The organism is Nocardioides sp. SRI_004, assembly GCF_057586415.1.
On sequence record NZ_JBYCZV010000011.1, the window covers coordinates 55,892 to 171,234 of the forward strand.

95 protein-coding genes and 1 tRNA gene (2 of these 96 running past the window's edge) are annotated in these 115,343 nt (G+C 72.6%); 40 read left to right on the forward strand and 56 right to left on the reverse strand.

What is annotated here, in order from left to right; all coding sequences use genetic code 11:
• The 7 genes from AC2YHB_RS16150 to AC2YHB_RS16180 form a co-directional block, all read right to left on the reverse strand.
• On the reverse strand, nt 1-14 hold the 5' portion of the coding sequence (locus AC2YHB_RS16150) for a transglutaminase family protein (protein ID WP_487354285.1). It extends 877 nt beyond the left edge of the window; 14 of the gene's 891 nt are visible here — the first part of the coding sequence; its start codon is at nt 12-14; its stop codon lies off the left edge, out of view.
• A complete protein-coding gene (locus AC2YHB_RS16155) occupies nt 11-2,500 on the reverse strand; it encodes a circularly permuted type 2 ATP-grasp protein (protein WP_487354286.1) in 2,490 nt (829 codons plus the stop codon). The genes AC2YHB_RS16150 and AC2YHB_RS16155 overlap by 4 nt, the downstream gene beginning before the upstream one ends.
• Entirely contained in the window at nt 2,497-5,835 is a 3,339-nt protein-coding gene (locus AC2YHB_RS16160; protein WP_487354287.1) for a transglutaminase family protein, read from the reverse strand. The genes AC2YHB_RS16155 and AC2YHB_RS16160 overlap by 4 nt, the downstream gene beginning before the upstream one ends.
• Before the next feature lie 115 nt (nt 5,836-5,950).
• Complete coding sequence (locus tag AC2YHB_RS16165; RefSeq protein ID WP_487354288.1) at nt 5,951-7,294, reverse strand: HNH endonuclease signature motif containing protein; 1,344 nt, start codon at nt 7,292-7,294, stop codon at nt 5,951-5,953.
• 428 nt (nt 7,295-7,722) lie between these two features.
• Nucleotides 7,723-8,739 (reverse strand): nuclear transport factor 2 family protein, encoded by a 1,017-nt coding sequence (locus AC2YHB_RS16170; RefSeq protein WP_179648204.1) that lies wholly within the window; start codon nt 8,737-8,739, stop codon nt 7,723-7,725.
• Nucleotides 8,740-8,743: 4 nt separating this feature from the next.
• Complete coding sequence (locus tag AC2YHB_RS16175; protein ID WP_179648205.1) at nt 8,744-9,331, reverse strand: DUF2510 domain-containing protein; 588 nt, start codon at nt 9,329-9,331, stop codon at nt 8,744-8,746.
• A gap of 103 nt (nt 9,332-9,434) precedes the next feature.
• Nucleotides 9,435-10,355: a dimethylarginine dimethylaminohydrolase family protein gene (locus tag AC2YHB_RS16180; protein ID WP_179648206.1), complete on the reverse strand. Its 921-nt coding sequence runs from the start codon at nt 10,353-10,355 to the stop codon at nt 9,435-9,437.
• A 150-nt stretch (nt 10,356-10,505) separates the two neighbouring features.
• On the opposite strand from AC2YHB_RS16180, the gene AC2YHB_RS16185 reads away from it, so the two are divergent.
• The 4 genes from AC2YHB_RS16185 to AC2YHB_RS16200 all read left to right on the forward strand — a co-directional run bounded on the left by AC2YHB_RS16185 (nt 10,506) and on the right by AC2YHB_RS16200 (nt 13,289).
• Entirely contained in the window at nt 10,506-11,207 is a 702-nt protein-coding gene (locus AC2YHB_RS16185; protein ID WP_051932533.1) for a GntR family transcriptional regulator, read from the forward strand.
• A gap of 223 nt (nt 11,208-11,430) precedes the next feature.
• Nucleotides 11,431-11,826, forward strand: coding sequence for a phage holin family protein (locus AC2YHB_RS16190; protein WP_036548931.1), 396 nt, complete (start codon nt 11,431-11,433; stop codon nt 11,824-11,826).
• Nucleotides 11,823-12,335 (forward strand): low molecular weight protein-tyrosine-phosphatase, encoded by a 513-nt coding sequence (locus AC2YHB_RS16195; protein WP_308645504.1) that lies wholly within the window; start codon nt 11,823-11,825, stop codon nt 12,333-12,335. Before AC2YHB_RS16190 ends, AC2YHB_RS16195 begins: the two co-directional genes overlap by 4 nt.
• Nucleotides 12,336-12,446: 111 nt before the next feature.
• Entirely contained in the window at nt 12,447-13,289 is an 843-nt protein-coding gene (locus AC2YHB_RS16200) for a 3-hydroxybutyryl-CoA dehydrogenase (protein WP_277987711.1), read from the forward strand.
• A gap of 19 nt (nt 13,290-13,308) precedes the next feature.
• Here the strand turns inward: AC2YHB_RS16200 and AC2YHB_RS16205 are convergent, their stop codons facing one another.
• From AC2YHB_RS16205 to AC2YHB_RS16225, 5 genes are all read right to left on the reverse strand, one after another.
• On the reverse strand, nt 13,309-14,052 hold the full coding sequence (locus tag AC2YHB_RS16205) for a hypothetical protein (RefSeq protein WP_179648207.1): 744 nt from the start codon (nt 14,050-14,052) through the stop codon (nt 13,309-13,311).
• 152 nt (nt 14,053-14,204) lie between these two features.
• Complete coding sequence (locus tag AC2YHB_RS16210; protein ID WP_036548938.1) at nt 14,205-15,713, reverse strand: aldehyde dehydrogenase family protein; 1,509 nt, start codon at nt 15,711-15,713, stop codon at nt 14,205-14,207.
• Between the two features lie 94 nt (nt 15,714-15,807).
• Nucleotides 15,808-16,626, reverse strand: a complete 819-nt coding sequence (locus AC2YHB_RS16215) for a vWA domain-containing protein (RefSeq protein WP_207006957.1) — start codon at nt 16,624-16,626, stop codon at nt 15,808-15,810.
• Between the two features lie 146 nt (nt 16,627-16,772).
• A complete protein-coding gene (locus tag AC2YHB_RS16220; protein ID WP_179648208.1) occupies nt 16,773-17,669 on the reverse strand; it encodes an AAA family ATPase in 897 nt (298 codons plus the stop codon).
• The gene (locus tag AC2YHB_RS16225) at nt 17,666-18,781 is read right to left on the reverse strand and encodes an NDMA-dependent alcohol dehydrogenase (protein WP_036548940.1); all 1,116 of its coding nucleotides are present in this window, start codon (nt 18,779-18,781) and stop codon (nt 17,666-17,668) included. Before AC2YHB_RS16225 ends, AC2YHB_RS16220 begins: the two co-directional genes overlap by 4 nt.
• A gap of 165 nt (nt 18,782-18,946) precedes the next feature.
• Between AC2YHB_RS16225 and AC2YHB_RS16230 the strand changes: the two genes are divergently transcribed.
• Complete coding sequence (locus tag AC2YHB_RS16230; protein ID WP_487354289.1) at nt 18,947-20,878, forward strand: sigma-54-dependent Fis family transcriptional regulator; 1,932 nt, start codon at nt 18,947-18,949, stop codon at nt 20,876-20,878.
• A 99-nt stretch (nt 20,879-20,977) separates the two neighbouring features.
• Here the strand turns inward: AC2YHB_RS16230 and AC2YHB_RS16235 are convergent, their stop codons facing one another.
• Nucleotides 20,978-22,942 carry a primary-amine oxidase gene (locus AC2YHB_RS16235; protein ID WP_179648211.1) on the reverse strand — a complete coding sequence of 655 codons (1,965 nt, stop codon included), beginning with the start codon at nt 22,940-22,942 and terminating at the stop codon, nt 20,978-20,980.
• Between the two features lie 49 nt (nt 22,943-22,991).
• Nucleotides 22,992-24,437 (reverse strand): APC family permease, encoded by a 1,446-nt coding sequence (locus AC2YHB_RS16240; protein ID WP_179648212.1) that lies wholly within the window; start codon nt 24,435-24,437, stop codon nt 22,992-22,994.
• A 356-nt stretch (nt 24,438-24,793) separates the two neighbouring features.
• Between AC2YHB_RS16240 and AC2YHB_RS16245 the strand changes: the two genes are divergently transcribed.
• Complete coding sequence (locus AC2YHB_RS16245; protein WP_179648213.1) at nt 24,794-26,296, forward strand: APC family permease; 1,503 nt, start codon at nt 24,794-24,796, stop codon at nt 26,294-26,296.
• Nucleotides 26,289-26,939, forward strand: coding sequence for a helix-turn-helix domain-containing protein (locus AC2YHB_RS16250; protein WP_036548945.1), 651 nt, complete (start codon nt 26,289-26,291; stop codon nt 26,937-26,939). The genes AC2YHB_RS16245 and AC2YHB_RS16250 overlap by 8 nt, the downstream gene beginning before the upstream one ends.
• Here AC2YHB_RS16250 and mftF read toward each other — a convergent pair.
• From mftF to mftA, 7 genes are read right to left on the reverse strand one after another with little or no spacing between them, the layout of a single operon-like run.
• Nucleotides 26,890-28,368, reverse strand: a complete 1,479-nt coding sequence (gene mftF, locus AC2YHB_RS16255; protein WP_179648214.1) for a mycofactocin biosynthesis glycosyltransferase MftF — start codon at nt 28,366-28,368, stop codon at nt 26,890-26,892. The genes AC2YHB_RS16250 and mftF overlap by 50 nt on opposite strands.
• Nucleotides 28,365-29,105, reverse strand: coding sequence for a mycofactocin-coupled SDR family oxidoreductase (locus AC2YHB_RS16260; protein ID WP_179648215.1), 741 nt, complete (start codon nt 29,103-29,105; stop codon nt 28,365-28,367). The genes mftF and AC2YHB_RS16260 overlap by 4 nt, the downstream gene beginning before the upstream one ends.
• Complete coding sequence (gene mftE / locus AC2YHB_RS16265; RefSeq protein ID WP_179648216.1) at nt 29,102-29,779, reverse strand: mycofactocin biosynthesis peptidyl-dipeptidase MftE; 678 nt, start codon at nt 29,777-29,779, stop codon at nt 29,102-29,104. The genes AC2YHB_RS16260 and mftE overlap by 4 nt, the downstream gene beginning before the upstream one ends.
• Nucleotides 29,780-29,784: 5 nt before the next feature.
• Nucleotides 29,785-31,041, reverse strand: a complete 1,257-nt coding sequence (mftD, locus tag AC2YHB_RS16270) for a pre-mycofactocin synthase MftD (protein WP_179648217.1) — start codon at nt 31,039-31,041, stop codon at nt 29,785-29,787.
• Nucleotides 31,041-32,333, reverse strand: coding sequence for a mycofactocin radical SAM maturase (mftC, locus tag AC2YHB_RS16275; protein ID WP_179648218.1), 1,293 nt, complete (start codon nt 32,331-32,333; stop codon nt 31,041-31,043). Before mftC ends, mftD begins: the two co-directional genes overlap by 1 nt.
• On the reverse strand, nt 32,330-32,629 hold the full coding sequence (mftB, locus tag AC2YHB_RS16280; protein ID WP_179648219.1) for a mycofactocin biosynthesis chaperone MftB: 300 nt from the start codon (nt 32,627-32,629) through the stop codon (nt 32,330-32,332). The genes mftC and mftB overlap by 4 nt, the downstream gene beginning before the upstream one ends.
• A gap of 1 nt (nt 32,630) precedes the next feature.
• The gene (gene mftA / locus AC2YHB_RS16285) at nt 32,631-32,726 is read right to left on the reverse strand and encodes a mycofactocin precursor MftA (protein ID WP_179648220.1); all 96 of its coding nucleotides are present in this window, start codon (nt 32,724-32,726) and stop codon (nt 32,631-32,633) included.
• Nucleotides 32,727-32,845: 119 nt separating this feature from the next.
• Between mftA and mftR the strand changes: the two genes are divergently transcribed.
• Nucleotides 32,846-33,463 (forward strand): mycofactocin system transcriptional regulator MftR, encoded by a 618-nt coding sequence (gene mftR / locus AC2YHB_RS16290; RefSeq protein WP_179648221.1) that lies wholly within the window; start codon nt 32,846-32,848, stop codon nt 33,461-33,463.
• Nucleotides 33,464-33,470: 7 nt separating this feature from the next.
• Here the strand turns inward: mftR and AC2YHB_RS16295 are convergent, their stop codons facing one another.
• Nucleotides 33,471-33,974, reverse strand: a complete 504-nt coding sequence (locus AC2YHB_RS16295; RefSeq protein ID WP_179648222.1) for a MarR family winged helix-turn-helix transcriptional regulator — start codon at nt 33,972-33,974, stop codon at nt 33,471-33,473.
• 117 nt (nt 33,975-34,091) lie between these two features.
• On the opposite strand from AC2YHB_RS16295, the gene icmF reads away from it, so the two are divergent.
• From icmF to AC2YHB_RS16310, 3 genes are all read left to right on the forward strand, one after another.
• A complete protein-coding gene (icmF, locus tag AC2YHB_RS16300) occupies nt 34,092-37,262 on the forward strand; it encodes a fused isobutyryl-CoA mutase/GTPase IcmF (RefSeq protein ID WP_179648223.1) in 3,171 nt (1,056 codons plus the stop codon).
• An 89-nt stretch (nt 37,263-37,351) separates the two neighbouring features.
• Nucleotides 37,352-37,729: a YciI family protein gene (locus AC2YHB_RS16305; RefSeq protein WP_036548955.1), complete on the forward strand. Its 378-nt coding sequence runs from the start codon at nt 37,352-37,354 to the stop codon at nt 37,727-37,729.
• 190 nt (nt 37,730-37,919) lie between these two features.
• A complete protein-coding gene (locus AC2YHB_RS16310) occupies nt 37,920-39,194 on the forward strand; it encodes an RNA polymerase sigma factor (RefSeq protein ID WP_179648224.1) in 1,275 nt (424 codons plus the stop codon).
• Between the two features lie 2 nt (nt 39,195-39,196).
• On the opposite strand, the gene AC2YHB_RS16315 is transcribed toward AC2YHB_RS16310, so the two are convergent.
• Complete coding sequence (locus AC2YHB_RS16315; RefSeq protein WP_051932542.1) at nt 39,197-40,132, reverse strand: AraC family transcriptional regulator; 936 nt, start codon at nt 40,130-40,132, stop codon at nt 39,197-39,199.
• A gap of 193 nt (nt 40,133-40,325) precedes the next feature.
• On the opposite strand from AC2YHB_RS16315, the gene AC2YHB_RS16320 reads away from it, so the two are divergent.
• Together AC2YHB_RS16320 and AC2YHB_RS16325 are read left to right on the forward strand one after the other, a co-directional pair.
• A complete protein-coding gene (locus tag AC2YHB_RS16320; RefSeq protein ID WP_036548957.1) occupies nt 40,326-40,913 on the forward strand; it encodes a flavin reductase family protein in 588 nt (195 codons plus the stop codon).
• A 10-nt stretch (nt 40,914-40,923) separates the two neighbouring features.
• Nucleotides 40,924-42,510 carry a 4-hydroxyphenylacetate 3-hydroxylase family protein gene (locus AC2YHB_RS16325; RefSeq protein WP_036548958.1) on the forward strand — a complete coding sequence of 529 codons (1,587 nt, stop codon included), beginning with the start codon at nt 40,924-40,926 and terminating at the stop codon, nt 42,508-42,510.
• A gap of 120 nt (nt 42,511-42,630) precedes the next feature.
• Here the strand turns inward: AC2YHB_RS16325 and AC2YHB_RS16330 are convergent, their stop codons facing one another.
• Complete coding sequence (locus AC2YHB_RS16330) at nt 42,631-43,734, reverse strand: DNA polymerase IV (protein WP_308645505.1); 1,104 nt, start codon at nt 43,732-43,734, stop codon at nt 42,631-42,633.
• A gap of 11 nt (nt 43,735-43,745) precedes the next feature.
• Complete coding sequence (locus AC2YHB_RS16335; RefSeq protein ID WP_207007014.1) at nt 43,746-44,687, reverse strand: AraC family transcriptional regulator; 942 nt, start codon at nt 44,685-44,687, stop codon at nt 43,746-43,748.
• A gap of 143 nt (nt 44,688-44,830) precedes the next feature.
• Between AC2YHB_RS16335 and AC2YHB_RS16340 the strand changes: the two genes are divergently transcribed.
• Genes AC2YHB_RS16340 through AC2YHB_RS16350 form a run of 3 tightly spaced genes read left to right on the forward strand, consistent with a single transcriptional unit; the run spans nt 44,831 to nt 47,379 of the window.
• The gene (locus tag AC2YHB_RS16340) at nt 44,831-46,066 is read left to right on the forward strand and encodes a cytochrome P450 (protein ID WP_179648225.1); all 1,236 of its coding nucleotides are present in this window, start codon (nt 44,831-44,833) and stop codon (nt 46,064-46,066) included.
• Between the two features lies 1 nt (nt 46,067).
• The gene (locus AC2YHB_RS16345; protein ID WP_308645506.1) at nt 46,068-47,081 is read left to right on the forward strand and encodes a 2Fe-2S iron-sulfur cluster-binding protein; all 1,014 of its coding nucleotides are present in this window, start codon (nt 46,068-46,070) and stop codon (nt 47,079-47,081) included.
• A gap of 1 nt (nt 47,082) precedes the next feature.
• Nucleotides 47,083-47,379 carry an EthD family reductase gene (locus AC2YHB_RS16350; protein ID WP_179648226.1) on the forward strand — a complete coding sequence of 99 codons (297 nt, stop codon included), beginning with the start codon at nt 47,083-47,085 and terminating at the stop codon, nt 47,377-47,379.
• Here the strand turns inward: AC2YHB_RS16350 and AC2YHB_RS16355 are convergent.
• On the reverse strand, nt 47,319-48,590 hold the full coding sequence (locus AC2YHB_RS16355) for an MFS transporter (protein ID WP_036548966.1): 1,272 nt from the start codon (nt 48,588-48,590) through the stop codon (nt 47,319-47,321). The two genes, AC2YHB_RS16350 and AC2YHB_RS16355, sit on opposite strands and share 61 nt — an antisense overlap.
• A gap of 149 nt (nt 48,591-48,739) precedes the next feature.
• Between AC2YHB_RS16355 and AC2YHB_RS16360 the strand changes: the two genes are divergently transcribed.
• Entirely contained in the window at nt 48,740-49,237 is a 498-nt protein-coding gene (locus AC2YHB_RS16360) for a thioesterase family protein (RefSeq protein ID WP_036548968.1), read from the forward strand.
• Between the two features lie 105 nt (nt 49,238-49,342).
• Here AC2YHB_RS16360 and AC2YHB_RS16365 read toward each other — a convergent pair whose 3' ends face one another.
• Nucleotides 49,343-49,696, reverse strand: a complete 354-nt coding sequence (locus AC2YHB_RS16365; RefSeq protein ID WP_179648227.1) for a DUF2568 domain-containing protein — start codon at nt 49,694-49,696, stop codon at nt 49,343-49,345.
• A gap of 82 nt (nt 49,697-49,778) precedes the next feature.
• Here AC2YHB_RS16365 and AC2YHB_RS16370 point away from each other — a divergent pair, with 82 nt between their 5' ends.
• The gene (locus AC2YHB_RS16370) at nt 49,779-50,522 is read left to right on the forward strand and encodes a helical backbone metal receptor (protein ID WP_179648228.1); all 744 of its coding nucleotides are present in this window, start codon (nt 49,779-49,781) and stop codon (nt 50,520-50,522) included.
• A 9-nt stretch (nt 50,523-50,531) separates the two neighbouring features.
• On the opposite strand, the gene AC2YHB_RS16375 is transcribed toward AC2YHB_RS16370, so the two are convergent.
• Complete coding sequence (locus AC2YHB_RS16375) at nt 50,532-51,326, reverse strand: hypothetical protein (RefSeq protein WP_179648229.1); 795 nt, start codon at nt 51,324-51,326, stop codon at nt 50,532-50,534.
• Nucleotides 51,323-51,895, reverse strand: a complete 573-nt coding sequence (locus tag AC2YHB_RS16380; RefSeq protein ID WP_179648230.1) for an RNA polymerase sigma factor — start codon at nt 51,893-51,895, stop codon at nt 51,323-51,325. Before AC2YHB_RS16380 ends, AC2YHB_RS16375 begins: the two co-directional genes overlap by 4 nt.
• A 168-nt stretch (nt 51,896-52,063) precedes the next feature.
• Between AC2YHB_RS16380 and AC2YHB_RS16385 the strand changes: the two genes are divergently transcribed.
• The 5 genes from AC2YHB_RS16385 (at nt 52,064) to AC2YHB_RS16405 (ending at nt 55,472) form a co-directional block, all read left to right on the forward strand.
• Nucleotides 52,064-52,294, forward strand: coding sequence for a hypothetical protein (locus tag AC2YHB_RS16385; protein ID WP_036548979.1), 231 nt, complete (start codon nt 52,064-52,066; stop codon nt 52,292-52,294).
• A gap of 129 nt (nt 52,295-52,423) precedes the next feature.
• Nucleotides 52,424-53,650: an AGE family epimerase/isomerase gene (locus AC2YHB_RS16390; RefSeq protein ID WP_179648231.1), complete on the forward strand. Its 1,227-nt coding sequence runs from the start codon at nt 52,424-52,426 to the stop codon at nt 53,648-53,650.
• Nucleotides 53,647-54,570 (forward strand): carbohydrate kinase family protein, encoded by a 924-nt coding sequence (locus tag AC2YHB_RS16395; RefSeq protein WP_179648232.1) that lies wholly within the window; start codon nt 53,647-53,649, stop codon nt 54,568-54,570. The genes AC2YHB_RS16390 and AC2YHB_RS16395 overlap by 4 nt, the downstream gene beginning before the upstream one ends.
• 63 nt (nt 54,571-54,633) lie before the next feature.
• Entirely contained in the window at nt 54,634-54,930 is a 297-nt protein-coding gene (locus tag AC2YHB_RS16400) for a type II toxin-antitoxin system VapB family antitoxin (RefSeq protein ID WP_036548984.1), read from the forward strand.
• A complete protein-coding gene (locus AC2YHB_RS16405; RefSeq protein WP_179648233.1) occupies nt 54,930-55,472 on the forward strand; it encodes a LytR C-terminal domain-containing protein in 543 nt (180 codons plus the stop codon). The genes AC2YHB_RS16400 and AC2YHB_RS16405 overlap by 1 nt, the downstream gene beginning before the upstream one ends.
• Before the next feature lie 3 nt (nt 55,473-55,475).
• Here the strand turns inward: AC2YHB_RS16405 and AC2YHB_RS16410 are convergent, their stop codons facing one another.
• Complete coding sequence (locus AC2YHB_RS16410) at nt 55,476-56,987, reverse strand: potassium/proton antiporter (RefSeq protein WP_179648234.1); 1,512 nt, start codon at nt 56,985-56,987, stop codon at nt 55,476-55,478.
• A gap of 72 nt (nt 56,988-57,059) precedes the next feature.
• Between AC2YHB_RS16410 and AC2YHB_RS16415 the strand changes: the two genes are divergently transcribed.
• Together AC2YHB_RS16415 and AC2YHB_RS16420 are read left to right on the forward strand one after the other, a co-directional pair.
• Complete coding sequence (locus tag AC2YHB_RS16415; RefSeq protein WP_308645507.1) at nt 57,060-58,562, forward strand: FAD-binding protein; 1,503 nt, start codon at nt 57,060-57,062, stop codon at nt 58,560-58,562.
• A 136-nt stretch (nt 58,563-58,698) separates the two neighbouring features.
• Nucleotides 58,699-59,868, forward strand: a complete 1,170-nt coding sequence (locus tag AC2YHB_RS16420; protein ID WP_308645508.1) for a pyridoxal phosphate-dependent aminotransferase — start codon at nt 58,699-58,701, stop codon at nt 59,866-59,868.
• Between the two features lie 7 nt (nt 59,869-59,875).
• On the opposite strand, the gene AC2YHB_RS16425 is transcribed toward AC2YHB_RS16420, so the two are convergent.
• Complete coding sequence (locus tag AC2YHB_RS16425) at nt 59,876-60,889, reverse strand: hypothetical protein (RefSeq protein ID WP_179648235.1); 1,014 nt, start codon at nt 60,887-60,889, stop codon at nt 59,876-59,878.
• Between the two features lie 107 nt (nt 60,890-60,996).
• Between AC2YHB_RS16425 and AC2YHB_RS16430 the strand changes: the two genes are divergently transcribed.
• From AC2YHB_RS16430 to AC2YHB_RS16440, 3 genes are read left to right on the forward strand one after another with little or no spacing between them, the layout of a single operon-like run.
• Complete coding sequence (locus tag AC2YHB_RS16430) at nt 60,997-61,449, forward strand: putative T7SS-secreted protein (protein ID WP_179648236.1); 453 nt, start codon at nt 60,997-60,999, stop codon at nt 61,447-61,449.
• Nucleotides 61,450-61,454: 5 nt separating this feature from the next.
• The gene (locus tag AC2YHB_RS16435) at nt 61,455-62,387 is read left to right on the forward strand and encodes a hypothetical protein (RefSeq protein ID WP_179648237.1); all 933 of its coding nucleotides are present in this window, start codon (nt 61,455-61,457) and stop codon (nt 62,385-62,387) included.
• Nucleotides 62,384-63,757, forward strand: coding sequence for a hypothetical protein (locus AC2YHB_RS16440; protein WP_179648238.1), 1,374 nt, complete (start codon nt 62,384-62,386; stop codon nt 63,755-63,757). The genes AC2YHB_RS16435 and AC2YHB_RS16440 overlap by 4 nt, the downstream gene beginning before the upstream one ends.
• Here the strand turns inward: AC2YHB_RS16440 and AC2YHB_RS16445 are convergent.
• The gene (locus AC2YHB_RS16445) at nt 63,736-65,070 is read right to left on the reverse strand and encodes an acyltransferase family protein (RefSeq protein ID WP_179648239.1); all 1,335 of its coding nucleotides are present in this window, start codon (nt 65,068-65,070) and stop codon (nt 63,736-63,738) included. The two genes, AC2YHB_RS16440 and AC2YHB_RS16445, sit on opposite strands and share 22 nt — an antisense overlap.
• Nucleotides 65,071-65,228: 158 nt before the next feature.
• On the opposite strand from AC2YHB_RS16445, the gene AC2YHB_RS16450 reads away from it, so the two are divergent.
• The 4 genes from AC2YHB_RS16450 to AC2YHB_RS16465 are packed head-to-tail and all read left to right on the forward strand — an operon-like array spanning nt 65,229 to nt 70,158.
• Nucleotides 65,229-66,239, forward strand: a complete 1,011-nt coding sequence (locus tag AC2YHB_RS16450) for an AurF N-oxygenase family protein (protein ID WP_179648240.1) — start codon at nt 65,229-65,231, stop codon at nt 66,237-66,239.
• Nucleotides 66,240-66,269: 30 nt separating this feature from the next.
• Nucleotides 66,270-67,961 (forward strand): FAD-dependent oxidoreductase, encoded by a 1,692-nt coding sequence (locus tag AC2YHB_RS16455; RefSeq protein ID WP_179648241.1) that lies wholly within the window; start codon nt 66,270-66,272, stop codon nt 67,959-67,961.
• 20 nt (nt 67,962-67,981) lie between these two features.
• Nucleotides 67,982-68,695 (forward strand): TetR/AcrR family transcriptional regulator, encoded by a 714-nt coding sequence (locus AC2YHB_RS16460; RefSeq protein ID WP_036549005.1) that lies wholly within the window; start codon nt 67,982-67,984, stop codon nt 68,693-68,695.
• Nucleotides 68,692-70,158 carry a flavin-containing monooxygenase gene (locus AC2YHB_RS16465; protein ID WP_036549007.1) on the forward strand — a complete coding sequence of 489 codons (1,467 nt, stop codon included), beginning with the start codon at nt 68,692-68,694 and terminating at the stop codon, nt 70,156-70,158. Before AC2YHB_RS16460 ends, AC2YHB_RS16465 begins: the two co-directional genes overlap by 4 nt.
• 128 nt (nt 70,159-70,286) lie before the next feature.
• Here AC2YHB_RS16465 and AC2YHB_RS16470 read toward each other — a convergent pair whose 3' ends face one another.
• Together AC2YHB_RS16470 and AC2YHB_RS16475 are read right to left on the reverse strand one after the other, a co-directional pair.
• Nucleotides 70,287-71,705 (reverse strand): vWA domain-containing protein, encoded by a 1,419-nt coding sequence (locus AC2YHB_RS16470; RefSeq protein ID WP_179648243.1) that lies wholly within the window; start codon nt 71,703-71,705, stop codon nt 70,287-70,289.
• Between the two features lie 169 nt (nt 71,706-71,874).
• Nucleotides 71,875-72,753: an AAA family ATPase gene (locus tag AC2YHB_RS16475; RefSeq protein ID WP_036549013.1), complete on the reverse strand. Its 879-nt coding sequence runs from the start codon at nt 72,751-72,753 to the stop codon at nt 71,875-71,877.
• A gap of 214 nt (nt 72,754-72,967) precedes the next feature.
• Here AC2YHB_RS16475 and AC2YHB_RS16480 point away from each other — a divergent pair, with 214 nt between their 5' ends.
• A complete protein-coding gene (locus AC2YHB_RS16480) occupies nt 72,968-73,339 on the forward strand; it encodes a hypothetical protein (protein WP_179648244.1) in 372 nt (123 codons plus the stop codon).
• Nucleotides 73,340-73,402: 63 nt separating this feature from the next.
• The gene (locus AC2YHB_RS16485; protein WP_179648245.1) at nt 73,403-74,749 is read left to right on the forward strand and encodes a cation:proton antiporter; all 1,347 of its coding nucleotides are present in this window, start codon (nt 73,403-73,405) and stop codon (nt 74,747-74,749) included.
• On the opposite strand, the gene AC2YHB_RS16490 is transcribed toward AC2YHB_RS16485, so the two are convergent.
• The 4 genes from AC2YHB_RS16490 to AC2YHB_RS16505 all read right to left on the reverse strand — a co-directional run bounded on the left by AC2YHB_RS16490 (nt 74,689) and on the right by AC2YHB_RS16505 (nt 77,349).
• Complete coding sequence (locus tag AC2YHB_RS16490) at nt 74,689-75,591, reverse strand: alpha/beta hydrolase (RefSeq protein ID WP_179648246.1); 903 nt, start codon at nt 75,589-75,591, stop codon at nt 74,689-74,691. The genes AC2YHB_RS16485 and AC2YHB_RS16490 overlap by 61 nt on opposite strands.
• Before the next feature lie 120 nt (nt 75,592-75,711).
• A tRNA-Ser gene (locus tag AC2YHB_RS16495) sits at nt 75,712-75,801 on the reverse strand.
• 71 nt (nt 75,802-75,872) lie between these two features.
• Nucleotides 75,873-76,508, reverse strand: a complete 636-nt coding sequence (locus AC2YHB_RS16500; protein WP_179648247.1) for a hypothetical protein — start codon at nt 76,506-76,508, stop codon at nt 75,873-75,875.
• A gap of 193 nt (nt 76,509-76,701) precedes the next feature.
• Entirely contained in the window at nt 76,702-77,349 is a 648-nt protein-coding gene (locus tag AC2YHB_RS16505) for a hypothetical protein (protein WP_036549019.1), read from the reverse strand.
• A 185-nt stretch (nt 77,350-77,534) separates the two neighbouring features.
• On the opposite strand from AC2YHB_RS16505, the gene AC2YHB_RS16510 reads away from it, so the two are divergent.
• The 3 genes from AC2YHB_RS16510 (at nt 77,535) to AC2YHB_RS16520 (ending at nt 80,825) form a co-directional block, all read left to right on the forward strand.
• Nucleotides 77,535-78,740 (forward strand): GAF domain-containing protein, encoded by a 1,206-nt coding sequence (locus tag AC2YHB_RS16510; RefSeq protein ID WP_179648248.1) that lies wholly within the window; start codon nt 77,535-77,537, stop codon nt 78,738-78,740.
• A 91-nt stretch (nt 78,741-78,831) separates the two neighbouring features.
• The gene (exaC, locus tag AC2YHB_RS16515) at nt 78,832-80,355 is read left to right on the forward strand and encodes an acetaldehyde dehydrogenase ExaC (protein WP_179648249.1); all 1,524 of its coding nucleotides are present in this window, start codon (nt 78,832-78,834) and stop codon (nt 80,353-80,355) included.
• Nucleotides 80,356-80,444: 89 nt separating this feature from the next.
• Complete coding sequence (locus tag AC2YHB_RS16520; protein WP_179648250.1) at nt 80,445-80,825, forward strand: DUF779 domain-containing protein; 381 nt, start codon at nt 80,445-80,447, stop codon at nt 80,823-80,825.
• Between the two features lie 203 nt (nt 80,826-81,028).
• Here the strand turns inward: AC2YHB_RS16520 and pyk are convergent, their stop codons facing one another.
• The 9 genes from pyk to AC2YHB_RS16565 form a co-directional block, all read right to left on the reverse strand.
• Nucleotides 81,029-82,471, reverse strand: a complete 1,443-nt coding sequence (gene pyk, locus AC2YHB_RS16525) for a pyruvate kinase (protein ID WP_179652061.1) — start codon at nt 82,469-82,471, stop codon at nt 81,029-81,031.
• A 167-nt stretch (nt 82,472-82,638) separates the two neighbouring features.
• On the reverse strand, nt 82,639-84,150 hold the full coding sequence (araA, locus tag AC2YHB_RS16530; RefSeq protein ID WP_487354290.1) for an L-arabinose isomerase: 1,512 nt from the start codon (nt 84,148-84,150) through the stop codon (nt 82,639-82,641).
• Nucleotides 84,151-84,212: 62 nt separating this feature from the next.
• Nucleotides 84,213-84,890 (reverse strand): L-ribulose-5-phosphate 4-epimerase, encoded by a 678-nt coding sequence (locus AC2YHB_RS16535; RefSeq protein WP_036549033.1) that lies wholly within the window; start codon nt 84,888-84,890, stop codon nt 84,213-84,215.
• Entirely contained in the window at nt 84,890-86,566 is a 1,677-nt protein-coding gene (gene araB, locus AC2YHB_RS16540) for a ribulokinase (protein WP_487354291.1), read from the reverse strand. The genes AC2YHB_RS16535 and araB overlap by 1 nt, the downstream gene beginning before the upstream one ends.
• Nucleotides 86,563-87,564 (reverse strand): LacI family DNA-binding transcriptional regulator, encoded by a 1,002-nt coding sequence (locus tag AC2YHB_RS16545; protein ID WP_487354292.1) that lies wholly within the window; start codon nt 87,562-87,564, stop codon nt 86,563-86,565. The genes araB and AC2YHB_RS16545 overlap by 4 nt, the downstream gene beginning before the upstream one ends.
• Before the next feature lie 26 nt (nt 87,565-87,590).
• Nucleotides 87,591-88,604, reverse strand: coding sequence for a galactofuranose ABC transporter, permease protein YjfF (gene yjfF / locus AC2YHB_RS16550; protein WP_179648254.1), 1,014 nt, complete (start codon nt 88,602-88,604; stop codon nt 87,591-87,593).
• On the reverse strand, nt 88,601-89,698 hold the full coding sequence (locus AC2YHB_RS16555; protein ID WP_487354293.1) for an ABC transporter permease: 1,098 nt from the start codon (nt 89,696-89,698) through the stop codon (nt 88,601-88,603). The genes yjfF and AC2YHB_RS16555 overlap by 4 nt, the downstream gene beginning before the upstream one ends.
• Nucleotides 89,691-91,277, reverse strand: coding sequence for a sugar ABC transporter ATP-binding protein (locus AC2YHB_RS16560; protein ID WP_242530376.1), 1,587 nt, complete (start codon nt 91,275-91,277; stop codon nt 89,691-89,693). The genes AC2YHB_RS16555 and AC2YHB_RS16560 overlap by 8 nt, the downstream gene beginning before the upstream one ends.
• Nucleotides 91,278-91,443: 166 nt before the next feature.
• Entirely contained in the window at nt 91,444-92,430 is a 987-nt protein-coding gene (locus tag AC2YHB_RS16565) for an ABC transporter substrate-binding protein (RefSeq protein ID WP_207007084.1), read from the reverse strand.
• Between the two features lie 192 nt (nt 92,431-92,622).
• On the opposite strand from AC2YHB_RS16565, the gene AC2YHB_RS16570 reads away from it, so the two are divergent.
• Nucleotides 92,623-93,507 (forward strand): helix-turn-helix domain-containing protein, encoded by an 885-nt coding sequence (locus tag AC2YHB_RS16570; protein WP_487354294.1) that lies wholly within the window; start codon nt 92,623-92,625, stop codon nt 93,505-93,507.
• A 96-nt stretch (nt 93,508-93,603) separates the two neighbouring features.
• Here the strand turns inward: AC2YHB_RS16570 and AC2YHB_RS16575 are convergent, their stop codons facing one another.
• The 4 genes from AC2YHB_RS16575 to AC2YHB_RS16590 form a co-directional block, all read right to left on the reverse strand.
• Nucleotides 93,604-94,632 (reverse strand): aldose epimerase family protein, encoded by a 1,029-nt coding sequence (locus AC2YHB_RS16575; RefSeq protein ID WP_487354295.1) that lies wholly within the window; start codon nt 94,630-94,632, stop codon nt 93,604-93,606.
• A 25-nt stretch (nt 94,633-94,657) separates the two neighbouring features.
• Nucleotides 94,658-95,686, reverse strand: coding sequence for a LacI family DNA-binding transcriptional regulator (locus tag AC2YHB_RS16580; protein ID WP_036549040.1), 1,029 nt, complete (start codon nt 95,684-95,686; stop codon nt 94,658-94,660).
• 203 nt (nt 95,687-95,889) lie between these two features.
• Nucleotides 95,890-99,567 carry an immunoglobulin-like domain-containing protein gene (locus AC2YHB_RS16585; RefSeq protein ID WP_487354296.1) on the reverse strand — a complete coding sequence of 1,226 codons (3,678 nt, stop codon included), beginning with the start codon at nt 99,565-99,567 and terminating at the stop codon, nt 95,890-95,892.
• Nucleotides 99,568-99,596: 29 nt separating this feature from the next.
• Nucleotides 99,597-104,246 (reverse strand): alpha-L-arabinofuranosidase C-terminal domain-containing protein, encoded by a 4,650-nt coding sequence (locus AC2YHB_RS16590; protein ID WP_179648259.1) that lies wholly within the window; start codon nt 104,244-104,246, stop codon nt 99,597-99,599.
• A gap of 145 nt (nt 104,247-104,391) precedes the next feature.
• Here AC2YHB_RS16590 and AC2YHB_RS16595 point away from each other — a divergent pair, with 145 nt between their 5' ends.
• Nucleotides 104,392-109,032, forward strand: a complete 4,641-nt coding sequence (locus AC2YHB_RS16595; RefSeq protein WP_179648260.1) for a family 43 glycosylhydrolase — start codon at nt 104,392-104,394, stop codon at nt 109,030-109,032.
• Nucleotides 109,033-109,116: 84 nt separating this feature from the next.
• On the opposite strand, the gene AC2YHB_RS16600 is transcribed toward AC2YHB_RS16595, so the two are convergent.
• The 5 genes from AC2YHB_RS16600 to AC2YHB_RS16620 are packed head-to-tail and all read right to left on the reverse strand — an operon-like array spanning nt 109,117 to nt 114,665.
• On the reverse strand, nt 109,117-110,364 hold the full coding sequence (locus tag AC2YHB_RS16600) for a COG4705 family protein (RefSeq protein WP_179648261.1): 1,248 nt from the start codon (nt 110,362-110,364) through the stop codon (nt 109,117-109,119).
• A gap of 48 nt (nt 110,365-110,412) precedes the next feature.
• Nucleotides 110,413-111,732: a sensor histidine kinase gene (locus tag AC2YHB_RS16605; RefSeq protein WP_487354297.1), complete on the reverse strand. Its 1,320-nt coding sequence runs from the start codon at nt 111,730-111,732 to the stop codon at nt 110,413-110,415.
• Complete coding sequence (locus AC2YHB_RS16610) at nt 111,729-112,418, reverse strand: response regulator transcription factor (protein WP_036549046.1); 690 nt, start codon at nt 112,416-112,418, stop codon at nt 111,729-111,731. The genes AC2YHB_RS16605 and AC2YHB_RS16610 overlap by 4 nt, the downstream gene beginning before the upstream one ends.
• A 25-nt stretch (nt 112,419-112,443) precedes the next feature.
• Complete coding sequence (locus tag AC2YHB_RS16615) at nt 112,444-113,439, reverse strand: aldo/keto reductase (protein WP_179648263.1); 996 nt, start codon at nt 113,437-113,439, stop codon at nt 112,444-112,446.
• A 35-nt stretch (nt 113,440-113,474) separates the two neighbouring features.
• Nucleotides 113,475-114,665, reverse strand: coding sequence for an ROK family protein (locus tag AC2YHB_RS16620; protein ID WP_179648264.1), 1,191 nt, complete (start codon nt 114,663-114,665; stop codon nt 113,475-113,477).
• Nucleotides 114,666-114,752: 87 nt separating this feature from the next.
• Between AC2YHB_RS16620 and zwf the strand changes: the two genes are divergently transcribed.
• Nucleotides 114,753-115,343, forward strand: partial view of a glucose-6-phosphate dehydrogenase gene (gene zwf / locus AC2YHB_RS16625; RefSeq protein ID WP_207007099.1) — the 5' portion only. The gene runs 867 nt beyond the window's last position; 591 of the gene's 1,458 nt are visible here — the first part of the coding sequence; the start codon lies at nt 114,753-114,755; the stop codon falls past the right edge of the window.

Below are 115,343 nucleotides of genomic sequence, written 5' to 3' on the forward strand. Positions count from 1 at the left end.
CGGTAGCGCGTCATGTCGTCGCCTCCGTGAGCGTCGGGAGCACGCCGAAGCTGCGCGGGCGCGGGCCGGTGGCGAAGTGCAGGTCCCGCACGGCCTCGGCGATCCGCTCGAGCTGGCCGGTGACGTCGTCGAGGAAGGCGACCAGGTGCGGCCGCTGCACGCCGCCGATCGCGACGAGCGCCGAGACGTCGGTGCCCTCCACCTCGGCGATGAGGTCGTCGAGGAGCCGCTCGGGACGGGTCGAGCCGGTGGAGGCGACCTGGCCGGCCACGTGCTCCTTGAGCCGGTGGAGGGCGAAGACGAGGGAGCGCGGGTTCTCGGGGTCCATCAGGAGCAGGTCGAGGACCCCGGCGGGGCGGACGTAGTCGCGGTAGCGGCGCCGGTGCGTCACGGAGCTCTCCGCGGCGGTGAGGACCGTCGCCAGCACCTCGCGGTCGACGTCGAGGCCGCGCCGCTCGGTGGTCAGCCGGAGCAGGTGGCACATCTGGAGGCCGCGCTCGAGGTAGCGCCCGGCGGCGGCCATGTGCCAGCCGGCGTCGCGGATCATGCTCGCCGTCACCCCTTGCAGGGCGAGGACCGCGGTCAGCATCCGCCCGGCGGACTCGGCGACCTGGTGGCTGTGGTGCGAGCCCTCCAGCACCGCCCGCGCGCGGTCGACCGAGCCCATCGCCCGCCAGGCGTCGGCGGACATCTGGTCGCGCACCCCGGTCAATGCGTCACGCAGGCCGGCCAGCGAGTGCGCGGCCGACCCCGGTCGTTCCTCGTCGAGCAGCACGGAGCGCAGGTCGGCCTCGTCGTCGTCCTCGACGCGCCCGGTGAGCCGGTGGACCGCCGACATCAGGATCTCCGAGCTCATGCCACCGGTGGTGCGGGGACGGGTGCGGTAGTCGGCGACCAGCACGTGCGCGGCGAGGACCAGGCGCAGCATGTCCTCCGACCGCTCGGCGTAGCGGCCGAACCAGAACATGTCGTCGAGGACGCGCGGCACCGTCGCCGGCAGCGAGCGCACCGCGGTCATCGGGAGGACGTCGGTGAGGCCCTGGTCCGGCTGCGTCGTCTCGTCCTTGAGAACCCACACGTCCTTGCTGGCGACGGTCCGGTCGCCGTCGCGCGCGGTCGCGAGGCCACCGAGCAGCGGACGGTACGCCGACCCGTAGCGCAGCGTGAACGCGCGCAGCAGGACGTCGGCCGGCTGCGCGGTGCGCCCGCGCCAGGTCGGCGACTGCGAGAGCTGGAGCCGCTGCTGGCCCACGAAGGCGTGCGGCCGGGCCCGCACGGTCACCCGGATCCGCTCCGGCGAGGCACCGGCGAGGGTCAGGTCGGAGCCGTCGATGCTGCGCACCACGAGCTCGTCGAGGTGGTCGAGCACGTGGTCGAGGCCGTCGGGGTCGCCGCACCACCAGGTCGGCACCGACTCCAGCCGCAGCGGCTCGCCGAGCAGGTGCTCGCAGGCGGCGGGCAGGAAGGGCAGCAGGCCGGGGTTCTCGAGCACCCCCGAGCCGAGCCCGTTGACCACCCGGACCCGCCCCCGTCGTACGGCCTCGGCGAGGCCGGCGACGCCGAGCTGGGAGTCGCCGCGCAGCTCCAGGGGGTCGCTCCACGCGGCGTCGACCCGGCGCAGGATCACGTCGACCCGCTCGAGGCGCTGCGGCGTCTTCATCAGCACCCAGCCGTCGCGGACGGTGAGGTCGCTGCCCTGGACGAGCGGGAAGCCGAGGTTGGAGGCGATCGCCGCCTGGTCGTAGTAGGTCTCGGAGTGCAGCCCCGGACTGAGTACGACGACGCGCGGGTCCGGCAGGTCACCGGTGGCCGACTGCAGCAGCGCCGAGCGGAGGGCCCACAGGTAGGGCGCCATCCGGTGCAGGTCGGCCTCGCGGTAGAGCTCCGGCATGACCCGGCTCAGCACGCGCCGGTTCTCGAGGGCGTAGCCGAGGCCCGAGGGCGCCTGGGTGCGGTCGCCGAGCACCCGCCACGCGCCGTCGCCGTCACGGCCGAGGTCGGTCGCCGAGAGCACCAGCGGGCGCGGGTCGCGCATCGAGGGCCGCGCCATGATCCGGGTGAAGCCGCGGTGGCCGAGCACGACCGCCGGCGGCACGATCCCCTCCGCCAGCAGGGTCTGGTCGCCGTACAGGTCGGCCAGCACGGCGTTGAGCAGCTCCGCCCGCTGGGCGAGGCCGACCTCGAGCTGCTTCCACGACGAGGCGTCGACGATGAGCGGGACCGGGTCGAGCCGCCAGCGGGTGGGGCGCTCGCCCGGGCGGGAGTAGGTGACGCCGTCGTCCTCGAGGAAGCGGGCGATCTCCTCGGCGACCCGGCGCATGTCGTCGCCGTCGATCTGCGTGGCGACCTCGGCCAGGCGCTTCCAGGGCGCGCGCAGCGAACCGTCCGGCCCGACGACCTCGTCGTACCGGCTCGTGACCTCGTTGTCACCGCCGTCGTCACCGGGCCCCGCCAGGGTCGGCTGGGTCAGTCCCGCGGCGTAGTCCCGCAGAACCGTCACGGGCGACCCCGGGCGGTCCGCGAGGCGACCCGGCGCAGGTCGAGGGTGTGCGGGTACTCGGCCGAGGCGACCTCGCGCTGCAGGCGCCGGAGCGCCGCGACGTCGACCTTGCCGGCGGTGTGGCGGCGCGGCTCGAAGCGGGCCGCGCGGCGGGCCTCCGCCTCCTGCGCGTTGACCGGCGGGTGGTCGTAGTTGCGCCCGCCCGGGTGGACCACGTGGTAGGTCGCGCCGCCCAGGCTGACGCCGGCGTCGACGTCGACCACGTCGAAGGTCAGCGGGGAGTCGACCGGGATCGACGGGTGCAGCGCCGACCACGGCGCCCAGGCCTTGTAGCGCACGCCGCCGTAGTGACCCGTGGGTGCGGGTCCGGGGTCGACGGCAGTGAGCGGCACGGGAACACCCTGACACGTCACCAGGTGGCGCTCGGGGTCGATTCCACGCACCGTCACCTGGATCCGCTCGACCGACGAGTCGACGTACCGTGCCGTCCCGCTCCCGGTCGCCTCCTCGCCGAGCACGTGCCACGGCTCGACGCCCTGGCGCAGCTCCATCGAGATCCCGCCGGCGACGTCGGCGAAGCCGATCCGCGGGAAGCGGAACTCGGTGAAGGGCGCCAGCCACGCGGGGTCGAAGTCGATCCCGGCCGCGGCGAGGTCGGCGACCACCTCGTGGATGTCGGCGATCGCGCCCTGCGGCAGCAGGAAGTCCTCGTGCAGACGGGTGCCCCAGCGCACCAGGGGCGCGGTCGACGGGTCGATCGGGCTCTCCCAGAACATCGCGACCAGGCTGCGCACGAGCAGCGCCTGGACCAGCGCCATCTCCGGGTGCGGCGGCATCTCGAAGCCGCGCAGCTCCAGCAGGCCCAGCCGGCCGCGCGTGGAGTCGGGGCTGAAGAGCTTGTCGATGCAGAACTCCGCGCGGTGGGTGTTGCCGGTGAGGTCGGTCAACAGGTGGCGCAGGGCCCGGTCGACCAGCCACGGCCGAGGCCCGGCGTCGCCGTCCGCGGCCTCCGCGACCAGCCGGGCCACCTCCGCACAGGCGATCTCCATCTCGTAGACCGCCTCCGGCCGACCCTCGTCGAAGCGCGGCGCCTGGCTGGTGGGCCCGATGAAGCGCCCGGAGAAGAGGTACGACAGCGAGGGATGCCGCTGCCAGTAGGTGATCAGGCTGACCAGGAGGTCCGGGCGCCGCAGGAGCGGGCTGTCGACCGGCTGGTGCCCGCCGAGGGTGAGGTGGTTGCCGCCGCCGGTGCCCGTGTGGAGCCCGTCGAGGTCGAACTTCTCCGTCGACAGCTTCGCCAGCCGGGCCTCGGAGTAGAGCGTCGTGGTGAGGTCGCTCAGCTCGGCCCAGCTGCGGCTGGGCTGGACGTTGACCTCGATGACACCGGGGTCCGGCGTGACCGACAGCTGCACCAGCCGCGGGTCGGGCGGCGGCTGGTAGCCCTCGATGACGACCGGCGTCGCGGTCGCCCGGGCCGCCGCCTCGACGACGTGCAGCAGGTCGGCGTAGTCCTCGAGCCGCGTCGTCGGCAGCAGGAAGACGTGGACGTGCCCGTCGCGCTCCTCGAAGGCCAGCGCCGTGCGGTCGGCACCCTCCGGGTCCGCGAGCACGACGGCCGGCACGCCCGCGACGAGCGGCTCCCCGGCCTCGAGGTACGACGGCTGGGCCGGCGCCTCGGGGTCGACCCAGCCGATCGCGTCCAGCGGCAGCCGGAGCCCGACCGCGCTCGTGCCCGGAGTGAGCACCAGCCGCCCGCGGCGGAAGCGCCACACCGGGCTGGTCCAGCCGGTCTCCGCGGTGGCCAGCGGGAGCACCCAGCCGGTGGGCTCGGTGACGTCGGCGTCGAGCCGGGCGACCAGCTCCGCGTCGGGATCGTCCGTGTCGTCGGTGGCCGGCCGGTCGCCGTACGGCTGGGCGACGTGGGTGGCGAGCGCGGCGAAGGGGTCCTCGTAGGCCGGGCGCAGCTGGTCCTCCGGCAGCCCCAGCAGCCGGGTCACCTCGGCGCCGAAGGCGTGGGCCCGGGGGGCTCGCGACGGTCGCTGCGCGACCTCCTCGACCACCGGGGTCGCCCACGGGTCGGCCAGCAGCGCCGGGTCGCCCCACAGCGGTTCGCCGTCGCTGCGCCACTGCAGCGAGATCGCCCAGCGCGGCAGCGGCTCGCCCGGGTACCACTTGCCCTGCCCCCGGTGCACGACCCCGCCCTCGGCGTACAGCTTCTGGAGCCGGGCGGCCAGGTCGACGGCCAGCCGGCGCTTCGCGGGCCCGTCCGCGTCGGTGTTCCACTCGGGCGTCGAGGAGTCCTCGAGCGAGACGAAGGTCGGCTCGCCACCCATCGTCAGCCGGACGTCACCGGCCTCGAGCCGCTTGTCGACGGCCGCGCCCAGCTCGTCGATGCGCGCCCACTGGGCCGGTGTGTACGGCGCCGTCACCCGCGGGTCCTCGTGCACCCGGGTCACGGTGTTGCTGAAGGAGAAGGTCACCTCGACCGGGTCGGTGGCGCCCTCGATCGGCGCGGCCGAGCTCGGGTGCGGCGTCGCCGACAGCGGGATGTGGCCCTCGCCGGCGAAGAGCGCGCTCGTGGGATCCATCCCCACCCAGCCCGCGCCCGGCAGGAAGACCTCCGCCCACGCGTGCAGGTCGGTGAAGTCCTCGGTCGGACCGGTCGGCCCCTCGATCCCCTCGGTCGCGAACGCGTCGGGCGCCAGCTGGACGAGGTAGCCGGACACGAAGCGCGCCGCCAGGCCGTACTGCCGCAGCAGGCTCACCAGCAGCCACGCCGAGTCGCGGCACGACCCGATCCCGCTCGCCAGCGTGTGGTCCGGCGTCTGCACGCCGGGCTCCATCCGCACCGAGTAGGCGACGTCGCGGTGCACGGCACTGTTGAGGTCGGCGAGGAACTGCACCGTCGGTACGCCGTCCGCGGGCAGCTCCGGCAGGCCGCGGCGCCACTCGTCGGCCGCCTCCGCGTCGGTCACCGGCCGCAGGTAGGGCGTGAGGTCGGCGGCGAGCTGCTCGTCGTACGCGAAGGGGAAGCGCTCGGCGTACTCCTCGATGAAGAAGTCGAACGGGTTGATCACCATCAGGTCCGCGACCAGCCCGACCGTGATGTCGAGCGTCTTGACCTTCTCGGGGAAGACCAGCCGCGCCAGCCAGTTGCCGAACGGGTCCTGCTGCCAGTTCACGAAGTGGCCCGCGGGCTCGACCGTCAGCGAGTACGCCTCGATCGGCGTGCGGCAGTGCGGCGCAGGCCGGAGTCGTACGACGTGCGGCGCCACCGCGACCGGCTCCGCGAAGTCATACGTCGTGCGGTGCTCCAGCGCGACCTTGATCGACATGGAGCCAGCCTAGGGACACCCGGGCTGCCGCGGGTTTCGGCGATGTCACGGACGCCGGGGTAGAGCGGGCGTGCCAATGGCCCCGCCGACTCCGGCGGGGCGTGGGGCGTGGTGGTCAGTGGCCGTCGAGCGGTGTCGTGCCGGCGGGGCCGACGTGGAAGTGGTGGCCGTGGGGGCTGGTCCACAGGTAGTGGCCGGGGCTGGTGACCTGGTAGCGCCAAGTGCTGTGGGTCTTGGCGCGGTGGTGCCGTCGGCAGAGTGGGACGAGGTTGCAGGGGCAGGTCTTGCCGCCCGCGGCGTGGGGTGGGGCGTGGTCGAGGTCGCAGCGGACCGCTTGTTGGGGGCAGTTGGGGAACCGGCAGGTGTGGTCGCGGAGGCGGACGCGTCGTTGGTGGCGGTCGGGGATCTCGTACGAGTCGACCGGAACGCAGTCGGCCAGGTCGATGACCGGTCGGACGATGACGGTGGAGCCCGGGACCTGGAGCCATTCCCGGATCTGTGCGGTGGTGACCGGGCAGCGGCCCTCGTCCCAGCGACCGACGGTGTTGGTGGTCGAGGAGGTCGCGCAGCGACCGTCACGAGACCCCTGTGCCTGTGCTGTCAGGGCGGTGTCGGTGATGTGGACGTTCAGCTCCACCCGACGACCGGGGGCTTGGGCGAGGACCTCACCGGTGGTCTCGTCGGCGATCAGCAGGTCGAGGGCCAGGTCGCGGCGGGCGATCGCACCGACCGCCTTCGCCCGACGCACGTCGAGGCTGGACTCGTCGCCGAGCTGGCCGCGCAGGTGCGCCTCCCGGGCGACGGCCTGGTTGAAGTCGTGGCCGTCGGCGGCATCGAGGTAGGCGTCGAGGTGCACGCCGCCGTGTGCGTCGACCTCGTCCATGTGGACGTCGCAGTGGCGGCGGTCGTTCGCGGCTTGGCGTTCAGCTTCTGCACGTTCGGGGTCGAACCGGAGGATCGCCTCGGTCACGAGGCGTTCGAGCTGCGCCCACCCGACGCCGCCGACGGCGGCGTTGAGGTGCCGGTCCACGAACCCCGCCGCCTGCTCGGGGAGGGAACGGGTGAGGTCGGCGATCCTCTGAGCCCGCCACGGCGCGACCCGGCCGTCCACCACGGCGGCGTACAGCAGCGGGAGGCGCCAGGCGCACTCGACGACCTGACCGACATACGACCGCCCACCCTCAGGGGTCCGGCCGAGCACCGCGATGAGCTCCATCAGCTGGAACTCGCTCACGAGCGGTGCACCCGGGCCGGCGATCGGGACACCGGTGTCGAGGTAGCCCTCCGTCAGGGTCGCGGCACCCTCAGCACCATCGACGATATTGGCGCCGGCCCAGGCGACGATGTTCATCCACTCCCGGACCAGGAGATGGTCACGGACCTCGGCGTCGTCAGCGATCCACGACAGCAACGACGCTGTCGAGACAGTTGTCGCGGTGCCGCTGGTTCCGAGATCCATGACTGGATTCTCCCATCGACCTCCGACACAACGAAGCGACGGAAACCCGCCTGTGGACAGGGGAAAATCCATCCGGCGCATGTGAAGAACTAGTCGTGCGACGAGTGATCACGAGGCCGCCGGACCGCACCCGACCGCGGGACCCAGCCCCGCACCCAGCCTCCTCGTCGCTGCGTTTGAAGACCCGACCACGCACCCAACCGAAGGGCACAGCAGGTGCACCGGAGCAAGGGGTCTCGAGACGGTCGCTGCGCGACCTCCTCGACCACCGGGCGGACGGCACCCGACCGCCGAACTCAGCCCCGTACCCAGCCTCCTCGTCGCTGCGCTTGAAGACCCGACCACGCACCCAACCGAAGGGCACAGCGGGTGCGCCGGAGCCAGGGGTCTCGAGACGGTCGCTGCGCGACCTCCTCGACCACCGGCGGTCACTCGGCGGTGTCGTCCGACCCGTTGATCCGCCACACGCCGTCGACCTTGACCAGCGTGAAGGTGCCACGGTCGGCCTCGCCGGCGATGGTGATGTCGACGGGGACGGAGGCCTTGCCGGCCGCCTCGTCGACGTCGGCCTTGCCGACGGTGTACTTCAGCTGGCTGGAGAAGGGCGTGATCTCCGACGGGTCGCAGCTGCCCTCGTCCTTGATGTAGGCCTCGGTGACGAGGTCCTCCGCCGTGGCGCAGTCGCCGTTGACGAAGGCCGTCATGAAGGCCTCGACGACGGACATCGGGTCGTTGGCGACCGCGTCGGCGGTGCTGGTGCCGCCGGGGGTGGTGGCCGTGTCGGTCGGGTCGCCGGTCGGGTCGTCGGTCGAGGAGGTGCTGTCGGTCGGGTCGTCGCCGCCGCTGTCGATGGCGTACGACGCCACGAGCCACGTCCCGTCGACCTGCTCGAGGTTGAAGACGTAGTCCTCCGTGCTGCCCTCGTTGTCGAAGCTCACGGGCACGGTGGCCTCGTCGCCGTCGATGACCGGGTCGCCGACCTCGGAATCGACGTCGGAGGTCGAGAGCAGCCGGAACTCCGCGGCGTTGCACGGGTCGGCGGCCTGCGCGGTCTCGGTGAGGAAGGTCTTGGCCTTGTCGCAGTCGGCATCCCCGGCCGCGGCGATCAGGCCCTCGACGACCTTGTCGGGAGCCGCGCCCGTCGACGCCGTCGTGTCGTCGTCACCCTTCTCGTCGCCGTCGTCGTCGCTGTTCGTCAGCAGCACGACCAGCGCGACGACCACGCCGACGAGGAGCAGCGCACCGATCACGCCGAGCGCGACCAGCAGGCCCTTGCCCTTGCCTCCCGAGGCAGGCGGTGGCGGGCCCCACGGACCTCCGGGCGGCGGGCCGGACGGGCCACCGCCCGGGGGCGGGAAGCCCGGCGGCGGGCCCTGCGGCGGGCCGGACGGCGGCGGGAAGCTGGTGGGCGGGACGGCGCCGTACGGCTGGTTCGGGTCGCTCATCGGATCACGGCTCCAGGAAGTCGGAGGCCCAGGACTCGAAGCCCTCGGGGTCGGTCGGGAAGTCGGACAGGAAGTCGCTGGGGAACTCGGTCGGCAGGTTGCTCGGCAGCTCGGGCAGGGGCGGCGCCTCGGAGGTCGGCTCCTCGCTCGGGAAGTCCGAGGGCTGGATCGTCGGGGTGTCGAGGGACGACGACGGTGCGTCCGGCGTCGTCTCGGTCACCGACGGGCTGGTCGCGTCGTCGGTTCCCTTGTCCTTGTCGTCGTCGTCGCGTCCGAGGAGCAGCAGCACGCCGACGACCACGACGGCGACCAGCACCAGCGCGCCGAGCACGCCGATCGCGATGCGCAGGCCCTTGCCGCCCCCGACCTGCAGCTGCTGGAGCTGCGCGGTCGCCGGTGGCGGTCCGGGCCGCGCCGCCGCTGGTACGACGACCGTCGAGTCCCCCGCGATCGGCGCGGTGTCGGGGCCGACCTGCTCCCCCGCCCCGGCCTCACCGCGGACGTGGTCGGTCCAGCCGTTGCCGTCGAACCAGCGCTCGCGGCCGCTGCCGTCGTCGTACCAGCCCGGCTGGCTGGGCGTGGGTCCGGGCACCGGAGCTCCTGGGGGGTGGGTGGACTGCAGTGGTGGACACCGTATCCACCCGGAGACCCGCTCAACCGCGGGACCGGGAAGGCGGGACCGGGAAGGCGGGAACCTAGGCCGCGGCCGTTCCCGGGTCGACGACCTGCCCGCCCGTGACCAGCTCGAGGTCGCGGCCGAGGGTGATGTCGAGCGGGTTGGTCAGGCAGCGGACCGAGCCGCCGCCGAGGTGGAACTCCGAGACGTCGACGAGGGCGACGTCGAAGCCCAGCGTGTCGAGCCAGTTGCGCACCCGGCGGGGGCACTCCGGCATCACGACGGTCCGGTCGACGACCACGGAGTTGGCGCACCAGCTGCCGATCGCCTCCTCCTCGCTGAGGATCACCGGCTGCGGGACGAGGTCGAGCAGCGCCGCGGCCGACTCCTCGTCGAAGGCCGACGGGCAGACCAGCGCGTGGTCGTCGTCGAGCGGGCAGAAGGCCAGGTCGAGGTGGTACATCCCGGGGTGCGTGATCCGCACGCCGCGCACCTGCACCCCGAGGTCGTGGGCGAGCTGCTTGAGCGCGAGCTCGTCGGTGCGGGGGCCGTGGCCGACGACCAGGTCGCCGCGGAACGGGAAGGCGTCGCCGGCCTCGAAGTGTGCACCGATCCCCTCGCGACCGATGTACGACGGCGCGAAGCCCTGCGACTCGAACCATGCCCGTGCCGCCGGGGTCTCGACCCGCCGCTGCGGGTAGCGCATGTGCGACAGCACGACGGAGCGGCGGCCGGGGCCGGTCCAGTCGGGGCGCAGCGCGACGAGGCCGAGGTTCATCGCGTAGACCATGTCGGGCGCCTGCGGCAGCGCCGGGACCTCCTCGACGGTGGCGCCGAGCGAGCGCAGGGTGCCCGCGAGCGCCTGCCACTGGTCCCGGGCGCGGACCGGGTCGGGCTGGACGGCCGGGTCCATGTACGGGTTGATGGCGTAGTCGATCCGGTACGACGACGGGTCCACCATCGCGTAGTGCCGTCCCCACTCCAGCGTCGCCGAGCTCATCGCCCCTCCTCCAGCAGTCCCTGTGGTGCCCATCGGCACGCCCACCCCGAATTGTCAGACAATCTGACAAGAAGGACAGGATAGCGTCCGCACCGCGGGACCGGGAAGCGAACCCCCGCCTGCGTGTCCCGAGGCGGCAGAATGGAGCCCATGCCTGCCGCTCCCGCCACCCGGAAGGCGTTCACCACGCTCAGCGTCGAGCACGCCTCGACCGTCTCGCGGGTCGCCGCCGAGCTGCGCCGAGCGGTCTTCGAGGGCGAGCTCGAGAGCGGCACGCCGCTGCGCGAGATCGCCCTGGCCGAGTCGCTCGGGGTCTCCCGCCCGACCGTGCGCGAGGCGCTCACCGTGCTCGTCGCCGAGGGCCTCGCCACCCGTGAGCCCAACCGCGGCGTCAGCGTGGCGACTCCCCGCGCCGAGTCGGTGCGCGACGTGTGCCGCGCCCGCTGGGTGCTCGAGGGGGCAGGCGTGCAGGCGTGGGAGTCCGCCGACGCCGTACGACGCCAGCGGGTCCGCGACACCCTGGACTCCTACACCGCGGCGGTCCGCGGCGGCGAGGCGTCGTACGAGGAGCTCAACGAGCGCCACCTGTCCTTCCACGTCTCCCTCGTCGAGCTCACCGGCAGCCCGCGCCTGGTCCAGATGGCCGAGGCGCTGATGGACGAGCTGAAGCTGGCGCTCGCCCAGGTCGACCGGCTCAACCGCAACGCCCACGACGAGGCCGAGTCGCACGAGGGCCTGGTCGAGCTGCTGGAGGCCGGCCGGCTCGAGGGGCCCGACGGCGCCCACGAGTTCCTCCGCAAGCACATCGAGGACGCCGAGGTCGAGATCATCGAGGCCCTGCGGTTGGAGTAGGCGGAGGCCGTCGCGCAGGCGATCCGGCCGGCACAGAAGCTGCACCGGGGCCGGGCGTCTCGTGACGGTCGCTGCGCGACCTCCTCGACGAGCGGCGGGGCTGCGCGACCTCCTCGACGAGCGGCGGGGCTGCGCGACCTCCTCGACGAACGGCGGGCTGCGCGACCGCCTCGACGAACGGCGGGCTGCGCGACCGCCTCGACCGACCCGGCAGACTGGGCGCATGATCGCGTTCCTGTCGCGCTGGGCCATCACCACCGCCGCCCTCGCGCTCGCCGCTCAGCTCATCGACGGCATCTGGTTCGAGGGAGCGACCCGCGGCAGCGCGGAGGTCGAGGACAAGATCGTCGACCTCGTGATCGTGGCGCTCATCTCCTGCGCGATCACCGCGTTCGTGAAGCCGGTGCTGACGATCCTGTCGATCCCGTTCATCCTCGTGACGCTCGGGCTGTTCCTCATCGTGATCAACGCGCTGCTGCTGCGCTTCACGGCCTGGCTGGCCGACGGCGTGGGCCTCGGCTTCCACGTCGACGGGTTCTGGCCGGCGGTCTGGGGCTCGATCATCATCAGCGTCACGACCTGGTTCCTCGACGCGATGGTCGGGGTCGAGGACGAGTGACGGCCACCCTCCCGGCACCGCGTACCCCGGGCCGCTACCGCATCTCCGTCGTCTGCCTCGGCAACATCTGCCGCTCCCCCATGGCCGACGTCGTCCTCAACGCGCGCGTCGCCGACGCCGGCCTCGACGACCGGGTCACCGTCGTGAGCGCGGGCACGGGCGACTGGCACGTGGGCGACGCCATGGACCACCGCGCCGCGGCCCTCCTCACCGACCGGGGGTACGACGCCAGCAGGCACCGCGCGCAGCAGGTGCTCGCGCACTGGCTCGACGAGCACGACCTCGTGCTCGCGATGGACGCCGCCAACCTGGCGGACCTGCGCGCCCTCGCCAGCGGCGTGGTCGACGGGGAGCGGCTGCGCGCGTTCCGCGACTTCGACCCGGAGGGGGCGGGCGACGTACCGGACCCCTACTACGGCGGCGACGCCGGGTTCCGCACGGTGCTCGCGATGGTCGAGCGGACCGCCGACGAGATCGTCGCCGGCCTGGAGCGCGTCGTCACCGGCTGACAAAGGGAGCACCCGTTCTTTGTGGGGTATCCCCTCGTCGCCCGCCGAGGGGCGGCGTAGATTGCTAGGACGTCCTAGTAATGCGAGCGAACGGAGCGGGGAATGACGGACATCCAGCGGGTAGGCGTCGTCGGTGGTGGCCTGATGGGCTCGGGCATCGCCGAGGTCAGCGCCCGGGCCGGCAAGGACGTCATCGTCGTCGAGTCGTCCGCCGCCGCGGTCGACGCCGCGCGCAACCGCCTGGAGGCCTCGCTCAAGCGGGCCGAGAGCCGCGGCAAGATCGAGTCCGCGGACGCTGTGCTCGCCAACATCCGCGTCGTCGACGACCTCACCGAGCTCGCCGACCGCGACATGGTGATCGAGGCGATCATCGAGGACGAGCAGGCCAAGACCGACCTGTTCCGCCGCCTCGACGAGATCGTCACCAGCCCCGAGGCGATCCTGGCCTCCAACACCTCCTCGATCCCGATCATGAAGCTCGCGGTCGCCACGAAGCGCCCGACCCACGTGCTCGGCGTCCACTTCTTCAACCCGGTGCCGGTGCTCAAGCTGGTCGAGCTGGTCCCGTCGCTGATGACCGCCGAGGCGACCACCGAGCGGGCCCGCGGCTTCGTCCAGGACGACCTCGGCAAGAACGCCATCGACTGCCAGGACCGCGCCGGCTTCGTCGTCAACGCGCTGCTGATCCCGTTCATCCTCTCGGCGATCCGGATGCTCGAGTCGGGCTTCGCCACGGCCGAGGACATCGACCAGGGCTTCGTGCTGGGCGCCGCGCACCCGCAGGGCCCGCTCGCGCTCGCCGACCTGATCGGCCTCGACACCACGCGCGCGATCGCGGAGTCGCTCTACGAGGAGTTCAAGGAGCCGCTCTACACCGCGCCGCCGCTGCTCAACCGCATGGTCGAGGCCGGCCTGCTGGGCCGCAAGACCGGGCGCGGCTTCTACACCTACTGACGCGCGCCGACCGGCCCGCTCAGGAGAGCTTGCCGACCGCGCTCGCAGGGACGCTGAGCTCGTTGCCGGCATAGGTGACGGTGTAGCCGTTCGTCGACAGCGCGGTCGCGAGCCCGATCGTCGCCTTGCACGTCGCGATCGCCGTCGACTCGAAGGGCCCCGGCCCCTCGTGCTCCACGGTGACGCCGGAGCACATCACCTTGCCCGCGACCGAGAAGGTCAGCGTCTGGCCCGGGTACCCGGTCGTCAGGTAGCCGGGACCGAACGGCACCTGGTGCAGCAGCTCCGCGCGGAAGGTCGTCGGGACCAGCCCGAGGAGGCCCTTGGCGACCTTGGGCGCCGTCAGCTGCACCGGCTCCCGCAGCACGTCGAAGGTCTGCGTCTGCCGCGGCGCGGGCTGGAACTCCTCGTCGCCGGCCTGGTCGGCGTGCACGATGCAGGTGCCCGGCGCCGTGACCCAGACGGTGATCCGGCCCGGGGTCTCGATGTCCCCGAAGACGCCGGGGGTCGCGTGGCAGGCGGTGCTGGCCGGGTCGACGGAGAACTCCACGAGGAGGCCGGACGTCGCGGAGGCGTAGGGGACGTAGTCGCCGAAGTCGTTGGTGTGCACCCAGTCCTGGCCCACCGGCGCCGTCGTCTGGAAGGTGATCGACTGCTCCTGCCGCGGGTCGTCCGGCACGGGGTCGGCGGCGGCCGCCCCGACGCTCGCGGGGACCGCGAGGGCGACGAGCACGGCAGGGACGAGCGCGCGGGCGATCTTCACGAGGACCTCCTGGAGCAGGCCGGACGTCGGCCGGAGACCCGCTCAGGCTAGTCCCGGACGGAGCCCGGCGCCCATGGATCCGAAGGCAAAGAATCAGCAGCTGGTGATCCCCGGGCCGGCCGACCGCACGACCGCCGGCCCGGGGAAGTGCGTCACGCCAGCAGCGCGTTGACCGACTTCTGCTCGGTGTAGGCGTCGATCGCCGAGGCACCGAGCTCGCGACCCCAGCCCGACTGCTTGAAGCCGCCGAAGGGCATCGCCGCGTCGAAGGCGTTGTGGCAGTTGATCCAGACCGTGCCGGCCTTGATCTGCCGCGCCGTGCGGTGCGCCTTGGTGACGTCCCGGGTCCAGACCGAGGCCGCCAGGCCGTACGGCGTGTCGTTGGCCGCCGCCACGACGCCCTCCTCGGCGTTGAACGGCGTCGCGACCACCACCGGCCCGAAGATCTCCTCGCGATAGACGCTGAAGGACGAGTCGACGTCGACCAGCACGGTCGGCTCGACGTAGTAGCCCTCGTCGCCGTGGCGCCGGCCGCCGGTCAGGGCCCGGGCACCGTCGCGGAGCCCCTGGTCGACGTACCCGAGGACGCGGTCGAGCTGGGTCTGGGAGACGAGCGGGCCGACCTCGCTGGTCGGGTCGAGGCCGGGCCCCAGCCTGCTCGCCGCGGCGACCTCGGCGACGCCCTGGGTGAACTCCTCGAAGATCTTGTCCTCGACGAGCAGCCGGGTGCCGCTGGTGCAGGTCTGGCCGTGGTTGAAGAGGAAGCCCGACGCCGTGCCCGGGATGGCGAGGTCGAGGTTGGCGTCGGCGTACACGACCTGCGGGCTCTTGCCGCCGAGCTCGAGGCTGACCTTCTTCAGGTTGCCCTTGGCGGCGTCGACGATCAGCTTGCCGACCTCGGTCGACCCGGTGAAGGCGATCTTGTCGACGTCGTCGTGCGCGGCAAGGGCGGCGCCCGCGTCGCCGTACCCGGTCACGACGTTGAAGACGCCGTCCGGCAGGCCGCAGTCGGCCATGATCTCGGCGAGTCGCAGGGCGGTGAGCGGGGTGTCCTCGGCCGGCTTGAGCACGACCGTGTTGCCGCAGGTGAGGGCGACCGGGATCTTGAAGGCGGCCATCAGCAGCGGGAAGTTCCACGGCACGATCGCGCCGCACACGCCGACCGGCTCGCGCAGCGTGTAGGCGTGCCACTGGGTGCCGGGCGCCCACGGCACGGACACCGGGATGGTGCGGCCCTCGATCTTGGTGGCCCAGCCGGCGTAATACTGGAAGAGCTCCGCGACCCAGGTGACGTCGACGGCCTGCGCCACCGCGGCGGACTTGCCGTTGTCGAGGGCCTCGAGCTGGGCCAGCTCCTCGGCGTGCTCGTAGATCGCCTCGCCGATCCGGAAGAGCAGGCGCTGGCGCTGGGCCGGCGTCCACAGCGACCACTCGCCCTCGAAGGCCTTGCGGGCGGCGCGCACGGCACGGTCGACGTCGACCGCCTCGCCGTGGGCCACCTCGGTGAGCACCTGGCCGGTCGCCGGGTCGCGCGTCTCGAAGGTGCGGCCGGAGGCGGCGTCGGTCCACGCCCCGCCGATGAACAGGCCCTTGGGCCGGGACAGCCACTCCCGCACCTGGGGCAGGACGGCGGTGTCGGTGGGCACGAGCAGGTCGGTCATTTTTCCTCCGTTGGCGTTCGACTCGATCCGTGTGGACCGAGCGTCGTCCGCCAGCGGGGACGGGGGTGTTCAGGTTCTGGACATTCGTCCGGCGTCAGCCCAGCAGCCGGTCGAGTACGACGGGCAGGTCGGCCAGCGCGGCCAGCGACTCGACCCGCGCGCCGGCGCGACGGGCGAAGCCCCGGGCCTCGTCGTCGTCGCTCGCGGGCGCGATCACCAGCAGCTCGTCGAGGGCGCGGGCGGCCGCCGTCGGGTCGACGTCGTCGGTGACCCGGCAGTCCGAGAGCAGCACGGTGATCCGGCGGCGGGCGCGCGCCGGGGCGAGCTGCTCGCGGGCGGCGCGCAGCGCGGCGTCGAGCGAGGTCATGCCGTGCCCACGCAGGCCGAGGACGCGCTCGACGGTACGGCGGGGCTCGGCGGGCGAGGCCAGGCCCACGACGACCTCGGCCCGGCGGTCGAAGGCGATCACGGACAGCTCGCCGCCGGACTCGGCAACCCGCAGGGCGCACGCGGCTGCGGCCATCCCGGCCGTGGCCAGGCGCTCGCCGTCCATCGACCCGGAGCGGTCCACGAGCAGGCACACCGCGGTCGACGGCCGCTGCCACACGAGCGAGGTGAGCTCGTCGAGGGCCGCCGGCCGGCCCTCGGCCCGGGCGACGGCGACGGCCTCCAGCGACGCGTCGAGGTCGAGGTCGCCGCCCCGGTCGGCGCGGGTCGGGCGCAGCCGGCCCGCGCCGATCCGGCCGCTCGGTCCGCTGCGGGCGCGCTCGACGACCAGCCGCGGCACCAGCGCCTGCACCTTCGCGCGCAGGACCGGGTCGGTGGCCCGGCTCATCAGGGCGAGCAGCGGGAGCACCCCGTCGGGGTCCTCGGCGACGGCGGCCTCCACCGCCTCCACGTCGAGCTCGCCCACCTCCGGGGAGAGCTCGGCGAAGCGCTGGTTGCGCGCGAGCTCGTCCCGCCCGTGGGTGCGGTCGGGGCGGCCCCGGCGCGACGCCTGCGGCTGGTCGGCCGGCGCCCCGGCCGGCTGGGGAGCGCCCGCCTCCGGAGGAGACGGGCTCAGGCTTCCCCCGGGTCGGCTCCGTCGTCGCCGGGCCGCGGTCCGAAGACGGCGGCGTACAGCTCCTCGATGACGTCCTCCGGCCTCCGGGTCGACGACTCGTCGACCCGGATCCGGCCGCTGAGCGCCACCAGTGCGGCGTCGAGGCCGACCTGCCAGTCGTCCTCCGCGACACCGCGCGAGCGGGCGAGCTGGTGGTTGATCCCGGCGAGGTCGATCGCGCCGCGCACCGACGAGCCCACCCGCAGCTCCCGGTGGCTGCGGGTCGCGCGCACCAGCGCCACGGCCCGGTCCCGCCAGGCGTCGGAGGGGAAGGGCGCCCGCAGCGCGACGATCCGCGACTCCGCCTCGGCCGACTGGTAGCCCATCGCGATCCGGCAGGTCCGGTCGTGGACGGCGCTGGACACCCGGGCCGTGCCCACGGCGTCGTACGGGTTCATCGCGGCGACCACCCCGAAGCCCGGAGCCGCGCGCACCAGCCCGAGCCGGGGTACGACGATCTCCCGCTCCGACATGACGGCGAGCAGCGTGTTGAGGGTCTCCTCCGGCACCCGGTTGAGCTCCTCGACGTACAGCAGGCCGCCCGCACGCATCGCGGTGAGCAGCGGCCCGTCGACGAACACCTCGGGCTGGTAGCCACGGCTGAGGACCAGCGCGGGGTCGAAGTGGCCGACCAGGCGCGCCGGGGTGAGCTCGGCGTTGCCCTCCACCAGCGCGAAGGAGCTCGCCCGGGACGCCGCGACCCGGCGGAGCAGGGTCGTCTTGCCGGTCCCGGGCGGCCCCTCGAGGACGACATTGGCACCGCTGGCCAACGCCGCCTCGAGCAGCTCGGTCTCCCGCTCCCGGTCGACGACCCCGCTCCCGGTGACCCCGCTGTCCTCGGTCAGGGTGGTCACGAGTGGTCGTGGACGACGACGCCCCGGACGTTCTTGCCGTTGAGCAGGTCGTCGTAGCCCTCGTTGACCTGCTCGAGCGTGTAGGTCCTGGTGAGGATCTCGTCGAGCTTGAGGTCGCCGGACTGGTAGAGCCCGAGGATGCGCGGGATGTCGACGGTGGGGTTGCAGTCGCCGAAGAGGCTGCCGCGCAGCTGCTTGCGGTAGAGCGTGAGCACCGAGCCGGGCAGCTGGATGTTGGTCTCCTCCAGCTTGTTCAGCCCGGTCAGCACGACCTTGCCGCCCTTGCCCACGGCGTTGAAGCCGTCGGCGACGATCTCCGAGGTCATCAGGCCGGGAGTGAGGATGGCGGAGTCGGCCATCTGGCCGCGGGTGAGGTTGGTGATCGTCTCCATCGCCAGCTCGGCCGACTCGAAGGCGTGGGTCGCGCCGAGCTCCATCGCCTTCTCCCGCTTGTTGGGGAGCGGGTCGATGGCGATGACGTTCTTCGCGCCGGCCAGGGCGGCGCCCTGGACGGCGTTGATGCCGATGCCGCCGACGCCCATCACGATGACGGTCTCGCCGGGCTTCACCTCGGCGGTGTTGACGGCCGAGCCCCACCCGGTGGGGACGCCGCAGCCGACGAGGACGGCCTTCTCCAGCGGCAGGTCGTCGTCCACCTTGACGCAGGAGTTCTGGTGGATGACGCCGAACTGGCTGAACGTGCCGAGCATGCACATGGCGCCGTACTGCCCGGCGGGGCCGGTGATCGGGAAGCGCTCGCCGGGCAGGTAGCCCTCGAGGATGGTGGCGCCCATGTCGCAGATCGACTGCTGGCCGTTGGCGCAGTAGCGGCAGGTGCCGCAGTTCGGGATGAACGAGCACACGACGTGGTCGCCGACCTTGACCCGGGTGACGCCGGGACCGACCTCCTCGATGATGCCGGCGCCCTCGTGGCCCAGGACCATCGGCAGGCGGGCCTCGAGGTCGCCGTGGGCGATGTGGACGTCGGAGTGGCAGAGGCCGGCGTGGGTGTAGCGGATCAGGACCTCGCCCTCGCGGGGCTTGTCGAGGGTGAGCTCCTCGATCTCGATGGGCTTGCCGGTCTGGTAGACGACTGCGGCCTTGGTCTTCATGGAGTTCTCCTGGGTGGGGCGCCGGGGCGTCGGCGGATGGGACGTGACGCCGGCCACACTCGCAACGACGGGCGCCGGCGGATGTTCAGAAACTGGACAACCGGGTGCCAACCCCCTGCCGTTTACTGTGACCGCGGTCACGAGGCCGCACCCGAGGAGGGACGCGTGACGACAGGAACGGACGAGCTCCGCGACCCGATCGCGAAGTCGTGGCAGCGCGCCACGATGGCCGGGCTGACCCCGGGCAACGCGCTGGACCACCTGACCTACAGCGACGTGGACACGTCGGGCCCCCTGCTCTCGGCGGCGTCGGCGGTGCTCGACGAGCTCAACGACCAGCTGCAGGGGACGATGTTCTCGACCCTGCTCGTCGACCGCGAGGGCCGGATCGCGCAGCGCTGGTGCGGCGACCGCGGCGGTCGCCGGGCCTTCGACAACCTCGGCCTCGACGTCGGCGCCTCGCTCCTCGAGGAGGCGGTGGGCACCAACGCCCTCGGCACCGTGCTGGAGACCCGCACGAGCATCACCATCAACGGCGGTGAGCACTTCGCCGTGCCGCTGCGGCGGTTCAGCTGCTACGGCCACCCGATCTTCCACCCGACCACGCGCCGGATCGAGGGGGTCCTCGACATCACCGCGCTCATGGAGGAGGCCAGCCCGCTGCTGCCGCCGCTCGTGGCCCGCGCCGTCGCGGACATCGAGCAGCGCCTGCTCGACCGCAGCCGGGTCTCCGACAAGCAGCTCCTCGCCGCCTTCCAGGCCGCCGGCACCCGGCGCCGCGCCGTGGTCGCGATCGGGCAGGACCTGTTCATGTCCAACCAGGCCGCCTCCGACCTGCTCGGCTCGACCGACGTCGCGCTGCTGCGGATGCTGGTCGGCGACCTGCAGGACAACGCCGACGTGGACCTGACCCTCGAGTCCGGGCTGGAGGTCCGGGTCGAGGCCAGCCGGGTCGGTGGCGCGCGCGGCGGCGCCCTGCTGCACGTCGAGCCCCGCCGCGAGCTGCGCGTCGCTCCGCGGGCGGTCCGACCGGACCTCGCCCACGCGCCGGTGCTGGTCTCCGGCCCGCCGGGCTCCGGCCGGTCCACCGAGGCGCGACGCAGCAGCGAGGTCCAGCCGGTCACCGTCCTCACCGCCGCCTCGGCCCTGCTCGACGGTGCCGAGGCCTGGGCCCGCAACTTCGGCGCGCTCGTCCGCGCCGGCCAGGGAACCGTCTGCGTCGACGGCATCGACCTGCTGCCCGACGACCTGATCGACCTCGTCGCGACCCACCTCGCCGAGCGGAAGGCGCCCCGGCTCGTGCTGGTGTGCGGTCCGGTCGAAGGCCTCTCGGGGCGGGCCGCAGCGCTCGCCGGGGAGTGCACCGAGCGCCGCGTCCTCGCACCCCTGGCGAGCCGGCCGCACGAGCTTCCCGAGCTGGTACGACGGATGCTGGCCGACCTCGGCGCCGACTCCTCGCTGCACTTCACGCCGGGCGCGCTCCGTGCCCTCTCGGCCCAGCCCTGGCCCGGCAACCTGCGCGAGCTGCGGGCCGTCGTCGACCACGTCGTACGCCACCAGCGCACCGGCGCCGTCGTCCTCGACCAGCTGCCGGAGGCCTACCGGGCCCAAGAGCCGACGAAGAAGCTGGCGCCGATCGAGCATGCGGAGCGTGCCGTCATCGTCGAGGCCCTGCGCGAGCACGACGGCAACAAGGTGAAGGCCGCGCAGTCGCTGGGCATCTCGCGCACCACCCTCTACGCGAAGATGCGGGCGGCCGTCAGCGCGCTGACGACACCTCCGCGGGCAGGTGGCGCCGGCGACCCGCCAGCCGTGCCACCAGGACCCCCACGGCGAGCACGACCTCGAGCCCGGCGACCAGGCTCGCGACGTGCATCAGGTCCCATCCCTCGCCGTGGAGGTGCGCCGCCACGTGGCCCGTCGCCGCGTGGGCCGCCCCGCCGTGCGCGGCGGGGCCTCCCGTCGTGCCCATCACCAGCAGGTGGAGGGCGACCATCGCGGCGGCGGTGCCGGCCGTCCACTCCCACGCCCGGGAGTCCGACGTCCGCCACAGTGCCGGCACGCAGCGCAGGCAGGCCAGCGCCGCAGCGAGCATGAGGAGCACGGCCAGCGGCGGCATCGCGCCGAGCGCCGCCACGTGCAGGCCGACCGAGACGACCGCCAGGCCGGCAGCGACCCGGCCGGCCACCAGGCCGGTCACTTCATCCCCCGGCAGTGCGGGGTCGTCCCGGCCGGAACGTCGAGGGCCGGGTTCCGGTCGAAGAAGCCGACCGGCTTCAGCGTGAAGCCGGTGTAGTCGACCGGCATGACCGGCCAGTCCTCCGGGCGGGGGAAGTGCGTCAGGCCGAAGGTGTGCCAGAGGACGATGTCGGCGCCGTCGATGTCGCGGTCCTGCTCGACGTACCGCTCGAGGCCGTCGGTGCCGGGCGACTGGTTGACGATCTCGCCGGCCGGCCAGCGGTGGCCGTCGTCGTGCGCGCTGACCCACAGGTGGTGCGTCCCGAACGCGCCGCGCCTGGCGATGACCGAGGACGGGTCGGCGAGCAGGGTCGGCTGGCCCTCGGGGTGCAGCGCGTAGCCGACGGGCTGGCCGAGCCGGTTGGTCCGCTCCGGGTTGGTGACCAGCCAGGTCCGCGAGGCGAGGTTGTCCGCGTGCCGCCGCGCCTCGAGCTCGGTGCGCAGCCGGGTGTGCTGCTGGCGGAAGGCGTTGCCGTACGGGTTGACGTCGCTGACCGGCACCCGCACCGCGTCCACCTCGTCGACGGCGTTGGTGTGCCCGTCGACCGCCATGTCGAGGCGGGCGGAGAAGAGGTGCTGGTGGAAGGGAGCGCCCAGCCCGGGCGCCATCTCGGTCGCGAACCCGTCCGGCCCCGTGTACGCCGACGTGAACACGATCCCCGTCGCCTTGGCCTCGAGCTCGATGGTGCCGTCGAGGTAGAGGTACCAGTAGAAGCCGTAGTCGTAGTTGCCGATCGTGAGGAAGAAGGAGATCACCAGGCGGCGCTGGCGCCGCGTCTCGGCCATGCCGTTGAACAGGTCGGTGTGCTTCCACAGCACGCCGTAGTCCTCCTCGTGCAGGCAGATCGCGTTCGTCAGGGTGCGTGGCTCGCCCTTCTCGTCGGCGATCACGGCGTCGACGTAGGTGATCTCACCGAGGCAGTCGCAGCCGAGCTCGAGGGAGTTCGTGTAGCGACCGAAGATGTACTCGCCCTGGTCGAAGTAGTTGATCCAGTAGCGCGAGGGCGCCGGGTCGCCGTACGGCACGACCATCTCGGGGATCGAGGCCCGGTTGACGATGGGGCGCACCCCGCCCGGGGCGGCGTCGTCCTTCCACCCGAGCTGGTGGAGGACCAGGCCCTCGCGGACGTCGAAGGTGAACCGGAACTGCCAGTTCGCCCACTCGATGAGGTTGTCGGTGACGGTGAAGCTCGGGCCCTCGGGCTGGGTGATCTCGATCGGCTTGAGGTCGGTGCGGGTCGGCGACCCGTGCGGCTCGGCGTTCCACTCCCCCCGCTCCATCGGCACGTCCATCATCGCGTTGTCGGCGACGGCGAAGACCGCCCGCTCGGTCAGGTCGACGTAGGCGCAGACGCCGTCGATGGGGTGCGCCCACGGCAGGTCGGCCTCGTCGAGCTGCAGGAAGGCGAGCACCCGGCACATGCGGCGGCCCTGCTCGGCGGGGTCGCCGAAGTTGCCGGCCGACAGCGGCACCGCGCGGACCATCGCGGGGTCGATGCCCCGCTTCGCCATCGCGGCCAGCCAGTCGTCGCTGGCCAGCAGGATCTGCTCGATGTCCTCGAACTCCTCGTCGAGGATCGGGCCCTGGCCCTCCGCGAGGGCGTCGATCGCGCGCGTCGACTCGACGGCACCCGCGCTCACGTCGACCACGACGCTCGTCGCGGCGCCGGAGGCGCGGTCCACGAGGATGCTGGCGACGGTACGACGGAACGGGTCGCCCTCGGCGTGGGCCAGCAGCTCGGCCTTGGGCGCCTCGAGCAGGCCGACGTAGACGAAGCGGGTGTCCGGCCCGAGCAGGCCCGCGGCGTCGACGACCTCACGGTTGGCGCTCACCTCCTCCGCGGTCAGCAGGGACAGGGGGTGCGCGGTGAGCGGCGCGGTGGGCGGCGCGGTGGCGGCCGGGCGGGTCGGGGTGGCGGTCATGGTGGTCTCCTCGTGTCGGGATGGGTGGTGGAGGGCGGGGTCGGGCCGGTCAGGGCTGCGCGGGGGCAGGGACCGGGTCGGGGACGGCCTGGCGTCGTACCGCCAGGGAGAGCAGGAGGCCGGCGGCGAAGGCGCCGATGAGGAGCGCCTTGAAGCAGGTGGCGACCGTCGCCGAGCCGCCGACGAGCAGGGCCAGGTTGTCGACCGTCATCCAGGCGAAGGCGGCGAGCCCGCAGATGGCGACGGCCGGGGCGATGACGGCCTGCCAGGGCGTGGCGAGACCCGGGTGGCGACGGAAGTAGGCCACCACCGCGACCGAGGTGAGCAGCATCAGCGCGATCAGGCCGACGACGGACACGGCCGCGAACCAGGTGAACACCTCGAGCACCGGGTCGAGCTGGAAGGCCAGGCAGAGCGCCAGCAGGACCGCACCGACGACCGACGTGGTCAGGGACGCGACGTGCGGCGAGCCGTGGTGCTCGTGGGCGCGGCCGAGCGCCGCCGGCAGCACCGCGACCTCGGAAGCGGGGTCGCCGAGCGTGTGGAGGTAGCGCGAGATGACGTTGTGGAAGGCGAGGATCGCCGCGAACACGCTGGTCACGAGCAGCACCTCGACGACGTCGCCGCCGAAGCCGCCGAGCACCGTCGTGGCGGTCTCGCCGAGCATCGTGCCCGGGTCGGCGACCGCGCGGGCCACGGCGCCCTCGTCGCCCCACCACGAGACCAGCGCCCAGGCGGACAGGGCGTAGAAGCCGCCGATCAGCAGGAGCGCCGCGTACGTCGCCCGGGGGATCGTCCGGTCGGGGTCGCGCGCCTCGTTGCGGAAGATGGCGGTGGCCTCGAAGCCGATGTAGCCGGCGACGGCGAAGATCAGCGCGATCCCCGGGGCGCCGGAGGTGAATGCCGACGGGTCGAGGGCGGTGCTGGCCAGCCCCTCGTCGCCGCCGCCGCGGACGACCACCACGACGTTGAGGACCATCACGACGGCGACCTCGGCGACGAGCAGCACGCCGAGGACCCGGCCCGAGAGCTCGATGTGGCGGTAGCCGAGCAGCGCGACGACGACCATCACCGCGACGCTCCACACCCCCCACGGCAGGTCTGGCCCTCCGTGGTCGGTGACCAGGACGTCGATGGCGCTGCCGATGAAGCCGTAGACGGCCAGCTGCACGGCGGCGTACGAGACGAGCGCGAGGAAGGCGGAGCCGACCCCGGCCGGGCGGCCGAGCCCCCGGGCGACGTACGTCGAGAAGGCGCCGCCGGCGTCGACGTGCCGGGCCATGGTCGTGAAGCCGACCGCGAAGAAGAGCAGCACGACCGTGCAGACGACGTACGACGCGGGGAAGGCCGCACCGTTGCCCGCGGCGATGCCGATCGGGACGGTGCCGGCGACGACGGTCAGCGGGGCGGCTGCGGCGACGACCATGAAGACGATCGCGCCGACGCCGAGGCTGCCGGAGAGCCGGTGGTGACCGGCGGACGGGGTGGTGGACATCGGTGCTCCTTGTCGGGACGGGCCGGGATCGGCGCCTCCACGCTCGGCGGCGGACGTCTCCGTCCGGTCTCCGCCGGGTGAAGGTCTCCGCACCGCGGATGGGAACGGAGACGGGTCGTTCCGGGCGTGATGCAGCTCACTGTGCGCCGTCCCGGGGGCCGCGCTGTTCAGAAACTGGACAGCGTCGGGCGAACGGGATGACCGGGCGGACGGGCTTCTCACTCGGCCGCGCGGGACCCCCGCGGGTCGTTCTCATTCGACCCCGTCCGCGCGGTCGCGGATTCTCATTCGGACCCCACACCGGGTTCACACCGACGTAGCGACGGGAGGCCCGTCAGGCGCTAGCGTCGGCCTCGATGGACGGTGCGGACACCGGCTCCGGCCGGACTCTCGAGGGTGACCCGGTCGCGGCGCGGCTGCGGCCGTCCTCGCCTGTCGGCGGGCTCTCGCGCCGGACCCTCGCCTTCCCCCAGGTCCTGGCCCAGTCGGTCGCCGCGGTCGCACCGTCGGCGGTGATGGTGACGCTGCCCCTGCTCGCCCACCCGACCGCCGGCAGCCTGACGCCGGTCGTCTTCCTCGCCGTCGCGGCGCTCATGGTCGCGGTCGCCGGCTGCGTGAACTCCTTCGCGACGCGGATGGTCGCGCCCGGCGGGCTCTACAGCTACACCGTCAAGGGCCTCGGTCCGCGCGCCGGCCTGGTCGCCGGGCTCTCGCTGGTGATCGGGTACGCCGGCGCAGCGGCCGCCAGCGTCCTGGGCGCCACCGAGTTCCTGCTCGCCCTCCTCGACGACCTCGGCATCGACCCGTCCGGATCCGGCGCGGCCCGTCCGCTGGCCTCGCTCGCGCTGGCCGCGGCCGCGGGCGCGGTGATGGTCCGTGGCGTGCGCCTGTCGGCCGGCGCGGTGCTCGTGGTCGAGGCGCTCGCGATCTCGACGGTGGTGGTCGTGCTCGGCGTCGCGGGCTGGACCGACCTGCGCATCGACGCCGGTCTCGGGAGCTCGGTCCCGGACGGCCACTGGGGCCTCGTGCTGCTCCTGGCGCTGGTCGCCTTCGTCGGGTTCGAGTCGGCGACGACCCTCAGCAGCGAGACCCGCCGTCCGTTCAGCGCCGTACCCAGGGCGGTGCGGTGGACGCCCGTGGTCGCCGGCCTGCTCTTCGCCGGCGCCGCGCTGCTCGTGACCCGCGACGGCTTCGTCGGCACGCGCGGCTCGGGGCTGGCCTGGGACCTGTCCGGGGGTGGTGGGGCCGGGCCACGGCTCGCCGAGGCGCTGCTGCACCTGGGCGTGCTGGGCTCCTGGTTCGCGTGCGCCTGCGGCTCGACGACCGCCCTGACCCGCACGCTGTTCACGATGGCCCGTGAGGGCGTCCTGCCGGCGCCCCTCGGACGCACCCACCGCCGCTGGCGGACCCCCGCCCTGACCCTCGTGCTGGCCAGCGCGCTCGTCGGGGGCTCCGTCGCCGCGACCACCGCCCTCGGCGCCGCCCCGGACGACGTCTTCGTGTGGCTGCTCTCGCTCTCCGCCCAGGGGTACGTCGTCGCCTACGCCTTCTGCGTCGTCGCCGCCCCCGTGTTCCTCCACCGGATCGGCGAGCTGCCCCGGGCCGGGTGGCTCGTCCCCGCGCTGACCGCCACCGTCATGGCCGGCATCGTGGTCGCCGGCACCGCCCTCGACCCCGGCCGGTTCAGCCGTCCGGCGGTCGTCTACCTCGCCCTGCTCGCGACGGCGCTCGTGCTGACGCTGCTGCGGCTGCGGGCACGCGGCGTCCGGCTCGCCACCCTCGGCCTGTACGACGAGACCACCGAGGCCGACCTGCTGACCCGGCGCCGGACGGTGTGGCGAGGAGGCGGGCGTGGTTGACAGCTCCCCGATCAGCGGACGCCAGCCCAAGGCCATCCAGAACGCGCTGGCCGTGCTCGAGGCGGTCGCCCTGTCCGGCAGCGGCGTGACGGCCAAGCAGATCGCGGCGCGCCTCTCGATGCCGCCCGCGACGGTGTACCGGATCCTCAACCTGCTGGTGGCCGAGGAGTACATCGTGCGCCTCCCCGAGCTCTCCGGCTTCGCGCTGGGCCGCCGGGTCGACGTGTTCGTCGACGCCGCGCTCACCCCGACGATCGTCCAGTCCGCGCGGGACCTGCTGACCGAGCTGCGGATGACGGTGCGGGTGGGGATCCACCTGTGCTCCTGCCGGTCGGGCGTCGTACGCATCCTCGACGCCGACCCCGACTTCCCGCCGCCGCTGACCGAGCCGGAGCTCAACGCCCGCCTTCCCCGGACCGCCCTCGGCGAGCTGATGGCCGGCGGGCGCGAGCAGACCACCGCGCACCGGGTCGCCGACGTGGCGCCCGGCACCGAGTCGGTCGTGGTCGGGATCTACAACCGCGACGGCGTGCTGCACGCCGCGCTGTGGATGCTGGGCTCCCCGAGCGGCATCGCCGTCGTCCAGGAGCGGCTCACGACGATCGCGCGGCGCGCCGGCGACCTCGACCCGCTGTTGCACTGACCTCACCCCGACCGTCCGCCCGGGTGGTCCCGGGCCGGCGCGGCAGGAGGCAGCGGGGGCTGCGGTGGCGGATCGCGCCCCACCACAGGCCGCTGCCGTAGGCGAGGTCGTCGAGGCGTCGGGCGGCGAGGGCGGTGAGGGGGTCGACGCCGGTGCGCTCGCGGAGGAAGACGACCATGTCGACGGCGACCGCGGAGAACAGGGCTCGACGGACCTGGCGGCTGAAGGGCGCGGCGAGGGCGGCGAGGGGCCACCAGTGGCGCAGCAGCAGCCCGGCCTCCTGGCGGACCGCCCAGCCAGTGCCCTTGGCGGCGAGCCGGGCTGCGACGGCGTGGCGGCCGTCCTCGACCGGGAGGTGGGGCGCGAGGTTGCGGGCCGTGGCCGCTCCCGCGACGGCTGCGACGGGGAGTGACCACCAGCGGCGCTGCAGGAGCGCCCAGCCGCTGAGCGCCATGGTCGGGGAGAGGACGGCGGGGGCGACCTTGTCGCCGTGGCGGGCGGCGAGGTCGGCGCCGCCGGTGCCGTAGAAGAACTTGCGGCCCAGCCAGGTCCGGACCGTGCCGCGGACGTCGTGGTCGGCGCGGACGTCGGGGTCGTAGCGGACCACGTGGCCGGCGTCGACGAGGCGCCAGACGAGGTCGACGTCCTCGGCGACCCGCCAGCCGTCCTCGAACCCACCGATCCCCCCGCCGGGCTCCCCCGTCAGGAGGTCGGTGCGGCCGACGAGGCAGGCCGAGGGGAGCCAGCCGACGGCGGCGCCGGGGCGGACCACGCCGCCGGTGGCGCCGAGGTCGAGCGAGGACGCCGCGGCGTCGTACCTCTCGAACCAGCGGGGCCTCTCGCTCCTCACCTTGCCGATCACCTGGGGTCCGACGAGGGCGACGTGGGGGTCGGTGCAGTGACGCGCGAGGTCGAGCAGGCGGGCGGCGTCGATGGTGACGTCGGAGTCGACGAACGCGACGAGCGGCGTCCTGACGAGGCGAAGGCCGGCGTTGCGGGCGCCGGCGGGGCCGACGTTGGTCGTGAGCCGGTGGACGCGGACGCCGTGGCGGTGGGCGACCTCGGCGACCAGGTGCGGGCGTTCGGAGGCGTCGTCGACCACGATGACGGGCAGTGGGACGAGGGCGGCGAGGCAGCGGGCGAGCTGTTCGGTGCGGTCGTGGACGGGTACGACGACGGTGAGGTCGGTCAGCGGGACCTCGACCTCGTCGAGGACGGGGTTGGCGAGGTTGCCGTCGAGGAGGCGGCGCGCGAGGCGGGCGGTGGCCGCGTCCTCGACGGTCAGCCCGCCGCCGTCGAGCAGGCTGCGGGCGCGGTCGCCGAGGCGGACCGCGCGGACGGGCGAGCCGCCGACGAGCAGCCGTCCGCCATCGGCGTACACGACGTCGTCGCGCAGCCGGACCCGGAAGCCCTCCGCCAACACGGTCATGGCGCGAACCCGCCGTCGGCGTGGACGACCGAGCCGTTGAGGACCGCGGCGTCGCGGCTGCAACAGAAGGCGACGGTGGCGGCGACCTCGTCGGGCTCGAGGATGCGGCGCAGGAGCTGGTTGTCGGCGAAGGCCTCGACGTCGTCGAGGTCGTAGAGCGCGGCGGTGGCCTCGAGCATCGGGGTGCGGGTCGAGCCGGGTGAGACGGCGCAGGCGGTGGCGCCGGTGCCGACGAGGTCGGCGGCCAGGCCCTTCACCAGTCCGACGACGGCGTGCTTGGCGGCGTTGTAGGCAGCCAGGTGGTGCAGCCCGTGGTGGCCCGCGGCGGACGCGATCGCGACGAACCGGCACCCGGCCGGGTCGGGGCCGGCGAGCATCGCGGGGACGGTGACGGCGGCGGTGTTCCACACGCCCTTCACGTCGACGTCCCAGAGCAGGTCGAGATCCGCCTCCGGCGTCTCCCACAGCGGTACGCCGCCCGCGACCACGGCCGCGGCTGCGACCGCCGCGTCCAGCCGACCCCAGCGGTCCAGCGCCGCGTCGACCGCCGCCGCCAGCGCGGAGCGGTCGCGGACGTCGGCGACGACGGGAACCACCTGGTCGTGGGCCGCCGCCACCGCGAGCTCGTCGACGGCGACGACGCGGTCGCCCTGGGCGACGAGCCGTCGTACGGTCGCGGCACCGATGCCACGGGCGGCACCCGTGACGAGCACGACCCTGCCGCTCGGCGCGCTCACGGCATCCTCGCGACGAACGCGACGACGTCCTCGACCATCGACGCGAGCACCGCCGCGCCCTCGGCGGCCGACGCGCCGGCGGGGTCGCCGAGCACGCCGTTGGCCGAGACGGCCTTCACGCCGCCGGCCATCATCTGCGGGAGCAGCTCCTCGAGGGTGCCGGTGTTGCCGGCCTCCGCGCGGTCGAGGCGCACCTTCCCCGGCGCCAGGTGCAGCATCAGGGAGGTCTCGGTACGGCCTGCGTGCAGGTCCACCTCCTCGGTCGCGCAGGGCACCCAGGCGACCTCGCGACCCTCCTGCACGAGCTGCGCGACCGCGCCGCGGAGTGCGGTCAGGTTGCCGCCGTGGGCGTTGACGAACACGATCCGCGCGGCCCAGGTCGACATCGAACGGGTGAGCTCGACGACGACGTCGTGCAGCACACCGGTGCCGATCGAGCTCGTACCGGCGAAGTCCTGGTGCTCGCCGCTGGAGCCGTAGGCGATCGCCGGCGCCACCACCACGTCACGGCCCCGCTCCCCCAGCGCGCCCGCAGCACCGGTCGCGACACCGACCGCGATGACGGTGTCGGTGTCGAGGGGCAGGTGCGGGCCGTGCTGCTCGGTCGAGCCGACGGGCACGAGCACCGTCGGCCCGGCCGGCAGGCCGGGCGAGGTGGCCGAGGCGAGGTCCATCGGGCTCAGCCCCGCACGGCCGCCGGCAGCGAGGCGGGAACCCCGAGCGCCCGGTCGAAGCCCTCGGGGACCAGCAGGTGCTCCGGCCGCAGCTCGGCGGTCGAGGACAACGCCAGTCCGCGCAGGGCGGAGTCGATGCCACCGGACAGGACGTCGAGGACGTTCTCCACGCCCGCTTGGCCGTTGGCCGCGAGCCCCCACAGGTACGCGCGGCCGATCAGCACCGCCTTCGCACCCATGGCGAGCGCCTTGACCACGTCGGAGCCGCGGCGTACGCCGCCGTCCATGACGACATCGATCTGCTCACCGACGGCCTCGGCGATCGGGCGGACCATCCGGATCGCGGCCGGGGTGCCGTCGAGGTTGTTGCCGCCGTGGTTGGACACCGAGATCCCGTCGACACCGGCATCCACGGCGCGGAGCGCGTCGTCGATGCGGCACACGCCCTTGAGCACGAACGGCGTCCCGGAGATCTGCGCCCAGGTCTCACGCATCCACGCCACGTCGTCCCACGACGGGGGCGGGGTGGTCATCCACTCGTAGTAGGCACCGAAGAAGGTCGGTCCCGTCGTCTGTCCGGGAGGGGCGAGATTCGGGGCCGTCAGGTCGGGCAGCTTGCCGGTTGCCCTGAACTCCTTGCCGAACTGCCACATCCACCGCGGCTTGGTCGCGACCTTCGGAGCCAGGCGCACCATCGCCTTGAGGTCGACCTTCTCGGGGATCTCCGGGCTGCCCCAGTCGCGTCCCATCGAGAACGACCAGTCCAGGGTGGCGATCAGGCCCTTCACCCCGGCTGCGTGGGCACGCTGCATCCGCTGGACCATCGTGTCCCGGTCGCCGGTCCAGTACATCTGGAAGAACGTGGACGCGCCGGTCGCCGTGACGTCCTCGACCGACTTGGACGCGAAGTTCGACAGGCCCATGATCGTGCCCCGTGCCGCGGCCGCGCGGGCGACGGCGACCTCACCGTCCGGGTGGACCGCCTGTACGCCGGTCGGGGAGACGATCACCGGCAGGCCGATCTGCTGTCCGAACACCGTCGTGGCCTGGGACCGCTCCGGCAGCTGCCCGACCACGTGAGGGGCCAGCCCGAGCTCGGCGAACGCCGCCTCGTTGTCCGCGATCGACTGCCCCCGCTCGGAACCGGCCACCAGGGCGCCGTACACGGGCTGGGGCAGGCGCTTGCGGGCCCGCTCCTGCGCGACCGCGACCGACTCGAACCAGGGGTTCTGCTTCCAGGGGTTCTCGAACTTCTTGCTCATCAGCAGCAGCCTCCGTTGGTTCCGGTGGTCGAGGAGGTTGCGCAGCAACCGTCACGAGACCCCGGCTGGTCGAATGGGTCGAAGCCGGCGAGCGGGCTCTCGGCGCAGGCGGAGACCGGCGGCGCGGTGAGGAGCTTGAGCATCACCGGCTGGTTGCGGGTGGGGTTCGCCTTGGAGTGGTCCTGGCTCGGCGCGGGGATCGTCCGCTCGCCGGCCAGTGCGTGCTCGCCGTAGCCCTGCACGCACTCGGGGTCCGGGCCGTCCAGCGGCAGTCCGGTGAAGAACTTCGCCGCCATGCAGCCCCCGCGACAGGAGTCGAAGAACTGACACGACGAGCAGGCGCCACCGGTCTGCGGCGAGCGGAGCTCGTTGAACAGTGCCGAGTCCTGCCACACCCGCTGGAAGCCACCGTCGGCGAGCAGGTTGCCCGCCAGGAAGTTGTCGTGGATCGCGAATGGGCACGCGTACACGTCGCCGATCGGGTCGATCAGGCACACCACCCGCCCGGCACCGCACAGGTTGAGCCCGGGGAGGGACTCGCCGAACGCGGCGAGGTGGAAGAACGAGTCGCCGGTGAGGACCTCTTCCCCGTCTGCGGTGTGGGCCATCAGCCAGTCGTAGAGCTCGCGCTGCTGCTCCGGCAGCGGATGCAGCTCGTCCCACACGTCCGCACCGCGGCCGCTGGGACGCAGGCGGGTCAGCCGCAGGGTCGCGCCGAACCGGTCAGCGAGCGCCTTGAACTCGTCCAGCTGGCCGATGTTCTCCCGGGTGCAGACCACCGAGATCTTCGCGTCCTCGAACCCGGCGTCCTTCAGGTTCTGCAGCGCCCGAAGGGCGGTGTCGTAGGAGCCCGGGCCACGCACGTAGTCGTTGACCTCGGCGGTCGCGCCGTCGAGGGAGATCTGCACGTCGACGTACCCGTTGCACGCGGGCGAGGCCAGGAACGCCGCCCGCTCGGGGGTGATCCGCACCCCGTTGGTGGAGAACTTCACGCCCACGTTGTGGTTGACCGCGTACTCGAGCAGCTCCCAGAAGTCGGGGCGGATCGTCGGCTCGCCACCGCCGATGTTCACGTAGAACACCTGCATCCGCTGCAGCTCGTCGATCACCGCCTTGCACTGCTCGGTCGACAGCTCCCGCGGGTCACGCCGTCCTGACGAGGACAGGCAGTGCGCGCACTCGAGGTTGCACGCGTAGGTCAGCTCCCAGGTCAGGCAGATCGGAGCATCCAGGCCGTACTCGAACTGCTGGACGAGGCTCGCGTTCTGCGGACGTTCGGGTGCGATGGTCATGCGCTCTTCTCCTCAGCCATCGCGCCGGCCGGGCGCGGGCGGATCATGTCGGTGGCTGCCAGGCCGCGCAGCGCGGCGGCGTAAGCGGGGTGCTGGGAGGCCGGGACACCGACGGACTCGAGCGCGGTCCGCACGTCCGGCGCCTCCCCCAAGGCCCGTACGACGGCGACCAGCTCGGGCCGCTTCAGGAAGGTCAGCTTCCGGTTGCCGAAGTGGTAGGCCAGCGCCCCGAAGGGCTCGGGCCGCAGTGCCACCGACGGCGAGAGCATCCACGGCTCTCCCAGCAAGGCGTCCATGTCAGTAGACGCCGCACATGCCGTCGATCGAGACCTCCTCGATGAGGTCCTCGGCGGCCAGGTCAACGGACTGGTCCTGCTCGATCTCAGGGTTCATCGTTCCTCCTCTACTCGTGCCGATGTGGTGCCCGCCACACTATTTGCACCCATGGCAACAAGTCCCCCTCCTTTCGGAGGGGATCTGACCTCGACCTCCGAGCGATAGGTTGGCGCACCGTGACCGACGGCGAGCAGAGGAGCGTGCGCAGCAGTGCGCGGGGGCGCCCCGAGGCCACGTCGCACGCCGCGATCGAGCAGGCCGCCTTCACCCTCTTCGCCGAGCGCGGCTTCGCCCGGACGACCCTCGACGCCATCGCCGAGGCCGTCGGCGTCAGCCGTCGCACCCTCTTCCGCTACTACCAGTCGAAGAACGACATCCCGTGGGGCCAGTTCGACCGCACCCTCGACCACTTCCGCGAGCTGCTCGCCGACCAGCCCGACGACCTCCCGGTCCACGCGGCGATCCATCGCGCAGTGGTCGAGTTCAACCGCTTCCCCACCGACGCCCACCCACCGCACCGCGAGCGGATGCGGCTGATCCTGACCACGCCCGAGCTGCAGGCCCACTCCGTGCTCCGCTACGCCGAGTGGCGCCAGGTCATCGCCGAGGACGTCGCCCGCCGGACCGGCTCGCTGGCCACGGACCTGGTCCCGCAGGTCGCCGGGCACGTCTCGCTCGCGATCTCGCTGTCGGCGTACGAGCACTGGCTGGCGCGGCCGTCGGCCGGCGACGGCGACCTGCTGACCATCATCGACGACGCCATGGACGGGCTGCGCGCCTACATCGCACCCTAGGCGCGCGTCACTCCGGGAAGTCGCCCGAGGAGCGGCGTACTCGCCGCAGCAGCTGGTAGGTGTCGGCCTGCTGCCGGTCGGTGAGACCCGTGATCGCGAAGTCGATCGCGCTCACGGCCTCGGTGGCCTTCTTCACCGTGCTCCGCCCCGACGGCGTCAGCCGCGCGAGGGTACGACGGCGGTCGGCCTCGTCCGGCACCCGCTCGACGAAGCCCTGGGCCTCGAGCCGGTCGATCGCGCTCGTGACCGAGGTCGGGTGCACCATCAGCCGCTCGCCGATCTTGCTCAGCGGCAGCGAGCCGCTCCTGCTGAAGTGCAGCAGGACCAGCACCTCGTAGCGGGAGAAGGTCAGCCCGAACGGCTTGAGGGCCGCGTCGAGCGCTCCGATCATCAGCTGCTGCACCCGCATCACCGAGGTGGCCAGGCGCATGGCCGTCGCGTCGCCGAAGTGCTCCTCCCACAGGTCGCCCGCGCGATCGATCGGGTCGAAGGGCAGGCGCGGCTCGGACATGGCTCGACCGTAGTGCATCCGTCCCCCGGAAGTGGGCACCCACTTCCCAGATTTACTAGGACGTCCTACTATCGGAGGTCCGAGCACTTCCCCGATCTCCCGCGGAGGGATCCCCGCATGTCCGACACCGCCCTGCACGTCCCGCAGCACCCGGTCCGCCTGGTGACCGCGTCGAGCCTCTTCGACGGCCACGACGCGTCGATCAACATCATGCGGCGGATCTTCCAGAGCCAGGGATGCGAGGTCGTCCACCTGGGCCACAACCGGTCGGTGGCCGAGGTGGTCGAGGCCGCGATCGAGGAGGACGTGCAGGGCATCGCCGTGTCGTCGTACCAGGGCGGGCACGTGGAGTACTTCGAGTACCTCGTCGAGCTGCTCCGCCAGCGCGGGGCCGACCACATCCGCGTCGTCGGCGGTGGCGGCGGCGTGATCGTCCACGACGAGATCGAGCGGCTGCGCGCCTCCGGCGTCACCATCTTCTCCCCGGAGGACGGTCAGCGCCTGGGCCTGCCCGGCATGGTCAACACGGTCGTCGAGGCCTGCGACACCGACCTCTGGGAGACCGGCGCGGTCACCGCGGAGCAGGTCCTGTCCGGCGACCGCACCGCCCTCGCCCGCGCGATCACCGGCGCCGAGCTCGGCCGCCTCGACGAGGCCTTCCTCGCCCGCCTGCGCGAGGCGAGCAGCGGTCGTACCGTGCCGGTCCTCGGCATCACCGGCACCGGCGGCTCTGGCAAGTCGAGCCTCACCGACGAGCTCGTACGACGCCTCCGCATCGACCAGCAGGACAAGGTCCGCGTCGCGGTGATCGCCGTCGACCCGACCCGCCGCAAGGGCGGCGGCGCGCTGCTCGGCGACCGGATCCGGATGAACAGCCTCGACCTCGGCGGCCACGGCCTGGACCGCGACCGCGTCTACTTCCGCAGCCTCGCGACCCGCGGCGCGCACGAGGTGCCCGAGCACCTCACCGACGTGCTCGACGTCGTGAAGGCCGCCGGCTTCGACCTCGTCGTCGTCGAGACGCCCGGCATCGGCCAGGGCGACGCCGCGATCGTGCCCTTCGTCGACACCTCGCTCTACGTGATGACGCCGGAGTTCGGCGCAGCCTCGCAGCTGGAGAAGATCGACATGCTCGACTTCGCCGACGCCGTCGCGATCAACAAGTTCGAGCGCCGTGGCGCGGCCGATGCGCTGCGCGACGTGGGCCGCCAGATGGTCCGCAACCGCGAGGCCTTCGGCAAGCAGCCGTCCGACATGCCCGTCTTCGGCACGTCCGCCGCGACCTTCGACGACGACGGCGTCACCGCGCTCTACCAGCACCTGCGCGGCCTCCTCGCCGGCCAGGGGCTCCCCACCGCCGAGGGCCTGCTGCCCGTGGTCGAGGGCAAGCAGTCGACCCGCATCCAGCAGGTGCTGCCCGCCGAGCGGGTCCGCTACCTCGCCGAGATCGCCCACACCGTGCGCGGCTACCACGCCGACACCGAGCTGCTCGTCGAGAAGGCCCGTCGTGCCCAGCGCTTCGCCGCCGTGGCCGACGAGCTCGCCGAGATCGAGGGCCTCGCGGCCGCCGCCGCCCGCGCCAACGACGACCTGCCGCTCGACCTGCGCGACCAGCTCGAGGCGTGGCCGGCCGTCGTGGCGTCGTACGACGACGACACGGCCAGCAACGGGCGCGTCTCGCTCTCCGGCAACCACATCCCCCGCGTCGCCGTGCCGCGCTTCGAGGACCACGGCGAGCTGGTCCGCTTCTGGCGCCGCGAGAACCTGCCCGGGAAGTTCCCCTTCACCGCCGGCGTCTTCCCGTTCAAGCGCGCCGACGAGGACCCCGCCCGCATGTTCGCGGGCGAGGGCGACCCGTTCCGCACCAACCGCCGCTTCAAGCTGCTCTCCGAGGGCCAGCCGGCGACCCGCCTCTCGACCGCCTTCGACTCCGTAACGCTCTACGGCCGCGACCCCGACGAGCGCCCCGACATCTACGGCAAGGTCGGCACGTCCGGCGTCTCCGTGGCGACGCTCGAGGACATGAAGGCGCTGTACGACGGCTTCGACCTGCTCTCGCCGACGACGTCGGTCTCCATGACGATCAACGGCCCGGCCCCGACCGTGCTGGCGTTCTTCCTCAACACCGTCATGGACCAGGCCCGCGAGCGCGGCATCGACCCCTTTGATGCGATCAAGTCGGTGCGCGGCACGGTCCAGGCCGACATCCTCAAGGAGGACCAGGGCCAGAACACCTGCCTGTTCTCGACCGAGTTCTCGCTGCGCTGCATGGCCGACATCCAGGAGTGGTTCATCCAGCAGCAGGTCCGCAACTTCTACTCCGTGTCGATCTCCGGCTACCACATCGCCGAGGCCGGGGCGAACCCCATCAGCCAGCTCGCCTTCACCCTCGCCAACGGGTTCACCTACGTCGAGTCGTACCTCGCGCGCGGCATGGACATCGACGACTTCGCGCCCAACCTGTCGTTCTTCTTCTCCAACGGCATGGACCCGGAGTACTCCGTCATCGGCCGCGTCGCCCGCCGCATCTGGGCCGTGGCGATGAAGGAGAAGTACGGCGCCAACGAGCGCTCGCAGAAGCTGAAGTACCACGTCCAGACCTCGGGCCGCTCCCTGCACGCGCAGGAGATGGACTTCAACGACATCCGCACCACGCTGCAGGCGCTCATCGCGATCTACGACAACGCGAACTCCCTGCACACCAACGCCTACGACGAGGCCGTCACCACCCCGTCGACCGAGTCGGTGCGCCGGGCGCTGGCGATCCAGCTGATCATCAACCGCGAGTGGGGCCTGGCCGCCAACGAGAACCCGCTCCAGGGCTCCTACGTGATCGACCAGCTCACCGACCTCGTCGAGGAGGCGGTGCTCCTGGAGTTCGACCGGATCTCCGAGCGCGGCGGCGTACTCGGGGCGATGGAGACGGGCTACCAGCGCGGCCGGATCCAGGACGAGTCGATGCTCTACGAGCACAAGAAGCACGACGGCTCGCTGCCGATCATCGGCGTCAACACCTTCCGCGCGCCGGAGGCCGGCGACGGCACGCCCGACCACATCGAGCTCGCCCGCGCGACCACGGAGGAGAAGGACTCGCAGCTCGCGCGGGTCCGCGACTTCCAGGCCCGCCACGCCGACGACGCCGCCGCGGCGCTGGCCCGGCTGCGCGAGGCCGCGACCAGTGGCGAGAACATCTTCGCGGTCCTCATGGACGCGGCGCGGGTGTGCTCGCTGGGCCAGGTCACCGAGGCCTTCTTCGAGGTCGGCGGTCAGTACCGACGCAATGTGTGAAGTTTTTTCGAGGTCGATGTCGAAAGCCTGATCGCCCGTTCGACGTAGGTTCGGAATCACCCACCTACGAAGAAGAAGGACTGATCGACATGCCTCGATTCATGGGACTCGTGCGGATGGAAGAGGGACAGGGCAACCCGCCCCAGGCGCTGTTCGACGCGATGGACGTCTACATCGGCGAGCAGGCCCAGAAGGGCCACTTCCTCGACGGTGGCGGCCTGTTCGGCCTCGAGGACACGGTGAACTTCGTCGTCCGCACGGGTGAGGTCACCCGCGTCGACGGCCCGTACGCCGAGGCCCGCGAGGCCGTCGGCGGCTGGGCGCTGCTGCAGTACGACACCCTCGAGGAGGCGATCGCCAACCAGGAGGAGTTCGCCGCCCTGCACGCCAAGCACTGGCCCGAGTGCACGATGGTCGCCACCCTGCGCCAGATCGCCGACGAGCCGCCGGCGGCCGCCGACGCCTGACCCTCGTGGTGCGCGAAGTGTGAGGTTTTCTCCGCCGAAGTGTGAACCTTTCTCCACCGAGGTGTGCCTGGTGCACCCTCGGCAGGAGAAACCGTCACGTCTCGGTGGAGAAAGCCTCACACTTCGCGGGAGAAGCCCACGCACCTCGGCGGAGAAACCCACGCACCTCGCGGCCCCCTAGGCTGGCCGCATGGCCGACGCCACCACCGCCGACGCGATCACCGCCACCTGGCGGGAGGAGTCGGCCCGGCTGGTGGGCGTGCTGGCCCGGATGACCCGCGACGTCGGGCTCGCCGAGGACCTCGCACAGGACGCCCTCGTCGCGGCGCTCGAGAACTGGCCGGCCCACGGGGTGCCCGCCAACCCCGCCGCGTGGCTGATGACCACCGCCAAGCGTCGCGCCATCGACCACATCCGGCGCGCCGAGACCCTGCGCCGCAAGACCGACGAGCTCGGCCACGCCCTCGGCACGGAGGAGGTGAGCAGCATGCCGGACCTGGACGCGCAGGTGGACCAGATCGAGGACGACGTGCTGCGGCTCGTCTTCCTCTGCTGCCACCCCGCCCTGACCCCCGAGTCGCGCGCCGCGCTCACCCTCCGCCTCGTGGGTGGCCTCACGACCGACGAGATCGCCCGCGGCTTCCTCGTCCCGAGCGCGACGATGGGCCAGCGGATCTCGCGGGCGAAGAAGACGCTGACCGAGGCCGGCGCGCAGCTCGAGCTGCCGACCGGCGCCGAGCGCACCGCGCGCCTCGACGACGTCATGGCGGTCATCTACCTCGTCTTCACGGAGGGGTACGTCGCCACCGCGGGCGACGACTGGACCCGCCCCGACCTGGCCCAGGAGGGCATCCGGCTGGCCCGGCTGCTCGCCGCGGTCGCACCCGACGAGCCGGAGGTCCACGGCCTGCAGGCGCTGCTGGAGCTGCAGGGCTCCCGGCTGCCGGCCCGCACCGACGCCGACGGCAACCCGGTCCTGCTCGACGACCAGGACCGCAGCCGCTGGGACCAGCTGCTCATCCGCCGCGGCATCGCCGCGCTGGCCCGCGCCGAGGTGATCGCCGCGCGCGGCGTCCCCGTGGGCCGCTACTACCTGCAGGCCGCGATCGCCGCCGTGCACGCGCGCTCGGCGACCGCGGCCGACACCGACTGGACCCGCATCGCCCGTCTGTACGACGTCCTGGCGACCGCCGCGCCCGGCCCGGTCGTCGAGGTCAACCGTGCCGTCGCCCACGGTCGCGCAGCGGGTCCCGAGGCCGGGTTGGCGGTCCTCGACGCGATCGCTCCGGGCGAGCTCAGGGACTCCCCGCTCGAGCCGAGCGTGCGTGGCGACCTGCTCGAGCGGGCCGGGCGGCGCGCGGAGGCGGCGGACGCCTTCGACGAGGCGGCCCGTCGTACCCGGAATGCGGGCGAGCGGGCGCTACTCGAGCGCAGGGCAGCCGCGAACAGGGCAGCCGCCAACTGAGGCTAACGCGACCGCAGGCTGTCGGAGGGCGCGACCCCGTACCTCTCCCGGTACGACGCCGCGAACCGCCCCAGGTGCGCGAAGCCCCACCGGGTGGCGACCTCGGCGACCGTGTCCCCGCGCCCGGCCAGCAGGTCGCCGTGGACGCGCGCGAGGCGGATCGTGAGCAGCTCCTGGGTGGGCGTGGAGCCGAGGTAGCGCTGGAAGCCCTGCTGCAGGCGGCGGATCCCGACACCTGCCTCGCGGGCCAGGTCGGCGGCGGTCCAGTCACGCGCCGGGTCGGCCTCCATCGCCTCGACGACGCGGGACACGATGCGCGGCCGGATCGTGCCGCAGCCCGGCTCGTCGGGGAAGGACGCGGCGACGAGCGCGGCGGTGAGCGTGGCGGCGAGCCGGCGGGCGACCCGCTGGTCGCGAGCGAGTGAGGGGTTGCGCAGCGCCTCGGTGCCGATCGAGCCGAGCAGGCCGATCCAGGCCCGGCCTCCGTCGGTGCGCAGGTCGAGCTGGGCCGGCAGCCGGTCGGTGTGCAGGCCGACCAGGGCGGCGACCTCCTCGACGAGGTAGTCGCGGTCCACGCGCATCCCGACGATCGAGCAGTCCGCCGACCACCGGGTCATCCGGGTCTCCTCGTTGGGCGGGCAGACGGTCGCCTGGCCGTCGAGCGAGAGCACGTGGTGGGCACCGATCTGCGCCTCCAGCACGCCGCTGCGCGGGACGTTGACCGCCCAGGCCCCGGGATGGTCGGACTCGACGGAGACCTCGGAGCCCCAGCCGATGCGGGCCAGCCGGACCGGGCCGAGGTCGACGGCACGCAGGTCCGCGGGCCCGCTGGCGCGCCCCTTCACGAGCAGCCGGTGCGGGAAGTAGGCGCGGGCGACCGCGTCGGAGAAGTCGCCCAGCTCGTGGGAGGACGCGGTGACGGTCCCGGTCGCGCTCATCGTCCACCCCCTTCGGCCTGGATCACGTGACGCCCCTCACAGTAGGCGAACTCCTTCATCCGGAAAACGCACCCGATCCACCCGAGTGCGCAATCCGGACAGCGCCTTCGCGGAGCGGATCGTCTCGCCGCCCGAGCAGGCCTAGCGTCACCGCCCATCCCGCCCATCGAGGCCCACGACGAAGGAGGCACCCGTGGACCCGCTCACCCTGCGCTCGACCTTCGGCCGCTTCGCGACCGGCGTCACCGTCATCACCTGCCGTACGCCGGACGGCGCGCACCACGGCGCGACGGTCACCGCGTTCACGCCGATCTCCCTCGACCCGCCGCTGGTGCAGGTCGCGCTGACCCGGAAGTCGAAGGCCGCCGCCTACCTCGACGGCGCGTCCTTCGCGGTCAACGTGCTGGCCGCCGACCAGGTCGACGTCGCGATGCACTTCGCCGGCCGGCCCGGCAGCGACCCGCTCCCGTGGCGCGAGGGCAGCCTGGCCCCCACCCTCGGCGGCACGGCCGCGACCCTGGTCTGCCGCGCCCACCGCACCGACGACGGCGGCGACCACCTGCTGTTCCTCGGCGAGGTGGCGGAGGTCGTCACCACCGACCGGCGACCGCTGCTCTTCCACGACAGCGCCTTCCACCAGATCGGCGACCGCTCGTCCGACGTCGTCTGGCTCGGCTGCCAGGACGACCCCCACACCGGCTGGTTCGACGCCACGACCAGCTTCGCCGCCCCGCTCCGCAGCGGGCCGTCGTACTTCATCCCGCGAGACACCCACTACTGAGGAGACAACGATGACCGACACCCTCGTCCCCGAGACCGCCCTGACGGACGGGCCGCCGACCACCAACCCGGCCGCGGACGCGCCGGCCAACCAGCAGACCAACTTCGCCTCGCGGCCGATGACCGGCGACGAGTACATCGAGAGCCTCCGCGACGGCCGGGAGATCTACCTCCACGGCGAGCGGGTCGAGGACGTCACCACGCACCCGGCCTTCCGCAACCCGATCCGCATGACCGCCCGCCTGTACGACGCCCTCCACACCGGTCCGCACGTGGACGAGCTGACCGTCCCCACCGACACGGGCAACGGCGGCGTCACGATGCCCTTCTTCAAGACGCCGACGTCGTCGGCCGACCTGCTCAAGGAGCGCGACGCGATCGCGCGGTGGGCGAAGATGACGTGGGGGTGGATGGGCCGCAGCCCCGACTACAAGGCCAGCTTCCTCGGCACCCTGCACGCCAACAAGGAGCTCTACGCGCCCTTCCAGGCCAACGCCGAGCGGTGGTACCGCGAGTCGCAGGAGAAGGTCCTCTACTGGAACCACGCGATCATCAACCCGCCGGTCGACCGCAACCTGCCGCCCGACGAGGTGGGCGACGTCTACATGAAGGTCGAGAAGGAGACCGACGCCGGCCTCGTCGTGTCCGGCGCGAAGGTCGTCGCGACCGGCTCGGCGATCACCAACTACAACTTCATCGCCCACTACGGCCTGCCGATCCGCAAGAAGCAGTTCGCGCTGATCTGCACCGTCCCGATGGACGCGCCCGGCATCAAGCTGATCTGCCGGTCGTCGTACACGGAGCAGGCGGCGCTCAACGGCGAGCCCTTCGACTACCCGCTGTCGAGCCGGATGGACGAGAACGACACCATCTTCATCTTCGACAAGGTGCTGGTGCCCTGGGAGAACGTCTTCATGTACGGCGACGTGGACCGCATCAACGCGTTCTTCCCGCAGTCCGGCTTCCTCCCGCGCTTCACCTTCCAGGGCTGCACCCGCCTCGCGGTGAAGCTCGACTTCATCGCCGGCCTGCTGCTCAAGGCGCTCGAGGCCACCGGCTCCGGCGACTTCCGCGGCGTGCAGACCCGCGTCGGCGAGGTCATCGGCTGGCGCAACCTGTTCTGGTCGCTCACCGAGTCGATGGCCCGCGACCCCGAGCCGTGGGTGGGCGATGCGGTCATCCCCAAGCTGGAGTACGGCCTGACCTACCGGATGTTCATGATCCACGGCTACCCGCGGGTGAAGGAGATCATCGAGCAGGACGTGGCCTCCGGCCTGATCTACCTGCCGTCCGGCGCCGCCGACTTCAAGTCCGCCGAGGTGCGGCCCTACCTCGACAAGTACGTCCGCGGCTCCAACGGCGTCACCGCCGTCGACCGGGTCAAGGTCATGAAGGCGCTGTGGGACTCGATCGGCTCCGAGTTCGGCGGCCGCCACGAGCTCTACGAGCGCAACTACTCCGGCAACCACGAGAACGTGAAGGCCGAGCTCCTCTTCGCCGCCCAGAACCGCGGCGACGTCGCGCAGATGAAGGGCTTCGCGGACGAGTTCCTCGCCGAGTACGACCTCGACGGCTGGACGGTCCCCGACCTGTTCTGAGCCACCCGGTGGTCGAGGAGGCCGTCGGCCAACCCTCCGTAGGAAGGTCCGCCGTGGGGGCGTCACGAGACCCCCGCAGCCGCCCACCCGCTGGCCCGTCGCGATCCACCCCGCGACGGGTCAGCGGCGCTCGTCGTACCCGCCCTCGGGCGGCACCATCTCCAGCCGTACGCCGAGCAGGCGCACCGGGCGGTCGCGCTCGACCCGGTCGAGGAGCGCCACGGCGGCGTCGGCGAGCACGTCCGGGTCGGTCGTCGGCGCGGGGAGCTTGTGGCTGCGGCTGACGGTGAAGAACGGCCGGTAGCGCAGCTTGAGACCGACCCGGAAGGCCGGCCGGCCCTCGCGCTCGATGTCGGCCAGCACCCGCAGCGTGATCCGCCGGACCGCGGCCTCGACCTCGGCCCAGTCCTCGAGGTCGGCCTGGAAGGTCTCCTCGCGACCGTGCGCCCGCGGCACCCACGGGGTCGCGTCGACCGGGCTGGTGTCCACGCCGCGCCCGAGGCGGTGGAACCACGGACCCATGGTCGGGCCGAGCTCGGCGGCGAGCTCCGCGGCGTCGGAGCGGGCGAGCTGGTCGACGGTCTCGATCCCGAGCGCCGCGAGCCGGGCCGCCGTCTTCGAGCCCACGCCCCACAGCGCCCGGGTGGGCCGGTGGCCCATCTGCTCGAACCAGGTGTCGTCGGTGATCACGTGGACGCCCGGGTCCGGCTTGCCGAAGTCCGTGGCGATCTTGGCCTGCAGCTTGTTGTTGCCGATTCCGACGGAGCAGTGCAGGCGGGTGGCGGCCAGCACCTCGGCGCGGATCTCCTGCGCGAAGGCCACGACGTCGGCCTCGCCCGCCTCCCGCTCCCCTTCGGCCGCCACGAAAGCCTCGTCCCAGCCGAGCACCTGCACGACGACGGCCTGCCCGCCCCAGCGCAGCGAGCGGAGGGTCGCCATGACGTCGGCCGACGCGGCGTCGTACGCGGGGGCGTCGACGGGCAGGAACACGGCATCGGGGCACTTGCGGGCGGCCACCCGCAGCGGCATGCCGGACCCGACGCCGAAGGCCCGGGCCTCGTACGACGCCGTCGCCACCACGCCGCGCTCGGTCGGGTCGCCCCGGCCGCCGACCACCACGGGCAGGCCGGCGAGCTCCGGTCGCCGCAGCACCTCGACGGCAGCGATGAACTGGTCCAGGTCGACGTGCAGCACCCAGCGTCCCGAGCGCGCGCGGTCGTCCACCGCGGAGCCGCTCACCGACGGGCTGCGGACGGCGGCAGCCCGTACCTGCGGCGGTAGGCGGCCGCGAAGCGGCTCGCGCTGGAGAAGCCCCACCGGGCCGCCACGTCGCTGACCGTCGTCCGCGGCCCGGAGGTGAGGTCCGCGTGCGCCCGGGCGAGGCGCACGTCGAGGAGGTACTGGGTCGGCGTACGGCCCGTCCACTGCTGGAAGGCCTCCTGGAGCCGCCGCACGCTGGTGCCCGCGACGGCGGCCATGTCGCCCGCGGTCCACGGCCGGGCCGGGTCGTCGTGCAGCTGCTCCACCACCCGCCGCACGTGCCACGGCCGGGCCGGCACGGACCGCGCGTCGGCCGGGCGGCACAGGTCGACGAGGCCGGCGGCCACCGCGCCGGCGAGCTGCTGCCGGACCACGTCGCTGTCGGCGAAGAGGTCCGGGTCGTGCAGGTTGGTCGCGAGGCTGGCGACGAGGTGGCGCCAGGCCCGGCCGCGGCCCGACTCGAGCTGCACCTGGTCGGGCAGCAGGTCACGCACGCCCACCCGGTCGCTGCCGAGCAGCCGCTCCGCCTCGACGTCGAGCCAGGCGGCGTCGAACTTCACCCCGAGCACGGTGCAGGTCGCATCCCAGTGGCTGATCAGCGACGCCGTGTCGGACCGGAAGACCGTGCCCTGACCGGCGACCGAGGCGACGGTGCCGTGCCGTCCGCGACTCTCGATGTGCCCGGTGATCGGCATGTTGACCTCGTAGGCGCCCGGGTAGTCGCAGTCGATGGCGACGTCGGCGCCCCACCCCACGTGGCCGATCAGCACCGGGCCGAGGTCGAGGGTGCGCAGCGTCAGCCGCGGCTCGTGGACCCCGCCGACGAGCCGGAGCTCGTGGGGGAAGTAGGCCTCCGCCACGACTCGCGAGGCATTGCCCCAGTCGCGCGGCGCCCGCCCCCGGATCCGCTCGGACACGCCTCGCAATCTACCTGAGACGCAGGTCACAAATCGCCCGCGCGATCCGTGCCGCCGCCGCGCGAACGGTGTCGTCGCGGGGTCCGGACCGACCTACCTTCGCTGGCACTTCCCATCGCCACAGCACCACCGGAGGAGCTCCCATGACCGCCGTACAGCAGCCCACGACCCCGCCGGACCTCTCCTGGCTGGAGTCGGTCTCGATGTCCCAGCTCGAGCGCAACCCGTATCCCACCTACGAGCGCCTGCGCCGCGAGGCACCGTTGGCGTTCGTGCCGGTGCTCGGCTCGTACGTCGCCTCGACCGCCGAGGTCTGCCGCGAGGTCGCCACCAGCCCCGACTTCGAGGCCGTGATCACGCCCGCCGGGGGACGGACCTTCGGCCACCCCGCGATCATCGGCGTCAACGGCGACATCCACGCCGACCTGCGCGGCATGGTCGAGCCGCAGCTCCAGCCCGTCGAGGTGGACCGGTGGGTGGACGACCTGGTCCGTCCGATCGCCCGGCGCTACCTGGAGGCCTTCGAGGACTCGGGCCGCGCCGAGCTGGTCGGCGACTACTGCGAGCCCGTGAGCGTCCGGTCGCTCGGCGACCTCCTCGGCCTGCAGTCGGTGTCCTCGGACCAGCTGCGCGACTGGTTCCACAAGCTCAACCGCTCGTTCACCAACGCCGGCGTCGACGAGGACGGCGAGTTCCTCAACCCCGAGGGGTTCCGGGAGGGCGACGAGGCGAAGGCGGAGATCCGAGCCACCGTCGACCCGCTCATCGACCAGTGGATCGCCGAGCCGGCCGACACCGCCATCTCGCACTGGCTGCACGACGGGATGCCTCCCGGCCAGACCCGCGAGCGGGAGTACATCTACCCGACCATCTACGTCTACCTCCTCGGCGCGATGCAGGAGCCGGGCCACGGCCTCGCCTCGACCCTCGTCGGGCTGTTCAGCCGTCCCGAGCAGATGGAGGAGGTCGTCGACGACCCGGCCCTCATCCCCCGCGCGATCTCGGAGGGCATGCGCTGGACCTCGCCGATCTGGTCCGCCACGGCGCGCATCTCGACCCGCGACGTCACGGTCGCCGGCGTCGACCTCCCGGCCGGGACGCCGGTGATCCTGTCGTACGGCGCCGCGAACCACGACACCGGCCGGTACGACGCCCCCACGGAGTTCGACCTGCACCGACCGCCCCTGCCCCACCTCGCCTTCGGTGCCGGCAACCACGCCTGCGCCGGCATCTACTACGCCAACCAGGTCATGCGGATCGCGATGGAGGAGCTGTTCGAAGCGATCCCCAACCTGGAGCGCGACACCTCCGAGAACGTGGAGTTCTGGGGCTGGGGCTTCCGCGGCCCGACCACGCTGCACTGCACGTGGGAGGTGTGAGGTGACGGTCACCATCGGCGAGCGCCGGGTCGAGGCCGCCGCGGGCCAGACCGTGCTCGAGACGTTGCTGCGGGCCGGGGTGTGGATGCCGAACTCCTGCAACCAGGGGACCTGCGGCACTTGCAAGCTGCAGGTCGTCGCCGGCGTGGTCGACCACGGCGACTCCCCGCTCGACACGCTCACCCCGGACGAGCGCGCGGCCGGCCTCGCGCTGGCCTGCCAGGCCCGGCCGTGCGGTGACACGGAGGTCGCGCTGCGCGGCGACGTCGCGGGCCGGACCACCCATCCCCTGCGCGACCTCGTCGCCACCGTGGTCGCCGTCGAGGACGTCGCCCGCGACACCCGGCGGATCCTGCTCGGGCTCGACGAGCCGCTGGCGTTCAGCGCCGGCCAGTACGTCGAGCTGGTCGTCCCCGGGAGCGGCGAGCGGCGCGCGTACTCCCTCGCCAACACCGCCGACGAGGACAAGGTCCTCGAGCTCCACGTGCGCCGAGTCCGAGGTGGGGTGGCCAGCGACCGCTGGCTGTTCGGCAGCGTCGCCGTCGGCGAGCGGGTCCGGGCGACCGGCCCGCTGGGCGACTTCCACGTGCCCGCGGCGGAGGAGGACGACGGCGAGCCGATGGTCCTGATCGGGGGCGGCACCGGCCTCGCCCCGCTGGTGGGCATCGTCCGCACCGCCCTCGAGCGCCACCCCGGTCGTGAGGTCCTCCTCTTCCACGGTGTCCGCGGGCGGGCCGACCTCTACGACGTGGGCCGGCTCGAGGAGCTCGCGGGCGCCCACCGGGGGTTCCGCTTCGTCCCCGTCCTCTCCGAGGAGCAGGGGACGCCCCATCGCACCGGCTTCCCGACCGACGCCTTCCTCGACGACGTCCCCAGCGCCCGCGGCTGGTCCGGCTGGCTCTGCGGACCGCCGCCGATGGTCGAGGCGGGCGTGCGGGCGTTCAAGCGGCGCCGGATGGCGCCGCGGCTGATCCACCGCGAGAAGTTCACCCCCGCCGACGACCAGGAGTCCTGACATGCCCACCCTGACCGTCCTCTACGGCACCCCGACCGACCCGGACGCCTTCCGCCGCCACTACGAGGCCGTGCACGTCCCGCTGGCGACGGCGCTGCCGGGGGCGACCGCGGTGCGGTACGCGCTCGACGTCGTCACCCTCGCCGGCGATGCGCCGGTGTTCGCGAGCTTCCGTGCGGAGTTCCCGACGCGGGCGTCGCTCGACGCCGCGCTCGCGTCGCCGGAGGGCCAGGCCGCTCAGGCGGACGTGCCGGCGTTCGCCAGCGGCGGCGTGACCATCCTCGTCGAGGGCGACTGAGCGGGCGCCGGCGAGAGCACCCAGTTGGCGACGCCGGCGAGCAGCACGAGCGTCGCCGCCACCACGGGTACGACGAGCGCGGCGCCCGTCCCGAACCGGTCGGCCAGGGTGCCGGTGAGCACCGATGCGCTCGCCTGGCCGACGATGACCGCCGAGCCGAGCATCGTCATCACGGTGGCCGAGCGGCCGACGGGGCTGCGCAGGGCGCCGAGGCTGTACTGCGTGACCATCGTCGGGCCGACGCCGACGCCGACCACCAGCAGGAGCAGCGACATCTGGGCGACCGAGCCGACGAACGGCAGCACCGCGGTGCCGGCGACGAGCACGCCGGCGAACACCAGCCAGCGGGCGCGGAGCGTGAAGGATGCGGGGAAGAGCGCCACGCCGAGGGCGAAGGCCGCGGAGCCGATGCCCATGACGCCGTACACGAGCCCGGCGCCCTCGGCGTTGCCGTGGTCGCCCATGAACGCGGTGAGCGAGGTGAGCATCGAGCCGAAGAAGAGGCCGACGCCGAGGATGCCCGCGATGACCACGACGAGTGCCGGACGGGCCAGCTCGGCGGCCGGTGCGGTCTCGACGGCCGTGCCCCGGGCCGAGCGCACCGCGGTCGCGCTGGGGTGCACGGCGAACGCCGACACGAAGACGAGGGTGACGACCGCGGCCGCGGCGACCGGCGCCCACGGGTCGAGGGCGGTGCCGAGCACGCCGACGAGGAACGGCCCGACGATGAAGACCATCTCGTCGGCTGCCGACTCGTAGGCCATCGTCGCGTCGAAGGTGCGCTCACGGCGGGCCGGCGAGATCCGCGCGGCGATGATCTCGACGAGTCGGCTGCGCGACATCGGCGCGATCTGCGGCGCCGTGGCACCGACCAGGAAGGCGACGGCGAGCACCGCGGCGCCGGGCAGCGGGCTGTAGACCACCCACGCCATGAGGCCGAGCGCGGTCGTCGACGCGAGCCCCGCGACGAGGAGGACCGGTCGCTGGCCGAACCGGTCGGCGGCCGCGCCGAGCAGCGGGCCGAAGCAGGCGGCGCCGAGGCCGACCATGGCCGAGCTCAGGCCCCCGAAGGCGAGCGAGTCACGGCCGGAGACGACGAGCGTGAGCACGCCGACGACCATCATCGCGTAGGGCAGGCGGGCGACGAGCGCGATCGGGAAGTACGACGGCCCGGTCGCGCGGATCAGTGTTGCGGGGTGGTGCTGGCTCATGTCCTCGAGGTCCTGCGGTCGGGTGCCGCCTTGGACCGCCGGAGCGAGCCGGCGCGAGGTAGATACACGAGTGGATCCGTTGCGTCCATGGTACGCCGCCAGGTGACGCCGGCGGCAATCCCCGGACCGGTTTGAGTAGGGTCCGGGGCATGAGCACGCAGCCGACGTACGACCAGCTCGCCCCCCTGCCCGCGTTCGCGGAGCAGCCGGTCCCGATGGGGTTCGAGGACATGAACGGCTTCCTCAACGTCCGGCACTACCTCGGCATCGGCAGCGAGGGCCTCGACGAGTCGCTGCACTCCGTCGGCATCCCGTTCAACTGGCCCCTCGTGAGCGGCTTCGCCTGCCTGTCGGCCGAGCACCACCTGACCTACCTGCACGAGCTGAAGAGCGGCGACCAGATGTCGGTCCGGGTCCGCCTCGTCGGCCGCTCCGACCGCGCCGCGCACGCGGTGGTCTACATCCTCGACGACACCAACCAGCGGGTGGCCTGCGTCTTCGAGGAGATCCTGCTCTGCGTGCGGCTCGAGGACCGCAAGACCGCCCCGTGGCCGGCCGAGGTCGCCGAGGGCCTCGACAAGCGGGTCGCCGAGCACGCCGCCATCGGGTGGGAGCCCGCGCTGTCGGGGAGCCTGGCGCTGCGCTGAGCCGGGTGCGGGAATCCCCCGCTGAGCGGGGATTCCTGCGCTTGATGACGGTTGCAACGGCCGACAACCGTCAGCTTCCCCGCTCCGGCGGGGATTCCTGCAGCGCTACAGCTGCTGCTCCTCCACCAGCACCCGGATGCCGGGCAGCAACGCCAGCGCGTTGACCACCACGGAGAAGACGAGCAGCGCCACCGCCCAGTCCTCGTGGCCGGCGTCCCACAGCGCGAGGGACGCCAGCCCGAAGACGACGACCTTCACGATCGGGCGCACCCAGGTGCCGCCGAACCGCGCCTTCGGCGAGGCGAAGAGGAACCACGCCGCCATCGCCACGAGCGGCAGCAGCCACACCAGCAGCCAGCGGGGGTCGTGGTCCCAGCCCCACACGCCGAACGCCGCCACCGCCAGCAGCTCGTCGACGAACACCAGCGCCAGCACCGACCACCCGAAGATCGCACCCACACCGGGATCATCCCGTATCCATCGATGAGCCCATAGGGGCCGCGCAGCAGCGGGTCATCGATGGATACGGCATCGTGGGGTCGTGACCGTCGACGACCTCGGGCATGACGTCCCGCTCCCCGGCCCGCCCGCGCGGGTCGTCTCCCTGGTCCCCTCCATCACCGAGGCGCTGGCCACGGACGTCCCGGAACGGCTGGTCGGCGCGACCGACTGGTGCACCCACCCTGCCGGCCTCGACGTCACCCGCGTCCGCGGCACCAAGAACCCCGACCTGGCGGCAATCCGCGCCCTCTCCCCCGACCTCGTGGTCGCCAACAAGGAGGAGAACCGCGAGCTCGACGTGCGCCGCCTGCGCGACGCGGGCGTCCCCGTGTGGGTGACCGACATCGAGACGGTGCCGCAGGCGCTCACCTCCCTGACCCGCCTGTACGACGAGGGGCTGGCCCTCGACGCCCCCGACTGGCTGCGGGCGGCGCGGGCCCGCTGGTCGGCCCCCGTCCCGCAGGTGCGGGGGCGGGTCGTCGTACCGGTGTGGCGCGACCCGTGGCTGGTGGTCGGTCCGCGCACGTACACCGGCGACCTGCTGCGCCGGCTCGGCTGGGAGAACGCCTTCGACGCGGGCGAGGACCGCTACCCCAAGGCGGACCTGGCGGACCTCGACCGCGACGACATCGACCTCGTCCTGCTGCCGGACGAGCCCTACGTCTTCACCGCCGACGACGGGCCGGAGGCGTTCACGAGGGTGCCGACGAGGCTGGTGTCGGGGCGGCTGCTGACCTGGTACGGCCCGGCCATGGTGGAGGCGTACGACGCCCTGTCCGGGTGAGGGCCGCGGTCACTGCGTGATGTCGCGGCTCGTCCCGTCGGCCAGGTGGACGGTGAACGACCACGAGTCGTCCGGGTTCGCCGAGCTCGGCGGCACGCCGGGCCACCACGCCGCGAACCGGTTGCCAACGACCGAGGCCTCGATGTCGAGCCCCGACGAGGTGTGCACGGTGACCGCGGTGACGTCCTTGCCGACGAAGCCCGCGGTCCAGGTGAACCAGCCCTCGTCGGTGCTGCCGCTCATGGCGCCGGTCTCCTCGATGTCGCCGGCGGCGACGACCGGGGCCGCCGGCGGGTCCGCGTCGTAGCTGCCGAAGTAGTCGTCGTCGACGCTGCGCACCCCTCGCTCGACCATCTCCTCGGGCATCAGGCAGGTCGCCTCGCCAGCGGGACCGCTGAGCAGCACGTAGGTCCACTCGCCCCGCCGCTCCGCCACCACGACCCGCTCGCGTGCGTCGGGGAAGGCGTGGGAGGTGCGGCAGACGTCGCCCGCCCGGGCGGCGGCCGTCCCGGTCAGGGTCTCGGGCTCCGGCGTCCACGACCCGTAGGCACCACCTCCCCCGACCAGCAAGGCCGGTACGGCGACGCCGGTCGCGCTGGCCAGGCCGAGCCCCACGAGCAGCCGCCGCCGACGCCGGGGGCGGACCGGCTCGACCGGGACCCCGCCCTCGGCTGGAGTCGCCACGATCCGCGCGAACATCGCGTCGGCGCGCTCGCGCTGGGCGTCGGTGAGCTCGGCCGGGGGTGCGGGGTCGAGCTGGCGCACCGCAGCGGTCATCAGGGTCTCGGCAGTGGGCGTGTTCATCGGGGGCTCCTCTCGGAAGCAGGACGGCCGGGCAGGCGGTCGCCGGCAGGGGTGGCATCGAGGTGGCGGCGCAGCGTGCGCCGCGCGCGGGACAGCCGCAGGCGGAAGGCGGTCGGCGTGATGCCGAGCACCGCCGCGGCCTCGGATGCGGTGAGCCCGTCGAGGACGGAGAGCGCGATCGCCTCCTGGTCGGAGGCGCTCAGCCGCGGCCAGGCGGCGGCGACGTCGACCCGGCAGGCCACGAGGTCCGGGTGCTCGCCGGCGTCCGCGGGACCGCGGGGTGCGTCGGCGAGACGGACAGCCACCGCCCCGTGCCGGTCCTCGCGGCGGCGGGCGTTCTGCAGGGTCTTCCGGGCGACCCCGAAGAGCCAGGCGCGCGCGTCCGAGAGGTCGGTGGGTACGTCGTCCAGGCGGCGCCAGGCGACGAGCATGACCTCGCCCACGACGTCCTCGGCGTGGCTCGGGTGCACCCGCCTGCCGACGAAGCGGAGCAGGTCGGCGTACGCCGCGTCGTAGACCGCGCGGAAGCGCTGTTCGCGCTCCTGCGGCGACGAAGTGGTGGTGTCCATGCCCTGTACCTGTCGAGAACGGCGCACGTGTGTCATCCGATCTTCGCCGCCCGGCGAGCACCGTGCGAGGACTCACCAACAACGCTGTCGTGCGTGTCACAGGCTGTGACACCAATTCGTAACCGTTGGGCCGGGTTACCGAAACCTCACCAACGCACAGTGGTTGTCATGAAGAAGACGACCTCTCCTGAGACCCAGACCGGCCGTCACCTCGAGTCCGTCGGCACCAACACCGCCGAGACCGTCGAGGACGCCGCCGCCCGTGCCGTTGCCCGCCGCGCCAAGCTGCGCGACCGCCACGCCCAGAACCTCACCCGCCTGATGGACCAGCGCAGCGACCTGCGCGGGGTGAACTCGCTGGCCGACTTCGTCGACGACTCCATCCGCTGGACCGCCTGACTCCCTCCGCTCACCCTCCGCGCTCCCTCCGCACGGCGCCCCCCAGCCCCTCGCGGCTGCCCGACGACCGGACACGCTCCGGTTGGCGAGCAGCCGCGAGGCCCATGTGCGGGTGACTACCCTCGGCCCATGACGTGGTCCGAGGAACCGGCGCACACCACGCTGCTCGCCGAGGAGCACGACCGCCTCCTCGACTTCGGCGCCTCGGCGCTGGTCCACCCCGCCGGTGGCGCAGCCTGGCTGGACGACCGCGGCGGCGCCGACCTCGGCCGCGGCGTGCTGACGTGGATCACCTGCCGGATGGTCCACGTCCACAGCCTCGCCGCCCTGACCGGCCGGACCGGCTCCGCCGAGCTCGCGCGGCAACTCCTCGACGGGCTGGCCGGACCGCTCCGCGACACCGGCCACGGCGGCTGGTTCCACCGCCTCGACGCCGACGGCCGGCCCGACCTCGCGGCCGGCAAGTCCTGCTACGACCACGCCTTCGTCCTGCTCGCCACCTCCAGCGCGGCGGTCGCGGGGATCGACGGCGCCGAGGCGCTGCTCGCCACCGCCGGCGACGTCTTCCTCGAGCGGTTCTGGGACGACGACGCGGGCCGCTGCCGTGACCACTTCTCCGCGGACTGGACCGGCCTGGACCCCTACCGGGGCCTCAACGGCAGCATGCACGCCGTCGAGGCGATGCTCGCCGTCGCCGACGCCACCGGTGACGACGCCTGGCGGCGGCGCGCCGCCCGGGTCGCCGGCCTCGTGGTCGACCTCGCGGCGTCGTACGACGGACGGCTGCCCGAGCACTTCGACAGCGACTGGACGCCCCTGCTCGACCACAACGAGGATCGGCCGGCCGACCCCTTCAAGCCGTACGGCGCCACCGTCGGCCACGGCCTCGAGTGGTCCCGGCTGCTGCTGACCCTCGAGGCCGCGCTCCCGGGGAGCGACGACCGGCTGCTGCCGACCGCCCGGCTGCTGTTCGACCGTGCGGTCGGGGACGGCTGGGACGTCGACGGTGCGCCCGGCTTCGTCTACACCACGGACTGGTCGGGCCGCCCGGTCGTGCGCGACCGCATGCACTGGGTCGTCGCGGAGGCGCTCGCCGCCGCGGCCGCGCTGTCCCGTCATACCGGCGAGGAGCAGTACGACCACTGGTTCGCGCGGTGGTGGCAGTACGCCGAGGACCACCTCGTCGACCGCGACGCCGGCTCGTGGCACCACCAGCTCGACCAGCGGAACCACCCGGCGGCCGGGGTGTGGCCGGGCAAGCCCGACCTCTACCACGCGGTCCAGGCGACGCTGCTCCCCCGGCTGCCGCTGGCCCCGACCATCACCCGAGCGATCGCGGACGGAGCACTCGCATGAGCCGGCAGCCGGAGGTCCTCGTCGCGGGCGAGGCCCTGATCGACATCGTCCAGCAACCGGGCGCGGAGCCCGTCGAGCTGCCCGGGGGCAGCTGCGCCAATGTCGCGCTCGCCCTCGGCCGGCTCGGGTGGGAGCCACGGCTGGCGACCGCGCTCGGCGACGACGAGCGCGGCGACCGGCTCCGCGACTGGCTCGCCGTCAGCGACGTGACGGTCGACGCCGTCGTCCCTCCCAGCGGGCGGACCAGCACGGCCGCGGCCGTGCTCGACGCCACCGGCGCCGCCCGCTACGAGTTCGACCTCTCGTGGGAGCTGCCGCAGATCGACGACCAGCCGTACGACGCCGTCCACGTCGGCTCGATCGCCTCCGTCCTCCCCCCGGGCGCCGACGCCGTCCGCGACCTCGTCCGCCGCACGCGTCGCCACGCGCTCGTCTCCTTCGACCCCAACGCCCGTCCGGCGATCACCACCGACGCGGGCGCCGCCCGAGCGCGGGTCGAGGAGCTGGTCTCCCTGGCCGACGTCGTGAAGGTCAGCGACGAGGACCTCGGGTGGTACTTCCCGGGGGTCGACCCGGCCGACGCCGCGGCCGTATGGGGCGGGCTCGGGCCGGCGGTGGTCGTCGTGACGCGGGGCGGCTCGGGAGCCACCGTCGTCCGCGCCGGCGGGCAGCGGTTCGACGTACCGGGCGTGGCGGCGGTGGTCGCGGACACCATCGCGGCCGGCGACACCTTCACCGCGGGGCTCCTCGACGCCCTGCTCTCGGCCGGAATCCACGGCGCCGACGCCTACGCACGGATCACGGCGCTCGACGACGACCAGCTGGTCCGGGTCGTCCACCACGCCCACGCCGCCGCGGCGATCACGGTGTCGCGTCCGGGCGCCGACCCGCCGACACGGGACGAGCTGGGCACGCCCTGATCCTCCGTCCGGCGCCGTGCGCGCGGCCGGGAGGTGCCCGCCGCCCCCGTAGAATCCGGATCCGTGATCTTCAAGCGCGTGGGGGTCGGGCGTCCCTACCCCGACCACGGCCTCACCTCGAAGGGGTGGGCAGCCGTGCCCCCGCGCCAGGTCCGCCTCGACGAGCTGGTGACGACCAAGGACACGCTGCAGCTGTCGTCGCTGCTCGACGAGGACTCCACCTTCTACGGTGACCTCTTCGCCCACGTGGTGTTGTGGAGGGAGGAGTTCTACCTGGAGGACGGGCTGCACCGCGCGCTGCGGGCGGCCCTGCAGCAGCGCAACGTCCTCCACGCGCGCGTGATCCGGATGGAGGGGTGATGGACGGGCTCGACCTCAAGGAGGGCAACCGGTCGGCGATCACGCTCGCCGTGCTGGCCGTGGTGTTCCTCGCCGGGCTGGCCTGGGCGTGGAACCGCGTCACCGAGCCGTTCCCGGAGAAGGTCGAGGCGGCGCCCTGCACCGACACCCTGATCGCGGCCGGCGAGGACGTCGCCCCGCCGCAGGTCATGGTCACCGTCCTCAACGCCGGCGGCGGCAACGGCCTCGCCGGGCAGACGATGGGCAAGCTGGTCGCCTTCGGGTTCAGCGAGGGCGACACCGGCAACGCCCCGGCCAACACCGGCCCGGTCTCCGCGCAGGTGTGGGCGAGCGACCCCGGCGACCCGGCGGCGATCCTGCTGGCGTCGTACCTCGGCGACGACGTGGAGATCGTCGACCAGCCCTCCGGCTACCCCGGTGTGACGATCGTCGTCGGCAAGCGCTTCGACAAGGTCCGCAAGGGCCGGCCGACGGTCACCGCCCAGAAGGACAGCTACGTCTGCACGCCGCCGCTGAGCAGCAACCCCGACGACCTGTCCTGAGCGTCATTCGCGGCGTCGCTCGTCGTCGCCCAGCCACTGCGCGAGCCGGCCGCCCGCGCTGACCTGGCGCAGCCGCTGCTCGGTCGCCTCCCGCAGCTTGCGCGGCGTGACGACGAGCAGGTCGTCGCCGTGGCGGAGGACGGTACGACGCTCCGGCACCATCGCCTGCCCGTCGCGCACGATCATCGACACATTGGCCCCGACGGGCAGCCGCAGCTCGCCGACCTCGACGCCGTGCAGCTTCGACGCGGGGCTGATCGTCACCTGGAGCAGGTCGGCGGCGACCTTCTCCAGGGGCGCGGCCTCGAGGTCGAAGCCGCGTGGCTCGGAGCGCCGGGTCACGCGCAGCACCCGCGCCACCCACGGCAGCGTCGGCGCGGTGATCAGGGTGTCGAGCACCACCAGCACGAAGACGATGTCGAAGAGCCGGGTGGCGCCGTCGACGCCCTCGGCCAGCGGGATCGTGGTGAGCACGATGGGGACCGCGCCGCGCAGGCCGGCCCACGACAGGAAGCCGAGCTCGTTCCACGGCATCGGCCGCACCACCGCGCTGACCACGACCGACAGCGGACGCGCGATCGCGGTGAGGATCGTGCCGGCCAGGACGGCGGTGCCGATCACCGCCCAGTCGATGCGGCCCGGCGACAGCAGCAGGCCGAGCATCACGAACAGGCCGATCTGCGCCAGCCAGGCGAGGCCCTCGACGAACGACCGGGTGGTCGCCCGGTGCGGGAGGTCGGCGTTGCCGAGGACCAGCGCGGCGACGTACACGGCGGCGAACCCGCTCGCATGGACGGCCGCCGCGGCGCCGTACCCGATGAGGGTGAGGCAGAGGACGGCGATCGGGTAGAGGCCGGACGACGGCAGCGCGACCCGGCGCATGACCCACGCGCCGCCGAAGCCGGCGGCGAGGCCGAACGCGACGCCCGCGACGAGCTCGTAGACGACGATGCCGGTGGTGCCGAGCAGGCCGTGGTCGCCGACGGCGCCCGACGCGACGAGGGTGACCAGGACGACGGTCGGCGCGTCGTTGAGGCCGGACTCGGCCTCCAGGGCGCCGGTGACCCGCTTCGGCAGCGGGACGACGCGCAGCACGGAGAAGACGGCGGCGGCGTCGGTGGGCGAGCAGACCGCGCCGAGGAGGATCGCCAGCTCCCACGACAGCCCGAGGACGAAGTGGGCGCCGAGGGCCATCACGCCGACCGAGACGAGCACGCCGATCGTCGCGAGGGAGAGGCCCATCCGCATGGCCGGGCGCGCGTCCCGCCAGTTCGTGGTGATGCCGCCCTCGGCGAGGATGACGGCGAGCGCTCCGAAGCCGAGCGCGTGCGCGAGCTGCGCGTCCTCGAAGGTGATGCCGACGCCGGACTCACCGAGCGCGACGCCCATCAGGAGGTAGACGAGAAGACTCGGGAGGCCCACCCCGGAGGACATCCGGACCGCCAGGACGGCGAGGAACGTGACTGCGGCGCCGATCAGCAGGAAGGTGTCGAGCTGGTGGACGTCGAACGTCATGCGATTGTCACTCGGCTTTCGTCGGGTGGCGGGGGCCTAGTCTATCGGTAGAACGTGTTCTAAATTGATCCTGTGACGAGTGCCGACAGCAACCTCCCCGCCGGTCTGGCGATTCCCGCCGTGCTGCCCGCGAGCGACCTCCCGCCCGACGCCGAGAGCTTCGACGTGGTCGTCGTCGGCTTCGGGATCGCCGGCGGCTGCGCCGCCCTCGAGGCCGCCCGCGCCGGCGCCCGGGTGCTGCTCCTCGAGAAGGCCGCCGTGCACGGCGGCACCTCGTCGATGTCGGGCGGGCACTTCTACCTCGGCGCCGGTACGGCGGTGCAAGAGGCCACCGGCCACGAGGACTCGGTCGAGGCGATGGTCGGCTACCTGATGGCGTCGACGAAGGACCCCGACGAGGTCAAGATCCGCGCCTACTGCGAGGGATCGGTCGCCCACTTCGACTGGCTCGAGTCCCTGGGCTTCCAGTTCGAGCGCTCGTACTTCCCCGGCAAGGCCGTCATCCAGCCCGGCACCGAGGGTCTGATGTTCACCGGCAACGAGAAGGTCTGGCCCTACCGCGACCAGGTCGCGCCCGCGCCGCGCGGGCACAAGGTCCCCGTCCCCGGGGACACCGAGGGCACCAGGATCGTGATGGACCTGCTCCGCTCGCGCGTCGAGGAGGCCGGCGTCGAGGTCCGCTACGAGACCGGCGCGACCAACCTCGTCGTCGACGGCGACCCCGCGACCGGTGCGGTCGTCGGCCTCGCCTGGAAGTCCTTCGAGCGGACCGGCCTGGTCCGCGCCGGCTCCGTGGTGATCGCCGCCGGCGGCTTCGTCATGAACGCCGACATGGTCGCCCGCTACACGCCCGCGCTCGGGGTCAACCTGTTCACCCTCGGCTCCACGTACGACGACGGGCTGGGCATCCGCCTCGGCGAGTCCGTCGGGGCAGCCCTGGAGAACATGGAGGAGCCGTTCATCACGGCCCCCTTCTACCCGCCGTCCTCGCGCTGCAAGGGGATCATCGTCAACAAGGACGGCCAGCGCTTCGTCGCCGAGGACAGCTACCACGCGCGGACGTCGTACCACGTGCTGCAGCAGCCGGACGCCGTCGCCTATCTCATCGTCGACAGCGAGCACCTCGGCGAGGACCACATGCCGCTGGTGCCGCTCAAGGACGGCTTCGAGACCCTCGAGGAGATGGAGGACGGCCTCGACATGGCCCCGGGCACGCTGGTCAAGACCGTCGAGCGCTACAACGAGCACGCCGCCGCCGGCGAGGACCCCGACTTCCACAAGCACCCCGACTGGATCGCCCCGCAGACGGCCGGCCCGTGGGCGGTCCTCGACCTCTCGCTCGGCAAGGCGCTCTACGCCGGCTTCACCATCGGCGGCATGGCCACGACGGTCGACGGCGAGGTCCGTCGTACCGATGGCACGGTCGTTCCCGGCCTGTACGCCGCCGGCGCCTGCGCGTCCAATATCGCCCAGGACGGCAACGGGTACTGCTCCGGCACGCAGCTCGGGGAGGGGTCGTTCTTCGGGCGGCGGGCGGGTCGCCACGCCGCGGGAGTTTCACCGGCCGGCCGGTGATTCTCCCGCCCTTGGACGAGAGAACTCACGGTTGGACGATGAAACTTCGTCGTCCAACCGTGAGTTTCACCGGCCGGCCGGTGATTCTCCCGTCCTTGGACGAGAAAACTCACCACCGCCGCCTACCCTCGACCCCGTGACCGACCGCCTCACCGCCGCCACCCGGGCGAACGTCCCGCCCTTCCACGTCATGGACCTCCTGGCCGCGGCGGCCGAGCGGCAGCGCACGCACGGCGACCTGCTCAACCTCGTGGCGGGCCAGCCCAGCACCGGCGCACCCGCGCCCGTCACCGCCGAGGCGGTCCGCCTGCTCAACACCGGCGACCCGCTCGGCTACACCACCGCCACCGGCATCCTCGAGCTGCGCGAGGCGATCGCCGGCCACCACCGCAGCCGCTACGGCATCGAGGTGGCGGCCGAGGACGTCGTGGTCACCACCGGCTCCAGCGGCGGCTTCCTGCTCGCCTTCCTCGCGGCCTTCGACACCGGCGCCCGCGTCGCGATCGCACGCCCCGGCTACCCCTGCTACCGCAACGTGCTCGCCGCCCTCGGCTGCGAGGTGGTCGAGATCGCGACCGGCCCGGAGACCCGCTTCCAGCCCACGGTGGAGCAGCTCGACGAGGCCCATGCGCGGCAGCCGCTCGACGGCCTCGTGGTCGCGAGCCCCGCCAACCCGACGGGCACCATGCTGCAGCCGGAGGAGCTCGCCGCGATCGCCCGCTGGTGCGAGGACCACCAGGTCCAGCTGGTCTCCGACGAGATCTACCACGGCATCCAGTACGCCGGAGCCAGCGCCGGCTGCGCCTGGGAGACCTCCCGCGAGGCGGTCGTCTTCGGCTCGTTCTCGAAGTACTTCTCGATGACCGGCTGGCGCCTGGGCTGGATGCTCGCTCCGGAGCGGCTGCGTCGCCCCGTCGACGTGCTGACCGGCAACTTCAGCATCTGCCCGCCCGTCCTCGCCCAGCATGCGGCGCTCGCGGCGTTCGACCCGACGTCGTACGCCGAGCTCGACGGCCACGTGCAGCGCTACGCCCACAACCGCGCCGTCCTGCTGGAGGGACTCCCCCGGCTCGGCATCACCGAGCTGGCCCCGGCCGACGGCGCGTTCTACGCGTACGCCGACGTGCGGCACCTGACGCAGGACTCGATGGCCTACGCCCGCGACCTGCTGGCCCGCACCGGTGTCGCCGTGGCGACGGGCATCGACTTCGACACCGTCGACGGCGGCCACTTCCTGCGCTTCAGCTTCGCCGGCGCGACCGACGACATCGTCGCCGCGCTCGACCGGCTCGACGGCGCGCTCTGACGCCCGGCTACTCCAGGCCTGCCGGGCAGGTGCTCGGCGGCGAGGACGTGTAGACGCAGGCGGCGAAGCTCGGCAGCGGCGGGAGCACCTCAGGCGGCAGCACCAGCAGCCGCGGGTCGTCCAGCGCCGCCAGCATGGACTCGACGGAGATGTCCGTCAGGCCGATGAGCTCCTCGTCGCCCGGCTCGCCCTCCAGCTCCCCGACGGACTCGCTGACGGTGACCTCGGGACGCCCCGACGCGGCGTCCCCGGGGATCCACACGTAGTGCCCGCCCCCGCCGTCGTAGGTGTAGACCGACTCGTAGGCCGTGGCTCCCGCGGGGGTGGTGTGCACCTCGCAGAAGGACCCCTCCACGGTCGGATCGCACCCGACCTCGCCGCGAGCGGCGGCGTAGTCGGTGGCGATGTGCTCGACGTAGAGGGAGTAGGTGTGCATCCCCGTGTGGCTGACCACCTGCCACTCGGTCGCGCCGGCGCGGGCGGCGCCGGTGAGCTCCCGGCGCTGGTCGCCGTCGAGGTTGTCGGGTGCCGTGCTCCAGCTGAGCGCGCTCACCGTCCCGGTCTCGGCGGACGAGGGGAACACCTCCTCCGAGACGGCGACCAGGTCGCTCTCGACGGTGACCGGGTCGAGGGTCGTCGGCGTGGGCTCGTCCGACGGCTCGTCCGACTGCTCGTCGGACGGATCGTCACTGCTCGACGACGTCGTGTCGCCGGAGTCGTCGTCGCGCAGCAGGAGGAAGGCCGCGACCCCACCGCCCGCGGCGAGCAGCAGCACGAGGACCACCAGCCCGACGACGAGGCCGACCCGGCTTCCCCCGCGCCGCGGCGGAGGCGGCCCCCAGGGCTGCTGGCCGTAGGGCGGCGGCGCGAGCGGCGGGGGTACGACGGGCGGTGGCGGGACGGCACCGGCCGGCGGGGCGGCAGGCGGTCCGACCTGGGTCGGCGCCGAGGACGGGTCGAAGCCCGGACCGGCCGGACGGCCCTGTCCTGGGTACGGCGGGGGTTGGCCTGCGTCCGACATCGCTCACTCCGGCTGAGAAGGTTCCCGGCGATCATGGCACTCTGGCTCCTGGTCCGCTGCGCAAACGAGAGGTTTGCGCCACAGTTTTCGGGGGAAGGGCGCGACTCATGTACGGCGACACCGAGCTGATCAGGCGTCGCGTCTCCGCGCTGCGCGACCAGGGCGCGGACGTGCGGGCGCTCGCGGACGAGCTGGTGGCCCGCGTCGACGGGCTCGGCTGGAGCGGACGCGCCGCCGAGGCGATGCGCGAGCGCGTCACCGAGCGTGCCCGCCACCTGCGCATCGCCGCGGACCGTCACGTCTCGGCCGCCGACGCGCTGGCCGACCACGCCGAGGCGGTCGACACCACCGCGGAGGAGATCGCGGCCATCGAGGCCCGCGTCTCGGCGAAGGTCGCCGACGCGCAGGCGCGCATCGACGCGATCGCCGCCCGCAACGAACGCTCCGACGGCCCGCAGATCACCCCGGACCCCCACGACGAGGCGCTCGCCGCCTTCGTGGCCCCACCGCCCGGCCACCGCGACTGGCTCTCCGTCGACCTCCCCGGACTGGAGCACTGACGCCCGTGCCGACCATCGACCTGACGACCGTCGCGACGCTGGACGACAACCGGCCTGCGCAGCCGCTCGACGCAGCGCCCCGCCGCATCGGCGTGACCCTCAGGGAGCTCCAGCACGCGGCCGCCCTGGCCGGTGACGCGCCGCTGCCCTTCGACGTCGCGGAGCCGGTGGCCGCCGACGCGATGCAGTCCCGCCTGGGCAGCAGCCCCACGACGACCGACGACCAGTCCTACCGCGCCGTCGTCGCCGCCCTCCACGACCCCGGCGACGCCCTCACCCGCCGCGGTCTGCTCACCGACGGCGTCCTCGACCCGGGGCTCGCCGGTGCGATCGGCCTCCTCGCCGCGCCGCGGACGGCGGTCGACATCGACCTGCGGATGGCGGGGGTGCAGGCGAAGGTCTGGCACCGCCAGGACCGCTCCGCGGTGGCGTCGCTCGCCACGGTCGACGGCATCGTCTTCGAGCTCGGCTGGTTCGGCATCGACGCGTGGGCCGGCGAGCTCGCCCGGGCCGCCGCCGTGAGCGAGGACGTCGAACTCGGCGCGTCCACCGTCCCGTCGTACGTCGACCTGCCGTTCGAGCTCGCCGACGCCGCCGCCGAGGCCACCCGGGTGGGCCGGGGCGACCTCCTGCCGGTCCTGGCAGCGCGCCACTCCGGGGCCGTGCTCGGTCCCGACGGGGTGCTGCCCGACGACGCCGTCGCCCGGCTGCTGACGTCCCTCGCCGGCGAGGCCCAGGGGCGCCTGCGGGCGCTCGTCGCCGACGTGTCGGGCGATGCCGTCGACACCGTCGGGGTCGTGTCCTGGACGCTCCTCGCCGACGGCTGGCGGGCGCTGCGTCCGCACCAGCTCGACGGCGTGCCCCGGCTCGAGGTGCGCTCGGTGGAGCCGGCCGACCTCGCCAAGGTCGTGGCCCCGGTCCTGGAGGGAGCCCGATGAACCGGCCCGAGACCACCTCCGTCGACCAGACCCCCGTCGAGGAGCAGCCGCTGACGCCGGTCCAGGCGGCCGACCTGGCCGACAAGTACGACCAGATGCTGCGCCTCGCCGACGTCTTCGACGACGCCGGCGCCCAGATGCGGGAGTGGGCCAAGCTAGGCCGCGACGTGCTCTCCGAGCCCGAGGTCACCGCCTCCGCCGAGCTGTCGAAGACGACCTGGGCGACCGCCGAGGAGGAGCTCCGCGCCGCGACCACCGGCAAGGACGGCCTGCTCAGCCGCTCCATCGAGCTCGACGCCGACGCCCTCGTGCTGCGTGCGACCGTGCTGACCTACCGCTGGATCGACGAGCTGCAGGCAGCGGCGTACCAGACCCTCGGCTCGATCGCGGGCAAGGCGATCGGCTACCTCGCCCCGCAGGTCAGCCTGGGCGGAGCGATCGTGGCCGCCGGCCTCATCGAGACCGACTCGCTCGACCGCGACGGCGTCGCGACCTATCTCAACGAGCTCGCCGAGGCGAACCCCGAGCTGATGGAGCACGTCACCACCGGTGGCGGCCTACTCGACAGCCTCCAGATGCGAGGGCTGCTGACCGCCGGCGTCCTGTCCGGCGAGGGCGGCCGGGCCGCTCGGGCCGGCGGGCTGCGCGCCTCGGGCATCGCTCCGATCGGCGACGACTGGGGCTCCGCCCTGCGCGATGTCGCCGTCGACCTGCCGGACGCCGCCGAAGCCCCTGCGCCGGCCACGGCCGGGCTCAGCGACGAGGACGCCGCCCCGACCGGCCTGGGCGACCTGATGGCCCTGCTGGCCGACGGCGACGACAGCCTCCCGGTCCGGATCCTGCGGGTCGGCCCGGACCGCCTCCTCGCGTTCCTCTCCGGCGCTGCCGCCCCGGCCCGTAGCGCCGGCCGGCTGCGCCTGGTGTCGGGCGACGCCTCCGGTCACGCCGAGGCCGTCGTCCGCGCCCTGGCGGCTGCGTCGGCCGACAGCGACGGCCAGACGCGGGTGATGCTCGTGGGGCGTGGCAGCGGCGGCGCGGCGGCGATCGAGATCGCGACCCGCACCGACCTGCCGGGCTTCGTCGTCGACCAGGTCGTCACCGCCAGCGCGCCGGCCGCCCAGCTGCCCGCGCTCCCGGCCGACGTCCAGGTGCTCTCGCTCGAGGACCGCAGCGACCCCGTCGCGCTCCTCGGCTCGCTGATCAACGCCGCCACGGCCAACCGCGTCACCGTCGTGTACGACGCCGGGTCGGACCCCGACGTCCCGCCCCTCGTCGCGGGCGGGCGGGCAGCGGACCGCGCCGACCACCCGGACCTGGTGGCGTCGCTGGCCCGCTGGCGCGAGCTGGGCTATCTGCGACCCCCGGCCTGAGACGGCAGCCGCAGGACACCGCCGAGGACGCACGCGGCGATCGGCACCAGCGGGAGGTACCAGAGGATCTCCCCGTCGCGGGCGATCCCCATCGAGGCCAGCGTCCCGAGGCCGGCGCAGGTGCCGACGACGGCGAGCACGGGCCGGAGCGCTGAGGGAGCGGGCCGCGGGTCGGGGGCCGGGGTCTCGAAGCGCCCGACGAGCGCGACCGCACCGGCGGTGAGGACGGCGAGGGTCGCGAAGTAGAGCGGCCGGGTCGCCCACCAGCCGGCGGTGTCGGGCAGGCGGTGCAGGCCGAACCCGTCGAGCAGCATCGAGCCGCCGACCAGCACGCCGAGCATCGTGAGGTGCCACAGGTAGATGCTCATGATCCGGGCGTTGACCAGCACCGTCAGCACCCACACACGGCGGCGGGCCACGAGGCGGCGCAGGATCGGCTCCAGGGTCAGCACGACCCCGGCCTGCAGCAGTCCGAGGAAGCCCTGGGTGACGCGGGTCGGGTAGGCGTTGTCGATCTCACCGGTCGACAGGCCGACCATGGAGACGGCGTACGGACCCTGGACGGTGAGCACGTAGAGCACGCCGAAGCCGACGGCGACGAGGGCGATCCGGCGGGCGGGCGAGGCCAGCTGTCCGTCGAGCCAGGCGTAGCCGAGCATGTGGACGGTGCTCCACACCACGACGTAGTTGAGGAAGCCGACGGCGACGAGGTCCTGGCTGACGCTGACGAGGTCGATGAGGCCGCCGAGGGCGAGGCCGCCGCCGATCGACCACCAGCCGAGGCGCTCCCAGGCGAGGAGCGTGAGCGGTGCGACGGCGACGACCACCACGTAGGCGGCCATGAACCACGTGGGCACGAGCGAGGCGCGGCTGGCGATCCGGAGCAGGTCGGCGTCGACGCCGGCGGCGTGCGCGGACGGGGCGACGACCGCCCAGAAGAGCATCAGCGGGAGCACCGGAAGCACGAGCCGGCGCAGCCGTGAGCGCAGCCAGGCGCCGTACCCCTCGTCGCGACGCCGGGCCGAGCGCCACGACAGCGCGTTGGAGTAGCCGCCGACGAGGAAGAAGACCGGCATCACCTGCAGCACCCAGGTCAGCGGGTGGGTCCAGCCGGCGAGGTCGAGCAGGTCGCCGCGGTGCAGGCCGCCGTCGCGGTCGACGTACACGGCGGCCATCAGCCAGTGGCCGAGGACGACGACGAGGATCGCGGTGGCTCGGAGCAGGTCGACGACCCGGTTGCGCTCGACGGGGGTCTGGTCGGCGAGGGAGGCGACGGTCGGGAGCAGGCGGGACGGGCTCGTGGCGGTGGGCATGGGAGCGATCCTCGTCACTCCGCCCGCTGCCCACCCGGGTGGAAGTACTCAAAAAGGAAACCAGTTCCTTGACAAACCCGGGGTCAATGTATGCAACATGTTGTTGCGCTAACAGAGTGCATGCTCCCGCTTTCGACGATGAAACGGATCGAGGAACGATGACCGCCACCGCTGACCGCACCGCCGAGATCGCCCCTGACACCCTCCCGGTGACCGAGGGCCTCAGCTACCAGGAGACGCTCAAGGTGCTCTCCGAGGCCTCGGTGCACCAGCACTTCGACGCATTCCTCGACATCGCGTGGGACAGCCCGGAGTTCGAGGTCGTCCCGAACGACCCGCGCTGGGTGCTCCCGGAGATCGACTCGCTCGGCGGCACGGACTGGTACAAGTCGCTCCCGCTCGAGCGCCAGATCGAGATCGGCCAGTACCGCCTCGCGAACATCATGAAGGTCGGCCTGCAGTTCGAGCAGGTGCTGATCGGCGGCATCATGAGCCACCTCATCGCGATGCCCAACAACCGTGCGGAGTTCCGCTACTCCACGCACGAGGTGACCGAGGAGTGCCACCACACCCAGATGTTCCAGGAGGGTGTGAACCGGATCGGCGTCGACGTCCAGGGCGGGCCGAAGTGGTTCGTGAAGATCGCGCCCTTCCTGTGCCTGGCCGGCGGCCCGCTCCCCAACATCTTCTTCTTCGGCATCCTCGCGGGCGAGGAGCCGATCGACTACCTGCAGAAGTCCGTGCTCCGCTCGGGTCACGAGATGCACCCGATCATCGAGCGGGTCATGCAGATCCACGTCGCCGAGGAGGCGCGCCACATCGGCTTCGCCCACTCCTACCTCGTCGAGCGCTCGAAGGACTACGGGAAGCTGCAGCGCTTCGGCCTGTCGCTGGCCTACCCGATCATCATGCGCACGCTCTGCGACGTGATCATGAAGCCGAGCCGCCAGATGCAGAAGGACCTGGGCATCCCGAGGTCGGTCATGCGCGAGGTCTACTGGAAGTCCGACAAGTCCTCCAAGCTGCTGCGCGACACCTTCGGCGACGTGCGCATGCTCGCCGACGAGCTGGGCCTGATGAACAAGGTCTCCCGCCAGGTCTGGAAGGCGCTGGGCATCGACGGCCCGTCGTCGCGCTTCCGCAGCGAGCCGAAGTCCGCCGCGGTCTGACGACCGCGCCGACTCCGATCACCAGCTGCCATGGCCTATGTCGTCACGCAGTCGTGCTGCGCCGACGCCTCGTGCGTCGTCGCCTGCCCGGTCAACTGCATCCACCCCGCCCCCGGTGAGCCGGGCTTCGGCACCACCGAGATGGTGTACGTCGACGCGACCGCCTGCGTCGGCTGCGGCGCCTGCGCGACCGCCTGCCCCGTGGGCGCGATGGTCCCCGACGCCGCGTTGACCACGAAGCAGCTGCCGTTCATCGACCTCAACGCCGCCTACTACGACGCCTTCCCGCACGCCGACCGGACGCCGGTCGCGCTCGTGCCGCAGCAGCGCCGGCTCACCCGGACGGGCCCCTTCCGGGTGGCCGTCATCGGCGCCGGCCCGGCCGGCCTCTACACCGCCGACGAGCTGCTCAAGCACCCCGAGGTCGAGGGCGTCGACGTCTACGACCGGCTCCGGACGCCGTACGGGCTGGTCCGGCACGGCGTCGCGCCGGACCACGCGTCGACCAAGCTGGTCACCCGGCTGTTCGAGGCGATCGAGCGGCAGCCGCGGTTCCGCTACTTCCTCGGCGCCCCGGTCGGCGACGAGCTGACGCTCGCCGACCTGCGAGGCACCTACCACGCCGTCGTGTACGCCGTCGGCGCCTCCGCCGACCGGGCGCTGGGCATCCCCGGCGAGGACCTCGCGGGCTCGGTCCCGGCGACGGCGCTCGTCGGCTGGTACAACGGCCACCCCGACCAGCAGGACCTCGACGTGCCCCTGGCGGCCGCGTCCAACTCCTCGGGCCGGGCGGTCGTCGTCGGCAACGGCAACGTGGCCCTCGACGTCGCGCGGATCCTGACCCGGCCGGTCGAGGTGCTCGAGCGGACCGACCTCGCCCCGGCCGCGCTCGAACGGCTCCGCGACAGCGGCGTCCGCGAGGTCGTCGTGCTCGGGCGCCGCGGACCCGCCCAGGCCGCGTTCACGGTCCCCGAGCTCATCGGCCTGGCCGCCCTCGACGACGTCGACGTCGTCGTCGACTGCGACCCGGCGCTGCTCGACGGCGAGGACCAGCGCAGCCAGCTGCTGCGCGACCTCGCCGCCCGGACGGTCGACCCCGCGTCGACGAGGCGCCGCATCGTGCTGTCGTTCGCGGTCTCCCCCGTCGAGCTGCTCGGCGAGGACGGCCGCGTCACCGGCGTCCGCGTCGCACGCAACCGTCTGGTCGTGGGCGACGACGGCGCCGTCAGGGCCGAGGCGACGGACGACACCTTCGACCTCGACGCCGGCCTCGTCGTCCGCTCCGTCGGCCACCGCGGCCTGCCCGTCGCCGACCTGCCGTTCGACGAGCGCACCGCGACGGTCCCGAACCACCAGGGCCGCGTCGAGCCGGGCGTGTACGTCGTCGGCTGGATCAAGCGCGGCCCGGTCGGCTTCATCGGCACCAACAAGACCGATGCCCAGGAGACCGTCGAGACCATCCTCGACGACCTCGACGCCGGGCTGCCCGAGCCGGCCGGCACGCTGGCCTCGGCCGCGGCGCTGGTCCGCGATCGACTGCCCGAGTCGACCGACCTCGGCGGCTGGCAGCGGATCGACGCCGCCGAGCGCGAGCAGGGCGCCGCCCTGGGTCGCCCCCGCGCCAAGATCACCGACCCCGACGCGCAGCGCGCGATCGCTGCCGTGCCGCCCGTCGTACGCCGGCGTGGGATCCTTCGGCGTACGGTGTCGCTCACACCGTGAGCATCCGAGGGGGTGTCGCCATGGGGACGGCGAAGCGCGACAACACCGACGGCCGCAAGCGGCGCTGGCAGGAGCACAACGCAGCGCGCCGCCAGGCCGTCATCGACGCTGCCATCGTCGTCCTCAACCGCGACCTGGCGCCGGGCGACGAGATCAGCGTCCAGCAGATCGCCGACGAGGCGTCCGTGCACCGCACCGTGCTCTACCGCTACTTCGAGGACCGGGTCGACCTCGACCTCGCCATCCAGCGCGAGATCTGCCTGCGCGCGGGCGAGGTGCTGCTGTCGACGATCACCCTCGAGGGGACCATCCAGGAGATCGTCCACCGCGTCATCGGCGCGTACGTCGACTGGGGCACCGAGAACATCGCGCTGATGCGCTTCGCCGAGCGCCAGGTCAACGGCACGACCGAGCGCCCGCTCGACGACGCCATCGGCCAGTTCGCCGAGCAGATCGAGATCCTGATCGGCGGCATCCTCGCGCTCCTCGACGCCGACGTCAGCGAGGACGACCGCGACGCCCTGACCCCGTGGGTCTTCCTGCTCGTCGGGGGCGTGATGGCCGCCGTGCGCAACTGGAGCTCGCGCGAGGAGCTCCGCCCCGCCGCCCCCGCCTTCACCGACCTGCTGGCCGAGGTGACCTGGCTGCAGATCGAGGGACTCGTGTCCAGCCGCAACATCGAGGTGCCCGACGTCCCCGTCGAGCAGCTCCTCAACCTGAAGGAAGCACCATGACCGAACCGTCTGCCTCCGCCGAGCACGTCGACGTCCTCATCGTCGGCGCCGGCCTCTCGGGCATCGATGCGGCCTACCACGTGACCCACGGGCTGCCCGGCAAGTCGTACGCCGTCCTGGAGATGCGCGACTCGCTCGGCGGCACCTGGGACCTGTTCCGCTACCCCGGCATCCGCTCGGACTCCGACATGCACACCCTCGGCTTCGGCTGGAAGCCGTGGAAGGGCACCAAGGCGATCGTCGACGGACCGGACATCCTCGCCTACCTGAAGGAAGCCGCCGCCGAGAACGGCATCGACCAGCACATCCGCTACCACCACAAGCTGGTGCACGCGGAGTTCTCCACCGAGGACGCCCGCTGGACCGTCACGGTCGAGCGGACCGACACCGGCGAGACCATCCAGCTGACCTCGAGCTTCCTGTGGTCGACCTCCGGCTACTACCGCTACGACGAGGGCTTCACGCCCGAGTTCGCGGGCGTCGACGACTACGAGGGCCAGCTGATCCACCCCCAGCACTGGCCCGAGGACCTCGACTACCAGGACAAGCGGGTCGTCGTGATCGGCTCCGGCGCCACCGCCGTCACGCTGATCCCGGCGCTGGCCAACTCCGGCGCCGGCCACGTCACGATGCTGCAGCGGACGCCGACGTACATCATCAGCCAGCCGACGTACGACAAGGTGTCGGCCGAGATGTACAAGCGCCTGCCCGACAAGCTCGCGCAGAAGCTGGTGCGCACCCGCTACCTGACCAGCCGGATCGCGTTCTACGAGTTCTGCCAGGCCCGGCCGAAGGAGTCGCGCGCCCTGCTGCGCAAGCTGCTCGAGCGCCAGCTGCCCGACGACGTCAGCTTCGACGAGCACTTCAAGCCGCCGTACGACCCGTGGGACCAGCGCCTGTGCGCCGTGCCCGGTGGCGACCTGTTCAAGGCCCTGCGCCAGCACAGCGTCGACATCGTGACCGACCACATCGACCGGTTCACGCCCAAGGGCATCCTGCTGAAGTCCGGCCAGGAGCTCGAGGCCGACATCATCATCACCGCCACCGGACTCAACCTGCAGATCTTCGGCGGCGCCACCCTCGGCGTCGACGGCCAGGTGGTCAAGCCCGCCGACACCATGGCCTACAAGGGCCTGATGCTCAGCGACATCCCGAACTTCGCGTTCATCATCGGCTACACCAACGCGTCCTGGACGCTGAAGGCCGACCTGGTGTGCGAGTACGTCGTCAAGCTGATCCAGCGCATGGACGAGACCGGCACCCGGACCGTCGTACCCCGGCGCGACCCCTCGGTGACCGAGGAGCCGTTCCTCGACTTCGAGGCCGGCTACGTGATGCGGTCGATCGACTCGCTGCCGAAGCAGGGCTCGGAGTTCCCGTGGCGGCTGAAGATGAACTACTTCAAGGACATCCTGGTGTTCCGGAAGCCGGTGGAGGACAAGGCGCTGGAGTTCACTGCCTGAGGGTGGGAGTTTCACCGGCCGGCCGGTGATTCTCCCGTACTTGGACGACGGAACTCACGCTTGGACGACGAAGTTTCATCGTCCAAGCGTGAGTTTCACCGGTCGGCCGGTGAAACTCATTTCCCGCCCTACCACGCCAGGTCGTGCACGAACTCCTGCAGCTGCGCGAGGTTCCGGCACTCGATCATCGGCACGATCTCGCTGTAGGTCGGTGCGGCCGAGTCACCGGTCCCCCAGTTGCGCTCGTGCTCGGGGTTGAGCCAGAACGACCGCTTCACCGCGCCGGTCAGTCGGCGCAGCGCGTCCTCGTGGAGGTCGCTGTAGTTGGAGCGGGCATCGCCGAGGATCAGCAGGGTCGTCTTCGGGGTGAGCGCGTCGGCGTGGTTCTCCTCGAACTTCGTGAACGCGCGGCCGTAGTTGGTGCGCCCCCACAGCGCCGCGTGCGACGCCGACGCCGAAAGGTCGGCCAGCACGTCGACGGGGTCGGCGCCGAGGCGGAAGTGGCCGGTGACCTCGTGCACGTGGTCGATGAAGGTGAAGGCCCGCATGCTCTGGAAGACCTCGCGCAGCGCGAAGACGAAGAGCAGCGTGAACTGCGCGAAGTTCGCCACCGAGCCGCTCACGTCGCAGAGCACGACCAGGTCGGTGCGGTGGGGTCGCTTGGGGCGGTGGTGGGTGGTGATGGGCACGCCGCCGGTGGCGATCGACGCCCGGACGGTACGACGGAAGTCGAGCGGCGCCGTGCGGGCGTGCCGCGAGTGCTGCTCCTTCGCGAGGCGGGTCGCGAGGCGGCGCGCGAGGGGGAAGATCTCCTTGCGCATCTCCTCCAGGTCGGTGCGGCGGGCCGCCATGAACGCGAGCTTGTCGATGCTGGGCCGGATGGCCACGTCGGCGACGTGGTCGGGGCCCTTCTCCTCCGCGATCCGGCGCCGGGCGTCGTCCTCGACCATCGCGGTGAACTGCCCGATGCGGCGGTTGGCGCGGCGTCGCGCCTCCTCCTCGCCGACGGCGTCGGTCATCAGGCCCTGCACCAGCCGGTCGACCAGCTCCTGCGGCGCGACCCGCTGGAGGGCGGTGTAGGCCGACCACGACGAGAGTCCCGGCCCGCGACCGGGCATCGCGCCGAAGGTGCCGACCATCTCGGCCGCCATCTGCCGCAGCTGGCTCTCGTCGATCATCCCGGCCTCGAGCATCTCGGCGAGCCGGTCGCGGAAGTCGCCGAGCGCCGCGGCGTTGTCCTTGACCGGGCCGCCCTGCGCGCCGCCCTCCGCCGCCTCCTCGCCGGCCGCAGCCGCGGCCGCGCCGTTGCCCACCATGGCCGGGAAGTAGACGTCGAAGAGCGCGTCGAAGGTCGTACGCTGCGCCTGCTTCTTCACCATCGTCGCGGCGAACGCGTCCCGCACGGTGGCCCGGTCGCTCCACTTCAGCGCGGACAGGGCGGCGACCGCGTCGAGGTCCTCCGCGAGGGACACGGACAGGCCGGCGCCGCGCAGCGCCTCGACGAAGGCGAGGTGGCGGTCGAGGAGCCCGGAGCGGTCGGCGTTCATGGTGCGGTCATGTCTCCCGTCCTTCGGTGGATGCCCTGCTCGTCCAGCGCGTGCGATGGCAAGGCGCCGGCGTGCAGGCATGCTGGGCGCACGTCGAGCGCCGGCAACGCCGCCAGCGTGCGTGCTGGGCGGACAGGGCGCCGCCAGAGGATGGGAGACATGGCCGAAATCAAGCCCGGTTGAGCTTGAGCTCCTTCGCGGCGCGCTCGTGGTCGGACTGGTGCTTGAGCACCGCACCGAGGGTCTGCGCGATCGCGGCCTCGTCGAGGTCGCGGATCTCCAGGGCGATCAGGGTCCGCGCCCAGTCGACCGACTCGGCGATCGACGGCGCCTTCTTCAGCTCCAGCTCCCGCATCCGGGCGACCGTCTCGACGACCTGCTGGGCGATCCGGTCGTCGAGGCCGGGCACCTGCTGCTGCAGGATGTGCCGCTCGCGCTCGGCGTCGGGGTAGTCGATGTGCAGGTAGAGGCAGCGGCGCTTCACGGCCTCCGAGAGCTCGCGGCTCGCGTTGGACGTCAGGACGACGTACGGCCGCCGCGTCGCCGCCACGGTCCCGAGCTCGGGGATGGTCACCTGGAAGTCGCTGAGGACCTCGAGCAGGAGGCCCTCGACCTCGATGTCGGTCTTGTCGACCTCGTCGATCAGCAGCACGGTCTGCTCCTCGCGCCGGATCGCCGTCAGCAGCGGCCGGGTGAGCAGGAACTCCTCGGTGAAGATGTCGTCGTGCGTGGAGCTCCAGTCCTGCCCGCTGCTGCTGGCGGCGTTGGCGGCCTGGATGCGCAGCAGCTGCTTCTTGTAGTTCCACTCGTAGAGCGCGCGCGCCTCGTCGAGCCCCTCGTAGCACTGCAGGCGGACCAGCTCGGCCCCGGTCGCACGCGAGACGGCCTTCGCCAGCTCGGTCTTGCCGACACCCGCCGGGCCCTCCAGCAGCAGCGGCTTCTCGAGCGCGCCGGCGAGGAAGGTGGTGGTCGCGGTCGCCGCGTCGGCGAGGTAGCCCGCGCCCTCGAGCCGGGTGGCCACGTCGGCCGGTGAGTCGAACCAGGTCATGGGGCCATCCTGCCTGCTGGAGCGACGCCGCGGTCAGCCGGCCGTCGGGACAGGCCCGGACGAGGCCGGCGTCGCGTGCATCCCGGCGCGCAGCAGCCGGGATGGTTCGGTCCTGTCCCAGATCACATCCGAGGGTCGTGACCCCGACCCGTCCGGGTCGTTGAGTTCGACAACGGGGACAACCACGACGACGACAGCAGACCAGGGGGAAGCGATGTCCGATGCTGCTGCCCCGACTGCCTGGCTGCGCGTCGCCGTCCACTCGGTGCGTACGGCGACCACGGTGGCCGGACTCACGCTCCTCGTCGGCTTCGGCGCCCTCGGCGTGGTGACCGAGCCGGCACCGACCACGCCCGCCGAGCGGATCGGCATGTCGTCGGGTCCGCTCGACGACATGATGCAGGCCAACCGCTGCTCGTTCACCGGCTTCGACCGCGACGTGATCCCGAGCAAGGCGATCGTCCGTACGCCCGAGGGCGACACCGAGCTGGTCTCCTTCGACCGCGGCTGGGACGTCTTCAGCGGCAAGATCGCCGGCGAGCTGGTGGCGGTGTGCCTCGGCCCGGAGGCCCCGGCCGCCCGCTGACACCCCGGTACCCCGCGGCATCCCGGGTACTGCTCCGCCTGCCGGACGGCGGAGGGAGACGGTGTGACGGCTGACCTGGCCTATCTCGTCGCGGGCGGAAGCCTCCTGCTGGCGATCGTCCTGCCCGTGCTGCTCGACCGGTGGGCCATCTCGGCCCCGATGGTGCTCGTCGCGGTGGGCGTCGTCATCGGCCTCTCGCCCCTGCCCGACGGCCTTCCCGTCGAGCCGACGGAGAACCGGGCGCTCATCGAGCACGTCACCGAGCTCGTCGTCATCGTCGCCCTGATGGGGGTCGGCCTGGCCCTCGACCGGCCACTGGCGATGAGGAGCGCCCGGTCCTGGCGGTCGTGGGGCTCGACGTGGCGCATGCTCGGCATCGCGATGCCCCTGTCGATCCTGATGGTCACCGCCATCGGGATGCTGGCCGGCCTGGGACTGGCCGCCGCCCTGCTGCTGGCGGCCGCCCTCGCGCCCACCGATCCCGTCCTCGCCTCGGACGTCCAGGTGGCCGGGCCCAGCACCGGCAGCCACGAGGTCGACGAGCCCGACGAGCTGCGCTTCACCCTGACCAGCGAGGCGGGCCTCAACGACGGCCTCGCCTTCCCCTTCGTGTACGCCGCCGTCCTGATCAGCACCGGCGTCATCTCGACCTCGGACGGCGTGGACTGGTCCGGCTGGCTCGGCTGGCTCGGCTGGTACGCCGTCGGCAAGGTCGTCCTCGGCGTCGGCATCGGCATCGGGGTCGGCCGCCTCCTCGCGCGGGTCGCGTTCCGCTCGGCGAGCCGGTCGCTCCGGGTGGCGGAGCGGGGCGAGTCGCTGACCGCGATCGCCGCGCTGGTCACGGCGTACGGGCTGACGGAGGTCTGCGGCGGCTACGGGTTCCTCAGCGTCTTCGCGTGCGCGATGACCTTCCGCTCCGCCGAGCGCGCCCACGACTACCACGCGGCCATGCACGAGGTCACCGAGCGGCTGGAGCGGCTGCTCACGCTCGGCCTCCTGCTCGCCCTGGGCATCGCGCTGAGCCGCGGCCTGATGGACGACCTCGACTGGCGCAGCGTGGTGATCGGCCTCGGCCTGCTGGTGGTGGTCCGGCCGCTGTCCGGCTGGATCGCCCTGCTGGGCTCGCGCAGCGGGATGAGCGCGGCCCAGCGCGCCGCGGTCGCGTTCTTCGGGATCCGGGGCATCGGCTCGGTCTACTACCTCGCCTACGCGACCGGTGAGGCGCCGGGACTCGCCACGGACTGGATGTGGTCCACGGTCGCCTTCACGATCACGACGTCCGTGGTGCTGCACGGCGTCCTGGCGACCCCCGTGATGCGGCGGATCGGCGAGGGGCCCGACGATCCGGCTCAGGAGGCGAGCGCGCCGCCGAGGAAGGCCAGCACCCGCGGTGCCATCCGCCGCCAGTAGCCGCTGTCGTGGTCGCCCAGCTGGAACCCGCCCGCGGGCGGGTCGGCGAACCCCTCGACGTAGTCGCGGCTCGTGGCGTAGAACGGATCGCCCTTGCCGCAGTCGACCCGCACCGCGATCCCGTCCAGCTCCCGCTGGCGGCCCATCACGGTGACCCGCTCGAAGTCGGCGGCGTCGTCGTACGCACCGGGTGCCGTGTCGTCGTAGTCGTGCCACAGCGCGGGCGACAGCGCAGCGACGGCCGCGACCCGGTCGGGACCGAGGACCGACCCGAGGTGGAGGGCGCCGAAGCCGCCCATCGACCACCCGACGAAGCCGATCCGGCCGGTGTCGAGGCCGGCCTCGGCGAGGCGCGGCAGCAGCTCGTCGAGGACCATCGCCTGCGCCCGGTCACCGTCCGCGCGGTCGTGCCAGTAGGTCTCGTCGCCGTCGATGCTCGCGATGGCGAAGGGCGGTACGCCGCGGGCGACCGCGTCCGCGAGGAAGCGGTCGAGCGCGAGCCGGTCGCGGCGGAAGGCGCTGGTGTGGCTCTGCCCCCTTCCGTGCAGGGCGACGACGACCGGCAGCGCCGTCGTGGCGGTAGGACCCGGCGGACGCGCGAGCGCCCAGCCGACGTCCCTGCCGCGCGCCCGGGAGCGGAAGGACGCGAAGTCGAGCCGGCCGGGCGCCACGTCGGGCGCCACGCCGTCGGCGCCGTCGTGGCCCAGGTGGTGGTAGAGCGAGGCCTTGCCGGGGAGCACCTCCAGCTCCACGCCGGCCAGGGCGGCACCGCCGGCGGCGAGGGCCGTCGTACCTCCCCACAGCAGCCGGCGGCGGGTGATGCGTGTCGGGCGCCTGGTCATCCGCACCTCCTTCGGACGTACGACGCCCGTCCCCGGCTGCCGGTTGACAGCGATCGCCGCGCGGAGTGCAGCGAAATGCAGATCGGACCGGGCCCCTTGCGGGACCCGGTCCGGTCTGGCTGGCGGTGGCGGAGGGATTTGAACCCTCGGTGGACTTGCGCCCACAAACGCTTTCGAGGCGTTCTCCTTAGGCCGCTCGGACACGCCACCGCCGGGAAGGTTACCGGAGGGTGACGGGAGGCCGGAAATCCACCCGCCCGTCAGCTCCGGGGGCGCTCACCTCAGTGGTTGACGCGCCCGTGGGTCGGCCGGCTCGCGAAGTCGAGCCCGCTCGCGCTGCCGGTGGGCGTGTAGACGGCGCTGATCTCGCCGCCGTACAGGAAGGAGCCGCTGCCGTCCTCGGACACCACGAGCTGCACGGTGTGGCTGCCCTTGGCCGCCGGCACGACCAGCGTGGTCGAGCCCGACTGGCCGGGGCCGCCGTCGGCCTGGAAGTCCAGCGCCTTGTAGGCATCGACCACCTTGCCGTCGATCCGCAGGGCGTAGTTCAGGTAGCCGACACCGGTGAGGGTGGCGTCGTCCTCGGCGTAGAGGCTGGCCGTGACCGTGAGGTAGCCGGCCCTGGCCAGGGAGAGCGACTTCGACACGACGGGCGTCCAGGCAGCGGTGGTGAAGTCGTTCGTCGTGGTGTTCTTCATCGCGCCCCACGCCCGGGGCTCGTCGGCGATGTCGACGTGGGTCAGGCTGGCGTCCTTGATGTCGGCTCCGGTGACGGTGCCGTTCTTGATCTGCGCGCCGGTGATGAGCGCGCCCGCGACCGCGCCGCCCGTCGTACCCAGCAGCAGGGCGACGACGAGCAGGGCGAGGGCGAGGGGTGAGAGGCGGCCGGCTGACCGACCGATCCCGGAATTGCGCATGACGGATCTCCTTGGGGGGATGGGAGCGTCCCGCAGGGAGCCTGCGGAGCAATCCGACGCTGGCACCGGGGTCTCAGCCGTGCAGGCAAACGGGACATTCTTTACCGACGCCGCCGATCGGGTACGACGAAGCGGGGGCGCCGTCTCCGGCACCCCCGCCCGTCTCGGCGTGGATCAGTGTGATCAGCGTGGATCAGCGGTTGGCGATCCGCGGGTGACCGGTGCGCGGCGTGAACGCCGAGCCGCTCTTCGAGCCGGTCGGCGACCAGACCACGTTGACCGAGCGCTCGCGGATGAACGTGCCGCTGGCGTCGTCACGCGCCACGAGCGAGACCGTGTGGGTACCGGCGGTCACGGGGAGCACGATGCTGGTCGAGCCGTGCTCGGAGAAGTTGGTGCTGCTGGTGTCGAGCACCGTGTGGCTGGTGACCGTGTTGCCGTCGACCCGGATCGCGAAGGGCAGGTAGCCGTCCGAGCCGAGCGAGGCGTCTGCCTCGACGTACAGGTTGGCGGTGACGAACACGTAGCCCGCGCGCGGGACGGTGAAGCTCTTGCTCACGATCGGCGTGAACGAGTTCGCGGTGAAGTCGTCGATCCAGCCGCTCGAGCCGTAGCCCAGGCTGGCGCCGTAGACACGGGGCTCGTCGTTGATGTCGGTCGCCGTCAGGCTCCCGTTCTTGATGTCGACACCGGTCACGGTGCCGTCCTTGATCTGGGCGCCGGTGATCAGCGCACCGGCGACGGCGCCGCCGGTGGTGCCGAGCAGCAGCGCGACGACCAGGAAGGCGAGGGCGAGGGGCGACAGGCGGGCGGCGGACCGACCGGACTGGGTGATGCTCATGGTGAATCTCCTTTGGGGGAACGGAAACCTTCAGCCCCTCGGAGGCGCCGGCAGCCCGCCCTGATACATCCACCCCGGAAAAACCTCGTCCGGACGTTGCAACGTCGATGCAACGTTGCGTCGGCATCGTCGATCGGAACGAGAGACGCTGGTCACACGGGGGACGAAGGTTGTCTACTGGACTCATGACGCAGGAGCCCGCACCGCAGGGCATGCGGGCGGAGGTCGCTGCCTCCTGGGAGCGCTCGGCCGCGGCCGGCGTCGACGTCGGCCAGGCCGAGGCCCCGGTGACCCTCGACGTCCCGGACCTGCGCGGTCAGCGCGAGGCCCACCCGCTCGCGCGCGTCTTCCCGCTCCTCGACGACGTCCTCGGCCGCGAGGTCCGCGACTGCGGCGCCGTGATGGCCCTCGCCGACGCCGAGGGCACCCTCCTGTGGGTCTGCGGTACGACGGACCGGCTCCGCCACGCCGAGCGGATCGGCTTCGTCGAGGGCAGCAACTGGGACGAGCGGCTGGCGGGCACCAACGCGCCGGGGCTCGCCCTCGCCACCGGCCGCGACGCGTTCATCACCCGCGACGAGCACTTCCGCTCCTCGGTGCGGTCGTGGAGCTGCGCCGCGACCCCGATCCACGACCCGGGCACCAGCCAGGTGCTCGGCGTCCTCGACGTGACCGGAGGCGACGAGATCGTCGTCCCCCAGACGATGGCGATGGTGCGCGCGGCCGCCCGCCTCGCGGAGGCCGAGCTCGCCCGGCACCTGCCGCCCCCGCCGGTCGCGGACCGCCCCACGGGACTGCGGCTCCTGCTCGAGCTGCTCGGCCACAACGAGGCGCTGGTGACGGTCGACGACGGCCGGGGCAAGCTGACCCGGCTGCGCCTGTCGCGCCGCCACAGCGAGATCGTGGCCCTCCTCGCCTCCTCCCCCGGCGGCCTCACCGGCGACGAGCTCGCCGTGATGCTCTACGAGGAGGACGGCGGCACCTCCACGCTGCGCGCCGAGCTCAACCGGCTGCGCGGGCTGCTCGGCGAGGAGCTCCTCGCCTCGCGCCCCTACCGGCTCACCGCCCCGGTCACCGGCGACTGGCTCGCCGTCGAGGCCCAGCTGGCGGCGGGCGACCTGCGCTCCGCGATGAAGGGGTACGGCGGCCCGGTGCTCCCGCGCTCGACCGCGCCCGGCGTCGTCCGGCTCCGCGAGGCGCTGGCCGCGTCCCTGCGCCAGGCCCTGCTGCGCTCCCGCGCGCCCGAGCTGATGTCGGCGTGGACCCGGTCGGGCTGGGGGCGCGACGACTACGACATGTGGCTGGCCCAGGCGGCCGTCGTACCGGCCAGCTCGCCGATGCGCGCGCTTGTCGACGGCCAGATCGCCCGTCTGGACAGGGAATTGGCGTAGCCGCTCCTGCGGCAACGGATCTGCAACGTTGCGGCTCCTACCGTCGTGATCGCCGTCACACCGACGATCCCGACACCGCTCTGGAGCAACCATGACCGTCTACGCAGCACCCGGACAGCCCGACTCCCTCGTCTCCGTCGCGAGCCGCTACGGCCACTACATCGGTGGCCAGTGGGTCGACCCGATCAAGGGCGCCTACTTCGAGAACATCTCGCCGGTCAACGGCAAGCCGTTCACGGAGATCGCCCGCGGCACGGAGGAGGACATCGAGGCCGCCCTCGACGCCGCCCACGCTGCCGCTCCGTCGTGGGGGAAGACCTCCACGACGGAGCGGGCCAACATCCTGCTGAAGATCGCCGACGTGATGGAGGCCAACCTCGCCTCCATCGCGGTCGCCGAGACCTGGGAGAACGGCAAGCCGGTCCGCGAGACCCTCGCCGCCGACATCCCGCTCGCGATCGACCACTTCCGCTACTTCGCCGGCGCGCTGCGCGCCCAGGAGGGCTCGATCGGCGAGATCGACGAGAACCTGATCGCCTACCACTTCCACGAGCCGCTGGGCGTCGTCGGCCAGATCATCCCGTGGAACTTCCCCATCCTGATGGCCGTGTGGAAGCTCGCCCCCGCGCTGGCGGCCGGCAATGCCGTCGTACTCAAGCCTGCGGAGCAGACCCCGTGGTCGATCCTCAAGCTGATCGAGCTGATCGGCGACCTGCTGCCGGCCGGCGTCGTCAACGTCGTCAACGGCTTCGGCGTCGAGGCCGGCAAGCCGCTGGCCTCCTCGTCGCGCGTGGCGAAGGTCGCCTTCACGGGTGAGACCACGACCGGCCGGCTGATCATGCAGTACGCCAGCCAGAACATCATCCCGGTGACCCTGGAGCTCGGCGGCAAGAGCCCGAACATCTTCTTCGAGTCCGTGGCCAACGAGCGCGACGCCTTCTACGACAAGTCGCTCGAGGGCTTCGCGATGTTCGCCCTCAACCAGGGCGAGGTCTGCACCTGCCCCTCGCGCGCCCTCGTGCAGCGCAGCATCTACTCCGACTTCGTGCACGACGCCGTCGCGCGGGTCGAGAAGATCAAGCAGGGCAACCCGCTCGACGACACCACGATGATCGGCGCCCAGGCCTCGAACGACCAGCTCGAGAAGATCCTGTCCTACATCGAGATCGGCAAGGAGGAGGGCGCGAAGCTCCTCACCGGTGGCGAGCGCAACGTGCTCGAGGGCGACCTCGCCGAGGGCTACTACGTCACGCCGACCATCTTCGAGGGCGACAACTCGATGCGGATCTTCCAGGAGGAGATCTTCGGCCCGGTCGTCTCGCTGACCGGCTTCGACGACGAGGCGGACGCCCTCAAGATCGCCAACGACACCCTCTACGGCCTCGGCGCCGGTGTCTGGTCGCGCGACGGGGCCCAGGCCTTCCGCGCGGGCAAGGAGATCAAGGCCGGCCGCGTGTGGACGAACAACTACCACGCCTACCCCGCCCACGCCGCGTTCGGCGGCTACAAGCAGTCGGGCATCGGCCGCGAGAACCACAAGATGATGCTCGACCACTACCAGCAGACGAAGAACCTGCTGGTGTCGTACAGCCCCGACGCCCTCGGCTTCTTCTGAGCCGACGGCAGCCACCTGGTGCGGGGGACGTATGACGTCCCCCGCACCGGGGACCACTGCACCACCGACACCACCATCCAGGAGGATCCGTGCCCAGCAGGGTCGATGTCACCGAACCGGCGGCGGAGCTGATCCGCAGCCTCACCGAGGCGCACGGGCCGGTGATGTTCCACCAGTCCGGCGGGTGCTGCGACGGGTCGGCGCCCATGTGCTACCCGGACGGCGACTTCCTGCTCGGTGGCGCCGACATCCACCTCGGCGACCTCGACGTCGGCCTGGACCGGGCGGTCCCGGTGTGGATGTCGAAGGCGCAGTTCGAGTACTGGTCGCACACGCACCTGACGATCGACGTCGTCAAGGGACGCGGCGCCGGCTTCTCGCTCGAGGCGCCGCACGGCGTGCGCTTCCTCATCCGCTCGCGGCTGCTGACCGACGCGGAGCACACCGAGCTCACCGAGGCGACGGCGTGATCGCCCGGGAGGTCGCGCTGCTCGCGCGGGACCTGCTGCTGTGGGCGGTGCGGTCGCGGGCTGGCGGCGTACGGATGTAACACGCTGTCCGCCGATCTTCCCGGCACTTCTCAGGGCCGACACGCCGGAAATGCCGCCGATCTGCCCTGAAGCTCGCCGAGCAGTTCGGCGAACAGCGTGTTACTGCAGCCGCGCGGCGAGGATCAGCGCTGGCCGATCCGGTGGATCCAGAGCGCGTTGGTCGAGCCGGGCACTCCCGGCGGGCTGCCCGCGACGATCACGACGAGGTCGCCCTCGAGCACCCGGCCGGTGCGCAGCAGCTCGTGGTCGACCTGGGTGACCATGTCGTCGGTGTCGAGGGGCGGCGCGGTCAGGTAGGTCTCGACGCCCCAGCTGAGCGCGAGCTGGGCGCGCACCTTCGGGTCCGGCGTGAAGGCCAGGACGGGGATCCGGCTGCGCAGGCGGGCCACGCGACGGGCCGAGTCGCCGGACTGGGTGAACGCGACGACGTACGTCGCCCCGGTCCGCTCGGCGACCTCCTCGGCGGCCTTGGTGATCACCCCGCCGCGCGTGTGTGGGTCGAACTCGATCCGGTCGAAGCGTCCGAACTGCTGGTCGTCGAGGGCGCTGCGCTCGGTGGAGGCGATGATCCGGGCCATCGTCTCGACGGTGGTGATCGGGTGGGCGCCGACGCTGGTCTCGCCCGACAGCATCACCGCGTCGGCGCCGTCGAGGACCGCGTTGGCGACGTCGCTGGTCTCCGCGCGGGTCGGCGCCGGGTTGGTGATCATCGACTCGAGCATCTGGGTCGCGACGATCACCGGGCGCGCGTTGCGGCGGGCCGCGACGATGACCTGCTTCTGCAGGAAGGGCACCTCCTCGAGCGGGCACTCGACGCCGAGGTCGCCGCGGGCGACCATCACGCCGTCGAAGGCGCGCACGATCTCGTCGAGGTTCTCGATGGCCTGCGGCTTCTCGATCTTCGCGATCACCGGGACACGGATGCCCTCCTCGGCCATGATCGCCCGCACGTCCGCAGCGTCGGAGGCGTTGCGCACGAAGCTCAGCGCGACCACGTCGACGCCCAGGCGCAGCGCGAAGCGCAGGTCTGCGGTGTCCTTCGCCGAGAGCGCCGGCACGGAGACCGCGACGCCCGGGAGGTTGATGCCCTTGTGGTCGCTGACCGGTCCGCCGACGAGCACCTCGGTCACGACGTCGGTCTCGCTGACCTCCACCACCCGCAGCCGGATCTTGCCGTCGTCGATCAGGATCGGGTCGCCCGGGCGCACGTCGCCCGGCAGGCCGTCGTACGACGTCGCGCAGATCTCGCCGTTGCCGTCGACGTCGCGGGTGGTGATCGTCCAGCGCTGGCCCCGGCGCAGCACGGTGGCGCTGGCGAAGCGGCGCAGCCGGATCTTCGGCCCCTGCAGGTCGGCGAGCACCGCGACCGCGTGGCCGCTGGCCTCCGACGCCTCCCGCACCCGGCGGTAGACCTCGGAGTGGTCGGCGTGGGTGCCGTGGCTCATGTTGAGCCGGGCGACGTCCATGCCGGCATCGACGAGCGCGCGGATGCGGCGCTCGGAGGCCGTCGCCGGACCGAGCGTGCAGACGATCTTGGCGCGGCGACCGCGCGGGAGGGCCGGCACGCGCTCGGCGGCCCCGTCGGCGTCGGCGTCGATCACGGGGTCGGGGCGGTCGAGTAGGCCGGTCACGGCAGGTCTCCTTGAGGGGAAGGAAGTGGATGCACCGGGGGCCGCCGGCTGGCGGGCTGAGCGACCCCCGGTGAGTCTATTGGATCGATCCAATCAACCGATCAGAGACCCTCGGCGAGGCGGTGGTACGCCGCACTCCACCGGAGCTCGCGCTGGAAGGCGCGGGGCGTGGTGTCGGCGTCGATCACCGCGACCTCGACCCCGCTCATCTCGGCGAAGTCGGCGAGCACCTCCACGCCGATCGCCTTCGACAGCACCGTGTGGTGCGGTGCGCCGGCCATCAGCCAGGCCTCGGCCGAGGTGGCGAGCGAGGGCCGGGGCTCCCAGACCGCGCAGGCCACCGGCAGCTGCGGCAGCGCCTCGTCGGGCTCGACCACGTCGACCTCGTTGACCGTCAGGCGGAAGCGGTCGCCGAGGTCGGAGAGGCCGGCGACGACGGCGGCGCCGGGGTCGGCGGTGAAGCGCAGCCGCACCGGGTCCTCCCGACCGCCGATCGAGAGCGGGTGGATCTCCAGCGACGCGCGGTCGTCGGTGAGGGTCGGGCAGACCTCGAGCATGTGCGCGCCGAGGATCTTCTCCTCGCCCGGGACCAGGTGGTACGTGTAGTCCTCCATGAAGGAGGTGCCGCCCGGCAGGCCCTCGGCCATCACCTTCGTGGCGCGCAGCAGGACCGAGGTCTTCCAGTCGCCCTCGCCGCCGAAGCCGTAGCCGTCGGCCATCAGCCGCTGCACGGCCAGGCCGGGCAGCTGCCGCAGCCCGCCGAGGTCCTCGAAGTTCGTGGTGAACGCGCCGAAGCCGCCCCCCTCGAGGAAGGTGCGCAGACCGGCCTCGATCCGGGCGCCGTACCGCAGCGACTCGTGGCGCTCGCCGCCGGGGAGCAGCTCGGGGGCGATGGCGTAGAGGTCGGCGTACTCGGCGACGAGCTTGTCGATGTCGGCGTCGGCGACCTGGTCGACGACGGCGACGAGGTCGTTGACGCCGTAGGTGTTGACCGAGACGCCGAAGCGCAGCTGGGCCTCCACCTTGTCGCCCTCGGTGACGGCGACGTCGCGCATGTTGTCGCCGAAGCGGGCGAGCTTGAGCTGGCGGAGCTCGGCGCGACCGCGGGCCGCGCGGGCCCACTCCTCGATCCGGCGGCGGACGACGGGGTTCTCGACGTGGCCAGCGACGGTCTTGCGCGGAACGCCCAGGCGGGACTGGATGTAGCCGAACTCCCGGTCGCCGTGGGCGGCCTGGTTGAGGTTCATGAAGTCCATGTCGATCGTCGACCAGGGCAGCGCCATGCCGGCCTGCGTGTGCAGGTGCAGCAGCGGCTTCTGGAGGGCGTCGAGGCCGGCGATCCACATCTTCGCCGGCGAGAAGGTGTGCATCCAGGTGATCAGGCCGACGCAGGCCGGGTCGAGGTTGGCCTCGAGGACCTGGCGGTGGATCGCGGCCGCGTCGAGCAGGACCGGCTTCCACACGACCCGTACCGGGAGGTCCGACAGCTCGGCGAGCCGGTCGGCGATGGCGCGCGACTGCTCGGCGACCTGGTCCAGGGTCTCCGGTCCGTAGAGCGACTGGCTGCCGGTGAGGAACCAGATCTCCTGCTCGGCGTTGGCGTTGGCGGTCACGTGGTGCTCCTTGTTCTCAGGCGCCCCCGAGGGCGTCGTGGTGGTGTTGGCCGGTCAGCGGGTCAGCGCTGGCCGTAGACGTTCTGGTAGCGGTCGTAGAGGGCGTCGACGCTGGGCTGCGCGATCGGGATCGGCTGGCCGAGCTGTCGGGAGAGGTGCACGGAACGGGCGACGTCCTCGCACATGACGGCCGCCTTCACGGCGGACCTCGCGTTCGGGCCGACGGTGAAGACGCCGTGGTTCTGCATGAGGACGGCGGGTGAGCGGCTCTCGCGCAGGGTCTCGACGATCCCCCGGCCGATCGAGTCGTCGCCGATGATCGCGAACGGCCCGACCGGGATCTCCCCACCGAACTCGTCCGCGCACATCGTGGTGACGCACGGGATCGCCTCGCCGCGCGCGGCCCACGCCACGGCGTACGGCGAGTGGGTGTGGACGACACCGCCCACGTGGGGCAGGTGGCGGTAGACGTAGGCCTGCGCCTCGGTGTCGGAGGACGGCGCGTGCTCGCCCTCGACGACCTTGCCGTCGAGGTCGCAGACGACCATGTTGTCCGGCGTGAGGTCGTCGTACGAGACGCCGCTGGGCTTGATCACGAGCAGGTCGTGGCCGGGCACCCGGGCCGACACATTGCCGGCGGTCCACACGACGAGGCCGTACTTGGGCAGCTCGGCGTGCAGCGCCGCGACCTCGCGGCGGACCTGGCGGATCGTCTGGTCGACGTCGGTCACGACGCTCATCAGGACTGCTCCTTGCCCGCGACGGCCTCGCGCCGGATCGCCTTGAGCCGGCGCATGGCGGTCACGCCGCGGCCGAAGTGGTCGTGCAGCTCGCGGTACTCCGCGAACAGCCGGTCGTAGGCCTGCGCCCGGGTCTCGTCCGGCACGTACACCGCCTTGCGGACCTTGCCCATCGCCTTCGCGGCCGTGGGTACGTCGGGGTAGGCGCCCGCCGCGACGGCGGCGTGGATCGCCGAGCCCAGCGCGGGGCCCTGGTCGGAGTCGATGACCGACAGCGGCAGCCGCGTGACGTCGGAGTAGATCTGCATCAGCAGCGCGTTCTTCTGCAGGCCGCCCGCGACGACGAACTCCTCGACCGGTACGCCGCTGTCGCGGAAGGTCTCCACGATCACCCGGGTCCCGAAGGCGGTCGCCTCGAGCAGCGCGCGGTAGACGTCCTCCGGCCTCGTCGCGAGGGTCAGCCCGACGACGAGGCCGGAGAGCTCGTGGTCGACCAGCACCGAGCGGTTGCCGCTGTGCCAGTCGAGGGCGACCAGGCCGTGCTCGCCGATCGCCTGCTGCGCGGCCAGGCGGGTGAGGTGCTCGTGCACCGACTCCCCCGCCGCCGCGGCCGTCTCGGCGTACGACGCCGGGACCGCGTTGTCGACGACCCAGCCGAAGATGTCGCCGACCCCGCTCTGACCGGCCTCGTAGCCCCAGCGGCCGGCGATGATGCCGCCGTCGACGACACCGCACATGCCGGGGACCTCGCGGAGCACGTCGGCGCTCATCACGTGGCAGGTCGACGTGCCCATGATCGCGACCATCTGGCCGGGGTCGACGGCCTGCGCGGCCGGTGCGGTGACGTGCGCGTCGACGTTGCCGACCGCGACGGCGATGCCTTCGGGCAGGCCGGTCCAGGCCGCCGCCTCGGCGGTCAGGCGACCGGCGGCGGCGCCGAGCTCGCCGACCGGATGAGCCAGCTTGTCGGCGACGAAGCCGCCGAAGCCGGGCGCGAGCGCCTCGAGGAAGTCGGTCGACGGGTAGGCGCCGTCCTGGAGGATGCCCTTGTAGCCGGCGGAGCAGGCGTTGCGGACGTACTCCCCGCAGAGTTGCCACACGATCCAGTCGGCGGCCTCGACCCAGTGCTCCATGCGGTCGTAGAGATCGCGGTCCTCCTCGAACAGCTGGAGGCCCTTGGCGAACTCCCACTCCGAGGAGATCAGCCCGCCGTAGCGCGGCAGCCAGGCCTCGCCGCGCTCCTCGGCCAGCCGGTTGATCCGGTCGGCGTGCGGCTGGGCGGCGTGGTGCTTCCAGAGCTTGACGAAGGCGTGCGGGCGGCCGGCGAGCTCGGGGAGCTCGCACAGCGGGGTGCCGTCCGCGAGGGTCGGCACCATCGTGCACGCGGTGAAGTCGGTGGCGATGCCGATGACGTGGGCCGGGTCGATGCCGGCGGCCGAGACCGCCGCAGGTACGGCGATCCGGAGCACCTGGCGGTAGTCCTCGGGCACCTGCAGCGCCCACTCCGGCGGCAGCGCCTCGCCCGTCCCGGGCAGGGCGGTGTCGACGACCGCGTGCTCGTAGGCGTGCACGGCCGAGCCGAGCTCGGCCCCGTCGGACACCCGGACGACGACGGCACGGCCCGAGAGGGTGCCGTAGTCGACGCCGATCGTGTACTGCTCCTGGCCCGCGCTCATCGGGGGGTCTCTCCTCGTTCTCGTGGTTCGTGGGTGCTGGCCCGGACGACCAACTCGGGCTCGATCAGCCGCTCGGGTGCGTCCTCGTCGTTGATGGCCGACCGCAGGATCTGGATCGCGCGGCGTCCGACCGCGTCGAAGTCCTGGCGGACCGTGGTCAGGGGCGGGATGAGGTACGCCGCCTCGGGGATGTCGTCGAAGCCGACGACGCTGATGTCGTCCGGGACCGAACGGCCGGCCTCGCTCAGCGAGCGGAGCAGGCCGAGCGCCATCTGGTCGTTGGCGCAGAACACGGCGGTCACGTCGTCGCGCGCGGCGATCTGCCGGCCGGCCTCGAAGCCGCTGCGGGCCGACCAGTCGCCCTCGACGTGCAGCAGCGGGGGCAGCCCGGCGTCGTACATGGCGTGGCGGTAGCCGGCGAGACGGGCGCGCGCCTCCGTCCACGCCGACGGGCCCGAGACGTGCAGGATCCGCTCGTGGCCGAGGTCGACGAGGTGGCGGGTGCCGGCGGCGGCACCGGCCACCTGGTCGACACCGACGGTCCACTCGGCCTTGGCGTCGTCGCCCTCCACGACGACGACGGGGACGCCGCGGCCGGCGTGGGCACGGGCCGCGTCGACCGCGTCGTCGTTGGCGGCGATGAGGACGATGCCCTCGACATGCTGGTCGCGCAGGTGGTCCATCGCGTCGACGAACTCGTCACGGGTCTGCATCTGCACGTTGACGGAGCTGACGAAGTAGCCGGCGTCGCGGCCGGCCGCCTGGATCGCGCGGTGCACCGTGCTCGGGCCCCAGAACCCGCTGCGGGAGCCGATCACGCCGATCGTCCCGGAGCGACGGGTGACCAGGCTGCGCGCGGCGGTGTTGGGCCGGTAGCCGAGCTGGTCGATCGCGCGGAGCACCCGCTCGCGGGTCTCCGGGCGGAGGTTCGTCTGGCCGTTGACCACGCGCGAGACGGTCTGGTGGGAGACCCCGGCGAGACGGGCGACGTCCGCCATCACCGGGATCCTTCGGGGCGCCTCGCTCATGTCGCCTGCCGCCGCGTCATGAGGCGCTGGATGACGACGAACACCAGGAGCAGCACGCCGATGGCGATGCGGGTCCACCACGAGGTGAGGGTGCCGTCGAAGGTGATGAAGGTCTGGATCACGCCGAGGACGAGGACGCCGACCAGCGCACCGAACACGTAGCCGCGCCCGCCGGTGAGCAGGATGCCGCCGATGACCGCCGCCGCGATGGCGTCGAGCTCCATGCCGACCGCGTGCAGGCTGTTGCCCGACGGGGTGTTCAGGGCGAAGAGCAGGCCGCCGAGGCCCGCGCAGAACCCGCTGACGGCGTACACGCCGACCTTGACCGCGCCGACCCGCAGGCCCATCAGCATCGCCGACGACTCGTTGCCGCCGATGGCGTAGACGGTGCGCCCGAAGCGGGTGAAGGCGAGGACGTACGCCGCCACCACGACCGCGACCAGGGCCACGACGACCGACCAGCGGATCCAGTACGTCGACCACAGGGTAAGCGGCTCGTAGGCCCACTTCATGAAGGTCTCGTCGGTGATCGGGATCGACTCGATGCTGATCAGGTAGGCCACGCCGCGGGCGAGGAAGAGGCCGGCGAGGGTGGCGATGAACGGCTGGATGTCGAAGTAGTGGATGAGCAGGCCCAGCACCGTGCCGAGCAGGGTCGAGACGACCAGTACCGCCAGGATCGCGGCCGGCAGGGACCAGCCGGACTGCAGGGTCTTGGCCAGGATCATCGTCGACATCGCGACCACCGAGCCGACCGAGAGGTCGATGCCGCCGGTCAGGATCACGAAGGTCATGCCGACCGCGAGCACGATCAGGTGCGCGTTGTTGATCATCAGGCTGAGGAAGACCTGCGGGTCACCGAAGTTCTCGTAGCGCACGCTGCCGGCACCGAACATCCCTGCGAACAGGGCGATCGTGACGATCAGCGGGAGGAACCGCGGCGGCGGCGAGTAGGTGCGGATCCGGTCCCACAGCGAGGTGGTGCCGACGGTGGCGACTGCGGCGCTCATACCGGGTTTCCCTTCGAGACGGCGGGGCGTCGTACCCGCAGCGCGGCACGCGCCCGCGGCGACTGGAGGAGGCACACCGCGACGACCACGACCGCCTTGAACAGGTAGTTGGCCTCGGACGGGATGCCGACGTTGGGGATGGTGCGGGCCAGCGTGGTGATGAACAGCGCGCCGACGAGGGTGCCCGCCAGCGAGAAGCGCCCGCCGGTGAGGGCGGTGCCGCCGATGACGACCGCGAGGATCGCGTCGAGCTCGATCCACAGGCCGAGGCTGTTGGCGTTCACCGAGTTGGTGTTGGCGGCGATGATCAGGCCGGCCAGTCCGGCGCAGAAGCCGCCGAACACGTAGACGGTCCAGATGATCGTGCGGGCCCGCACGCCGGCCAGGCGGCTGGCCTCGGGGTTGATGCCGACGGCCTCGATGAGCATGCCCAGCGCCGTACGACGGGTGAAGATCGCCGCCGCCACGACCATCCCGACCGCGATCAGCGAGGCGATCGGCAGCCCGAGGACGTAGCCGGTGGCGAGGTCGCTGAAGGTGTCGTTGTTGACGGTGGTGATCTGTCCGTCGGTGACGAGCATCGCCAGGCCGCGGCCCGCCACCATCAGCACGAGGGTGGCGATGATCGGCTGGATGCCCAGCACGGAGACGAGGAAGCCGTTCCAGACGCCGAGCACCACGCAGACCGCGAGGGCCCAGGTGCAGGCCATGATCGCCGTGGTCACGGCTGCCTCGTCGCCGGCGCCGACGATCCGCGTGCAGGCCACCGCGCCGGCGATGGCCGCGATCGCACCGACGGAGAGGTCGATCCCTCGGGTGGCGATGACCAGGGTCATGCCGAGCGCGACCAGCAGGACCGGCGCACTGTTGCGGGCGATGTCGATGACGTTGCCGTAGAGGTGGCCGTCCTGGATGCGCACGTTGAGGAAGGACGGCGTCGCGACGACGTTGACGACCAGGAGCAGCAGCAGGGCGAGGATCGGCCACACCAGCGTGCTGCCGAGGAAGCGGGTCACCAGCGTCGGGCGCGCAGCGGCGTGGCCGCTCTCGCCGGTCGGCGCCGGGCTCGGGGCCGGGGTCAGGGTGTCAGTCACGGGAGGTCTCCTCCTCGGTCCGGGAGCCGGCGTCACCCTGGCCGGCGATGATCTCGAGGACGTCGCTCACCGTGACGTCGTCGTTGCGGCGCTCGTCGATCTTGCGGCGGTCGCGCATCACGACCAGGCGGTCGCTGAGGCGCAGCACCTCCTCCAGCTCGGCGGAGATGAAGACGACGGACATGCCCTTCTCGGCCAGCTCGGCGACCTTGGCCTGGATCTGCGCCTTGGCCCCGATGTCGATGCCGCGGGTCGGCTCGTCGAGGATGAGCAGCTCGGGCTCGGTGATCAGCCAGCGGGCGAGCAGCACCTTCTGCTGGTTGCCGCCCGACAGGTTGCGCATCAGTGCGTTCGGGTCGGCCGGCCGGATGTCGAGGGCCTTGATGTACTCGTCGACGAGGCGGGTGCGCGTCGACTGCGGGATCGGGCGGAGCCAGCCCCGGGAGGCCTGCAGCGCGAGCAGCATGTTGTCGGCGACGGTGAGATCGGCGATCACGCCCTCGGCCTTGCGGTCCTCGCTCGAGAACGCGACCTTGCGGTCGATCGCGTGGCGCGGGCTGCGCAGCTTCCGGCGCTCCGACCTGATCTCGAGGGTGCCGTGGTCGGCGGTGTCGGCGCCGAAGAGGAGGCGGGCCAGCTCGGTGCGGCCGGAGCCGAGGAGGCCGGCGACACCGACCACCTCGCCGTCGTACAGGCAGAGGTCGGTGGCCTCGAGCGAGCCCTTGCGGCTCAGGCCGACCGCCTTGAGGACGGGCTCACTGGCGGTGACGTCCTTGGCGGCAGCGCGGTCGAGGCGCTCCAGGGCCTCGAGCTCGCGGCCGATCATCAGCTTGACCAGCTCGAGCTGGCTGGTGTCGGCGACCATCCGCTCCTCGACGAGGCGGCCGTTGCGCAGGATCGTCATGCGGTCGGCGATCGCGTAGATCTGGTCGAGGAAGTGGGAGACGAAGACGATGGCGACGCCGTCCTCGCGCAGGCGGCGCATGACCTCGAACAGCTTCTCGACCTCGTCGGCGTCGAGGCTGGAGGTCGGCTCGTCCAGGATCACGACCCGCGCCTCGACGTCGACCGCGCGGGCGATCGCGACGAGCTGCTGGATGGCGATCGGGTGGTCGCCCAGCATCGAGCGCGGGTCGATGTCGAGGCCGAGTCGCTCGAGGGTGGCGGCGGCGCGGCGGTTCATCGCGCGCACGTTGATGCCGCCGAGGAAGCGGGGCTCACGGCCGAGCAGCATGTTCTCGGCGACGGTGAGGTTGGGGACCAGGTTGACCTCCTGGTACACCGTGCTGATGCCCGCGGCCTGGGCCGCGGCCGGCGTGGAGAACTGGTGCTCCTCGCCGCCGACGACGATGGTGCCGGAGTCGATCGTGTAGACGCCGGTGAGCGCCTTGATGAGGGTGCTCTTGCCCGCGCCGTTCTCGCCCATGAGGGCGTGCACCTCGCCGGGCAGGAGCCGCAGCGAGACGCCGTCGAGGGCACGCACGCTGCCGAAGGTGATCGAGATGTCGCGCATCTCGATCACCGGCTCGGGGGTCTGCGCCGCCGGCACGCCGCCGGCGTGCTGCGTCGTCGTGGTCACCGATCGCTCCTCGTGCGTCGTCGTCATCGTTCTCTCCGGTCGCTCTCTCGGGGCTCTGCTTCGTGGGCTGCCCCGGTGCCGGCGGGCCCGCCACGGTGGTGGCGGACCCGCCGGAAGGGGTGGCACGCGCCCCCGGAAGGGGAGGAGGGCGCGCGCCCGGGCCTGCTCAGTACTTGCGGTCCGCGAGCACCTCGGTGGCCTGCTCCTGGGTGAACGTGGTCTCCTCGGTGACCACGCGCTCCGGGACCTCCTCGCCGGCGACGACCTTCTCCGCGAGGTCCATCAGCTGGTCGCCGAGGAGCGGGTTGCACTCGACGATGAAGTTGATCTTGCCCTCGGACAGGGCGGTCATTCCGTCCTTGACGGCGTCGACCGTGATGATCTTGATGTCCTTGCCGGGCTCGAGGCCGGCGGCCTCGATCGCCTCGATGGCACCCAGGCCCATGTCGTCGTTGTGGGCGAAGACGACGTCGATGCCCTTCTCGGAGTTGAGGAAGGACTCCATGACCTGCTTGCCGCCGTCGCGGGTGAAGTCACCGGTCTGCGACTTGCTGATCGAGATCTTCGAGTCGGAGGCGATCGCGTCGGCGAAGCCCTCGGCGCGGTCGATGGCCGGCGCGGCGCCGGTGGTGCCCTCGAGCTGGACGACGTTGACGTCGCCGTCACCGTCGACGTCGGCGTCGGCCGCGTTCTCGACGAGCCACTCGCCGGCCTTCTTGCCCTCCTCGACGAAGTCGGAGCCGAGGAAGGTCTTGTAGAGCGAGGTGTCCTTGCTGTCGACCGCGCGGTCGGTCAGGATGACCGGGATGTTCGCGGCCTTCGCCTCCTGGAGGACGGCGTCCCAACCGGTCTCGACGACCGGGCTGAACGCGATCACGTCGACCTTCTGCTGGATGTAGGACCGGATCGCCTGGATCTGGTTCTCCTGCTTCTGCTGGGCGTCCGAGAACTTGAGCTCGATGCCCGCGCTCTTGGCCGAGGCCTTGATCGAGTCGGTGTTCGCGGTCCGCCAACCGCTCTCCGCACCGACCTGGGCGAAGCCCATCACGATCTTGCCGTCGTCCTTGCCGGAGCCGGAGTCGTCGCTGCCGCAGGCGGCGAGCGCCGCTGCGCACATGAGGACCGCGCTGGCGGCGGTCACGGTCTTCTTCACCACTGGAATTCCTCCACAGTCTGTCGGGCTTGTCCGCCCTGTGACCGGTGTCACTGGGGAAGAGTGTGAGCGCTAACATTCTGTGACGTCAAGGGGTTCGGGACCACGAATCCGAAGAAATGTGAACGCTCACCCGTGAACCTGCGGAATCCCGGTGGGATCCGGTGGGCGTCCCGGCGAAAGGCCACCACCGTGACCACGCTGCTGCGCTCCGAGCGCGCCCGCCGCGGCCTCCGGGCCACCGACCTCGCCCAGGAGATCGGCGTCCACCCGATGTCGATCCTGCGCTGGGAACGACGCGAGCGGCTCCCCGGGCCGGTCCACATCCACGCCCTCGCGCGCGCGCTCGAGCTCGAGCCGGCGCACGTCGCGGGCTTCTTCGACGACGCCCGCCCGACAGCGCCCGGGGCGGCCGGACACCGCGGCCAGGCACTGCGGGGACTGCGCTGGCGCGCCTCGGTGTCGGCCGCCCGGCTCGCGGCCGAGGTGGGCGTGCCGGCGTCGACCGTCTACAACTGGGAAGCGGGGCGCGCGCGGATCCCCGCCGAGCGGATCACCGCCCTCGCCGAGGCGCTCGGCCTGTCCGCCGAGGCGCTCGTGGCCCGGCTGGCAGCGCCGACGACGGTCCTCGGCCGGCCGCGCCCGCCGATGGGCCCCCTGCGTCGCCTGCGCCACCGGGCCCGGCTCAGCCAGGCCCGGGCCGCCGCCGCAGCCGGGGTGGACCGCCACGCCCTCGGCCAGTGGGAGCGCGGCGCCGGTACGCCGCCCCTCTCCGCGATCCGTCGCCTCGCCTCGGCCTACGGCGCTCCCGTCGCGCAGGTCGCCCGGGCCGCGGGGATCGAGCCGCCGCACCTGCTCGACCGCGCCCGCTGGCGACCCGGCGACCTGCCCGGGGTGATCAGGACCCTGCGCGAGTGGGCCGGCCTCACCCAGGGCGAGCTGGCCCGCCGGTGCGGCTGCAGCACGGCCGCCGTGCGGACGTGGGAGTCCGCTCGCGTCGTACCCAGTGGGCGGATGGTGGCGCGGCTGGAGCTCGCCTTCGGCCTGCCGGCGGAGGCCCTCTCCGCAGCGCTCTGAGCGGAGGGAACCCCCACACCTCGGCGGAGAAACCCTCACACCTCGGCGGAGAAAGCCACGCACTTCGGCGGAGAAACCCTCACACTTCGCGGGGAATCAGGCGAGGGACGAGAAGAGCCAGGCCATGCGGTTGCGGTAGGTCTGGCCGGGGCGGAGGACGGCGGAGGGCCAGTCCGGATCGGCCGTGCCGTCGGCGGGCTCGCGGTTCGGGGTGTCGGGGGCGAGCTGGGGCTCGAGGCAGAGGCCGTCGCCCTGGCGGAGCATGCGGCCGGTGCGGTCGAGGGAGGTGCCGGCGAGGAAGTTGCCGGTGTAGACCTGCAGGCCCGGCTGGTCCGACCAGAGCTCCAGCCGGGTGCGCGTGGCGGGCCCGTCCAGGACCGCGACCGGGCGCCAGCCCGAGCCGTCGAGGACGAGGTTGTGGTCGATCCCGCGGGCGTCACGGACCTCGGGGTGGTCGGCCCGGACCGGGTCGCCGAGCCGGGTCGGCCGGCGCAGGTCGAAGGGGGTGCCGTCGACCGCCGCGTGGCCCCCGGTGGGGATCGAGTCGGCACCGACCGGCGTGTAGCGGGAGGCGTCGACCTGCAGCAGGTGGTCGTCGATGGTCCCGCTGCCGTGCAGGTTGAAGTAGGCGTGGCTGGTCAGGTTGACGATCGTCGGAGCGGTGGTGGTGGCGGTGATGTCGAGCCGGACCACGTCCCCCTCCACCCGGTACGCCGCCCGCACGGTCAGCTCGCCCGGGTAGCCCGCGTCACCGTCGGGGCTCACCAGCTCGAGGGTGACCTCGTCGGCGGACTTCTCGACGACGTCCCAGGTGCGGGTGTGGAACCCCTCCGGACCACCATGGAGGTGGTGACCGCGGTCATTGGCCGGGACCTCGTGCTCGATGCCGTCGAGGGTGAAGCGGCCGTGCGCGATGCGGTTGGCGTAGCGGCCGACGATGCTGCCGACGTAGTCGGTCGAGGCCCGCACCGCTTCGCCGTCGGCCAGGCCGAGCACGACGTCACGGCGCACACCGTCGCCGCCCGTGACGAGCAGGCGCTGGACGGTGGCACCGACCGGCAGCACGTGCAGCTCGGGACCGGGGGCGTGGCCGATGACGACCACGTCGGGGGCGCTGTGGTTCACGATGTGAACGCTAACATCATCGGACTCACCGCGGCCGGGGCATGCCCGTCGACGAGCGGATCAGCAGCTCCGGCTGGGCGAGCTCGACCGCGGGCCGCTCCTCCCCACCGAGGGCCCGGACCGTCAGGTCGACCGCCCGCCGCCCCAGCTCCGGGAAGTCCTGCGCGACCGTCGTCAGGGACGGGAAGTAGAAGCCGGCCTCAGGGACGTTGTCGAAGCCCACGACGCTGACGTCGCCGGGCACGTGACGGCCGGCCTCGTGGAGGGCCTTGAGCACCCCGAGCGCCATCGCGTCGTTGGCGACGAAGACCGCCGTGACCGAGGGGTCCTGGGCGATGCGGCGGCCCGCGTCGTACCCGCTGCTCGCCGACCAGTCCCCCGGGACCTCGGGCCCCGGGAGCAGGCCACGCGCCTCGTGGGCACGGCGCCAGCCCTCACGGCGCTGGGCGGCCTCGGTCCAGTCGGCCGGGCCGCTGACGTGGGCGACCGAGCGGTGACCGGCGTCGAGCATGTGGTTGGTGGCCAGCCGGCCGCCGGCGACCTGGTCGATGCCGGCGGCCATCGACTCCCCCGGCTCGACGCCCTGCGCGAGCACCACCGGGATCGGCAGCGACAGGGAGCGCACCAGGTTGTGGGCGTCGCGGTGGGCCACCGCGACGACGATCGCCTCCACGGCCTGGTCGAGCAGCCGGTCGACCGCATCGCGCAGTGCCTCCTCGGACAGCTCCAGCACGCCGACCACGGAGACGTCGTAGCCGGCCTCGCGGCCGGCCTCCTGCACGGCGCCGGCGATCATGCTCGGGCCGTAGAGGGCGAGGTGGGCGGAGACCATGCCGATCCGGCCGGACCGGTTGGTGGCGAGCAGGCGGGCGGCGGCGTTGCGGCGGTAGCCGAGCTCGACGATCGCGGCGTGGACGCGCTCACGGGTGTCCTCACGCACGAGCGGCGAGTCGTTGAGCACCCGCGACACGGTCTGGTGCGAGACGCCGGCCAGCGCCGCGACGTCCGCCATGCTCGGCGAGCGACGCCGGCCGCTCGCGCTCTCTCCCGCCATGGCGGCCACCCTAGTGCTGCAGGCGGCCGCCGCGGCGGATTGTTGGAGAGCGCTCACATGTCCGGCCGGGGTCTCGTGACGGTTGCTGCGCAACCTCCTCGACCACCGGCGGTCGGCGCAACCTCCTCGACCACCGGCGGTCGGCGCAACCTCCTCGACCACCGGCGGTCGGCGCAACCTCCTCGACCACCGGCGGTCGCGGCTCAGCGGACGGTGATGCTCCTGACCGCGCTCGAGCCGGTGGCGACGGTGGACTGCGCGACCACGGCCTGCACGGACCAGCGCCCGTCCGCCAGCCGCGGCAGGCGCCACGTGGCCCGGCCCGACGCGGGCACGGTCACCGTGGTCCGCCGCACCACCGTGCCGCTGCGGCGCAGCACGAGGGTCAGCTTCCCGACCGCCACCCCGGACGGGCTGGTCGCGACCGACACCCTCGCCACCGAGCCGCGACCGGACCGGTCCGGCGCCGTGACGGAGAGGGCGGTCGTGGAGCGGGCGCGGGTGAGGGTCAGCTGCACCTGGTCCTCGCCGGCGCGGTGGGTGGCGTCGCCGTCGTACCGGATGACGATGGTGCGCCGGCCGAGGCCGGACAGCCGGCCCGTGTCGACCACGATGCTCGCCCTGCCGTCCGCCAGGTTGGCGGAGGCGAGGACCTGCCCGTCGGCGATCGCACGGACGCTGCCGGTCGCGACCCCGTCGGGGGTGGTGACCCGCACCGCGACCGGCACGTCGGTGCCGAAGCGGACCGTGTCGGCCGACGCGACCGCGACGACGGCCGTCGGCGACAGCTCGTCCCCGGCGGCCGGGACCACGAGCGTGTTGGTGGCCTCGGCCGTGCCGGCCCGGTCGATCGCGCGGTACTCGACGTCGACGGCGTCGTCGCCGACCCCGAACGCCCCCGTGTACGACGTCCAGGCGCCGCCGTCGAGGCGGTACTCGATCGCGTCCACTCCGGACGTGGCGTCGGCGGCCCGCACGGTGACGGTGCGCCCGGTCCGCGACGCCCGGCTGACCGGCGCCTCGGTGTCGACCTTCACCTCGCCGGTGACGACCGCCGAGGTGTTCCCGGTGACGTCGTGGGCCCGGCCGCGCACCTCGTGGACGCCGTCGCCGACGACCTCGAGCGAGGCGGAGTCGCCGGACACCGGCACCCACGCGCCGCCGTCGAGGGAGTGCTCGACGGACGCGACGCCGGTGTCGTCGGTCGCGGAGACCGACGCCGTGGCGGGCGAGCTGACCCACCAGCCGTTGGCACCGTCGGCGTCCGAGCCCACGGTGACCACGGGGTCCGCCGCGTCGGTGACGGTCACCGTCGCGACCGGGTGGTCGGCCGATCCGCGGGAGACGGTGCCGGTGACGGTGAACGTCCCCGCCTCGTCGTACGACGACGGGTCGATCGGGTCCCACTCGACGCCCACCTGTCCGGCGGAGCCGTCCCCGAAGGTCGCCGCGACCTTGGCCGGCAGGACCGGCGCGGTGCCGGCGCGGGTCGAGACCGCCACGTCGGACACCGACTCCACCAGCAGGTCCGGCTGGTAGCCGGCGCGCAGCGTGTCGAGCTCGGCCTGGGTCACCGGGATGACCGTGCCGTGGCGCGGGCTGCTCGGCAGGTCGGCCGTCGGGACGGACGTCCAGCTGCCCGAGCCGATGTCGTCGGTGGTGAAGGCGAGATAGCCCTGGCCACCGTGGTAGCTCGGCTGGTCGATGAAGAGGTACCAGCGGTCGGGGTCCTCGTTGTCGCGGAAGACGGTCGGGCCCTCACCGCCGGTGAACGTGCCGCCCCACGGGTTGGCCTGGCCGTAGCCGATCTTCTCCTTCACCAGCTGCCAGCCGGGCGTGGAGGTGGTGGTCGGCAGCGAGCCGGTGACCGTCGCCCGGAGGTCCGGCGACCGCTCCTGGCGCGGGATCATGTAGGCCTCGTCCTTCACCAGGCGGTAGAAGGTGTCGCCGTCCTGCACGACGGTCGCGTCGATCATGCCCTTGCCGGTGCCGCGCTTGACGTTGATCCACGGCTTCGGGTCGGAGAAGGTCACGAAGTCGCGCGTGGTCGCGTACATCATCTGCTGGTACTGGGTGTTGATGTCGCGGCCGGCCGTGTCGGTCGTCGGGTAGAGCGCGGAGGCCCAGTAGACGACGTACTCGCCGGCCTCCTCGTCGTAGAAGGCCTCGGGCGCCCAGGTGTTGCCGGCGTAGTCCGAGGAGACCTTCACGTGACGCTGGTTGCCCCAGTGCACGAGGTCGGTGGACTCCCAGATCTCCATGTACTTGCTGCCGGTCTCCTGCGCCTGGCCGAAGTCGACGGCCGGGTAGGCCTTGAGGTCGGTCGCGAGCAGGTAGAAGCGGTCGCCCTCGTGGGAGCGGATGACGAACGGGTCGCGCAGGCCCTTCTCACCGAAGGCCGACTCGAGCACCGGCTGGCCGTCGTTCAGCTCGTCGTAGTCGAGCGGGTCGTTGCCGCGGCTGGCGCCGAGGTAGATCTTCTCGCCGTCGTCGGTGCTCTCCCCGGCGAAGTAGGCGAACGCGTAGCCCTCGTAGTCCGGCGTCTGCGGGGCCGGCTGGACGCGGACGACGATGTCGCGGGTCGCGGTGCCGGTGCCCTTGGTCGCGGTGACCGTCAGCGTGACGTCGACCGCCGGATCGCCGTACGACGGCCGGGTGACCTCGCCCGTCGCGGTGACCAGGTCCGGCGAGCCCGACGACCAGGCCAGCGTCGCGCCGTGCAGGCCGGTGGTGGGCAGCGTCAGGTTGCCGCGCACGTCGTCGGGGTGCACGAGCTCGACGGCGGCGACGGCGTCCTGTGCCTTGCCGGTGTCGTCGAGCTCCTCGGACAGCACCGTCACGTCGAAGGTGCGGGTCCGGGTCTCCGTGCCGCGGGTGAGCGTGGCGGTCAGCGTGACCGTCGCCGACGGCGAGCCGTGGGCCGGCCGGGTGACGACGCCGGTGCTGCTGACCCGCGCGGGGTCGCTGCTGGCCCATGCGATCGAGGTGGTCGTCGAGGCACCGGTCGCCGGCAGGCTGAGGTTGCTGACGACGGCGCTGGTGTCGCCCAGGGTGAGCGCCGCGGCGTCGGCGTCGACCACCGGCGTCACCACGTCGTCGGCGAGCTCGGCCGACTCCGCCGCGGTGAGCGCCCGGTCGTAGATCCGGAAGTCGCGGAGCCTGCCCTTGAACGACCCGTCCCCCGAGTACGCCGACCGGCCGAGCTGGTTGAGCGTGGTGGTGCCGTCCGGCGTACCCATCAGTGACGGCTTGGTCGTGATCGAGTCGCTGGACGCGACGAGGGCACCGTCCTCGTAGAGCCGCGCCGATCCGGGAGCACCGACCGCACCGCCGGTGACCGTGTAGGTCACGTGCTTCCAGACCCCGGCCTGCAGCTTGGTGGGCCGGGAGGTGCTCTGCTCGGTGGAGTAGCCGCCCTCCGCGATGGTCGCGCGGAATCGTCCGCTCGAGTCGTTGGTCGTGAACAGGTAGCCGGTGCCGTTGGGGAAGGTCGCCGCGTTGCCGAGGTTGTACATGAACCAGTTGCCGGACAGCGAGGGGTCGACCAGCACGTCGAAGTCGACGGTCACGTTGTCGACGCCGGCCAGCAGGTTGTCGGGCAGCTTGATGTAGTTGCCCGAGCTGTTGGCGCCACCGTTGAACGTGAAGCCGTCGCCGGCGTTCCAGCTCGCGGTGCCGTTGACGGTGCCGTTGCGGCCGTTGCCGGACGAGTCCGCCGCGACCGTGCCGCTGGTCTCGTCGAGCTTCCACCAGCCGATGAGGCCGGTGACGTCGGTCTCGTCGGCCTGGGCGACCGGGGCCGGCCCGGTGGCCGCCGCCGCGAGGCCGACGGCGGTGCCCAGGGCGGCGACGACGAGCCGCCGGAGGGGATGTGCTGTCACGGAGTCTCTCCTGGTCATCGGGTGCGTCCTCACGGGATCCGCACCGAGGTGCGCGTCGTGGACGGCTCGACGGTCGTCGAGCCGGCGTAGCGGGCGACCACGACGTGGCTGCCCCGGGGCAGGCGCGGCAGGCGGACCTGGCCGCGGCCGCTGGTCAGGCGCACCGTCCGGGTGAGGACGGTGCGGCCGTCCCGCAGCACGGAGACCGTCGCCGAGCCCGACACCGCGACCGCGGCGGTGACCCGCACCGTCACGAGCGGCTGACGGGTCGAGACCTTCGACAGGGCGAGGGTGGTCCGCGAGGACGCCTTCACCACCTTCACCACGACCGTGTCCGACGAGGCGCCGTGGGTCGCGTCGCCCGCGTAGTCGACGGTCAGGGTGTGGCTGCCGGTGCCGAGCTTGGCCGAGCCGACCTTGAGCGTCGCCCTGCCGGAGGCCAGGTCGGCCGACGCCAGCACCGTGCTGCCCTTGCGCAGGACCACCGCGCCGGTGGGGGTCGCCCCCGCACCGCTGACGGTGACCTTCACCGACACCGGGCTGCCGAGGCGGACCGTCGATGCGGTCGCGACCGCGGCCGTGGTGGAGGCGGGCACCGCGCCGACCCCGGGGACCTCCAGCCGGCCGGCGTCCTCGGCGTTGCCGAACACGTCGGTGGAGCGGTAGTCCACGACGTGCACGTCGTCGTCGAGGCCGACCGGGGCGTCGTACGACGTCCAGGGTCCGGCGTCGATGCGGTACTCGGTGCCGCCCTCGCCGATCCCGGCTCCGGTGTCCGCCGCGGTCAGCGTGACCGTGCGGGCCTCGCCGTCCAGCGCCGCCTTGGTGACCGGGGCGGCAGCGTCGACGCCGACCGTGAGCGGTCGCACCTCGCCCACGTTGCCGGCCTTGTCGACCGCACGGACCGCGACCTCGTGGACGCCGTCACCGGCGACCTCGACGTCGGCCTCGGCCCCGGCGACCTCGTGCCACGCACCCCCGTCGAGCGACCACTCGACATGGTCGACCGCGCGGTTGTCGCTGGCCGCGACGTGCACCGTGGCGGGGTCGCGGTACCAGCCGCGGACGCCGTCACCGGACACCGACAGGTCGTCGACCACCGGCGCCTCCGCGTCGGTCGTGTGCATCCGGAGGAAGGTGACCGACGAGGCCGGGAACTCGTACTCGAAGTCGTTCGAGAGCCCCGAGACCTGGCGCTCCTTCGGCCAGATGCGCTGCGGGTCGGCCTTGGTGTTGGTCGCGCTGCGCGACGGCGCGGTCAGCGAGGTCACGGTGCCGGTCGGCTCGATGCCGGCGTCGGTGACGTGGACCTGCGTGGTGACCGGGCTGGTCGCGGTGTTGACGACCTTGGCGACCAGGTCGCCCGTGGCGTCGTCCTTCGTCACGACCTGGAACAGCTGCTCGCTCGCGTCGACCTGGTCGTAGGTCAGCTTGAGGACGCCGTCCTGGTAGAGGCGGATCGTCGTACCGTCGACCTCGATCTTGAGGTGGTAGGTCGTGCCCGTCGCGATGCTGTCGCCCTCGAGCGCGACGACCTCGCTGGCGCTGCCGCCGTCGGCCCGCTGGAGCACCGACCGGGTGTTGCCCCAGCCGCCGATGTTCCACCAGTAGAAGTTGTTGGCGCCGGTGGCGCCGAAGCCGACGAGGAAGCCCTCGGCGCCGGACAGCTTCGTGGCGTCGAGCTCGAGCGTGTAGTTGCTCCAGTCCTTGTCGTAGGCGCCGGTGATGATCGAGCGGGCGTCGTTGACGCTGGTCGACGACTGCACGTAGCGACCGCCCGTCACCGACCAGGAGCCGGTCTGCGCGGCCCACTTCGACGCGTCGGCGAAGTCGTCGCTGAAGACGGTCTCGCCGGTGTCGTCGTTCCTCACCGTCACGTTGTCGTACGCCGCGCTGGTGCTCCAGGTGGAGAGGAAGACGCCGCCCTTCACGTCCTGCGGGTCGTTGACGGTCCCGTCGAAGGTGCTGGGCACCACCCGGTCGCCGACGTTGTTGCCGAACATCTTCTGGACCTGCCAGTCGGCGGACTCCCACGACTCGTCGTTGTCGAACCAGATCGCGTCCGGGGACCACTGCACGTGGTTCTCGTTCGCCAGCAGCGGTGCGTACGACGCCAGTCGCACCACGTCGCCGTTGCGCTGCAGGCCGGTCATGTAGGCCGCCTCGACGAGCGCGTTGCCGAAGGTGTTGCCGCGGCTGGCGTACTCACCGAGGAAGACGCCCGGGCCCTCGCGGTCGTAGTCGTCGTAGCGGTGGTTGTTGTCGAGGAACCAGTCCGGGTCGTTGTAGTAGTGCTCGTCGACGAGGTCGACCTCCTGCGCCCGGTTGAAGCTCCAGAGGGTGTCGAAGCGGGTGCCCGCGTCGTCGGGGCCGGAGTTCGAGATGATCATGATGTCCGGGTACGCCGCCTCGACGGCCGCCTTGAACTGCGGGAAGTTCGCCTCGAACGTGGTGGTGTTCTCCTCGTTGCCGAGGCCGATCATCTCCAGGCCGAACGGCTCGGGGTGGCCGAGCTCCGCGCGGACCGCGCCCCACTCGGTGTCGACGTCACCGTTGGCGAACTCGATCAGGTCGACCGTGTCCTGGACCCAGCGGTCGATCGACGCCTGGTCCTTCATCTCGGGGATGGTGCTGCCGCAGCCGTTGGCCCCGACCGAGAGCACCGGCAGCGGCTCGGCGCCGAGGTCCTCGGCGAGCTCGAAGTACTCCAGGTAGCCGATGCCGTAGGTCTGGTTGTAGCCCCAGAAGTTCTTGTTGGTCGGCCGCTCCTCGACCGCGCCGATCGTCTCCTTCCACTGGTAGGTGCGCTGCCGGTCGGTGTAGCCGCTCTCCGCGTAGGACTTGAAGGTCCCGACATTGGTGACGCAGCCACCCGGGAACCGGACGAAGCCGGGGTCCATCGCGGCGACCCGCTCGGCGAGGTCCTTGCGCAGCACCGAGCGGCCGTTGACCGGTCCGACCCAGGTGTCGCGCGGCAGCACGGACACCATGTCGACGGCCAGCGTCGACGGAGCGCCCGCCAGGACGGCGATCCGGGCGTTGTCGCTGGTCGCGGTCGCGGTGATCGCGGCGTCGACCTTCTGCCAGGTGCCGTTCCCGGCGACCTGCACCGTGCCGGTGCCGAGGACGCTCGCTCCGTCGGCGCTCTCGAAGCGCAGCGTGAGCGACTGGGCGGTCGTCGTACGGACCCAGACGGAGGCGTCGTAGACGTCGCCGCTCTTCACGGCGACACCGTCGAAGCCGCCGTTGACCACGCCGTCCCCCGCCGCCGCGGCGACCAGCCTCAGGTAGTTGCGGTTCATGTCGTTGAGGCGGCCGCCGTCGTCGACGACGGCCGCGCTGGATGCGCCGCCGCTGCGATTGGCCAGGCTCCACGCGGTCATGGCGTTGAAGGAGCCGTTGTCGGTGCTGTTGAACTCGAAGGACCGGTTGCGCACGAGCTCGGCGTAGATGCCACCGTCGGCCGCGTAGTTGATGTCCTCGAAGAAGATGCCGAACATGTCGGGGTTGAGCTCGGCGCCCTCGCCGTCGGCGTCGATGTCCAGCGTCGCGGTGCTGTCCTCGACCTCGGTGAGGACGAAGCGCACCGCGTCGGCGTCGCTGCCCGCGACGAGGTGGCCCTCGCCGTCGACGACCACGTGGTCCGCGCCGGCCGCGCCGCCGTCGATGCGGAGCACGACCGTGCCGCCGCCGGCGTCGGTGATCCGCAGCGGCGTCGGCTCGGCCGCGCCGTCGCCCACGGTCAGTGCGCCACCGCTGACGACCACCGCGCCGGCGCCGGTGGTGAGCCCGACCGCTCCGTCACCGAGGGCGGCGGCCTGGAGGCGCATGCTCGACGTCGGCTGGTCGGCGGTCAGGGCGAGTGCGTCGCCGTCGCGCACGAGGTACGGCGCGTCGGCGTCGTCGGCCTGGAGCGTGAAGCTGCCGCTCGGCACCGTGTCCGCGCCCTGCGCGTGGGTGATCTCGAAGGACTCGAAGGCCGCCTCGGTGGGGGTGCCGTCCTGCGCGGCGAGGGCGTAGAGGCCGACCTGCGTGGTCGCGAAGGGCACGGTGGTCGTGGCCGCGGTGACCCAGCTGCCGGTGCCCTCGTCGAGGTAGCTGGTGGTGATGGTGTCGCCGGTCCGCTGCAGGCGCAGGGTCTCGGCCGTCGACGCCGGGCGGTCGGCGAACGCGACCGCACTGAACGTCGCTGCCGCCTCACGGTCGGTCTCGATCGCGATGCCCGACGGGGACAGGGACCCGACGAAGGTCAGGCCGGCGCGGACGTAGTTGTCCATGTCCTGCCACGCGATCAGGCCGGCGCCCTGGTAGACCTTCGCGACCGGCACGCTGAGCTCGGCGGTGGCGGTGAAGTCACCCGCCGGTACGTCGAGCATCACCACGTTCTTCGCGGTGTTGTTGGTCTGCCAGGTGTCGCCGGGCTGGCCGCTGAGGTGCAGGGCGCCGCCGCTGACCTCGAGCGCCGAGGGCTCCGGGTTGACGACGTCCCAGCGCCCACCGAGGGCGCTGCCGTCGAAGGCGTCGGACCAGGTCACCGCGTCGGCGGCGGTGGCCGGCGCGGCGGTGACGCCGAGGCCGGCGGCGCTGGCGAGCGCTCCGGCCAGCAGCGCGAGCGATGCGACAGCGGCGGTCCTGCGACGGCGGCCGAGGCGGGGCAGGGGCGATGTGACGAGCGACACAGGAAGATTGTTAGCGCTAACATCACGTCGGCGTCAAGGTCTGGGTGCCGACTTCCTCGATCCTTTGGAGCCGCTGTGGGCCGGGGTTGACGCGCCGCGTGATCGCAGTCACACTCCCGTGTTAGCGCTCACACACGGAGGAACGATGCCCCACCTGCCGACGGCCCTGCGCCGTCTCCCCGCCCTGCTGGTCCTGGCCCTGGTCGGCGGCCTGCTCCTGCTCGTGCCGACGGCCCGCCCGGCGCTCGCCGCCGATGTCACCGACGGGCTCGTGCTGCGCTACGACCTCGACCAGGCGTCCGGCACGACCGTCACCGACAGCTCCGGCAACGGCCGCGACGGCACCCTCGTCGGCGGCAGCTGGGGCAACGGGGTGCTCACCCTCGACGGGGTCGACGACCACGTGAAGCTCCCCAACAACGTCACCGCCGGGCTCGACGCGATCACCGTGCACCTCGACGTGTTCGTGGAGCAGAGCCAGGCCACCCCGTTCTTCCTCTGGGGCCTGGGCAACCCCGCCACCTCCTCGTCCGGCAACGGCTACCTCTTCGCGAGCGGCAACGCCTTCCGCGCGGGCATCACCACCGGCAACTGGTCGGGCGAGAAGGTCACCTCCCGCAGCAGTGGCGGCAACCTGGCGCGCGGCGTCTGGAAGTCCGTGACCTACACGCAGACCGGCACCACCGGCACCCTGTTCGAGGACGGCGCGCAGGTCGGCCAGAACACCGCGGTCACCGTGCTCCCGAGCGCCATCGGCGGCGGCACGACCACCAACAACGTCCTCGGCGAGTCCACCTACGCCGCCGACAACAGCCTCAAGGGCAAGGTCCGCAACTTCCGGATCTACAATCGGGCGCTCAGCGCGAGCGAGGTCGCCCAGATCTCGCTGACCGACGCGAACCGCCTCGCCGCCGACGAGGACGCCCTCACCCTCGGCGACCTCTCGTCCGTGACGAGCGACCTGACGCTGCCGACGACCGGCTCCTTCGGCTCCGCCATCAGCTGGGCGTCCTCGGACCCCGCCGTCATCTCGACCTCCGGCGCGGTGACCCGCCCCGGCGCCGGCGACGGCCCCGCCGAGGTCACCCTCACCGCCACCCTGACCCGCGGCACCGGCACCGCCACCCGCACCTTCGTCGCCACCGTCCCGGCCGACGACAGCGACCAGGCCAAGGCCGACGCCGCCGCAGCCGCGATCGAGCTGGTCCACCCCGACGACGTGCGCGGCAGCCTCACCCTCCCGGAGACCGGCGCCGGCGGCGCGACCATCAGCTGGGCCAGCGCCGAGCCGGCCGTCGTGGCTGCCGACGGCGTCGTGCACCGGCCCGCCCACGGTGCCGGCGACACCACCGTGACCCTCACCGCCACCGTGACCGTGGGATCCGCCACGGCGACGCGCGACATCGAGCTGACGGTGCGGGCGTCGCCCGCGTCGGCGGCGTACACGGGCTATGCGTTCAGCTACTTCACCGGCAACTCGATCGCCGGGGAGAAGATCTACTTCGCCGCGAGCCGCGGCAACGACGCGCTGACGTGGGACGAGCTCAACGACGGCCAGCCGGTGCTCGAGTCGACGATGGGCGAGATGGGCCTGCGCGACCCCTTCCTCATCCGCTCCCCCGAGGGCGACCGGTTCTACCTGATCGCCACCGACCTCTCGATCGGTCGCAACGGCGACTGGGACCGCTCGCAGCGAACGGGCTCGCGCTACCTGGAGGTCTGGGAGTCGACCGACCTGAAGAACTGGTCGGAGCAGCGGCACGTGCTCGTCTCCCCCGAGACCGCCGGCAACACCTGGGCGCCGGAGGCCTACTGGGACGAGGACCTGCAGCAGTTCGTGGTGTTCTGGGCCTCCAAGCTGTACGCCGAGGACGACCCCAACCACACCGGCAGCACCTACAACCGGATGCTCTACGCCACCACCCGCGACTTCGTGACCTTCAGCAAGGCGAAGATCTGGCAGGACATCGGGTCGTCGCGGATCGACTCCACGGTGATCAAGGACAACGGCACCTACTACCGCTTCACCAAGGACGAGGGCGCCGGGACCACGGGCTGCTCGGACATCATCCAGGAGAAGAACGACTCCCTGACCGAGCCCGACCTGGTCGGCAGCAAGGCCTGGGCGTTCCAGGAGGGCTGCATCGGCAAGAACGCCGGCACGTCCGCCGTCGAAGGCCCGTCGATCTTCAAGGCCAACACCGGCGACGACTCGGGCAGCAACTACTACCTCTTCGTCGACGAGTACGGCGGCCGTGGCTACATCCCGCTCGGCACCGACGACCTGGAGAACCCCGACTGGCAGGTGGCGAGCAGCTACGACCTGCCCGCGAGCCCGCGCCACGGCACGGTCATCCCGGTCACTCAGGCCGAGCTCGACAGCCTGCGCGAGGGCATCGTCGTCCCCGAGCCGCCGACGCCGGTCGAGGCCGACGAGAACGGCCTGGTCGCGCACTACGCCCTCGACGAGACGAGCGGCTCCGTGGCCGCCGACTCCTCCGGCCACGGGTACGACGGCACGGTCTCCGGTGACACGACGTGGACCGACGGCGCGCTGAGCCTGGGCGGCACCAACGGCCACGTGAAGCTGCCCGACGACATGATGGCCGGCCTCGACGCGATCACCGTGTCGACGGAGGTATGGGTCGACCCGACCCAGGCGACGCCGTACTTCATCTGGGGCCTCGGCAACACCGACAGCGGCGGCGCCGGCAACGGCTACCTCTTCACCACCGGCAACAGCGCCTACCGCACGTCGATCGCCAGCGGGAACTGGAACACCGAGCAGACCGCCACCAGCGGCGCCGCCCTCGGCCGCGGTGCGTGGAGGACGCTGACCTACACGCTGCAGGACGGCACCGCGACGCTCTACCTCGACGGCGTGAAGGTCGGCGAGAAGACCGGTGTCACCATCAAGCCCGGCGACATCGGCGACGGCCGCACGAGCGCCAACTACATCGGTCGCTCGGTCTACACGGCCGACAAGTACCTCAAGGGCCGGGTGCGGGACTTCCGCCTCTACAACCGCGCCCTCACCGGCGCCGAGGTGCGCGACCTCGCCGCCGACCCGACCGCGATCCTGGGCGTCGACCTCGGCACACTCAAGGTCCCGGCCGTCATCGACAGCGCCTCGTCGACGGTGACCCTGCCGGTCGAGCCGGGCACCGACCGGACCGCCCTCGACCCGTCGTACGACGTGAAGGCCGGCTCGACGCTCGACGTCGACGGACCGGCGGACTACTCGTCGCCGCGCACCGTGACGGTGACGGCCCCGGGCGGTGCGACGCGGGCATGGACGGTGCGAGCGGTCGAGATGAGGTCGCCGGTGCTGCCGGGCCTGTACGCCGACCCGAACATCGCGGTCTTCGACGGCACCTACTACATCTACGCGACGACCGACGGCACTCCCGGTTGGGGTGGCAAGGACTTCTACGTCTGGAAGTCCACGAACCTCGTCGACTGGGAGCGCTCGGAGCAGCCGTTCCTCACCCTCGACGGGGCGAACGGCAACGTGCCGTGGGCGTCGGGCAACGCGTGGGCGCCGACGATCATCGAGCGCGGCGGGAAGTACTACTTCTACTTCTCGGGCCACAACCCGACGTACAACCGCAAGACCATCGGGGTCGCGGTCGCCGACAGCCCGGAGGGCCCGTTCACGGCCCAGCCGGAGGCGATGATCCTCAACAACGAGGCGGTCACGTCGGGCCAGGCGATCGACCCGGCGGCCTTCCGCGACCCGGCGACCGGCAAGTACTACCTCTTCTGGGGCAACGGCTCGCCGGTGTACGCCGAGCTGTCCGACGACATGCTGTCGATCAAGGCGGAGACCCTCGGCAGGATCACGGGACTGACCAGCTTCCGTGAGGGCTCGTTCGTCAACTACCGCCAGGGGACCTACCACCTGACCTACTCGATCGACGACACCGGATCGCCGGACTACCGGGTCGGCTACGCGACGGCGACGAGCATCGACGGCCCGTGGACCTACCGCGGCGTGATCCTCCAGAAGGACCCGTCGCAGGGCATCCTCGGCACCGGCCACAGCTCCATCGTCAACGTCCCGGGCACCGACGACTGGTACATCGCCTACCACCGCTTCGGCATGCCGGGCGGCGACGGCACCCACCGGGAGACCACGATCGACCGGCTGACCTTCGGCGAGGACGGGCTGATGCAGGTCGTCACCCCGACCCTCACCAGCGTCGACCCGCTGGCGGAGCCAGAGCCCGAGGCGCCCGTCAACACGGCGCTGCCGACGATCACCGGCACCGCGCAGGTCGGCCGCAAGCTGGTGGCGAAGCCGGGGACGTGGGACCGGACGGGGCTCTCGTTCACCTACCGCTGGCGGCGCGACGGTACGACGATCGCCGGCGCCACCGCGTCGTCGTACGTCGCCCGGGGGGCCGACGTCGGCCACCGGCTGTCGGTCGAGGTCACCGCCACCCCGGCCACCGGCCCGGCCGGCAGCGCCACCTCGGCCGCGACGAAGCCGGTCGCCAAGGCCGGGTCGACGGTGCGGCTGCGGCTGTCCGACAGCACCCCCAAGGCCCGCCAGAAGCTGACCCTGCGGATCACCGTCACCTCCGTCCCCGCCGGGACCACGACCACGGGCCGGGTCACCGTCCTGGTCGACGGTCGCCGCATGTCGGTGCCGACGCTGCGGTCCGGAACGGCGGTCGTGACCCTGCGGCTCCCGAGGGGAACGCACGCGATCCGGGCGTCGTACGGCGGCTCGGCCTCGGTCGCGGCCGCCACGGCGACGATGCGGGTCGGGGTCCACAGGTAGCGGCCGGCAGGAGCTGGTCGGCGGGGACCGCACCGTGCTGGACGGTGCGGTCCCCGCCGCCGCGGGCGGCCCGGGCGGTCGGCCTCAGCCCAGGGTCCCGAGCAGGTCGTCGAGAGCCCCGGACTCCTGCTGCTGGTCGGGCGAGGAGCTGCGGACGGCGGTGAGGACCGCGTCGATCTCGTGGTCGACATAGGTCCAGGTGACGCAGTCCTTCGCCACCAGGCGGGACTCCGCGTCGTCCCAGGCCGTCTCGAGGTCGGTCGCGCGGGATGCGGCACCGGTCTGGTCACCGGACGCCACGAGGTCACGGGTGTCCTGCGAGATCGAGCGGAAGCTCGCGACGTCACCGGCCGGGAACGCCGCGATGTCCGGGCTCCCGCCGTCGGAGCACGAGGGTGCGGCGCCCTCCTCCGCGGCCAGGGCGTCGCTGTGCGGCTGCGCGTTCGCCCACGACAACAGGCCGAATGTCGCGACCGCCGCGGCCGCCAGGACGGCGAGCGAGACCCGCTCCCGCACGGGCGTGCGGGACCGTTCCGCGGCGGTCGCGGCGCCCTCGACGATCACGTCGGCGCGGGACATCGACAGGTAGACGACGGCCGCCAGGATCGCTCCGAGGAAGACCAGGCTGGTCCCGAGGGTGCCGAGGCCGAGGCCCTGCTCGTCCGACGGCGAGGCGAGCCAGTCGCCGATGTTGGCACCGAGCGGACGGGTCAGGATGTAGGCGAGCCAGAACGCGAGGACCGGGTTGGCGCCGTACCTCCACACCGCGGCGATGACGGCGATCAGGGTGAGGGGCAGCAGCACGGACTTGCCGGGCGCCCATCCGGTCAGCTGCAGCGTCCAGTCGCCCGTCGCCGTGCCCAGCGCGAAGGTCACCAGGACGGCGAGCCAGTACCACGCCTCGCGCGGGGTGGTCACGATGCTGTGGATCGAGAGGGTCCGCTCCCGGAGGTACCAGGCGCCGAAGACCGCTGCGAGGAGCGCGGCGAACACGGTGCTGCTGATCCAGAGGGGAACGCCCAGCCGGTCGGTCAGGATGTCGGTGTAGAGCGTGCCGGTCACGCTGACCACCACCACCGTCAGCCAGTAGACCGCCGGGACGTAGGCCCGCAGCCGCATCTGCGCGGCCAGCACGACCACGAACACCACGGTGAAGAGCATCGCCGTCGGGAGCAGGCCGAAGCCGAGGGTCTCGTTGACGTAGTCGGCGAAGCTCTCACCGACGGTCGTGCAGAGGATCTTGATGATCCAGAACCAGACGGTGACCTCGGGGACCTTGTTGAGCATCTGTCGCGGCAGCACGCGGGCCGGCGCAGCGGGAGACGTCGTCATGGGTCAGAGGATCGGCGAGCGAACCTGACATGGACCTGATCACCCGCCCTACGCGGTCGGGAGCACGATCACCACGCGGGTGTTCATCGGACCGTCGGTGACGGTCACCTCCCCACCCGCGCTGCGGGCGATGCGTCGCGACAGCGGAAGTCCGAGACCGGCGCCACCGCCCGTCGTACGACCGGGCTCGAAGACCAGCTCCCGCTCGCCCTCACCGATCCCCGGGCCGTCGTCGTCGACGTGGACCGCCACGAACCCGGGCCGGTACGGCGCCGCCGACACCACGACGCGGCCGGCGACGGCCCGCGCGTTGTCGAGCACGGGCCCGAGGGCACGCGCGGCAAGGCCCACCGGGAGGAGGACCCGCAGCTCCGGGTCGACCCGGACCTCGACCCCGGTGCCGGCCGTGGAGCCGAGCGCCTCGCCGATCGCGTCGAGGAGGAGGCAGGAGCCGGCCGGCGCCGAGGCCGAGCCCGCGCGGGCGAGCTCGAGCAGGCTCTCGATGGCGGCACCCATCCGGCGCGTGGCCCCGGCGATCTCCTCCGCCTTCTCGCGTCCCGCCTCCGACAGAGCGGGGTCGAGCAGCAGCAGGTCGGCGTTGACCTGCACGGCGGTCAACGGCGTGCGCAGCTCGTGGGCGAGCTCCGACGTCAACCGCTGCTCCGAACGGATCGCCTGCGCGACCCGCTCGAGCAGGCGGTCCAGCGTGCGCCCCAGACCGGCCAGCTCGTCGCGCCCGGCACCCGGGGCGAAGCGCAGGGCGAGGTCGTGCTCGCTCCAGTCGTCGGCGGCGCGGGTCATGGCGACCACCGGCGCCAGGGCCCGCCGGCTGACCCAGAACGCCAGCACGGCGGCCAGGACGACCATCAGCCCGCCCGCCCCCGCGCAGACCAGCAGGGCCAGTCGCTCGCCGCGCTCGTACGGCGCCAGCCGCTCGGTGACGACGACGACGCCGGCAGCACCGTCCGGCGTGGTGAACGGCTCCGCCCGGACCCGGGACTCGTCCGCGCCCCGCGGCTGCTCGACGGTCCGGACCCGGTCCGTGGTGGCGAGGTCGGCGTAGGTGCTGCGCTCCGAGGCGGGAGGGGTCCCGGCCGCCAGGCGACCCTTGGCGTCGTAGACCGCCACCCCCGCGTCCAGCCGCTCCTCGGGGACGACGACCGCACCGCCGGGCCCCGCGGACGCCGAGCCGATCACCGCCTCGGCACGGTCCTCGAGCACCGTGTCGAGGCTGTGGGTGGTCGCACTCGCCAGCACGAGCTGGACGACGATCGTCAGCACCACCGCGACCAGGGCGGTCACTGCCGCGGTCAGCACGACCAGCTGCGCGCGGAAGGAGCCCCCGCGGGGGGAGGGTCCCGAGGTCACGGCTGGTCGTCCGTGCGGGCACCCAGCCGGTAGCCCACGCCGCGCACCGTCTCCACCAGCGCAGGTGCGTCCGCCTCGACGAGCTTGGCGCGCACCCGGCGCATCAACGAGTCCACGGTGTTGTCGCTGACGATGGCGCCGTCGGGCCAGGCCGCGGCGATGACCGCGGCGCGACGGACCACGTCACCGGGCCGCGCCGCGACCGCGGCCAGCATGCGGAACTCCGTCGGCGACAGCAGCACCTCGCCGCTGTCGGTCCGCAGCGCGTGGGTGGCGGGATCGAGCACCAACCCACTGTCGTCGCGCTGGAGGGCGAGCTGACGCCCGCGGCGCCCGAGGACCGCGACCCGCGCCAGCAGCTCCTTCACGTCGAACGGCTTGGCCACGTAGTCGTCGCCGCCGGCGCTGAACCCGGCCAGCCGGTCGTGCACGGCGCCGAGTGCCGTCAGGAAGAGCACGGGGGCAGCCTGGCCGCGGGCCTTGAGGGCCTGGCAGACGTCGCGCCCGTCGGCGTCCGGGAGCCCGACGTCCATGATGATCACGTCGAGATCGGCGGTGGCGAACAGGCTCAGTGCCTCGGTCCCGTTGTGGGCGACCACCGCGTCGTGCCCGGCGTAGGTGAGGGCGCCGCGCAGCGCCCGGCGCAGCGCCGGGTCGTCCTCGCAGATGCCCACAGTGAGGTCCATCCCGGACATCATGCCCGGGCGGACCTCACCAGCGGGGGTGGATGGCCTCGCGGAAGTCGCGGTCGTAGATGGCCCGGACACCGTCGAGGAAGGCGTCGGGGAGCGGGTCGACGAGGCCGGCAGCGGCATTGGCGGCGGCCTGGGCGGTGCTGCGGGCGCCGGGGATCACGGTGGTGACGCCGGGCTGCTGCCAGCACCACGCGATCGCGGCCTGGGCCGGCGTGACGTCCGGGCCGAGCGTGGCGCGGACGAGCGCCGTGAACTCCTGCGCCGCGGCGACGCCGGTGCGGTAGTCGACGCCGGAGAAGGTCTCGCCGACGTCGAAGGAGCTGCCGTCGCGGTTGTAGTTGCGGTGGTCGTCGGCGGCGAAGACGGTGGTCTCGTCGTACCGGCCCGAGAGCAGGCCGGAGGCCAGCGGGACGCGGGCGATGATCCCGACCTCGGCGGCCGCGGCGGCGGGGAGGACCTCGTCGAGCGGCTTGAGCCGGAACGCGTTGAGGATGATCTGGACCGACTGGACGCCCGGGCGGCGGATCGCCGAGAGGGCCTGCGCGCAGGTCTCGACGCTGACGCCGTACGCCGCGATCACGCCGTCGGCCACCAGCTCGTCGAGGGCGTCGTAGGTCGCGTCGTCGTCAATTACCTCCGACGGCGGGCAGTGCAGCTGGACGAGGTCGATCGTGTCGACGCCGAGGTTGCGGCGCGAGCGGTCCAGCCAGGCCCGGAAGTTGGCCATGACGTAGTTGGCCGGCACCTGCTCCATCCGGCGGCCCATCTTGGTGACGGCGGTGAAGCCGGCGTCCGCGTGGTCGGCGAGGAAGCGGCCGACGATCTGCTCGCTGCGTCCGTCGCCGTAGACGTCGGCGGTGTCGTAGAAGGTGACGCCGGCCTCGGCGGAGGCCTCGAGCACGGCCCGGGCGTCGGCCTCGCTGACGTCACCCCAGTCGGCGCCGAGCTGCCAGGTGCCGAGGCCGACCACGGAGACGTCGCGGCCGGTGCGTCCGAAGGTGCGCTGTTGCATGGGGGTCCTTGCTTCGTGGGGGTGGGTGGATCGGGTCAGCCGCGGGCCCGGGCGAGCCGGGTGTCGATCGCGGCCGGGCTGAGCACGGCGTCCAGCGCGAGGGCGGCGCAGCCGACGAGGCCGGCCCGGTCGCCGTAGGTCGCGGGGAGGAACTGCAGCTCCCGCGTCGCCAGCGCGGAGGCGCGGGCGTAGACGGCCTCGCGGACACCGGCGGCGTACACGTCGTAGGCGCCGGCCATGTCCCCGCCGAGGACGACGGCGCGCGGGTTGAGCAGGTTGATCGCCACGGCGAGCAGCTCGCCGACCTGGCGGCCGCTCTCGCGCAGCAGCTGCTTGGCCTCGGGGTCGCCGGAGAGGGCCTGGGCGACGAGGTCGCGGATGTGGTCGACGGTGCGGCCTTCCTCGCGGAGCCGGGCGACGAGGGCCCAGCCGGCGGCGAGCGTCTCGAGGCAGCCGACGTCGCCGCAGCGGCAGGGCCGGCCCGCCGCCTCGGGGACCTTGGTGTGTCCGAGGTCGCCGGCACCACCGCGCGCGCCGCTGATGATCCGGCCCCCGGCGAGCACGCCGAGGCCGATGCCGGTGGACGCCTTGACGACGAGCAGGTCGTCGATGGTCGTCGCGTGGCCGAGGAACTCCGAGCGCGCCATGGTGTCGGCGTCGTTGGCGAGGAGGAGCGGGGCGTCCGCCACCTTCTCCAGGTACGGCGCCAGCGGCACCCCGTCCCAGCCGGCCATCACCGGGGTGTCGACGCTGACGCCGCGGTCGGCGTCGACGACGCCGGGGAGCGAGACGCCGATGCCCAGGACCGGTGGGAGGTCGCGGGCCAGCAGCGCCCGGAGGTGCTCGGCGACGCCGGGCATCACGTCGTCGGGCCCGGCGCCGATCTCGTGCTCGACGGCGGAGGAGGCGAGCTCGGTGCCGCCGAGGTCGAAGACGGCGACCTGGGAGCGCGAGCGACCGATCGCGGCAGCCAGCACCACGCCGGCCTCGGTGTTGAAGACCAGGCTGCCCGGCGGGCGCCCCCCGGTGGAGGCGAGCTCGGCGCCGAGCTGCAGCAGGCCGGCGTCGGTGAGCGCGTTGACCCGCGCGACGACGGCGGTGCGGGACAGGCCGGTGAGAGTGCGCAGGTCGGCGCGGGTCGAGGCCCGGCCGCTGCGGAGCAGGGCGAGCAGGTCGCCGGCGGTGGCGGACTCCCGCACCACCGGCGGCACCCGTACGTCGACCATGCGCGGAGTCTAAGCCCTTCCACTTAGATCCCAAAAAGACCTAAGTGGGGTTTCCCAAGAGCATGGTTAGGCCCTACGGTTGTGACTGTGAGCGCACACATCCCCGACCTGGTCGTCCCGGCCTGCGACTTCACCGTCTTCGGCGGCACGGGCGACCTCGCCCTCCGCAAGCTGCTCCCCGGCCTCTACCAGCGCGAGCGGCAGCGCAACCTCCACCCCGACACGCGGATCATCGGCGTCTCGCGGCACGACCTCGACGACGCGGGCTACCGCGACCTGGTCACCCAGGCCCTCTTCGAGCACGTCCCCGACGACCAGCTGGAGGCCGGCGCCGTGCACCGGCTGGTCAGCCGCCTCCACCACCTCCGCCTCGACGCCACCGACCCCGAGGGCTGGGACGGGCTGCACGCCCTCCTCAAGGACACCCCGGGCTCGGCCACCGAGGACACCATCCGCGTCTACTACCTCGCCGTCGGCTCGGGCGTCTTCGGCCCGATCTGCGACCGGCTCGACGACCTCGGCCTGGTCACCCCCCAGTGCCGGGTCGTCCTCGAGAAGCCGATCGGGTCCGACCTCGACTCCTCGCGGGTCGTCAACGACGCGGTCGGCCGGGTCTTCGAGGAGTCGCAGGTCTACCGGATCGACCACTACCTCGGGAAGGAGAGCGTGCAGAACCTC

What these genes read in the sequence shown, in the direction of transcription:
- AC2YHB_RS16450 (WP_179648240.1), top strand. Translation starts at nt 65,229, where the DNA reads ATGACCGCCACCGCTGACCGCACCGCCGAGATCGCCCCTGACACCCTC.
- AC2YHB_RS16225 (WP_036548940.1), bottom strand. Translation starts at nt 18,781, where the DNA reads ATGAAGACCAAGGCCGCAGTCGTCTACCAGACCGGCAAGCCCATCGAG.
- mftE (WP_179648216.1), bottom strand. Translation starts at nt 29,779, where the DNA reads ATGGACCTCGCCTCGGCCACCTCGCCCGGCCTGCCGGCCGGGCCGACG.
- AC2YHB_RS16390 (WP_179648231.1), top strand. Translation starts at nt 52,424, where the DNA reads ATGACGTGGTCCGAGGAACCGGCGCACACCACGCTGCTCGCCGAGGAG.
- AC2YHB_RS16375 (WP_179648229.1), bottom strand. Translation starts at nt 51,326, where the DNA reads ATGAACACGCCCACTGCCGAGACCCTGATGACCGCTGCGGTGCGCCAG.
- AC2YHB_RS16310 (WP_179648224.1), top strand. Translation starts at nt 37,920, where the DNA reads ATGGCCGACGCCACCACCGCCGACGCGATCACCGCCACCTGGCGGGAG.
- mftC (WP_179648218.1), bottom strand. Translation starts at nt 32,333, where the DNA reads ATGACCATCGCACCCGAACGTCCGCAGAACGCGAGCCTCGTCCAGCAG.
- AC2YHB_RS16315 (WP_051932542.1), bottom strand. Translation starts at nt 40,132, where the DNA reads ATGAGCGCGACCGGGACCGTCACCGCGTCCTCCCACGAGCTGGGCGAC.
- AC2YHB_RS16510 (WP_179648248.1), top strand. Translation starts at nt 77,535, where the DNA reads ATGACGCAGGAGCCCGCACCGCAGGGCATGCGGGCGGAGGTCGCTGCC.
- AC2YHB_RS16170 (WP_179648204.1), bottom strand. Translation starts at nt 8,739, where the DNA reads ATGAGCGACCCGAACCAGCCGTACGGCGCCGTCCCGCCCACCAGCTTC.
- AC2YHB_RS16245 (WP_179648213.1), top strand. Translation starts at nt 24,794, where the DNA reads ATGGACGGTGCGGACACCGGCTCCGGCCGGACTCTCGAGGGTGACCCG.
- AC2YHB_RS16610 (WP_036549046.1), bottom strand. Translation starts at nt 112,418, where the DNA reads ATGGACCTCACTGTGGGCATCTGCGAGGACGACCCGGCGCTGCGCCGG.
- AC2YHB_RS16395 (WP_179648232.1), top strand. Translation starts at nt 53,647, where the DNA reads ATGAGCCGGCAGCCGGAGGTCCTCGTCGCGGGCGAGGCCCTGATCGAC.
- mftD (WP_179648217.1), bottom strand. Translation starts at nt 31,041, where the DNA reads ATGAGCAAGAAGTTCGAGAACCCCTGGAAGCAGAACCCCTGGTTCGAG.
- AC2YHB_RS16325 (WP_036548958.1), top strand. Translation starts at nt 40,924, where the DNA reads ATGACCGACACCCTCGTCCCCGAGACCGCCCTGACGGACGGGCCGCCG.
- AC2YHB_RS16380 (WP_179648230.1), bottom strand. Translation starts at nt 51,895, where the DNA reads ATGGACACCACCACTTCGTCGCCGCAGGAGCGCGAACAGCGCTTCCGC.
- AC2YHB_RS16405 (WP_179648233.1), top strand. Translation starts at nt 54,930, where the DNA reads ATGGACGGGCTCGACCTCAAGGAGGGCAACCGGTCGGCGATCACGCTC.
- exaC (WP_179648249.1), top strand. Translation starts at nt 78,832, where the DNA reads ATGACCGTCTACGCAGCACCCGGACAGCCCGACTCCCTCGTCTCCGTC.
- AC2YHB_RS16545 (WP_487354292.1), bottom strand. Translation starts at nt 87,564, where the DNA reads ATGGCGGACGTCGCCCGTCTCGCCGGGGTCTCCCACCAGACCGTCTCG.
- AC2YHB_RS16425 (WP_179648235.1), bottom strand. Translation starts at nt 60,889, where the DNA reads ATGTCGGACGCAGGCCAACCCCCGCCGTACCCAGGACAGGGCCGTCCG.
- mftF (WP_179648214.1), bottom strand. Translation starts at nt 28,368, where the DNA reads ATGACCGTGTTGGCGGAGGGCTTCCGGGTCCGGCTGCGCGACGACGTC.
- AC2YHB_RS16190 (WP_036548931.1), top strand. Translation starts at nt 11,431, where the DNA reads ATGATCGCGTTCCTGTCGCGCTGGGCCATCACCACCGCCGCCCTCGCG.
- AC2YHB_RS16535 (WP_036549033.1), bottom strand. Translation starts at nt 84,890, where the DNA reads ATGAGCGTCGTGACCGACGTCGACCAGACGATCCGCCAGGTCCGCCGC.
- AC2YHB_RS16385 (WP_036548979.1), top strand. Translation starts at nt 52,064, where the DNA reads ATGAAGAAGACGACCTCTCCTGAGACCCAGACCGGCCGTCACCTCGAG.
- AC2YHB_RS16165 (WP_487354288.1), bottom strand. Translation starts at nt 7,294, where the DNA reads ATGGATCTCGGAACCAGCGGCACCGCGACAACTGTCTCGACAGCGTCG.
- AC2YHB_RS16160 (WP_487354287.1), bottom strand. Translation starts at nt 5,835, where the DNA reads ATGTCGATCAAGGTCGCGCTGGAGCACCGCACGACGTATGACTTCGCG.
- AC2YHB_RS16410 (WP_179648234.1), bottom strand. Translation starts at nt 56,987, where the DNA reads ATGACGTTCGACGTCCACCAGCTCGACACCTTCCTGCTGATCGGCGCC.
- AC2YHB_RS16235 (WP_179648211.1), bottom strand. Translation starts at nt 22,942, where the DNA reads ATGACCGCCACCCCGACCCGCCCGGCCGCCACCGCGCCGCCCACCGCG.
- AC2YHB_RS16455 (WP_179648241.1), top strand. Translation starts at nt 66,270, where the DNA reads ATGGCCTATGTCGTCACGCAGTCGTGCTGCGCCGACGCCTCGTGCGTC.
- AC2YHB_RS16615 (WP_179648263.1), bottom strand. Translation starts at nt 113,439, where the DNA reads ATGCAACAGCGCACCTTCGGACGCACCGGCCGCGACGTCTCCGTGGTC.
- AC2YHB_RS16580 (WP_036549040.1), bottom strand. Translation starts at nt 95,686, where the DNA reads ATGGCGGGAGAGAGCGCGAGCGGCCGGCGTCGCTCGCCGAGCATGGCG.
- AC2YHB_RS16180 (WP_179648206.1), bottom strand. Translation starts at nt 10,355, where the DNA reads ATGAGCTCGGCGACGCTGGAGTGGGGACGGCACTACGCGATGGTGGAC.
- AC2YHB_RS16490 (WP_179648246.1), bottom strand. Translation starts at nt 75,591, where the DNA reads ATGACCAGGCGCCCGACACGCATCACCCGCCGCCGGCTGCTGTGGGGA.
- AC2YHB_RS16465 (WP_036549007.1), top strand. Translation starts at nt 68,692, where the DNA reads ATGACCGAACCGTCTGCCTCCGCCGAGCACGTCGACGTCCTCATCGTC.
- AC2YHB_RS16500 (WP_179648247.1), bottom strand. Translation starts at nt 76,508, where the DNA reads ATGCGCAATTCCGGGATCGGTCGGTCAGCCGGCCGCCTCTCACCCCTC.
- AC2YHB_RS16440 (WP_179648238.1), top strand. Translation starts at nt 62,384, where the DNA reads ATGAACCGGCCCGAGACCACCTCCGTCGACCAGACCCCCGTCGAGGAG.
- AC2YHB_RS16620 (WP_179648264.1), bottom strand. Translation starts at nt 114,665, where the DNA reads ATGGTCGACGTACGGGTGCCGCCGGTGGTGCGGGAGTCCGCCACCGCC.
- AC2YHB_RS16460 (WP_036549005.1), top strand. Translation starts at nt 67,982, where the DNA reads ATGGGGACGGCGAAGCGCGACAACACCGACGGCCGCAAGCGGCGCTGG.
- AC2YHB_RS16505 (WP_036549019.1), bottom strand. Translation starts at nt 77,349, where the DNA reads ATGAGCATCACCCAGTCCGGTCGGTCCGCCGCCCGCCTGTCGCCCCTC.
- mftA (WP_179648220.1), bottom strand. Translation starts at nt 32,726, where the DNA reads ATGAACCCTGAGATCGAGCAGGACCAGTCCGTTGACCTGGCCGCCGAG.
- AC2YHB_RS16475 (WP_036549013.1), bottom strand. Translation starts at nt 72,753, where the DNA reads ATGACCTGGTTCGACTCACCGGCCGACGTGGCCACCCGGCTCGAGGGC.
- AC2YHB_RS16295 (WP_179648222.1), bottom strand. Translation starts at nt 33,974, where the DNA reads ATGTCCGAGCCGCGCCTGCCCTTCGACCCGATCGATCGCGCGGGCGAC.
- AC2YHB_RS16470 (WP_179648243.1), bottom strand. Translation starts at nt 71,705, where the DNA reads ATGAACGCCGACCGCTCCGGGCTCCTCGACCGCCACCTCGCCTTCGTC.
- yjfF (WP_179648254.1), bottom strand. Translation starts at nt 88,604, where the DNA reads ATGAGCGCCGCAGTCGCCACCGTCGGCACCACCTCGCTGTGGGACCGG.
- araB (WP_487354291.1), bottom strand. Translation starts at nt 86,566, where the DNA reads ATGAGCGCGGGCCAGGAGCAGTACACGATCGGCGTCGACTACGGCACC.
- AC2YHB_RS16305 (WP_036548955.1), top strand. Translation starts at nt 37,352, where the DNA reads ATGCCTCGATTCATGGGACTCGTGCGGATGGAAGAGGGACAGGGCAAC.
- AC2YHB_RS16360 (WP_036548968.1), top strand. Translation starts at nt 48,740, where the DNA reads ATGAGCACGCAGCCGACGTACGACCAGCTCGCCCCCCTGCCCGCGTTC.
- AC2YHB_RS16445 (WP_179648239.1), bottom strand. Translation starts at nt 65,070, where the DNA reads ATGCCCACCGCCACGAGCCCGTCCCGCCTGCTCCCGACCGTCGCCTCC.
- AC2YHB_RS16480 (WP_179648244.1), top strand. Translation starts at nt 72,968, where the DNA reads ATGTCCGATGCTGCTGCCCCGACTGCCTGGCTGCGCGTCGCCGTCCAC.
- AC2YHB_RS16240 (WP_179648212.1), bottom strand. Translation starts at nt 24,437, where the DNA reads ATGTCCACCACCCCGTCCGCCGGTCACCACCGGCTCTCCGGCAGCCTC.
- AC2YHB_RS16185 (WP_051932533.1), top strand. Translation starts at nt 10,506, where the DNA reads ATGCCTGCCGCTCCCGCCACCCGGAAGGCGTTCACCACGCTCAGCGTC.
- AC2YHB_RS16430 (WP_179648236.1), top strand. Translation starts at nt 60,997, where the DNA reads ATGTACGGCGACACCGAGCTGATCAGGCGTCGCGTCTCCGCGCTGCGC.
- mftB (WP_179648219.1), bottom strand. Translation starts at nt 32,629, where the DNA reads ATGGACGCCTTGCTGGGAGAGCCGTGGATGCTCTCGCCGTCGGTGGCA.
- AC2YHB_RS16350 (WP_179648226.1), top strand. Translation starts at nt 47,083, where the DNA reads ATGCCCACCCTGACCGTCCTCTACGGCACCCCGACCGACCCGGACGCC.
- icmF (WP_179648223.1), top strand. Translation starts at nt 34,092, where the DNA reads ATGTCCGACACCGCCCTGCACGTCCCGCAGCACCCGGTCCGCCTGGTG.
- AC2YHB_RS16595 (WP_179648260.1), top strand. Translation starts at nt 104,392, where the DNA reads ATGCCCCACCTGCCGACGGCCCTGCGCCGTCTCCCCGCCCTGCTGGTC.
- AC2YHB_RS16340 (WP_179648225.1), top strand. Translation starts at nt 44,831, where the DNA reads ATGACCGCCGTACAGCAGCCCACGACCCCGCCGGACCTCTCCTGGCTG.
- AC2YHB_RS16355 (WP_036548966.1), bottom strand. Translation starts at nt 48,590, where the DNA reads ATGAGCCAGCACCACCCCGCAACACTGATCCGCGCGACCGGGCCGTCG.
- AC2YHB_RS16600 (WP_179648261.1), bottom strand. Translation starts at nt 110,364, where the DNA reads ATGACGACGTCTCCCGCTGCGCCGGCCCGCGTGCTGCCGCGACAGATG.
- AC2YHB_RS16210 (WP_036548938.1), bottom strand. Translation starts at nt 15,713, where the DNA reads ATGACCGACCTGCTCGTGCCCACCGACACCGCCGTCCTGCCCCAGGTG.